Origin of the sequence: Sphingobium subterraneum (genome assembly GCF_014199435.1) — a bacterium.
In the GTDB taxonomy this organism is placed as follows: domain Bacteria; phylum Pseudomonadota; class Alphaproteobacteria; order Sphingomonadales; family Sphingomonadaceae; genus Sphingobium; species Sphingobium subterraneum.
The window spans coordinates 688,452-787,294 of record NZ_JACIJP010000002.1; the positions used below are offsets into that span (position 1 = coordinate 688,452).

The window sequence follows — 98,843 nt, forward strand, 5'->3', positions numbered from 1 at the left end:
AGGCTCCGGTCGGTTGCCAGTGTTGCCCAAGCGCTGGCGATCTCCGCGATAAGGCTGAGGCGCACCACCTGCTGCGCGGCCTGCGTGCCCAAATACTCCTCGCGCGCGGCCGTACTCAGCGAGCGAAGGCGGCCGAACAGGTCAATCTCGAACGCAGACAGCCCGGCATCGACGGCATAGCTTTCGTTGACGCCGCTTGATGTTGTACCGGACGTGCGGCGCGCGCGACCCTGTTCACTGAAACTCGCGTTCGCGGAGGCGTCGATCTGCGGCAGTTGCTGCGCGCGGGTGATGCGTAACTGCGCGCGTGCCGCCGCGACATTGGCCGCAGCAAGGCGCAGATCCTGATTGTTGCTCAGCGCGCGTTCGATGATCGCCTGCAGCCGGGCATCGCGGAAGATATCCTGATAGCGCACGGCGGGGAGCGGGGCGGTGTCCTGTGCCGCATAAGCCGCACCCGTCGGCCAGCTCGGCGGAACCGCCGGGGGTGGACGCTCGTAGCGCGGTTGCAGCGAGCAGCCAGCCAGCAGCGATGCTCCTACAAAAAGGCCGGTCAGGTGCCGCTTCATGCCGGGCTCTCCGTGCGCGGCGACACCCGCTTGCCGCCGAACCAGCGGCGCACCAGCACATAAAACAGCGGCACGAAGAAAATCGCCAGCACGGTCGCGGTGATCATCCCGCCCATCACCGCCGTGCCGATCGCTACCCGGCTTTTCGCGCCCGCACCGGTCGAGATGGCAAGCGGCAACACGCCGAAGATGAACGCAAGGCTGGTCATCAGGATCGGGCGCAGACGCAGACGCGCCGCCTCCAGCGCGGCCTCCACCGCCGTTTTGCCCGCTTTCTCGGCCATTTCGGCAAACTCGACGATCAGGATGGCGTTCTTCGCGGCCAGCCCCATAGTGGTCAGCAGGCCGACCTGAAAATAGACGTCGTTCGTCAGCCCGCGCAGTGTCACGCCCAGCGCCGCGCCTATCAGCCCCAGCGGTATGACCAGCATGACCGCAAACGGCACTGACCAGCTTTCATACAGCGCCGCAAGGCACAGGAACACGACCAGTAGCGACAGGGCATAGAGAAGCGGCGCCTGCCCGCCGGACAGCCTCTCCTGAAAGGACAGTCCGCTCCATGCGATCGTCACGCCGGAAAGGCGGGATGCGATCGCTTCCAGCCGGTTCATCGCGTCGCCGGAGCTGTAGCCGGGCGCAGACTGGCCCTGGACTTCGAAAGAAGGCACGCCGTTGAAACGGCTCAGCGTCGCGGGTGCCTGACCCCAGCGAGCGGTGGCGAAGGACGAGAAGGGGGCCATCTCACCGCTGGCCGAGCGCACAAACCAGTTGGAGAGGTCTTCGGGGCGGGCACGATAAGGGGCATCGCCCTGCACATAGACGCGCTTGACGCGGCCCCGGTCGATAAAGTCGTTGACGTAATTGCCGCCCCATGCCGCCGACAGGGTGGAGTCCACCTGGCTCTGCGTCAGTCCGAGCGCACCAACCTTTGCGGGATCGATCAGCACCTGCAGGGTGGGGCTGTCCGGCAGGGAGCCTTCCCGCACGGCCGCGAGCGCCGGGTCGGCGTTGGCGGCGGCGAGCAGCGCATCATAACGCGCGCGAAATTCGGACCGGGACAGACCCCCGCTGTTCAGCAGCTGCATCGTGAAGCCGTTCGACTGGCCCAGGCCGCGTACGGGAGGCGGGTTGAGCGCGAAGAACTGCCCATCGCGCAGGCGCGACAGCGCCTTCGTCGCGCGCTCCGTTATGGCGCTCGCCGAATTCTCGCTGCCTTCACGGTCGTCCCACGGGGTGAGCGCCAGAAAGCCCCGTCCTGCATTCTGCCCCTGCCCGGACTGACCAGATCCGATAATGAGGTAGATGTTGAAGATGTTGTCCTTTTCTTCTTCCGTGAAATAGCGCTCGATCTCCTTGGCGAAGGCCAGGGTTCGCGGCTGGGTCGCGCCTGCGGGCAAGGTGTATTGGACCTGGACGAAGCCTTGGTCCTCGGTCGGCAGGAAGCTGGTCGGCAGGCGCCAGAACAGCACGCCAAGAAGCGCGAGGATGACGGCGTAGACCGCCATGGCTGGCCATGCGCGTTCAATGATTCGGCGGACCCGGTCGCGGTATCGTTCCGAGGTGGTTTCGAACCAGACATTGAAGCGCTCCCCATATCGATGGGCGAGAGCCATCCACCGGTTCGAGGCCACTTCTCCACCCTTGGGCTTGAGCAGAGTGGCTGTCAGCGCTGGTGTGAGTATCAGTGCTACTACAACCGACAGCAGCATGGACGCGACGATCGTAACGGAAAACTGCCGGTAAATGACGCCGACCGATCCGCCGAAAAACGCCATCGGCAGGAATACCGCCGACAGGACGAGGGCAATCGCAATCAGCGCCGTCTGGACTTCCTCCATCGATATGTGCGTCGCCTCACGCGGGCTCATGCCCGGATTTTCCTCCATCAGCCGCTCGACATTTTCGACCACGACGATGGCGTCGTCGACGAGCAGGCCAATCGACAGCACCAGCCCGAACAGCGTCAGCACGTTGATCGAGAAGCCGAACAGCGCGAGGACGCCGAACGTGCCCAGCAGCACCACCGGCACCGCGAGCGCCGGGATTAGGGTCGCGCGCCAGCTTTGCAGAAACAGGAACATCACCACGACGACCAGCACGATCGCCTCGATCAGCGTCACAACGACCTCATGGATGGAAATCCGGATGAACGCGGTGCTGTCGTTGGGAAAGCCGTAGCGGTAGCCCGGCGGGAAATTCTTCGCCTGACGGGCAACCTCCTCGCGGACCGCGGTGGCGGTCTTGAGCGCGTCGGACCCGGGCGCAAGCTGGATCGCGATACCGCCGCCCGGATGGCCGTTCTGGCGGCTGATCGTGTTGTAGCTCTCGCTCCCCAGTTCAACGCGCGCCACATCCTTCAGCAGGATGTTCGCACCGCTGGTTTCGGTCTTGAGAATGATATTGCGGAACTGCTCAGGAGTGGTGAGGCGGGACCGCGACGTGACCGTGGCGTTGAGCATCTGCTCCGAGGGGGAAGGTTGGCCGCCGATCTGGCCTGCGGCGACCTGCGCGTTCTGGGCCTGGATGGCGGCGATCACATCCGCCGGGATCAGCCGAACGCTGGCGAGCTTGAACGGGTCGAGCCAGATGCGCATCGCATATTGCGATCCGAACACGTTGACGTCGCCGACGCCGGGCAGTCGAGCAATCGGATCCTGCAGGTTGGACACCAGAAAGTCCGACACGTCCGAACTCGTGGCCCTGTCGCTCTCGTCATAGATGCTGATGACCATCAGGAAGTCGGAGTTCGACTTGGTGACGACAAGTCCCTGCTGCTGCACCTGTTGCGGCAGGCGGGGCAGGGCCTGCTGCACCTTGTTCTGCACCTGGACCTGCGCAATGTCCGGATCGGTACCCTTTTCCAGCGTCGCGGTGATGTTGACCGAACCCGATGCGCTGGACGTGGCAGAAAAATAGAGCAGCCCGTCGATCCCGGTCAGCTGCTGCTCGATGACCTGGGTGACGCTCGATTCGACGGTCTCCGCCGATGCGCCGGGGTAATTGGCACGGACATTGACGGAGGGCGGGGCAATGTCGGGATATTGCTCGACCGGCAGGGAAAGGATGCCGCCGACCCCGCCCAGCATGATGATGATCGCGATGACCCAGGCAAAGATCGGTCGATCGATGAAGATCCGCGACAGCATCTCAGCGCGATGCCGGACCCGAAGCCTTACCTTGCGGCGGCTTGGGTTTTGATCCGGCGGGCAAAGGGCGGATCGGCTGACCGGGCTTGATGCGGCTCAGTCCCTCGACGATCACCTTCTCGCCCGGTTTCAGGCCGGACGTGACCAGCCAATAGGCGCCATAGGTACGGTCGGCTTTCACCGTGCGCAACTGCGCGATGGCGCTGGTCTGGGCAGCACCCTTGTTGCCGGCGGCCCCGCTCACCACCAGCACGGTCGCTTCCCCGCGCGGATTGCGAGACAGACCCGCTTGCGGCACGAGGATGCCATTGGTGAGGGTCTGCTGCGACATTTGTGCGCGAACGTACATGCCCGGCAGAAGGACACCTTGCGGGTTCGGGAAGCGGGCCCGCAAGGTCACCGTGCCGGTGTCGGGCGCGACCATCGCCTCGGAGAATTCCAGCCGTCCCTCGGCCGGATAGGTGCTGCCGTCTTCCAGCGTCAGCCGGACTGCGGTGGAGGACGGGATTGCCCCACCCGATGCGAGCGAGCGGCGCAGGGTGAGCAGTTCGGCGCTCGACTGCTGGATATCGACAAAGATCGGGTCAAGCCGCTGGATCGTTGTCATCGGGTCGGCCTGGCCGGTTGTCACCAGCGCCCCGGTGGTCACCAGCGAGCGACCAATGCGCCCCGTGATCGGCGCGGGCACGCGGGTAAAGCCCAAATTGATGTTCGCGGTTTCCAGCGCCGCGCGGTTTTGCTCGACGGCGGCAGCCGCTTGACCGGCGCTCGCGACCGCATTGGCGTATTCCTGCTTGCTGACGGCTTCAATCTGCGCGAGCGGACGATAGCGTTCGGCGAGCGCTGCCGCCGCGGCCTGCGCAGCGCGCGCGCTGGCGAGGTTGGCCTGCGCCTGTCGGGCGGCGGCGCGGTAAAGGCTGGAATCGATCTGATAGAGCGTCTGGCCCTGCCGAACCAACGATCCTTCGGTAAACAGGCGGCTGCGGACTATGCCCGATACCTGCGGGCGCACGTCGGACATTTCATAGGCTGCTGTGCGCCCGGCGAGCTCGACGGTGAGCGGCACGTCACGGGTGGAAACGGTGATATAGCCCGCCTCGGGGACCGGCTTTTCCCGCTCCTTCTTCGGGGAGCACGCTGCCACAGCGCAGATGACGGCCACACCGACGCCTGTCCGCTTCATGCCGTGCCGAAGGCTACCCGCAGCATCGCGCCATGCCATACTGTTACCCAGTGCGAGGATCGGCATGTTCCTTGTTGACCTCACCGCTTTGAACCAAGACGGCGGTTAATGATGAAGCGGGCTCAGTCAAGCACCAGGGATGAATAAGCGGTGAATTATCGGGCATTCCGCGCTTTCAAACCCGACATTGAATGATCGGAGCGAAAAAGACGAAACGCAAGCCGGTTAGTTCCGAACCGTGTCATCACGATGACAATCGCCGCGGGTTTCGCTCTAATGGCTGCGGCCGAAATCGGGCTTGGCGTCGTCCTGCCCCTGTTCGATGATCGAGCGGCGCACGGCGCGCGTGCGGCTGAACAGGTCGAACAGCGCATCGCCATCGCCCCAGCGGATCGCGCGCTGCAATGAGGACAGGTCTTCGGAAAAGCGCTGAAGCATTTCGAGCACCGCGTCCTTGTTGGCAAGGAACACGTCGCGCCACATTGTCGGGTCACTGGCCGCGATGCGGGTAAAGTCGCGGAAGCCGCCCGCCGAATATTTAATGACTTCCGACCGGGTGACGTCTTCCAGATCGCTCGCCGTTCCCACAATCGTGTAGGCGATCAGATGAGGGAGGTGGCTGGTGACAGCAAGAACAAGGTCGTGGTGCGCCGCTTCCATCACCTCGACCTGCGCGCCCAGCCGCCGCCAGAAATCGCCGACCTGCTCCACTGCGAGCGGATCGCAGTCCGCTTCCGGGGTGAGGATGCACCACCGGTCCCGAAACAGGGTGGCGAAGCCCGCTTCCGGCCCGCTGTTCTCCGTCCCGGCGACCGGATGGGCAGGCACGATGCGCTGCTGGGGCAGCGCCCCGCGCAGCGCGGCAAGGATGCTCGCCTTGCACGATCCGACATCGCTGACGATCGCTTCGGCTGGAAGGTCATCGGCCAGTTCCGCCGCCACCGGACCCATCATCCCGACCGGAACGCACAGGATGACAAGATCCGCATCGGTTACCGCAGCCCCGGCCGAATCGGCGACATCGTCGCACAGGTCGATGCGTCGTGCGGTTTCACGAACCTCCGCGCTGGCATCGTAGCCGGTAATGCGCACCGTCGGCGTGAAGGTACGGATGCCGCGTGCCAGCGACGATCCGATCAAGCCGAGACCGACAATCGTGATGCGCGCAAAGGGAAGCATAGCGGCTGTCAGGCCCCCTCGACCATGGCGCGGAGCAGGCGGGCGATGTCCTGCGTCTGCTCCGCCGTGCCGATGGTGATGCGCAGCGCGTCGGGCAGACCCTGCCCCGGCAGCCAACGGGTCGCATAGCCCGCATCCATCAACCCCCTGAATGCCGATTCCGCACTAAACCGTCCTTCGAACAGCACGAGGAGGAAGTTCGCCTTGCTCGGCACGACGCGCAGGCCGTGATTGCCCATCGATCCAATCTCTGCGGTCAGCCAGTCCCGCCACCGGCGGTTATGGGCACGGCTCTGGTCGACCCACGCCTGATCCTCGACCGCCGCGATCGCCGCTTCCTGTCCGGCGGTCGTCACGTTGAAGGGCGCCCGGATGCGGTGAAGGATCGCGATAATCTCGGCGGACGCAGTGCCCCAGCCGATCCGCTCGGCCGCGAGCCCGTAAATCTTCGAGAAGGTACGCGTCACGAAGACGTTGGATGCGGTTCGCGCGAGTTCCAGCCCGCCGTCATCCTCGTCGGCATCCAGATATTCGGCATAGGCCTGGTCCAGCACCAGCAGGATATCGGGCCGCAAGCCGGCGTGCAGCCGCGCGATGTCCGCCGCGCCCGTCATCGTGCCGGTGGGGTTGTTGGGATTCGCGAGAAAGACAACCCGCGTCCGCTCCGTCACTGCGCCGAGCAGTGCGTCGACATCGGTCCCGTAATCGCGGTCTGCCGCCACCACCAGAGTGGCGCCGACGCGCCGCGCAGCGATGTCGTAGACGGAAAAGCCATATCGGACGTACAGCACTTCATCGCCCGGTCCGGCAAAGGCGCTCGCCGCGAGATGGAGCAGTTCGTCGGACCCGGTGCCGTAGATCACCCGGTCCGGCTCCAGCCCGTGCACGCGCGCAATCGCCGTACGCATCTTGGTCGCCGTGGGATCGGGATAGGTGGCGAGATCTGCGCTGCCGCGCGCAAAGGCCTCGCGCGCCGCCGCACCGGTGCCCAGCGGGTTCTCATTGGCGGACAGTTTGACCAGCGGACGGCCGTCGTCCGTGGCCGCCTTGCCCGGCACATAGGGCGCGATCTGCGCGATCCAGCTCTTGGCTTGCGGTCCCATCATTCTGCCCCTTTAGCGGGATCGTGCGGGAACGCAAACTGTGCTGAAACACCACGAAAAAATGACGGGTTAACGGCAGGTTATGCACGTTAGGAAACCGAACCGTGACGTCACAAGCGCTAGAAGGCATGATCTGGCCCCCGGCTTGGTGTCTGGGGCGGTCGCTACGGATAACGAACATGCTCCATTCCAAACTCGAGGCAGACCATCACGACACCCCGGACCGGCGTGGCGACGAACGCTATGTCACCGTGCTCAAAGTCGGCCGCGCCGTCATCAACGGCCATGACCAGCTTTGTCTCGTCCGCAACATGTCGCAAAAAGGTGCGAAGATCGACGTGCGGCATAATGTGTCGGTGGACGAGAAAGTCAAAATCGAGTTGCGGTCCGACAAGGTCGTGACCGGCACCGTGCGCTGGACCGGCGATCATGTCGCGGGCGTCGAGTTCGACGAGCCGGTCGATCTTGCCGATCTCTTGAAACCCCGCCCAAATCGCAGCGTGCTACGCCGCCTGCCCCGCGCGCCCCGCTTCGAATGCGAAGGCGTTGCCTATCTGGAGCATGACAACGGCGTTATCACCGGTGTCGTCAGCAACATCTCGCTGCACGGCCTGTGTATCGAAACCCATGTCGTTGCGCACATCGAAGACCGTGTGACGGTTCGCATTGACGGCCTGCCTGCGCGCGCCGCTACCGTGCGGTGGGTTGCGCCCAACATGCTGGGCCTGCATTTCGATCTGCCGATGGGCTATTCCGAACTCGCGCGCTGGCTCGACGATCATGGCGTGCAGCACGTGCCGGGGCCGGAATCGCGCTGACCGCTCGTCAGCCTCGGGGTTCGTAACGCCCTTCCACCGGCGTGGAAAATCGTCTAGCGCCGCTGGTCTATGACGACGATCGCTGCTCCGCTGGACGACCGTTTTGGGCTGGACCGCAAGGTCACGCTGCCCGGCCCGCTGCGTCTGGACGGGGGCGGCGTGCTCGCCTCGGTCGACATTGCCTATGAAACCTATGGATCGCCCAATGCCGACGGGTCGAATGTCATCCTTATCTGCCATGCGCTGACGGGCGATCAATATGTTGCCTCGACCCACCCGCTGACCGGCAAGCCGGGCTGGTGGACGCGCATGGTGGGCGCGGGCAAGCCGATCGATCCGGCCCGCCACCTCATCATTTGCGCCAATGTGCTCGGCAGTTGCATGGGGTCGTCCGGCCCGGCGGGCATCGATCCTGCTACCGGCGGCAAATGGGCGATGCGCTTTCCGGTCATCACCATCGCCGACATGGTGCGCGCGCAGGCGATGCTGCTCGACCATCTCGGAATCGGGCGGCTGCATGCGGTGATCGGCGGATCGATGGGCGGGATGCAGGCGCTTACATGGCCGACGCTCTTCCCCGACCGCCTCGAATCGGTCGTCGTCATCGCCTCGACCGCGCGGCACAGTGCGCAGAATATCGCGTTTCACGAAGTGGGACGGCAGGCGATCATGGCCGATCCGAATTGGCGCGGCGGCGATTATTATGCCGACAATCGCCCACCGTCCGCAGGCTTGTCGGTCGCGCGCATGGCGGCGCACATCACCTATCTGTCCGAAGCGGGCCTGACCGAGAAGTTCGGGCGCCGCCTGCAGGGGCGCGACGCCAAGACCTTCGGCTTCGACGCTGATTTTCAGATTGAAAGCTATCTGCGCCATCAGGGGATCAGCTTCGTCGAGCGGTTCGACGCCAATTCCTATCTCTATATCACCCGCGCGATGGATTATTATGACCTCGCCGAGGATCATCAGGGCAGTCTCGCCCGCGCATTCGAGCGGACGAAAGCGCGCTTCTGCCTCGTCAGCTTCGATACGGACTGGCTTTATCCCACATCCGAATCGCGGATCATCGTCCACGCCCTGAACGCCGCCGGAGCGCAGGCGAGCTTTGTCGAACTGTCCAGCCCGTTCGGCCATGACGCGTTCCTGCTGGACGTGCCGGAACTCAATCGCGTGGTCGACGGCTTCCTACGGGCGGGGGAACGCGGATGAGCGATCTGCGTCCCGATCTGGCGATCATCGCAGCCAATGTCGCACCGGGCAGCCGCGTGCTCGATGTCGGTTGCGGCGACGGCGCGCTGATGGCCGCGCTACGCGACGCGCGGAATGTCGACGCGCGCGGGCTGGAACTGAACCCCGCCAATGTTGCCTCCGCCGTCGGGCGCGGTCTGTCGGTGGTGCAGGGGGATGCCGACACGGACCTGCTCTATTATCCCGATGCCAGCTTCGACTATGCGATTTTGAGCCAGACACTCCAGACCACGCGCCGTCCCGACACGGTGGTCGAGGACCTGCTGCGCATCGCCGGGCAGGCGTTCGTCAGCTTCCCCAATTTCGCGCACTGGCGCGGGCGACTGTCCCTGCTGTGGGGGGGACGCATGCCGGTCACGCGGCTGCTGCCTGAAAAATGGTACGATACGCCCAATATCCACCACCTCACCATCGACGATTTCCGCGCGCTGGTGAAGGAACGCGGCTGGACGATCGACGGGCAATGGTTCCTGAAGGGCGACCGCCAGACCGGCGACGCGAACGCCAACCTGTTCGCGGAACATGCGGTGTTTTTGTTGCGGCGGTGAACCGCCCTACCGCTCCTTGGTTGCGCTGAATTTCAGGTCAGGGTTGCGTTCCTGCTGGTAATTGACGTCCCACGCGCTCTTGGCGAGGAAGACTGTATTGCCATCGCGATCCGCCGCCATGTTGGATCGGTTGATCCCCGAAAACGCCTTGATGTCCGCGTCGCTGCCGCCGAGCCAGCGGGCGGTGTCGAAGGGGGAGGGTTCCAGCACCGCCTCGACCTTATACTCCGCTTCCAGCCGGGAAATGAGCACGTCGAGCTGCAACTGGCCGACGACGCCGACGATCCACTGGCCGCCGATCTCGGGATAGAAGACCTGAATCACGCCCTCCTCGCTGAGGTCATCGAGCGCCTTGCGGAGCTGCTTGGTCTTGGTCGGATCGCGCAGCGCCACGCGGCGCAGGATTTCCGGCGCGAAATTGGGCAAGCCGGTGATGCGTACATCCGCTTTTTCGGACAGCGTATCACCCACCCGCAACGTGCCATGGTTGGGAATGCCGATGATATCGCCGGGATAGGCCTCGTCGGCAATCTCGCGGTCCTGCGCGAAAAACAGGATCGGCGAGTGGACCGCAATCGGTTTGCCACTACCAGAGGGGATGAGTTTCATGCCGCGCCGGAACTTGCCGGAGCACAGCCGCATGAAGGCGATGCGGTCGCGGTGTTGCGGGTCCATGTTCGCCTGCACCTTGAAGATGAAACCGGTGACATCCGGCCGATCCGGCGTGACCGGCTCCGGCTCAGCGGGCTGTTCGCGCGGCGGCGGGGCGTGGCGACCCAGCGCGTCGATCAACTCCGCGACGCCGAACAGCTTCAGCGCCGATCCGAAATAGACCGGGGTCAGGTCGCCATGGCGATAGGCGGCGAGATCGAAGCTCGCATAGCCGCCCTGCGCCAGCTCGCCTTCGCTGACCAAGGTTTCATGCCCCTGCGCCGACAGGACATCGGCCAAGCGCGGATCATCGATGCCGCTGAACTGCTCGACCGTGCCCTCAAACGCGCGGCTCGGCCCGCTTGGCTGGCGCAACTGGCCGGTGGCGAAGTCGAAAACCCCTTCGAACGTGCCACCCATGCCGACCGGCCAGCTCATCGGGCAGACATCGAGCGCGAGCGCATCCGCCACTTCGTCGAGCAGGGCGAAGGGATCGCGCCCTTCCCGATCGACCTTGTTGATGAAGGTAATGATCGGCACGTTGCGCAGGCGGCAGACTTCAAACAGCTTGCGCGTCTGGGGCTCGATGCCCTTGGCGGCGTCAATCACCATGACAGCGGAATCCACGGCGGTCAGCGTGCGATACGTGTCTTCGCTGAAGTCCTCGTGCCCCGGGGTGTCGAGCAGGTTGAAGGTGATCGTCTCGCCGTCCATCGTACGGCTGAACGTCATGACCGACGATGTGACGGAAATGCCGCGCTGCTGCTCGATCTTCATCCAGTCGGACCGCGCGCGACGGTTTGCGCCGCGGGCCTTCACCTCCCCGGCAAGATGGATCGCGCCGCCTTCCAGCAGCAGCTTTTCCGTGAGCGTGGTTTTGCCCGCGTCAGGATGGGAAATGATCGCGAAGGTGCGGCGGGAGGGAATGGACATGGAGAAAACTTTCTTGGAAACGGGAGAACGGGCGCGCAGTAAGCCGCGTCAGTTCTCGACCAGTGTCACGTTCATGCGAAACCGGCGGGACGCACCGGGCGCCAGGGTGATGATGCCGGGCTTTTGCGTAAAATCGCCGGTGAAGCCAGCCGGATCGGCCATGCCAGCCCACGGCTCGATGCACAGATAGTTCGCGCCGGGCTTCTGCCAGAGCCCGAGAGTGGGTGTATCGGGGAAATCGATGCGCAGGCGTGGCTCGCCCGGCACGCCCCAGAGCAGGCTGCGGCTTGTCAGTTGATCCCAGATCACCGCATCCCGTTCGAACAGGGCATGGGTGGGGATGAACGTGTCGCCCTCGACGGGCGTCGCTTCCGCGTCAGGCGCGATCAGCCCCGGCTCCCCGCCGATCCGGCGGATGGGCGCGGGCTCGGGCTGTTCAAAGACGATCCTGTGATCCTTCTTGGCCCCGCCGGTCGGCAGCGGCCAAGCGAAGGCGGGATGATAGCCGAAGCTGAACGGCATCGTCCGATTATCGCGATTTTCGACCGTGGCGGTCATCGCCAGCGTCGCCCCGTCGAGCGCGAAATCCATGTCGAGCCGGAATGCGAAAGGATAGACGGCATGAGTTGCCTCGTCCGCGTCGAGGCGGAACAGCACACGGGCCTTGTCCTGCTCCACGAGACCAAAATCCCGCCGCCGCGCAAAACCATGCTGGGGCAGGGCGTATTCCGTGCCATCCAGACGATAGCGATCACCGCGCAGCCGCCCGACAACCGGGAACAGCAACGGCGCGTGCCCAGTCCAGAAGGCCGGGTCGGCGTCTGTCATCCATTCGCGGCCCTGCGCGTCGGTCAGCGACCAGAGTTCCGCGCCCAGCGGGTGGATCTGCGCTGTCCATGCACCAGACCGGATCGCGACAGGATCAGCCACGCAAGCTCCCGCCCAGCTTTTCCGCAGCCTTCACCACGGCCGCGCTGATGGCGCCCAGCTCCTCTTCAGTGAAGCTTTTCTCGCCGGGCTGCAGGGTGACTTCGATGGCGAGCGACTTCATGCCGTCATCGACACCCACGCCGGTGAACACATCGAACAGGCGTGCGTCGACGATGCTCTTCTTGTCCGCGCCCCGGACCGCGCGGACCAGCGCATCGGCTTCCAGCGCTTGCGGGACAAGGAACGCAAAGTCGCGCTTCACCGCCTGCAACGCGGGCGGTGCGTAGGGTGTGCGCATGAAGCCCGCCTTGCGCTTGGCCGGTATCGCATCAAGGAAGATCTGCGCGGCGACCACCGTGCCGGACAGGCCGAATTCCTTCGCCAGCAACGGGTGCAGCACGCCATATTCGGCGAGCACCGTCTTGGGGCCGAGGCGCAGCGTGCCGGACTGGCCGGGGTGCCAGCTTGCGCCCGCATCGCCCATCATCTGCAGGTTCGCAACCGGCGCTCCGGCGGCGGCCAACAGCGCCAGTGCTTCGGCCTTGGCGTCATAGGGCGTGAAGGGCTGTGCCTTGCCGGATTGCCAGCCGCGCGGTGTGCGTTCGCCCGCCAGCACAAGGCCGACCGTGGGCCGCTCTTCGCTGTTGCCATCGGCCGCGTGGAAATAGCGGCGACCGACCTCGAACAGGCGAATGCTGGTCGCCCCGCGATCGCTGTTGCGCCGCGCAGCCGAGAGCAGGCCGGGCAACAGCGAGGGCCGCATGACCTTCAGCTCGTCCGAGATCGGGTTGGCGAGGGTCCAGTCGCCGCCGCCGACCGAGGCCGCTTCCTTCTCCGACAGGAAGGACCAGTTGATCGCTTCGTTGAGACCGCGCGACGCCGCCATGCGCCGCACCTTGCGTTCCACCAGCTGCGCGGGCGTGGCCGTCGGGCGCGCGACGCCGGGTGCGCGCGGCAGCGGGGTGGAGGGAACATGCTCCAGACCGACGATGCGCACGACTTCCTCGACCAGATCCGCCGGGCCGTCGATGTCGCGCCGCCAGCTGGGAATGGTCACCGACCAACGACCGGGCGCTTCGACAGTGACGGTGAAGCCCAACCGCGCCAGGATATCGCGCTGTTGATCGCCCACCACATCCACACCGGCAAGCGCCAGGCATGTCGCGGGATCATAGGAAACCTGGCGCGGTGCGACCGGCGGCTCCCCCGCGCGCGTCACGGCGCTTGGGCTGCCGCCGCAATGGTCGAGCACCAGCCGCGTCGCGATCGCCAGCCCCTCATCGAGAAAAGCAGGATCGACGCCGCGCTCGAACCGCTGGCGCGCGTCGGACGTGATGCCAAGCTTCTGCCCGGTGCGTGCAATCGCTTCCGGCGTGAAATAGGCGCATTCGATGAGCACGTCCGTGGTCGTGTCGGAAACGCCCGAATCCTCGCCACCCATAATGCCCGCAATATCGTGGACCTGGCGCTCGTCAGCAATGACAGTCATCGTCTCGTCGAGCGTGTAGGTCTTGCCGTTGAGGGCCAGCACCTGCTCGCCCTCCCGCGCACGGCGCGCGACGAGGCCGCCGCTCAGCTTCGCACGGTCATAGACATGAAGCGGCCGCCCCAGGTCGATCGACACGAAATTGGTGATGTCGACCAGCATGGAAATCGGTTTCTGGCCGATCGCCTTCAACCGTCGCGCCATCCATTCCGGCGCCGCGCCGTTGGTCACGCCCGATACGCCTTGCGCGAAGAACGCGGGGCATCCCTCCACATCGTCCGTGCGCACGTCCGGCCCCGCGCCCCCGCCCGCGATGGGATTGAGGCTCTCCATGCGATAGACATCATGAAGCGGTTTCAGCGTGCCCACGCCCTTGGCCGCGAGATCACGCGCGATGCCGCGCACGCCCATGCAATCCTGCCGGTTGGGGGTGATGGAAACATCGATGACCGGATCACCCAGACCTGCCCAGTCGGCATAAGCGGTGCCAACAGGCGCATCGGCGGGCAGTTCGATGATCCCGTCATGATCGTCGCCCAGTTCCAGCTCGCGCGTGGAGCACATCATGCCGTTCGATTCGACGCCCCGGATCGCCGCGACGCGCAGGACCATGCCATTCGCGGGCACGGTCGCGCCGGGCAGGCCGAACACGCCCACCAGCCCTGCCCGCGCATTGGGCGCGCCGCACACGACCTGCAACGGCCCCTCGCCTGCATCGACGGACAGCACCTGCAACTTGTCCGCCTGCGGATGCGGTGCGGCAGTGAGTACCTTCGCGATGCGAAAGCCCTCAAGCTTCGCGGCGGGGTCTTCCACGCCTTCGACCTCCAGCCCGATGGCGTTCAACGCCAGCAGGATGTCATCGAGCGACGCCGAGGTTTCGAGATGCTCCCTGAGCCAGCTCAGCGTGAACTTCATGCGCCCACTCCCCCGCTCAGCGTCGGCACGTCGAGTGCACCGAAACCGTAATGCCGCAGCCAGCGCAGATCGCCGTCGAAGAAGGCGCGCAGGTCGTTCATCCCGTATTTGAGCATGGCGAGGCGGTCGACGCCGGTGCCGAAGGCAAAGCCCTGCCACACAGTCGGGTCGAGACCGCAGGCCTCGATCACGCGGCGGTGGACCATGCCGCTGCCCAGCACTTCCATCCAGCCGCCATTGGCGTCGTCGCCGCTGCCGCCGATCACGCGCTGGCCATTTTCGTGGGTGTAGCCGACATCGACCTCCACCGATGGTTCGGTGAAGGGAAAATAGCTGGGGCGCAGGCGCAGGACGATGTCTTCCCGCTCGAAAAACGCCTTGAGGAAGGTCTCGAGCGTCCATTTGAGGTGGCCCAGATGGATGCCTTTGTCGATCACCAGCCCCTCGATCTGGTGGAACATCGGTGTATGGGTTGCGTCGCTGTCGCTGCGATAGACGCGGCCCGGCGCGATGATGCGGATCGGCGGTTCCTGACCCTTCATCGTGCGGATCTGCACCGGCGACGTGTGCGTCCGAAGCAACATGCGATGTTCCGCGCCCCCCACGTCCGGGAAATAGAAGGTGTCGTGCATCGCGCGCGCCGGGTGCGTCTCCGGAATGTTGAGCGCGGTGAAATTGTGCCAGTCGTCCTCGATCTCCGGCCCGGTCGCCACCGAGAAGCCGAGATCCGCGAAGATTTCCGCCAGCTCGTCCATCACCTGAGACACGGGATGCACCGTGCCCAGCGGCAGGGCATCGATGGGCAAGGTCATGTCCAGCGTTTCGGACGCCAACCGCGCGTCGAGCGCGGCGCTTTCCAGCGCGGCCTTGCGCTCGGCGATGGCGGCGGTGACACTCTCGCGCAGGTCATGGATCGCGGGGCCACGCTCCAGCCGCTCCTCTGGCGACATCGCGCCCATGGTCTTGAGCAGGCCGGTGACCACGCCGGACTTGCCCAGCGCGCCCACCCGCAACGCCTCCACGGCGTCCAACGTGTCGGCCTTGGCGATATCGGCCAGCAACCCGGCCTTTAGTGCTGTTACTTCGGTCATGGCGCCCCGCTAGCCTAAATGCGCACAAAGAAAAAGGTGCCGGAAGCGTCTGCCCCGGCACCTTCGCATTTCTATCGTCTGTGATTCAGGCTGCGGGCAGTGCAGCCTGCGCCTGTGCGACGATCGCTTTAAACGCTTCGCCTTCGTGCATCGCGATGTCGGCCAGGACTTTCCGGTCCAGATCGACGCCTGCGAGCTTCAGCCCGTGCATGAACTGGCCATAGGTCAGGCCTTCCATGCGGACGGCGGCGTTGATGCGCTGGATCCACAGGGCGCGGAAGCTGCGCTTCTTTACCTTGCGATCGCGATAAGCGTACTGCCCGGCCTTCTCGACGGCCTGACGGGCGATACGGATGGTATTCTTGCGGCGGCCATAATAGCCCTTCGCCTGTTCAAGAATATTCTTGTGCTTGGCGCGGGTGGTGGTGCCCCGTTTGACGCGTGCCATGTCTCTCTACTCCTTACTTCAGGCCGTAGGGTGCCCAGAGGCGGACGTGCGCGACGTCGGCTTCGGACAGGACGGACGTGCCACGGTTCTGGCGGATATATTTCGCGTTGTGCGAGATCAAACGGTGGCGCTTGCCGGCGACGCCGTGCTTCACCTTGCCGCTGGCGGTGAATTTGAAGCGCTTCTTCACACCGCTCTTGGTCTTGAGCTTGGGCATTTTCGTCTCCTTGTGTTGGGATGGCGGTGAGGCCATTTCCGACGATTGCGGACAGACTCGGCAGCCCTTGTTAGCCGGTCCGTCCCATTACAGAATCGCGCGGACACGCCACGCGAAGGCGGGCCTATAAGGTCGGACCTCACGAAACGCAAGGGATATGACGCCCCGCCGCGCCGTTGGACAGGGAAACTTGCAGCAGCACGGCGCGTTGGGGGACGATGGATCAGACCGTCTCTCCCGACGCCCGCCCTCTTGCGGAGCCAACGCCTATACGGGACTCGCGCCGCGCCCGTGCGCGCCGGAGATGGAAGAAAGTGCCGCTGCCGATACGGATCGTCACCTATGTCCTCCTTGCGCTGTTCATCATCTGGCTGGTGCTGTTCCTTACCAAGGGCCGTTTCCTCAAAGGCCCGTTTCAGTCGATCGCATCGCGCAGCCTGCAGCGGGACGTGAAGGTCGGCGGCGACTTCCAGCTCTATTTCGCGCCGGTCAATATCAAGTTTCTCGCCGAAGACATGCGGATCGCCAACCCGGCGTGGGTGGGGCGTCAGCCGTTCTTCTACGCCAAGCTGATCGACACCCGTATTTCGCTGATCTCTTTGATCTTTCAGGACAAGAAGCGGGCGCGTTGGCTCAACCTGCGCGACGCGGAGGTGGATCTGCAATGGTCGCGCGACGGGAAGCGCAACAACTGGACCTTCGGCGATCCCAATGCGAAGGGAAAGCCGATGGAGATGCCGGTCATCACCCGGGCAAGCATCACCGGTACCAACATCCGCTACGCCGACCCCCGCTTGCAGATCACGGCGAATATCGATGTCGATACGGTGCGGGCGGCCGATACGCGCTTTTCGAGCGACATCCGCTTTCACGGGTCGGGCACGATGCGGGGCAAGGGCTTCACCCTGCGCGGCGAATTGCTCTCGCCCAATGAAACGGTCACCGGCGGACGCAACCAGCTCGTCGCCCGCGCGACATCGGGCGCCACGATCCTCGACGTGAGCGGCACCTTGCCGGAAGCAACGCAGATCGAAGGCTCCGATCTTGCGCTCACCGTGCGCGGGCCGAATATCCGTCTGCTGTTCGATTTCCTGGGCGTCGCCATTCCCGACACGCGCGCCTACCGAATCCGCTCGGCGCTCACCTACCAGGATGACGAATGGCGCTTCACGCGGATGAAGGGTGTGTTCGGCACAAGCGATATCGCGGGAACGATGACCATCGGCATGCCGAACGAACGGCTGAAAATTGACGCCAATCTTGTTACGCAGACACTCGACATCATCGATGCCGGGCCGTTCTTCGGTTACGATCCGCAGAAGCTCGCCACTCAGGGTGCGACCGCCGCCGTGTCTCAGCCCGGCGGGCCTGTGCGCGTGCTGCCCGATGCGCCGCTGCGCATCGACGCGATCAGCCAGTTTGACGCCGATGTGCAGTACAGCGTCAAGCGTGTGCGGGCGGAAAGCTTCCCCATTTCCAACATTGCGGTAACCGTCGATCTCGACCGCAGCCTGCTCAAACTTTCGCCGCTGACGTTCGACATGGCGGGCGGGTTCGTGTCATCCGACATCGCGATCAATGCCCGCGTGAAGCCGGTACACACCGACTATGACATCCGGCTGTCGCCCACGCCGATGGGCAAGCTGCTCGCGCGCTGGGGCGTCGAAGAGTCCGGTACGACTGGCACCATCAGGGCGCGCGTCAAAATGAGCGGCGAGGGCGACAGCATCCGCGAATCGCTCGCAACGTCCGACGGTCGCATCGCGATCATCCTGCCCGCCGGGTCGATGTGGGCGCGGAATATCCAGCTGTCCGAACTCGACATCGGCACCTTCGTGTACAAGATGTTTCAGGACAAGCTGAAAGACCCGGTCGAGATCAACTGCGGCCTTATCGCCTTCACCGTGCGCGACGGCATCGCAGCGGCCGACCCGATTTTGATCGACACGAAAAAGAATGTCATTCTCGGCCGCGGCGGCTTCAGTTTCAAGAATGAGACGCTGGACCTCGCCGTCCGCGCCGATGGCAAGAAGTTCAGCCTGTTTTCGGCGCAGTCGCCGATAGGCGTGAACGGCAGTTTCGGTGCACCGGGGATCAACCCGATCAGCCCGCAGCTCGTGGCACGTGCGGGGATCGGACTGGGTCTGGGGCTGGTTGCCTCTCCGCTGGGCGCCGTGCTGGCGTTTGTGGACGTCGGTGATGCAAAATCAGCGGCATGCGGCCCGGTGCTCGCTGGCGCGCAGGCCACCGCGCAGCGCACCACCAAAGGAAAACCGCGTGATGATGTGGGGCGGGGCACAACCGCCAAATCGGAGAGCGGCAAGACGAACGGTCAGGAAAAGCAGGAACAGAAGAAGAAGTTTCTGGGGATCTTCTGATAGGGGTTCGCCCGGCGTGCGGGCAGCGGAAATCCCGACTACAGCGGCTTTTCGTAGATGATGTACGTCTTGTTGATGTGGCCGTTGATCGCGTCCGCGACAGCGACCATGCCCTGATTGTCCTCCAGCACCCAGCCAAATTCGCCCCGGCTTGCGCCATATTTCGTGACCGCGTCGCGGCGGATATATTCGATCATCATGAAGGCAAGCTGGCTGGCGATGCGCGACGACTGGAGGCGCTTGACCACACCCATCAGCGGGACGCGCATCGTGCGTACTTTGGGGGCACGCAGCCACCACAGCAGCTTTGCCCAGCCAAATGGAAACAGCGATCCGTTGAGCGGTCCCAGCGCCTCATTGAGATCGGGCAGGGTCATCATGAAGGCGACCGGCTCGCCATCAATCTCGGCAATGCGGATCAGATCCTCGAATACGATCGGCTTGAGCTTCTTGCCGACAAATGCGATCTCCGTGTCGGTCAGGGGCACGAAGCCCCAGTTGTCGCCCCAGGCATTGTTGAGGATACCTAGGATGGTGGCCGCTTCCCGCGTGAACTTGCTCTTGTCGACCTTGCGGATGACGATGCGCTCGTTCTTTTCGCCCGACTGGATGATGCGCTGGACCAAGGGCGGGAAATCGCCGGTGATCGGAATTTCATACGTCCGCAGTTCCTTGGCGGGGGTGTAGCCCGCGCGCGCGATCCAGCCTTCATATTCCGGGCGGCCATGGCCCATCATCACGGTCGGCGGATGGTCGAAGCCGGACGTGAGGAGGCCAGGCTCGTCCCAGATCGAAATCGACAGCGGCCCCAGCGCGCGATGCATCCCCTTGCCACGCAGCCAGTCCTCCGCCGCGGCGATCAGCGCGGCGGCGCTTTCCTCGTCCAGCGCTTCGAGCATCCCCCAATTGCCGGTGCCCGGCCCCATGCCCTGTTCGACCGGCTGTTCAAGCGCGAGATGATCGATATGGGCGGAAATTCTCCCGGTCACTTTGCCATCGCGGCGCGCCAGGAAATAATGCGCTTCGCCATGCTCGAACCAAGGGTTCTTGCCGGGGGTTAGCAGGGCGTGGACCTCGTCCTTCAACGGTGCGACCCAAGCGGGATCGTTGGCATAAACCGTCCAGGCCAGATCGACGAATGCCTTGAGGTCGGCCTTGCCGGAGACGGGGGAGATCACTACGTCCGATACAGCCACGGCGTTGCCTCACATTTGATCGGTGACAAGGAATGGTTCGATCGGCCTGTTAGGGCGGACGCACGACGCGGACAATGATTATGTCACTTTGCTGCCATGATCCGCACGCATTTGGACAGTAGGACAGCTTCATGACGGCTTATGAAAAGATCGACGTGGTTAGCAAGTCCGCGACTCCGGATGATGCGGCCATGCTGCGCGCGGCGGTGCAGCTGACGAAGGATATTACGACCGCGCGGGCCGCGATCTACTGGCCGGACTGCTTTCTCTCGGCGCTGGTCGGCTATGCGGCACTGGTGGGGGCAATCCTTAGCCCGAACCTGCTCCTGACTGTCGGGCTGGGCGTGATAGCCGCGCTGGCGCTTTACCGTGCGCTGCTCTTCATTCACGAGCTGACCCATATCCACCGCACCGCGCTGCCCGGCTTTCGCTTTGCGTGGAACCTGTTCGTCGGTATCCCCATGCTCACGCCGTCGTTCATGTATGAGAATGTGCACACGCTGCACCACGCGCGCACCCGCTATGGCACGCCGGAAGATCCGGAATATCTGCCGCTGGCGCTGATGAAGCCGTGGTCGCTTCCCGTGTTCGTGCTGGTCGCGGCGCTCGCGCCCGTGGCCCTGCTGATCCGCAGCGCGGTCCTTGTGCCACTCGGCGCGATCATCCCGCCGCTCCGGACGGTGGTGTGGGAGCGTTTCTCGGCCCTATCGATCAATCCCAGCTTCCGTCGTCGCCCGCCGGAGGGCGCGTTCGGCCGGATGGTGTTCTGGCAGGAGCTGGGAGCAAGCCTCTGGGCCGTTGCGCTGCTGGCGAGCACGCAGATCCTCGGCTGGCGGCCGCTGCTCACCGCGCTGGGGATTTTCTCGGTCACGGCGGTGCTCAACCAGCTGCGCACGCTGGTCGCGCATCTCTGGGAAAATGACGGAGAAGCGATGACGGTCACCGGACAATATCTGGACTCGGTCAATGTCCCGCCGCCGGGCTGGATCGCGCCGCTGTGGGCGCCGGTCGGCCTGCGCTATCACGCGCTGCATCACCTGTTGCCGAGCCTGCCCTATCACTCGCTCAGTGAAGCGCATCGGCGGATTGCCGCGCATCTCGGCACGGAATCAACCTATCATGGCGCGAATTACGGCGGGATGATCCCGCTCCTCGGCAAGATCGCGCGCAGCACGATGGTCAGGCGATAAGGGCTACTCCTCGGTGCGGACGAGCACCGATTCGCCGAGCAGCAGGAACAGCAGAAACGGCGCCCATGCCGCGATGAACGGCGGATAGGCCCCCAGATTGCCCATCGCGAGCGAGAAATTGTCCGCCACGAAATAGGTGAAGCCCAGCCCCATGCCGATCACCGCGCGGACGAACAGGTGTCCGCTACGCGCCAGACCGAACGCCGACACAGAACCCAGCAACGGCATCAGCAGCGCGGAGAGCGGCCCGGAAATCTTGTGCCACAACGTCGATTCGAGCGCGCTTGTGGGACGGCCCGCATCGCGCAGATCGCCGATCGCCTGTTGCAGCGGCTGGAACGCGAGCCCGTCGGCATTCACCTTGGCCAAGGTGAACTGGTCCGGCCGCACATTGGTGGCGGCGCGGACGGTCCCGACCTGTCGCATCGTTCCGCGGCCAACATCGAACTGCCGCGCATCGTGAAACAGCCACGATCGGGTCGCGGGATCATAGCTGGCCGTCGGCGCGCGCACGACATTGACCAGCCGGTTCTCAATGCGGTTGAACATTTCGATATCGCGCAACTTGGTCGCATTGCCACGGCCCGTCACGGCCCCGGCGTTGATCAAATTGTTGCCGTCACGCACCCAGACATTCGTCTTTATCCCGCTCTCGCGCGGGATCGGACCATAATCGACCGCCTGCCATGCTTCGAGCGCAGCAGTGGCGCGGGTAACGATTCGCTCGTTGAACGTATAGCTGACGGCGGCAATGCCTAGCGCGGCGAGCATCAGCGGCGCGAGGATCTGGTGGGCGGAGAGACCCGCCGCCTTCATCGAAACGATCTCGCTGTTCTGGTTCATGCCCGTCAGCGTGACCAGCGTACCGAGCAGCACCGAGAAAGGCAGAAACCGCGCGACGATCTGCGGCAGGCGCAGGCCGACATAATGCCACAATTCCGCCTCGCCATTGCCGGCAGGCGCCAGGATCTCTTCAGATTGGCCGAGCAGGTCGAGTGTCATCAGCACGAGGACAAGCATGATCAGCACGACAAACGAGCGGATCAGGAAAGCGCGGCCCACATAGAGGGCGAGGGTGCGCGACGGAAAAAACTGCAGCTGCATAACGCCTTCCTACATGATCTGGTGCAAGCGTTTCCGCCCGAACCGGAGCCATTTTGCGAGCCATTTGGTTACTTTCGCGAAAAGCGATTCCAGCGCCCCAATCGGCTGGCCGCCCGGCCGGTGCGCGACCACATGATACATCCACAGGATCAGCGCAGCGAACACGAGGAAGGGCAGCCAGAGCGCCAGCAGCGCATCAAACTTGCCCGCCGCGCCCACACCTTCGGCATATTGGTTGATCTTGTGATAGGTCACGATGAAGATGATCGACAGGAACACGCCCAGTGCCGATGTCGACCGTTTGGGCGGAATCGCAAAGGCCAGGGCGGCAAGCGGCAGCAGGAACATCATCGCCACCTCTACCAGCCGGAAATGGAAATTCGCGCGCACTTCATTGCGCAGCATCGGCGCGGTATGGGGTGACACGCTGACCCGCGCGAGTTCCGGCAGGGTTAGTTCGCGGTCGGCATCGCCCCGGCCCCGGAAATTCTCAATCTTAGGGAGGTCGATGGGCAAGTCGTGGCTCGAAAAGCTCAGGATGCGCGGGTTCACGATCTTGTCAGAACTGTGGACCAGTACACCGTCGGTGAGACGCAGAATGATGGTGTCCGGATCGTCGGTGGCGAGGAAGGTGCCGCGCGCGGCCGTCACCGCGAGGACCTGCCCCTTGTCGCCGCCGGGGCCACCCTTCGCGCGCACGAAAATGCCATAGAGATCACGACCCTTGTCGCGGCTCTCCTCGATTCGCAGGGTCATGTTCTTTCCGAGACTGGTGAACTCGCCGACCTTGATGGATGCACCCAGCGCGCCAGAGCGCAATTCGTAGGACAGGCCTTCATAGGCGTAGCGGGCGTAAGGCTGGACAAAGCCGACGATCGCCAGATTGAGCAGCGCAAGCCCGAACGCGAAGAGATAGGGCACTTTCAAAAGCTGCATCGGAGACATCCCGACCGCGCGCATCACGTCCAGTTCCGAAGACAGCGCCAGACGCCGGAATCCCAGCAAAATGCCCAGCATCAGGCCAATGGGAATGCCCAGTGACAGATATTCCGGCAGCATATTGGCGAGCATCCGCCACACGACGCTGACCGGTCCGCCTTGCGCCGCGACGAAGTCGAACAGGCGCAGCATTTTGTCGAGCACCAGCAGCATCGCCGCAATCACCAGAGTGCTTGCCATCGGAATTGCAACCAGTCGGGCGATATATCGGTCGGTGGCCGTAAAAAGTTTCAATTTATGGTCGTCCCGTCACCATGTTTTGGCCGCAAAGGCAGATCATATCGCAAGAGGGGCGAACAGGGCCACCCGTCTCGTCACGTCGACAGGGCGGGCTATAGCTTCGAGGAGACCTTTGGTCATGTTGAATTTTTCGGGTGCTTTGGGGGCAGTTGCCACGGTGCTCGTTGCAACCGGTGTTCTTGTCACGCCCGCCCGTGCGGTGGCGCAGCGGCAGGTCATCGATAATGATCTGTCGCGCTGTGCGCCGTCGGCCGGACCTGCCGTGCTGGTGGACGTTAGCGGGTTCAAGGGCGCGACCGGCAAGATCCGCGTCCAGGCCTATCCTGCGACCCGTAGCGCGTGGTTGGAAAGCGGTGCGTGGATCGACCGCATCGACGTGCCCGTCCAGGCGAGCAATGGTCGCATGAAGTTCTGCCTCCCCCTGCCCGCGCCCGGTCGCTACGGCATCGCGGTGCGCCACGATCGCAACGGTAATGGCAAGACCGACCTGCGCGAGGATGGAGGCGGTTTTTCGAACAATCCCAAGGCGAGCATTTTCAACCTTGGCAAGCCGTCGGTGGACAAGGCCGCGATTACGGTTGGGAACGCGCCGACCAGCATCTCGATCACGCTACAATATTTTTAGGGCATCAATCTAGGAAACCGCCTGAATGGTCTGCGTCGCCCTCCTGTCCAACCCCCACTCCACTGGCAACCGCCAGTTGCTCCCGCGTGTGCGCAGCTATTGCGCGAATTCGCCGGACATTTTCCATTACGAGGTGGACGACGTCGACCAGATCGGCCGGGCGATGGAAACGATCGCCCGGGTAAAGCCGGCCGTTATCGTCATCAACGGCGGCGATGGTACGGTGCAGACCGCGCTGACCGAGCTGTATCAGGGTGGCCATTTCGATACCGACGTTCCGCCCGTGGCGGTGCTGCCTAATGGCAAGACCAATCTGATCGCACTCGATCTCGGCATTCGCGGCGACCCGATCAAGGCGCTGGCGCGGATCGTCGAGATCGCGAAGACCAATGTGCAGGATCATGTCGTCGTGCGCGAGCTTATCGCCTTGTCGGACGGGGAAAGTGCTACGCGTCCGGTGCTTGGCATGTTTCTGGGTGGAGCAGGCCTTGCCGACTCGATCCTCTATTGCCGTAACCAGATCTATCCGCTCGGACTCTCCAACGGGCTGAGCCATGTGCTCACGGCCTTTGCCGTATTGCTGAGCAATCTGTTCGGCGTGCGCGGGCGCTATCTGCCGCCCTCTGCCCGGCCGATTTCAATTTCGCTCATGCGCGACGGACAACTGGCGGGCAAGTTCGCCGTGCTGATCGTCACCACGCTGGAACGACTGCTGCTCGGGGCGAAGCCGGGCGACGCGGGGCAGGGGCGGCTGAAGCTCATGGCGGTGGACCAGACGGCCGCCGCCGTGTTGCGCATGCTGTTCGCCAGCCTGACCGGCCGCTTCGGCGCGAGCCGGATGCAGGGCATTCACCTGGAACAAGGCGACGTCATCCGGATCGAGGGCGACCATAGCAGCGTCATCCTCGACGGCGAGATTTTCGAGGCGAGCCACGGCCGCCCGATCGTGCTGCGCTCGACCGCGCCGGTGCCATTCCTGCGCCTCGCTGCATAACGGCAGAGACCGCTATCTCTACCCTGGACGAACTGGTGGCGGTGGAACTGGATACCCCGTCTGATGCGCGTGCGGTCGTAATGGCTTATGCGCTCGCGGGACGCTACCCGGATGCAGCGCGCGCTGTGCTTTTCTACGGCTCCTGCCTGCGCGAAGCCCAACTCGACGGGCTGATGCTCGATTTCTATCTCATCGTCAGCGATTACGAAGCGGCCTATGGCAAAGGCTGGCTGGCGCGCGCCAATCGGTGGATCCCGCCCAACGTCTTTCCCTTCGAGCATGACGGGCTCGCCGCCAAATATGCGGTGCTGAGTGAGGCGGATTTTGCACGGCTATGCGGAGAGCAGGCGGACAATGTGTCGGTATGGGCACGCTTTGCCCAGCCGTCGCGGCTGCTGTGGTGCGCGGACACCGAGGCGCGCAGGACAGCGATCGCAGCGATTGCGCAGGCCGCGCCGACCCTGTTGCGTCTCGCCCAGCCCACTGCCGACAGGAGCGATGCGCTTACTCTTTGGCAGCATGGTTTTTCGTTGACCTATGGCGCGGAGATCCGAGCGGAGCGTTCCGGACGCTCCGGCTCGATCGTCGACAGCGATCCAGCGCGCTTTCGCCGCTTCTACGACGCGGCCGTCGCTGGGGGGCAGCTCGACCCCGCAGGGCGCTTCGATGCCGCCGAGCGGGAGGCCAACATGCGGCGCTGGCGTCGCCTGCAACGGCGCGGGAAATGGCTCACCGTCGCGCGGCTTGCCAAGGCGAGCTTCACCTTTGCGGGTGGGATCGATTATCTCGCGTGGAAGATCAACCGCCACGCCGGAACGCGTATCATGATCCGTCCTTGGCAGCGGCGCTGGCCGTTGCTCGGTGCGCTTACTCTGCTGCCGCGGTTGTTTGCGAGCCGGGCAATTCGCTGACCGCGTCGGCAATCGCGTTTGCCAGCGCGGCAAGCGTATAGGGTTTGCGCAACAGGCCGTGCCCCTCGAACAGCCGGTTGTCGGACACGTCGCCTGCATAGCCGGTGACGAAAATGACCGGAATGGCGCGGCAGGCCGGTGGCAGGGACGCGATCATCTCTGGCCCTGTCATGTCGGGCATCAGCACGTCGGAGAGGATCAGGCGTACATCCGGATTTGCCTGCAGCATCTGCGGCGCCTTGAGCGGGCTGTCGCAGCAGATCGGATTGTGTCCGAGTTCGGTGAGCGCGGCGCGGGTCTGCGCCAGCACGCGCGGATCATCCTCCACCACCAGGATCGACAGGCCGACATCACCGCCCGGTTCGCCTGACGTGGCATTCTCAGACGCGCCACCGGATAGCGATATTGTGCTCGGCGCCGCGACGCCATGGTGTCGCGGCAGGAACATCTCGACCGTGGTGCCTTCCCCGAGCTTCGACTGGATGCGGATTTCGCCGCCATATTGGCCGACAAAGCCGAAGATCTGGCTCAGCCCCAGCCCGGTGCCCTGTCCGGCGGGCTTGGTGGTGAAGAACGGCTCGAACACGCGGTCCAGTACCTCCGGCGGCATGCCGCAGCCGGTGTCGGTCACCGCAAGGGAGAGATATTCGCCCGCCACGCATTCGCCCACCTCTCCCGCAGCCAGTCGGCGCTGGCGCGTGGCGAGGGTGAGCGTGCCCTTGCCCTCCATCGCGTCGCGCGCATTGACGGCAAGGTTCAGGATCGCATTTTCCAGCGCATAGCGGTCGACGTAGATGGCCCAGTCGTTCGCAGCCAGATCGAAAGTCACGCGGATCTGGTCGCCGATCGTGCGGTCGATCAGTTCCCCCATGCCGGAGACCAGTTCGTCCGGGTTGGTGGCATCGGGCAAATGTGGCTCCGCGCGCGCAAAGGCAAGCAAGCGGCGGGTGAGGGCGGACGCCCGGTTGGCGCCCTCCATCGCGTTGTCGATGTGCCGTGCCGCTTCCTCCGGCGCTTTCATTAACCGTCGCCGGGCCAGCTCCAGTCCGCCGACGACGACAGCGAGCATATTGTTGAAATCATGTGCAATGCCGCCGGTCAGCTGGCCAACGGCCTCCATCTTCTGCATCTGGCGCAGGCTCTCCTCGGCCGCCGCGCGGTCGGTCGATTCCTGCTGCAACTGGACATAGGCGAGCTGCAGTTCGGCCGTGCGCACCGCCACCGCCTTTTCGAGCGCCAGAGCACGCGCCGCCTCGTCGCGGGTCAGACGGCGCTGGATGCGGCGATCGTTGAACGCACCGCGCGCCACCCATGCCGTCACCAGAATGGCGACCAGCAGCACCAGTCCGACCAGCCAGGATGTGGTCGCCAGCTGCGCCGTCTTGTCGCCGGTGCGAATGACATCGAGGTTGCGTGCGCGCAGCCGCTCCATTTCCGCCGCGATGATCGCATCGAGGTCGCTGCCGATCTCGGTGAGATTCTGCGCGGTGCCCGCCTGGTGGAATTTGCCGAGCGACGTCATTTTCTGGTCGTAGGTGGTGCGCAGCGCAATGTCGCTGAGCGTCTGGCCGCGGTCACGAAACGCGAAGCTCAGCTTTTCGACGAGATGATGCTGCGCCGCGTCTCCACGGGTCGCCCGCTCCAGCGCACCGAGTTCCGCCGCCGCGCGCGACCAGTGCTGCTGGTACAAACGCCCGGTGTTCGCGTCCATACTGATGACGTAGCGGGCCAAGGTGGATTCTGCCTTGGCGATTGATCCGTCGAGGCGCCGTGCGAGCGCAATGATCTCATAGCTGCGTTGCTGCTCAGAGAGCGCGCTTTCCCGATCGCGCGCTGCCGTGCTGGCCTGATAAAGCAGTGCACCGAGCGCCAGGACCAGCGGAATGCCGATCAGGAAGGGGAGCGCCCGTTCGAGTACGTGACGCCACCACGAACCCTCGGTCTCCTCGTCCATGTCGATCGCGTACGCGTCTTCCATAGCATAACCTTAACGGGTTTGCCGGTGAGAAGGAAGCCGTCACGCAACGGTATGAAACGGGCAGATTTTCCGGTCAGCCGATCGCGCCGGTGGCCTTGCCTGCCGCCGCGAACATACCAATGATCTGCTCGACCTGGTCCGCGCTGTGCTCGGCGCAGAGCGAGCAGCGCAGCAGGAAGGTTCCCGCTGGCGTTGCGGGCGGGCGCGCCATGTTGACGTACAGCCCGAGCTCCAGCAGCGCCTGCCACATCGCGACCGCCTGTGTCTGATCGGTCAGGATCACGGCAATGATGGCCGACTGCGGCGTTTTCGTACCGAGCGTAAAGCCTAGATCGGTCAGCCCCCCATGCAGACGACGGCTGTTTTCCCACAGATGCGCGCGCTTGTCGCCCGCGTGCATCAGCTTGCGGATCGATGTTGCAGCGGTCGCCACGACGCTCGGCGGTAGCGAAGCGGTGAAGACATAGGGACGGCAAACGAGACGCAGCACTTCGAACTTCGGGTGGTTGGAGACGCAGAAGCCCCCGACTGTGCCGACGCTCTTGGAGAAGGTGCCGACCACGAAGTCCACGTCCTTCTCGACCCCCTGCTCCTCGTACACCCCGCGCCCGTTGGGGCCGAAAAAGCCCATGCCGTGCGCTTCGTCGACCAGGATCATGCAGTTGGCATGCTTGCGGACAGCGGCGACCATCTCGGGCAGCGGCGCGACGTCGCCGAGCATCGAATAGACGCCCTCCAGCACCACCAGCTTCTGCGCTTCGGCGGGCAGGCGGCCGAGCCGCTTGTCGAGATTCTCGACGCTGTTGTGGCGGAACCGCACGATCTCCGCATTGCCGAGATAGCAACCGTCATAGATTGACGCGTGGCTGTCGGCATCCAGGATGATATAGTCGCCCTTGCCCGCCAGCGTCGAAATCATGCCCAGATTGGCCTGATATCCGGTCGAAAAAACCATCGCGTGCTCGGTGCCGTAGAAGTCGATCAGCGCCTGCTCGACTTCCTTGTGCCCCTGATAGGTGCCGTTCAGAACGCGGCTGCCCGTTGTGCCCGCGCCGAATGCGTCGAGCGCGTCCTTGCCCGCCTGCACCACATCGGGGTCGAAGGTCATGCCCATGTAATTATAGGTGCCGAGCAGGATCGTTTCCTTGCCCTTGATGACCGCGACGGTCGGCGACTTCACCTCGTCCATCACGATGGAAAACGGATCGCGCACGCCGGTGGCGAGCAGCGCCTCACGCTCCGCGATCAGCGCGTCGAATTTGGAAAACAGGTCGCGCGGCGCGGCGACTTCGGCAGGGGTGGACGCATCGTTGGCGGTGGCGGTGGCTTCGCTCATCGCTGTTCCCTCAGGCCTGGAGTTTCACGACGGCATCGGTGAGCTGCCCCACTGTCTCGATCTCCGCCTGCATGTTCATGGTGATGATGATGTCGAATTCATCCTCGATCGCCGCGACAAAATCCATCACGGTCAGGCTGTCCCACTCCAGATCCCCGGCAAAGGTCGTTGCCTCGGTCAGCGTGATGCCCTTCTTGTTGAACGGCGCGATTTGCGCCGCGATGGTGTCGTAAATTTCCTGGCGATCCGTCATATCTCGTCTTTCTGTGGCAGGCCGATGCGTTCATGCGCGCCGCTCGCGTCCTTTGGCAAGGGAATAAGGCCGCAATCGGGCATCATCTTGCCGGTTGTGGCCAGAGATGCCATTCTGCGCCGCCAAAGCGGGAGAAAGCAACCGGACATGACCGACGAGCAGAGCAAGAACGCCCCAGACCGGTCCTTTCCGCCTAACGCTGTCCATCTCGTACGCACCGTGCTGCAAGGCAATCTGACGCTGAGCCAGATGGCCGACCAGAAGGCCAATATGGTGATGGGCGCGGCGTTCGTGGTGTTCACCCTGTCGGTGGGGCAGGTGCGCAGTGGCGGGGGTATGCTGCTCCCGATCACACTTCTGGCGAGCGGCGCGCTGGTGGCCGCTGTCTGTGCAATCCTGGCCGTGCTGCCCAAGGTGGCGCAGGGGAAAGGGGATGTGGATGACGACGCCAACCTGCTGTTTTTCGGCGTGTTCACGCATTTGAGCGAGGCGGAATTTATCGACCGGGTACTCGACCGGCTTGTCAGCGACGAAGCGGCGTATCGCACTATGCTGCGTGATATCTACCAAAACGGGCAGGTGCTCGCCCGCAAGAAATACCGCTTCCTCGGCTATGCCTATCGTGCGTTTCTGGCCGGGCTGATACTGGCGTTTGTCGCATTCGCGGGAGAGCTGGCGGTAGGGGTTACGGTCTGATCAGGCGGTTCTTCCCATAACCGTTCGTGCTGCGTGCCATGGAGCTTGTCGAAATGGCGTATCGAAGCGCCTTTCCTTCGATCTGGTTTTCGCCTGCGCTCAGCCCCTACTCAGGACGAACGGGGCTGGGTTCGATACCTCGCTGCAGCCATGCGCAGCCCGGCGTCGGTGCTGATCTGTGGCGCCCATAGCGCAGCTGGAGGACGCTTTGCCGGGTCCGCTACCCAGTCCGTGTGGCACATATAACGCACCCGGTCGGGCGTCAGCTTGGCCGCAGGGCCGCGCGCCAGTCCATCCAGCGCGGCGAAGCTCATCAGCACCCAGCGGGGCAGTGGAATAGGTCGCACCCGCCGGTCCATGGCCCTGCCGAAGGCGGCGGCCAGTTCCGCATGGCTGAGGCCTCCGGGCGTGCCATCGTCCACTTCATAGGTCGCGCCGATATGCGCCGGATCGGCCGTCTCGCACAGCGCCAGCAGCGCGCGTGCCAGATCCGTTACCTGGATGAGCGAGGCGCGGCCCTGCGGCGGGACCGGCAGCACGCCCTTGCTCGCCGCGCGGAACAGCTCGCGAAATTCGGTGTCGCCCTGCCCATAGACGGCGGGCGGGCGCACGATTGTCCAATCGAGGCCGGATGCCTGCACATGCTCCTCGGCGAGCGCCTTGGACCAGCAATAATCGGCCAGCTCCGGCTCTCGCGCGGCGAGCGAGGAGACGTGCACCAGCCGCCGCACGCCTGCGCGCTGCATCGCCGCGATGACGTTGGCCGTGCCCGTTCCGTTGCCCGCCTCGAACGCCGCGCGGCTGGGGGCGTTTACCACGCCCGCGATGTGCAGCACGACATCGGCCCCCGCAACGAGCGTATCGAGGGCAGCGGCATCGTCCAGCGCGCCCGGAGCCCAGGTTACCCCGTCCCGTGGAGGCTGCGGTCGTCGCGTGAGGGCGGTGACGCGATGTCCGACATCGAGCGCCTGCCGCAACGTCTCCGCTCCGACAAAGCCGGTCGCGCCGGTCATCGCAATCTTCACAGCATGACCATATGATCGCGGTGCACGAGCGCCGGACGGAAGGTGTCGCCCAATATCGCACCGATCTCTTCGCTGCGCTTGCCCGCGATACGCGTCGCGTCGGCGCTGTCATATTCGGCAAGGCCGCGCGCAATCCGCTGGCCCTCGACGTCGAGAATATCGACCACGTCCCCCCGTGCGAAGCTGCCCGTCACGCCCCTGACCCCGGCGGGCAGCAGGCTGTTGCCCTTGGCAAGGGCGCGTGCTGCCCCGGCGTCTACGATAATCGTCCCGCGCGTCGTCAGCCGCCCGGCCAGCCAGCTCTTGCGAGCGCGGTTGCCACTTTGCGCGTGAAAGATCGTGCCCTTGCCGTCCGTTTCCCAGCGCGACAGCGGGGAGGGGGTGAGGCCCGATATGATGGCAAGGTGCGTGCCCGCGCCGGTGGCGATCCGCGCCGCCTCGATCTTCGATCCCATGCCGCCCGAACCCATGCCCGAGCCCGAGCCGCCGTCAGCCATCGCCAGGATCGCGGCGTCGATCCGCTTCACGTCGCGCACCAGCGTCGCATCCGGATTGCTGTGCGGATTGGCGGTATAAAGGCCATCGACATCGGAGAGCAGCACGACCGCATCCGCCCGCGCCGCTTGCCCGATGCGCGCAGCCAGCCGGTCATTGTCGCCGAAGCGGATTTCGGTGGTCGCGACGCTGTCATTCTCGTTGATGACCGGCACGACGCCGAGCGCCAGCAAGCGTTCCAGCGTGGCGGCGGCGTTCAGGTAGCGGCGGCGATTTTCGAGATCATCGAGGGTGAGGAGCATCTGCGCTGCCGTCATGCCCCGCTCGCCGAGCAGGCCCGCCCAGTGCTGGGAAAGCGCGATCTGGCCGACAGCGGCCGCCGCCTGCGCATCGTCGAGGCTCCCGCGTCCGCCCTTGGGCAGCGCCAGCCGCCGCGCACCCAGCGCGATCGCGCCCGAAGAGACGACGATGATCTGTTGCCCCGCCGCATGGCGTGCGGCGATGTCCGCGACGACGCTGGCGAGCCATTCGGACCGGATCGCGCCCGCCGGATCAACGAGCAGCGCCGACCCGATCTTGACGACGATGCGGCGGCAGGTGGCCGGCGGAAAACCGGCTAGCCCAGCGGCGACCATGGCTTTTCCCCCGTCGAATCCGCCCCCTCGTCCCCGTCGTCCGGGTCTCCGCCGTCCTCCGAAAAAGCGTCAAGCGCGGCACGATCCTCATCCATGATTTCGAGTATCGTATCCAGCAGTTCAGGCACGCCTGCGCCGGTAGCGCCGGAAATGAGGAAGATGTCCGCCACGCCTGCTTCACGCAACTGGCTGGCGATGTCCTCCATCAGTTCCTCGTCAAGCAAGTCGCCCTTGTTGAGCGCGACAAGCTGCGGCTTGTCTTCCAATCCCGCGCCATAGGCCTCCAGTTCGTCGGTGACGATGCGGAACGCCTCGACCGGATCGTCGGCGGTCGCGTCGATCAGGTGAAGGAGCACCCGGCACCGCTCGATATGCCCTAGAAAACGGTCACCGATCCCCGCGCCATCCGCCGCGCCCTCGATCAGGCCGGGAATGTCCGCGACGACGAACTCGCGCTGCTTGTGACTGACGACGCCCAGCTGTGGGCGCACGGTGGTGAACGGATAGGCGCCGACCTTGGCCTTGGCGTTGGTGACCTGATTGATGAAGGTAGACTTGCCTGCATTCGGCAATCCGACGAGACCGACATCCGCGAGCAGCTTCAGCCTCAGCCAGACCCACATCTCCTCGCCCGGCCAGCCTGTGCCATGCTGACGTGGCGCGCGGTTGGTGCTGGTCTTGTAGCTCATGTTGCCGCGCCCGCCGTCCCCGCCGCGCAGGAACACCTGGCGCTGGCCGACTTGCGTGAAATCGGCGAGGACCTGCGGCTCTTCGTCCTCGTCCTGCGGATCGGAGATGATCTGTGTGCCCACCGGCACCTTGATGACCAGGTCGTTGCCGCCCGCTCCGGTGCGGTTTTTGCCCGCACCGCCCATGCCACGCGGCGCCTTGAAATGCTGGGTATAGCGGAAGTCGATCAGCGTGTTCAGCCCCGCGACCGCCTCGAAGATGATGTCGCCGCCCTTGCCGCCGTTGCCGCCGTCCGGGCCGCCATATTCTACATATTTCTCCCGCCGGAAACTGACGGCGCCGGGACCGCCGCCGCCGGAGCGGATAAATATCTTGGCTTGATCAAGGAAATGCATGGCGCTGGCCTTTACCGCGCCTTGGCGGGATTAGCCAGTGGGGATGGAGACCGGCGTGGCGCCGGTCTCCCTATCGTCAGGCCGCTATCGGTGCGCGGTCGAGGTACAGTTCCAAGGCCGGGTCGTCGCGCATGGGAATGTGCGCGTCGTCCTCGAACAGCGCACACGGGACGTCTTCGCCCCGCCCTGCGCTGTAGCGGGGCTGGATACGGCCGGTGTCGCGGAAACCTGCCTTGTGCAGAACCTTGGCTGATGCACGGTTGTCGACGATCGCGCTCGCGCGCACCGTGCCAATCCCGGCCGAACGGGCGATGGCCATCACCGCTTGCACGGCCTCGGTCGCGAAGCCGAGCCCCCAGAAGGGACGTGCGATCCAGTAGCCCAGCTCCGGTCGACCTTGCTCATCTCGTGTCAGGCCGCAACCGCCGACCAGACGCGGCGCGCCGCCGGTCCGTGCGAAGGCCAGAAAATTGGGCAGCAGCGGATCCTGTGGCTGACGCAGAAAATCGCGCGCGTCCTGAACCCCATAAGGTTCTGGCACGCGGAGCAGGTTGCGGCGGACCGCATGATCGCCCAGCGCAGTGGCAAGGGCTTCGGCATCCTCGGTCCAGCCGGGGCGGAGGACCAGTCTCTGGGTTCGCGCAAACATTTTGCGTCTCCTTCTTGTTCTCAGCGCCTGTGACCGTAACGGGTTACAGTCTGGCGACATTATAGCGGGATTTGCCCTGCCCCGTGCGACGCACAGGACGAACTGTGGTTCCCCGCCGGGGAAGAGGAAGACGCAAAAGAAAAACGGGACGTCCCGCTTCGGACGCCCCGTCTTCCTCTTTACCGAATATCTGAGAAAATCAGACCCTCCGGCGGGCGTCCCTTGGACGAACCCGCAGCCCGAGTCGTCCGATTATTCCGCGGCTTCCGCCATCATGTCGACCGACACATATTTGCGGCCGAGCTTGCCCTGGTGAAACACCACGCGGCCTTGGGTCAGCGCGAACAAGGTGTGATCCTTGCCCATGCCGACATTGCGACCGGGGTACACGCGGGTGCCGCGCTGGCGAATGATGATGTTGCCGCCGATCACTTCCTGACCGCCGAACTTCTTCACGCCAAGGCGCTTGCTCTCTGAGTCGCGACCGTTGCGCGAAGAGCCGCCTGCTTTTTTATGTGCCATTGTCTAAACTCCCAAATCTCTCGCGAGCCCTTGAGGCTCAGGCTTCCGCAGCGGCGGCCGGCTCGGCCTTCTTTGCGGCGGCTTTCTTCGGCTTTTCCCCGCCGATCGCAACGATCTTCAGGATCGTGTGACGCTGGCGATGGCCGTTCTTGCGGCGATAATTGTGGCGGCGGCGCTTCTTAAAGACGATGACCTTCTCGCCCTTTGCCTGCGCCACGATCTCAGCGGAAACGGTGAGGCCGGCAACGTCCTTCAGCTCCGCGCCTTCCCCGGCGAGCAGAACGTCGCCCAGCGTGATCGTGTCGCCCGCCTCACCGGCCAGCTTCTCGACTACGATCTTGTCTCCTGCGGCAACGCGATACTGCTTGCCGCCCGTGCGCACGACTGCGAACATGGCTCTATCTCTTCATCCAAACTGCTTGGCGCGTGATCCAAGGCCGCGACCCCGGATACCCGCGCGGAATGAGCGCCGTTAGTGGATGATCCGGCGGCTGTCAACCGGATTGGCGGCGAAATCGGCCTTTCTCGGCCTTGCCCGCCTATCCGTGCGGAACGAAGGACAGCAACGCACTGAGCGTCAGCGCCGACAGGATCGTTGTCAGCAGCACGGTGCCCGTCGTCACGCGCTCGTCACGCGCATAGAAGCTCGCGACCATGAACGGACCTGTGCCGGTCGGCAGCGCCGCGATCGCCGTGACGACCAACGCCGTAAACGGAGGCAGGTCCAGCACGCGATAGGCGAGGAAGGCGGTCGCCGCGGGGTGCACGAGCAGTTTTGCGACTGTGAGCCTCCAGACCGGCCCGCTGGCGAGCGCGAGGCGCAAGGGAGTCGCCGCGAGAAACAGCCCGATGGCGAACAGCGCGGTCGGGCTGGCAACGCCGCCCAGCATGGCAAGGAAACGGGCAATCGGCGCGGGCACGGGAATGCCGCTAAACCACCACAGCGTGCCGATTACGGTGGAGACGATTACCGGGTTGCGCACAACGCCGATACCCGCCTTGGCCAGTGCGCCGCCCAGCCCGGCCTTATGGTTATGACCGAGTTCGATCAGGATGACGCCCGTGGCGAACAGCGCCATCAGGGTGATGGCCGCCGCGATCATCACGAGCGGTGTGCTCCTGGGACCCAGCACCAGCAGCAGAAGCGGCAATCCCGCATAAGCCGTGTTGGAATAGCTGGCGTTCAGGCCATCGATGGCCATGTCGGCAAAGGAGAGTCCGCGCAACCGGCCAAGCAGCATGCCGATGCCGAGCAGCAGGAAGCTCCCGCCCAGCGAAGCGACCACGAAGCCGCTGTCCCATGTGCGGGTCCAGTCCGTGGTCGCCATTACGTCGATCATCAGCGCGGGCAGCGCGACCCAGGTGACGAACCGGCTCAACAATTCCCCGGCCTGGGGGGGAAGGACGCCCGCCTTGCCGATGCCGAAACCGGTGAGGACGAGCAGGAAAACGGGAAGGATCATGCCGATGGTTGCAAGCATGATTCCGCCTAGCGGCATTTGACGGGCTTGCCAAATGCGCAGTCGGGCGGTTGCAACGGCGCGGCGCACCGCTTAAGTGCCGGAACATGATCGCACGTCGCCTTGTCGCCTCTCTGGCCCTGTTCCTCGCCGGTTGTGCGAATATGGGGAACGACGGGCGGGGCTATCCCTCCTTGGCGCGCCGCCCGATCGAGGGCGGAGCGCCAGTTCCGCAGACCGCTGCGCCGGCTCCCGTCGTCCCTACGAGCGTGCCCAGTGGTACAGTCGCGGATTGGCAGACGCAGGTGCCCGTCCTCCTGCGTCAGGCGGAAACCGGGCGAGCAGCGTTCGATTCGGCGTATGACGGCGTAGCCGCGCAGGTGCGCGCCGCCACCGGCGCCGCCATATCCAGCGAAACATGGGTCACGGCCAATGTCGGCCTCGGTCGTCTTGCCAGCGAGCGCAACGGGGCCGTTTCCGCTCTCGCAACGCTCGATACGCTTTATGCGGACCGGGCGAAGGCCATCGCCGATGGTCAGCTTCCGATCATCGGACCGGGCGATCCGCTCGCCGATGCGCGCAGCGCCGCGCTTGCGATCGTGGATAGCGAGAACGATCGCCTCGATGCGCTCAGGGCAATGCTCAAGCAGCCCTAGCGCGTCATCCCATCAAACGCGCGGCGTGCAGCGCGTGATAGGTCAGCACCCCGGTGCAGCCCGCCCGGCGGAAACTCATCAGCGTTTCGAGGATCAGCGCGTCGCGGTCGCCTGCGCCAGCCGCAGCGGCCGCCTCGATCATCGCATATTCGCCCGACACCTGATAGGCGAACACTGGAACAGCGAAGCGGTCCTTCACCGCGCGCACGATGTCGAGATAGGGCAGGCCGGGCTTTACCATCACGCTGTCGGCCCCCTCGGCGAGATCGAGCGCCACTTCGCGCAGGGCTTCTTCGGCGTTGGATGGGTCCATCTGGTAGGTTTTCTTGTCGCCCTTGAGCAGCCCGCGTGATCCCACTGCGTCGCGGAAGGGGCCGTAAAAGGCGCTCGCATATTTGGCGGCATAGGCCATGATCTGCACGTCCTGATGGCCGGACTGCTCCAGAGCGGCACGGATCACACCGACACGGCCGTCCATCATGTCGCTGGGCGCGATGATGTCCGCGCCCGCCGCCGCCTGGTTCAGTGACTGGCCCACCAGCACGTCGATCGTCTGATCGTTCAGGATGCGTCCCCGGTCATCGACCAGCCCGTCCTGCCCATGCGCAGTATAGGGGTCGAGCGCCACGTCGGTCAGCACGCCAATGTCCGGCACCGCGTCCTTGATGGCACGGATCGCGCGGCACATCAGATTGTCGGGGTTCAAAGCCTCCTGCCCATCGTCGCTGCGCCGTTCGGGCTGTGTGTTTGGGAACAAGGCGATGCAGGGGATACCCGCATCCCGTGCGTCCCGGGCGCGTTCGACCACCCGGTCCACGGACCAGCGCGATACGCCCGGCAGGCTGGCGATCGGTTCCTCGACCTGCTTTCCTTCGGTGACAAAGAGCGGCCAGATCAGATCGCTCGGGTGCAACCTGTGCTCGGCGTGCATCGCGCGGCTCCATGCGGAAGCACGGGTGCGGCGCAGGCGCAGCGCGGGATAGCTGGCGGAAGGAATGTTCGTCATCGCCCTGCTTTAGAGCATCGGGCCAAAAAGTGGGAACCGGTTTTTGGCCAAAACGATGCAACTATGAAAAGATAGGAGGGTGGCAGGGGATCAAGCCGGGCTTACCGGCTCGCGATTTTCAGCGCGCTCGCCGGGATGACCGCGACAGCCGGGCCGTTCGACAGCGACTTGAGTTGCGCCAGCCGCGCCCGGAAAGCCATCAGTTCGCGGCCCGTAATCTGCGCGGTCTGCATAAAGCGGACCGACTGCGGATTAACCGTCGCGCCGTTGCGATACACCTCGAAGTGGAGATGCGGCCCGGTCGACAGGCCGGTCGACCCGACATAGCCGATCACCTGCCCCCGCCGCACGCGCTCGCCCGCATAAGCGACGATCCGGCTCATATGTGCATAGCCAGTGCCGAGCCCGCCGCCATGGGCAAGCTTCACGAAATTGCCATGGCCGCCATGCCGTCCGGCATAGGCGACGACGCCGTCGTTCACCGCGTAGATCGGCGCGCCATAGGGTGCGCCGAAATCGACGCCCGCGTGCATGCGGCTATATCCCAGGATCGGGTGGAAGCGCATGCCGAAGCTGGACGTCAGGTGGCCAGAGACCGGCGCGCCCATGCCTTCGCGCCGCGCGCCCACGCCCGAAGCCTCGAACCACTGGCTGCGCCCGTCGCTCGTCCATTTGAGCATGTCGAGCGTCTTGCCGCCCTCCATCCGCAATCCGCCGTAGAGCAGCTCGCCGACCTCGCTCTCGCCCGTTTCGGCACGGCGGTTGGCGACGACAATGTCGAAGCGGTCGCCGGGGCCAATCCGGTCGAGCGAGATTTGCTGCGCAATCACACGCAGATAGGTCTGAATCGTTGCGGGAGTCGCGCCCGCCGCGCGCGCTGCGCGGTACAGGCTGTCGCTCACCGTGCCGCGAATGCGCAGGGGCGTGTCGTCGATGCGGATTGGCGTGCGCGTGATCTGCAGCACGCCGTCCACCCGGCGCAACGCGATGGCGAGATCGAGCCGCGCGCGGAAATCCAGCGCGTCGAGCGGGCGCGGCACGTTGCGGTTGGCGCGTCGGCCGAGCGTGATGTTGAGCCGCGTGCCCGGTGTCAGGCTGCCTGCGCTTACGTCGCTGCCGACGCGCGCGAGTACATCTTCAATGTCGTTGCTGCTCACGCCCGCGCGGGAAAGCGCATGCGCGAAGCTGTCCCCCGCACCGATCGCGGCGTTGAGGGTGAGTGTGGGGCGCTCGGGTGTCTGGGGCAAGGGCGCGACCGCGTCGGTCGGCGCCATATGTCGACCGCTGTCCGCACCCAGCGCCAGCGGCGTTACCATCTGCGAGCGGATTTCCTCATAATCGGAAGGCGAAGGCACGGCGAGCGGTGCAGCCGGAAGCGCACCGAAATCCGGCGTCAGCTTGATCGCGACGAAGCACAGGGCCGCGCAGGTTGCCAGGCCGCGGAACCAGGTGAGGCTGCCGAGATTATGCCCGAGGTCGGGGACGAGGTTGACGTCTTCCGCCCAATATTTGACGCGGTCCCGCCAGTCGACTGCAACGCGGCGCGGTGGAACGCTGGGCTGGGAACGCGCCAGCCACAATACGGCACCGGCGCCGCCCTGCCCAAATTCAGCCTTCTGAAACAACCCGCGACCCCCCGGGATCCTCTATTCCGCCACGCAACACGCGGCAGTTGCGCCACTTTCTGTGAAGGATCGGGGTTAAAGTCAAATTAATTTGAGAGGGAGTTTTTGCGGAGTTCCGCAGTTTATCGCGGGTTTTGGGCGGCTGATCGGCAATCGTGCTCATTCGCCAGCGGGCGCGAACAGACCTTCAGCTCACCGCTACGCCTTCTCCAGCGTGCACTGAAGGGGGTGCTGGTTCTGGCGGGCGAAGTCCATGACCTGGTTGACCTTGGTTTCTGCGACTTCGTAGCTGAAGATGCCGCAGATACCGACGCCGCGCTGGTGGACGTGGAGCATCACGCGGGTGGCTTCTTCCATGTCCATCTTGAAAAACCGCTGAAGGACATGAACCACGAATTCCATCGGCGTGTAATCGTCGTTCAGCATCAGCACCTTGTAGAGCGACGGCTTCTTGGTGCGCGTGCGCGTGCGGGTGGCGACGCCGACGCCGGGGCCACCGGGGCCGCCTTCGTCATTCTTGCGGTCGGCCATGCGGACACGAGGGTCCTGCGGAAGGCGTGAAAGAGATTCCATAGAGCGCGAATATGGCGTCGGACGCGCCGATGGGCAAGGGGGCACGATTGCCATCCGTATCGTGACACCGCACCGTTCATCGTGCCGGGCGCGGACATGCAAAAGGCGGCCCTCCGAAGTTCGAAAGGCCGCCTTCGCGGGAATGGATTATCGCACGGTCGATCAGGCGGCGAGCGACTTTACCTTTTCAGTGACGATCGACACGCGGGTGCTGAGCGGCTGGGCCACGTCACCGGCGAGTTTGATCAGCGCTTCGCTGTTCTTCGCGGTTTCCTTGGCAAAGGCGTCGAAAGTGCTCGACAGCAGTTCGCTCTGCAGCTGGAAGAATTCGGCCGGGGTCTTGACCTGAGCGATGCTCTTCATCGCGGCGGTCGCCTTTTCAAAGGTCATGCGGCTGTATTCGGCGGCGTCCTGGCCCATCGTCTCGATGCCCTTGGCCGCGATCTTGCCGGATTCGACCAGCGCTTCGACATTGCCCTTGGCAAGGTCGCCAAATTCTTCAACGGCTTTGGTCGACTTCTCGACGCCAGCCTTCGCCTTCTCGCTCATTTCTGAGAACGCGCCCTGAAAGCGGACCTTGGCGTCCTCGGCAAATTTCTTCGAATTTTCGAGTATCTCGTTCATTAGTTTCGTTCCTTCCAAATCCATCGGCGTAGCCGCCAATTCTGTTTGCGTTACGGATTCACTTTTGGTTTTTGTTATGTCGGGCACCGGCTTCGGCACCAGAGCCGGGATTGGCTCGGCAGGGACGGGCGCAGCCACCACCGGCTTCACCACCGCCACCGGAAGGGGTGCGGGAACGGGCGCGACAGCGGCCTTGCGCGGCGCGACCGGTTTTGGCGCTGCGACGGCTTTGCCAGCCGGAGTGGCTTTTGGCGTTCCGACCGGAACCGTCGGGCTCTTCGCGGGCACTGATTTGACGCCAGCGGGCCGCCCACGCTTTTTGGGTACGTCGACCATCTTCCCAACCCTCATCATTTGTTGCAGTGCACAATAATGCATATTAGGCATATTTGCAAGGGTTATTGTGCGGTGCAGCAAAATAATATCGACGCGGTTATGGAACCGCGCGAAAAGGTCGGCGAATATCCTGTTTAAGCCACGGCGAGGATGCGGCAATCGCGCGGATTAGCGGCTTTTTACGTAGCGCCCCGGTGCGTCCTCGATCGCGGGCATGCTGCCCTTGCCCGGCCGCCGCGCATGCTTGGCGGGCACTTTCGGATCTGTAAAGTCCTGAATCCAGTCGATCCAGTCCGGCCACCAGCTGCCAGGGGTCTCCCGTGCGATTCGGGTAAATTCTTCGAGAGACACGGCGGCCTTGTCTGCTGTCCAATACTGATATTTGCCCGACCCGGGGGGATTGATAACCCCTGCGATATGCCCCGATCCTGCAAGCACAAAACGCAGTGGCCCGGTGAAATGCTCGGTGATTTTCCAGACGCTCTTCGGCGGTGCGATATGGTCCTCGCGGCCCGCCTGCACATAGCTGGGGGTCTTGACCCGATGCAGCTCGATTGGTGTGCCATCGATCTGCACGCCGCCTGGCGTCGCCAGCAGATTGTCACGGTAAAGGTCGGTCAGATACGCGCGGTGCCATCTGGCGGGCAGGTTGGTCGTGTCCCCGTTCCAGTACAACAGGTCGAACGGGGCATAGTCCTTGCCGAGCAGATAATTGTCGACGACATAATTCCAGATCAGGTCACGCCCGCGCAGCATGTTGAAGGTCGCCGCCATATAGCGCCCGTCGAGATAGCCCGGCGCCGACAGCTGGTCGACCAGTTTCAACACCTCATCGTCGATCAACATGCCAAGGTCGCCCGCTTCGCGAAAATCCACCTGTGCCGTGAAGAAGGTCGCGCTCCTGACCTTGTCCGCCTCGCCCCGCGCCGCAAGCAGGGCGAGCGTCGCCGCGAGCGTCGTACCCGCCACGCAATAGCCGATGCTATGGACACTCTCGACGTCCAACAGCTCGCGCACCCGGTCGATTGCGTCGATCAGGCCGCGCAGGATATAATCGTCCCACACCAGATCCTTCATGCTGGCGTCCGCCGATTTCCAGGAAACCATGAAGACGGTCAGCCCTTGGTCCACCGCCCATTTGACGAAGCTTTTGTGCGGAGCGAGATCGAGGATGTAGAAACGGTTGATCCATGGCGGGAAAATGATGAGCGGTGTTTCCAGCACCTTCTTGGTGGTCGGCTCGTACTGGATCAGCTGATAGAGCGGTGTTTCGTAGACGACCTTGCCCGGGGTCGCGGCGAGATTGACGCCGACGGTAAAGGCGGAGCCATCGGTATGGGTGAGCTGGCCCTTGTCCATATCGGCCAGCATGTGCCGAAGCCCGCTAACAAGGTTTTCGCCATTGGTTTCGATCGTCTTCTGGATGACCTGCGGGTTCGTGATCGGAAAATTGCTAGGGGAAAGGGCATCGACCACTCCCTGCATCGCAAAACGCAGTTGCTGCTTGTGCTTGGGATCGACCCCGTCGACCGTGTCCGTGAGGCGAAGAAGATAATCGGAGACGAGCAGATAGCTCTGCCGCATCATGTCGAAGAAGGGATGCGATTGCCATTGCGGATCGGCAAAGCGGCGGTCCTTGCGGCCGGCGACCGACCCTTCCGGAGCGGGCGCGGGCTGGCCGGCCGCTTCGGCAAAGCGTTCCCACAGCGCCAGACTGTCCTTCGCGAAATCCGCCTGGACGCGGGCAAAGGTTTCCGGCTCGAACAACAATTCAGGAGTGATCGCCGGGGCCGGGGGCGTGTCCGTCCGGGTCGCCAGATTGGCAGCATGTTCCAGGACAAGCTGCTGCGCGCGCCCCAGCGTATTGGTCCATTGCTGCATCTGCTCCAGGGTCGGCATGGCGGAAAGGGTTGCCAAAGGAGCGTTGCTGTCTTGGTCGGCCAATAGGATCTCCTGCCGTTCGATTGCCCATCGGAAAGCAAAGTCGCGCTTTTGCTGGCCAGTGGCTGGCTGCGGGTATATAGCGCTGGACAGCCGTGGAAAACCCCCGACGGGGATAACGGCCCATTATTCCGCCGGATCACGACGAAATGATGGCTCAACCCGCAACCGACGAAAGTCTCCGATAATGTCTGAAGAATTCTACCGCATGAAACGCCTTCCTCCCTACGTCATCGCTGAAGTCAATGCGATGCGGGCGGCGGCGCGTGCGGCGGGTGAGGATATTATCGATTTGGGTATGGGCAATCCGGACCTGCCGCCTCCCCAGCATGTGATCGACAAGCTGGTCGAGGTCGCAACCAAGCCCGACGCCCATGGCTATTCCGCGTCGAAGGGTATCCCCGGTCTTCGCCGGGCGCAGGCCAATTATTATGCCCGCCGTTTCGGGGTCGAGGTCGATCCGGAAACCGAAGTGGTCGTGACCATGGGATCGAAAGAGGGGCTGGCGAGCCTCGCTACCGCGATCACCGCACCGGGCGATGTGGTGCTGGCGCCCAACCCCAGCTATCCCATTCACACCTTCGGGTTCATTATCGCCGGCGCGACCATTCGATCGGTGCCGACGACACCCGACGAGAACTATTGGCGCGCGCTTGACCGGGCGATGGCGTTCACCGTGCCGCGCCCCAGCGTGCTGGTCGTCGGCTATCCGTCGAACCCGACCGCCGAGACTGTCGATCTGGCCTTCTATGAGCGGCTGGTGGCGTGGGCAAAGCAGAATCAGGTGTGGGTGCTGAGCGACCTCGCCTATTCGGAGCTCTATTATGACGGGAATCCGACCCCCTCCATTCTGCAGGTGAAGGGTGCGAAGGATGTGGCCGTGGAGTTCACGTCGCTGTCCAAGACCTATTCGATGGCGGGCTGGCGCATCGGGTTCGCGGTCGGCAACCAAAAGCTGATCGCGGCGCTCACGCGGGTGAAGAGCTACCTGGATTACGGCGCGTTCACGCCCATTCAGGCGGCCGCGTGCGCGGCGCTCAACGGGCCGCAGGATATCGTGCAAAAGAACCGCGAGCTCTATCACAAGCGTCGCGACGTGCTGGTCGAAAGCTTCAGCCGGGCGGGGTGGGATATTCCCTCACCACGCGCGTCCATGTTTGCATGGGCACCGCTGCCGCCTGCTCTCAAGGACATGGGCAGCCTGGAATTTTCCAAGCAGCTGCTCACCGAAGCCAAGGTCGCGGTCGCGCCCGGCGTGGGATATGGCGAAGATGGCGAAGGCTTCGTGCGCATCGCGCTCGTCGAGAACGAGCAGCGGCTGCGGCAGGCGGCCCGCAACGTCAAGCGGTTCCTGCAAAGCAAGGGTGTGAATGTCGCCGGGCAAAAGGCGGCGGGATGAGGGTTCGGGGCTAGATCCAGGCATGCTCACCGCCCCCCAGGCCGCGCAAGTCGCTCAGACGATCCAGCTCGCGCTGGCGCCGGTGTTCCTGCTCGCGGCGATCGGCACGTTCCTCAATGTCTGCACGGGACGGTTGGCGCGGGTGATCGATCGCTCCCGCGCCGTCCAGCGCATGCTGCTGGTGACACAGGGCCGCGAGCATTCCGGCCTTGTCCGTGAGCTGGACACGCTCGACGTACGCATGACGGTCGTGAACACGGCCATTTTCATGGCTGCGGCGAGCGGGGCGACTATCTGCGGAGTGGTCATCCTGCTGTTCGCGGCGGAATTGTTCGACGTGCATATGGGCACGCCGATCGCGTTGCTGTTCATGCTGGCGATGATTTTGCTGTCCGGCGGGTTTGCGACCTTCATCCGGGAAATTCATCTTGCTTCGCGGACGCTGCACATTCGCAATGAAGTGCTCGGTCACGGGGCGCGCGAACCATGATCGCGCGTTGGGAACGACGGATGCTCCAGATTGTCGTACTGGCGGCATGCGGAGTGCCATTGTTCACAGGGAGCCGGGGCGTGTGGCTGGGGCCGTACTGGCTGAAGGGCGTGCAGGATGTTCCGGTCGACCTCGACAGCCATTTTCGCTACCTGAGTGGCATCTTTCTGGGGGTGGGACTGGCGTTCCTGTCCTGCGTTCCCGCGATTGAAACGAAAGGTCCGCGGTTCCGTATGCTGGGCGGCTTCGTGGTGCTGGGCGGATTCGTGGTGCTGGGCGGATTGGCGCGTTTATGGTCGCTGGTGAGTGTCGGCGCGCCGACCGGGGGCCATATGTTCGGCCTGGCAATGGAACTTGGTGTCGTGCCGCTGTTGATGCTGTGGCAGTGGCGGTTCGCACTACGCTGGCAGGGGTGATGCCAGCCGCTCAGTGCTCCATGCGCAGGCGTTCGACCTCGTCCTGCAGGTGCTGAAGGGAGGTGAGGAGGCGCTGGCGCTCGACCTGCGTTTCCTCCAGCTCGGCCTTGACTTCCCCCAGCTCGACAGCGCGGCGCGCGATGCGGGCATCGAGCGTCTCGTTGTACCGTTCCAGCTCCGCCATCTGACGCGCCCGCGCGATCGAATGGCGCATACGCACGTCGAGGGTATCGAAATCAAACGGCTTGACGATATGATCATCGGCGCCCGCGCCCAGCGACTCTACGGCGCCCACGTTCGAACTCGCGCCGGAAATGGCCATGACCGGCGCACCCGACAGTAGACCGGACGCCAGCATCTTGCGGATCGTTTCGGTTCCCGACAGCATGCGCATGCCCATGTCGACAAGGATCAGGTCGAATTGCTGCGCCAGCAACATGCTGACAGCGGTAAAGCCGTTTTCGGCCAGGGTAGCGTCGTAGCCCATATGCGAAAGACGCTTGCCGATGGCTGACAGGGCGGCTGCATCTTCGTCCACCACCAGAAGGCGCAGGCGACGCATCATGCCCAGCGCGCCGGGTGTGCTGCCCTCCGCGCCAACCCTTGCGGGCCGCGCCGTTTCCATCTTCGAATTGCCCGATCGTGTGGTCCAGAGCATGATGATCGCCTCATTCCGTCTTTCGGCAGAATAAGGCGCGAGTCCCCAAGATTTGGTTAATGACCCGTCAACGGCCAACCGGGTGCCCGCAGGCAAGCGATCGGCTAGCGTGCGTCCTGCGCCGCCGCGATGGTCGGTTTGTAGGTATCCATGATGGCGCGCAGTTCCGGACTGATGACACGCGTGTCCTTGGGGCCATGCACGACCATCACCGTGTCGCCCGTCGCCACGCAGACATCGTTCTGAAACGCGGCGTGGAACAATGTCCAGCTGCTATGGCCAATGTGACCGATAGCGCTGCGGACGATCATATCCTGCGGCGGATGGGCTTCGCGCAGATAGTTGATGTAGACGGCCGCCACCAGCCAGCGTGTGCCGAGATCCACCGGATGCTGCCCCAGAAGATGATGCAGGTGAACGCGGGCGGTCTCGAAAATGCTCGCCATGGCGACGTTGTTGACATGGCCCATCGTGTCGAGATCGGAATATCGCAACGGAACCGTTGTTATAACGGGATAGGCAGTGGCGTCCTGCCGCCAGGGTTCGGGTTTTGCCATCGATCCTCTTAGAAACTATTGGCTAAGGTGACCCCATCCTAATTTGTCGGCAACGAGATACAACTCCACCCACCATAAAAGCAGAGCGTGCGATGAATATGACACAGATCGAAGTGGCCCTGGACGCCCACGCCACTCTGGGGGAGAGCCCCCGGTGGCACGAGGCGGAGCGTCGCCTGTATTGGGTCGACATCCCGGAATGCGCACTGCATCGCTTCGATCCCGCGACCGGTCGGGACGAAAAGCGGATATTCGCGCAGCAACTGGGATGCCTGGCGTTTGTCGCGGGTGGCGGCCTGATACTGGGGATGAAGGACGGGTGCGCCTGGCTGGAACGCTGGGATGCGGAGCCGGTGCCATTCGGTCCGCAGATCTTCGCGGGCGACCCGGACCGGCGATTCAACGACGGCCGCACGGACATCAGGGGGCGCTTCTGGATCGGCAGCGTCAATACCGCGAAAAGGCAGAATGATGCCGCGCTTTACTGCCTCTATGGCGATGGCGCTCTCGAGGAAGCCGAGGGGGGCATGCTGACCTGCAACGGCGCGGCTTTCGGGGGAGATGGCGCGCACTTCTGTCACACGGATACGCCCAGCCACATGCTGCGTGTCTATCGCTATGATCCCGACACCGCCACGCTTTCCGACCACCGCGTCCTTCACCAGTTTCCGCAAGGAAAGGGGCGGCCCGATGGCGGAAGCTATGATGAGGCAGGCTATTATTGGTCAGCGCTGTTCGACGGGGGACGTGTCGTGCGGATTTCGCCGGAGGGCGCCATCGTTCAGGAGGTCACGCTTCCGGTCAGTCGCCCCACGATGATCGCATTCGGGGATGAGGACCGGCGGACGGCCTATGTCACTACGGCGCGCGCGGGGCTTGACGCGGCCCGGCTTGCTGCAGAGCCTCTTGCCGGGGCGATCTTCCGCTTTCGGGTGGACGTCCCAGGCGTGGCGGAGGCCGATTTCGTTCGCACGGCGCCGGTCCTCCGGCCTTAAAGTTGGTGCCTAATTGACGCACTGCGCTCTCGATTCGGCGCATTGCGGACCGAATCGTTAACTATCTTGGCGCATGAGGCACGGTGCGCTAAGCACCGCCGCGCGGGCTGCGCCGTGCTGGGGATCCTGTGGGGGAGAAGAACAATGGAGTGGAAGCGCGTCGTTGCGCTGGGTGGTCTGTTCGTGGCGAGCCAGGCTGCTTCGGTTCCCGCGAGGGCGGGCGGCTTCATGCTCGCGGAACAATCGCAGCGGGAAATCGGGCGTGCCTTTTCGGGCGGCGCGGCGGCGGCGGACGATCCATCCACGGTGTTTTATAATCCTGCGGGGATGACCGAGCTGGACGGATTTCAGATCACGTCGGGCGCGACGGCCCTGTTCGTGCAATCGGCACAGCATAATCGTGGAAGCACGCGCAGCGTGACGTCTGCCGGGGTAACGACCACGACGGCCCTCACCGGCGGCGATGGCACCAGTCCGTTCGCGTCTGTCGTGCCGGTACCGACTTTGCACGCCAGCAAGAAGCTGGGATCGCGTCTCTGGGCCGGACTGGCGGTCAACGCGCCTTTCGGGCTCAAGCTGACCTACCCGTCCGATTATTTTGGCCGTTACGATTCGATTCATTCCAACCTGTTCACACTCGATGCTGCGCCGAGCCTCGCGTACCAAATCAGTGACAGCGTTTCGGTCGGTGGCGGGCTGGATGTGCAATATGCGAAGGTCATACTGACCAACGCCCTGCCCAATTATACCGCTACGCCTGACGGCCTGTTGCGTGCCAAGGGTGACGACGTTTCGGTGGGTTGGAACGCCGGACTGCTGGCAAAATTGGGTCAGGCGCGTGTCGGCCTGCATTACCGGTCGGGCATTCGGCATGAGCTGAAGGGCAATTTCGCCATCACCGGTCTGACTGGACCGCTCGCCATAGCCAACACCAGCACCAGCCTGCGGGCACCGCTGGAGTTGCCCGGCAGCGCTACGGCGAGTGTCGCCCTGCCGCTCGGTCAACGCACGACGCTGATGGCGACGGCGCGCTGGCATAACTGGTCGGTGTTCAAGGAGATCCGCCTACAACCGGCAGGTCGATCATCGCTCACCAAGGCTCTCCGGTACAAGGATAGCTGGAGCGTCTCGTTGGGCGCCGACCACAAGGTCAGCGACGCGCTGACCCTGCGTGCGGGCGCGATGTTCGATGAAACACCGACCAACACGGCGCTGTTCAGCACGCGCGTGCCCGATGGCGATCGTATCTGGGCAAGCGGCGGGTTGAGCTATGCATTGTCGCCGCGCCTCACGCTCAATGCCTCCTATGCGCATGTCTTCATTCGCTCGGGGAATTTTGCGCGCAGCGACACCTTCGCGCCCGGGCTGTCCATCCGGACGTCGTCCCACGTCAGCGGGAATGTCGATATGCTGGCCACATCGGTCACGGCACGCTTTTAGCGAAGGAAAAGAACGGCTATAGGGAAGCCTATGCCTTCCCCGGAGCCGTATCTTCATGTCCGAACATAATCCCGGTTTGCGCCCCTGGCGTGACATCACGCGTCGCAAGAGCCGCCAGATCATGGTCGGCGACGTTGCGGTCGGCGGCGACGCGCCGATCACCGTGCAGACGATGACCAACACGCCGACGTCCGACGCACGCGCGACGATCGACCAGATCCGCCGTTGCGAAGAGGCGGGCGCGGACCTGATCCGCGTGTCCTGTCCGGATGAGGAATCCACCGCCGCCCTTCGGCAGATCGTCCGGGCCGCGCGCGTGCCGATCATCGCCGACATTCATTTCCACTACAAGCGCGCGCTCGAGGCGGCCGATGCGGGAGCCGCCTGTCTGCGCATCAACCCCGGCAACATCGGCAGCGCGGCGCGCGTCAAGGAAGTGGTCGACGCTGCCAAGGCCAATGGCTGCGCAATCCGCATCGGCGTGAACGGGGGCAGCCTCGAAAAGGATTTGCTCGAAAAATATGGCGAACCCTGCCCCGATGCGCTGGTCGAAAGCGCGCTCGACCATATCAAGCTGCTGCAGGATCAGGACTTCCACGATTATAAGGTTGCGGTAAAGGCCAGCGACGTCTTTCTGGCGGTTGCCGCTTACATGCAGCTCGCCGACGCCGTCGATTGCCCGCTGCATCTGGGCATCACGGAAGCGGGCGGCCTGATCGGCGGCACGGTCCGAAGCGCGATCGGCATCGGCAACCTGCTCTGGGCGGGCATCGGCGATACGATCCGTGTCTCTCTCTCGGCGGAGCCGGAGCAGGAGGTGCGCGTCGGGTTCGACATCCTCAAGTCGCTGGGGCTGCGCACGCGGGGGGTGCGGGTCGTCTCGTGCCCCAGCTGCGCGCGGCAGGGGTTCGATGTGATCCGCACGGTGCAGGCACTGGAGGAGCGACTCCAGCATATCCGCACGCCCATTTCGCTTTCCGTGCTGGGCTGCGTAGTCAACGGACCGGGCGAAGCACGCGAGACGGATATTGGCATTACCGGCGGCGGCAACGGCAAGCACATGGTTTACCTGTCGGGCGTGACCGACCATCATGTGCAGGATGCTGGGATGATCGATCATATCGTTAGTCTGGTGGAGGCCAAGGCGGCGGAAATCGAGGCGGCTAAGCTGGAAGGCGAGAGCAGCGACGCGGGCAAGGCCAGTGCGGTCGCTGCGGAATAGAGTGACAACCCGAGAAGTCCGTCCCGCCGACGAAGCGGTCCTTGAAAGCGGCGGCGTCCCTCCGGCAGCGGGGCGCTCTGTGGCGGTACCCACCGTCGCCGCGGGTGCGGGTGCAATGGGATCGGGGGCCATGGGAGCGGGCGCGATCGGGGCTGTGGCTCTGGGCGCTCTGGCAATGGGTGCCATCGCCATCGGGGCGCTGGCGATCGGTCGCTTGGCCATCGGCCGACTTTCGGTGCGCAGCCTTCGCGCGCGGGACGGGGCCATGGACCGGCTGCACGTCGGCGAACTGGTGGTCGACCGGCTCCGGATCGATCAGCTCGACATCGGTCGGCAATCTGATCCCGCGGAGTCGCATACTGCTCGATAAGGCGCTCGTCCGCTATCCGATGCCCGCCAGGAACGCGATGCGAAGGGTCTCGGACAGTGTATGCGTGCCAAGCTTTTCCATCAGATGGGCGCGGTAGATCTCTACAGTCCGCGGACTGATGTCGAGCGCGATGGCAATCATCTTGTTGGATTTTCCCTCCACCAGACCGATCAGCACTTCCCGCTCCCGCGTCGACAGTCGGGCAAGTTGTGAGCGGGCGCGATCAAGCGCCGCCGTCGCCGCCAGACCCTGACGGACCTTCCCCAGCGCCTCGTCGACCGTCATCATGAGCTGCACGGGGTCATCGGCTTGCGCAATATAATCGATTGCACCTGCCTTCATGACTTCGATCGCAATGCTGATCTCGGGATGGTTCGCCAGTACGACGCAGCGAAACCGCCCGTCGCGCTTGAGCGCCCGTATGCGAGACGCCGTCCCGCCGGGTGCGCCCTCATCGCGGATGACAACACAGCCCGGGTCCAGTTCGGAGCATTGCGCCAGAAATTCGTCCGCGCAGCCATACGCCATCACGACGGTATTATAACGATTGCACATCAGCGCGTGGAGAGCGCCCCGCGTCTGTACATTGCCGTCGAGGATATAAATGTAGCTGAGTCCCAGCGACGCCCGGTCGGCGGATGAAAGGCGGTCTGCCTCCGGCGACCACAGGGCGAGCGGGGCAGACAGCCGCTCGTTGAGGGAATGCCGCAGGATTGCTGGGGCATTGGGCCGGTCATCGGTCAGGTGGTGCGATTCGAAGATGCCGATGGGCTTTTGCCGTCCAAAGAGTTCATCGCCCTTTTTTGTGTCGAAGCTCATCGTAGACTCCCCCCCGGAGCGCAGGGTCCGGATGTCCGGACGTCAGCAGAGGGTCTTTTTAAACGGTAGGCCGCCCCGAATGCGCCCGAGATTGACCCGTTTTGGCGAAAGTCCGTAGCCTGTGCGCTCTGGGTCGCGGGATTGACGGGTAAAATATCTCCCTTTCGGATCATGTTGCGTCGCTCGCTCAGGAATGGCCCGCCAGACCCTCCATGATCATGCGATTGACGGCGATGAGATCTTCGATCCCTTCGCGTTCCGCAATGACCTCACTGCTGTGACGGTCGACCCATAAGGAGAGGGAGATAATGCCCGCACGCAGAGGGGGCGGCAGCCGGTTGGCGCTGTCGCCGCAGATCGCTCCAAAGGTCTGCCAGATTTCGCGGTTCCAGTGCAGAATATCGGCAAGGGCACGCCCCTGTTCGCCGCGTTGCTGTGCGTCGATCATCGCGCCAGTCACCTGGCTGAGCAGTCGATGTTCGGTATCGCGAGGATGTTCCGTCGCCACTTGCGCGCGCTTATAGGCCGATACGCTCATTGTGCCTCCTGCGGCCCGGCGTGGTCCTACGCGCCGATTTTGATCCTTTGCCTATCATAGAACGGCCTTTGATCTCCGCCGCGCCCGTGTGTGACATTTCTTGGCGGCAACCGCGCGCCGGGCCGCATCCGTCCTATAATTGGCTTGAGCGTTAGCCATATTTCTGACGGACAATCCGAATGCTGAACGGTGTGGGTTTCCTAATCATTCTTGTGTGCGTGTTCGGCAGCTATGTGATGGCTGGCGGCAAGCTGGAGATCATTCTCCACGCGCTTCCCCATGAGATGATGGCAATCGGCGGCGCGGCTTTGGGCGCGTTCATCGTCAGCAATTCCATGCACACCGTGAAGCTTGCGGGCAAAGGCCTGATGCGCTCGTTCAAAGGGCCACGCTGGAAGGATAACGGCTATCTGGACTTGCTGACGCTGCTGTTCCAGCTCCTAACCTTGTTCCGGAAGAGCGGTGCGACCGCGCTCGAACCGCATCTCGACAATCCGCATGAAAGCAGCCTGTTCAGCCGATTTCCCGCTATCCTCGCCGATCATCATCTTGTGGAGTTTCTCTGCGACTATCTGCGCATGATGACGGTGAATTTCGAGGATCCGAACCAGATCTCCGAAGCGATGGAAGCCGACATCGACCGGCATCATCACGAAGAGCTGGAGCCGCAGCATGCCCTGCAAACCATGGCGGATGGCCTGCCTGCCATCGGCATCGTCGCGGCTGTGCTCGGCGTCATCAAGACGATGGGCTCGATCGACCAGCCCGTAGAAATCCTTGGCGGCATGATCGGTGGAGCGCTGGTCGGTACGTTCATGGGTGTGCTCCTCTCCTACTGCATCGTCGGGCCGCTCGCGTCGAAGCTGCTCCAGACCGTGGAAGCGGATTCCAAGCCCTATAATCTCGTGAAAACGGCGATCGTCGGATACGCGCAGAACCTGCCGGTGCAGGTTGCCGTCGAGATCGCCCGGCGCATGACGCCCGCCAGCCACGCCCCCAGTTTCCAGACACTCGAAGCAGCACTTGATGAGGCGAAAAATGGACTCAATGCTCAACCCGCTTGATGATGCCGGTCCGGACGGGCGGATAATCATGCCCGCAAACGTGACCACGGTACTGGCCGAGGATTTGCGCGCGCGGCTGGTGCTCGCGGCGGATCACGACGAGGCGATCTTCATCGATGCCTCGGAAACCGAAACTGTGGGCCAGGCGGCGCTCCAGCTCCTGATCGCCGCGCAGCGGGAGGCGGCACGTCTCGGTTTACCCTTTGTCATCGAGAACATGCGGCCTGAACTGGTGGCCCGGATCGCGCGCCTGGGCTTTGGCGAATTGCTCGGCTTGTCGACGGCAGAGGAGATCGCGCCATGAGCAAGCGCATACTGACGGTCGATGATTCGGCGAGCATGCGGATGCTACTCAGGGTTTCTCTGACTGCGCAGGGCTATGACATCGAGGGCGCAGAGGATGGCGTCCACGGCCTTGCCCGGATGCAGGAGGTCGATCCCGACCTGCTCATCACCGATATCAACATGCCGCACATGGACGGGTTCGAGCTGATCGAGGCGGTGCGCGCGCTGCCCCGCTTTCGCGGAACGCCGATCCTCGTCCTGTCCACGGAATTTTCCGAAGAAAAGAAAACGCGGGCGCGGTCTGCAGGGGCGACCGGGTGGATCACCAAGCCGTTTGATGCCGAGAAATTGGGAGCGGCGATCCGCCGGGTATGTCCATGAGCAACAATGAACTCGACGAGATCCAGGCAATTTTCTTCGAAGAATGCACGGAGGGTCTGGCGACGGCCGAAGCCGGACTGTCAGCAATGGCGTCAGGCGATGCCTCACAGGATGTGATTGCCGGTGTGTTTCGTGCGGTGCACTCCATCAAGGGTGGCGCCGGGGCGTTCGGCCATGACGCGTTGCTCGCCTTTTCGCACGCGTTCGAGAATGTGCTCGACAAGGTGCGGGCGGGCGACATCCCCGCGAACGCCGAGATCGGCCAGCGGCTGCTGGCGGCATTCGATGTGCTGGCCGATCATGTCAACGCGGCCATCGGCCGGTGCGACATGCCCGATGACCATCAGGCGCGAACGATGCTGGATAGCTTACTCGAAGCGGCTGGGCGCGATGCTCCCATCGCCGAGGCGGATCGCACGGCGGCCGTTGCGCCCGAAGCCGACGACTTCGGGTTTGTGCCCGTCGTCGCCACCAGCCTTGACTTTGACACGCCCGACGGAGCCGACCCCGATGCGGCTGCGCTGGCCGACAGGGAAGCGGACGACCGGCCCTGGATCATTACCTTTTCGCCCTCCCGCGCGGCCATGGCGAACGGCGCGGAACCGCTGCTGCTGATTCGCGAGCTGGAGCGGATGGGCGCCAGCGTCGTGGCTGCCGATGCGGATACGCTGCCGCCACTGCGCGAGCTCGATCCGGAACAATCCTATATCGGATGGACGCTGACCATCTCCGGCGCGGTCGACCAGTCCGAAATCGAGGAATGTTTCGATTTTGTCGCCCCGGACAGCCGGGTGGAATATCGGCGGAATGTGCCTGAAACGCCGGACAGGTCGGATGCGGTGGAGGCCGATCCGGCTGGCTCGACGGGACTGCATCTTGTGTCCGATGCCGATCCCGCCGCGCGGACCGGCGGGACGTCGACAGCGGACATCAAGGCCGCCGAGACCGCGTCGCAGACGATCCGCATTGACGTCACCCGCCTCGACATGCTGCTGAACCTTGTCGGCGAACTCGTCATCCGCAACTCGATCCTGACCGACCGTCTGCCGCCCGAAGAGCATGAGAAGGTCGAACTGCCGCAGCTCGGGCGCCTGACCCGAGAGATCCAGGACAATGTCATGTCGCTGCGCGCCCAGCCGATCCGGCAGGCGTTTTCGCGTGTGCCCCGGATTGTGCGCGAGCTGTGCGCAACGACCGAAAAGCAGGTCAATCTGGAGGTGCAGGGGGAGACCACCGAGGTCGACAAGAGCGTGATCGAGAAGATCGGCGAGCCACTGACCCATATGATCCGCAACGCCATCGACCACGGCCTCGAAAGTCCGGACGAGCGGGCTGCGGCGGGGAAGAATCCCATCGGCACCGTCCGGTTGTCCGCGGAGCAAAAGGGCGCCCGTATCGTCATCCGGGTGAGCGATGACGGGCGTGGCATAGATCGGGAAAGGGTCCGCCAGAAGGCCATCGAAAAAGGCATCATCGGCGCGGATGCGTCGCTGAGCGACGACGAGATCGACAATCTGATCTGCGCGCCGGGCTTTTCCACGGCGGAGACGATTTCCAACATCTCCGGACGTGGCGTCGGCATGGATGTTGTGCGCACCAATGTCGAGGCACTGGGCGGGCGGATCGATATTTTCTCCACACCGGGGCAGGGCACCAGCTTCACAATGGTGCTGCCGCTGACGCTCGCGATCCTCGACGGCATGATCGTGCAATTGGCCGGGCAGCGTTATGTCGTGCCGCTCAGCCATGTCATCGAATCAATCAGCCCGCAGCCGGGGCAGGTCAAGGCGCTGTCTCCGCGTTCCGAAGTGATCGATCTGCGCGGCAACTATGTGCCGGTGTGCCGTGTCAGCGATCTGTTCGGCCTGCACGCCAACGACCGCAGGAGCCCGGAAGAGTCGCTGGTCATCATCGTCGAAAGCGAGATCGCGGGCTGCATTGGCTTGATGGTCGACAGCATCGACGATCGCCGGGAACTGGTGGTCAAAAGCCTTGACCAGCATCTCTACCCGATCAGCGGCCTGAGCGGAGCCACGATATTGGGCGACGGCTCGATCGCCCTGATCCTCGACATCGATGCCCTTGTGTCCTCGGCGCAGGCCGCGGGCGGCAGCAAATTTACCCTGAAAGGAGTGGCAGCATGACACAGGAAGCCCCAGCGGCGCAGGATCTGAAATTCGTCACTTTCTCTCTCTCCGGGCAGATGTTCGGCATAGCGATGACGGCGCTGGTCGAGATCCGCGAGTGGGAGGAGCCGACGCCCCTGCCAGGTGTGCCATCCTATGTGCGCGGCGTTACGAACCTGCGCGGCAATGTCGTGCCGGTGGTGGGCCTGGCTGAGCGGCTGGGCTGGCCACCAAGCGTGACGCACGCGCGATCCTGCATCCTCGTCGTCAATCTCGACGGCAAGCAGGCGGGCTTTCTTGTGGACGAAATGAACGACATCGTGTCGATCAGTACCGCCGACGTCCAGCCGCCGCCCGCGCTCGATGGTGCCGATACCTCGATGATTTACGGGCTGGTCCGCGTGTTTGACCGCAACAGCGACACCGGGACCAAGACGGACGACCGCGGCGTCATGGTTTCGCTGATTGATGTCGCCGCGTTGAGCCTGACGCGCGATCTGGATGCCGCTGCGTGAACGCACAATGCGCCTTCGCTCCGGAACCGTCCATGAAACGTCGCGTCCGCACCCTGATCGTCGACGACAGCCCGTCGATGCGCGCGGTGCTGAGGACGATCCTATCGTCCGATCCCGACATCGAAGTCGTCGGTGTAGCGGCCGAACCGGCAAAGGCGCGGCAGATGATCAAGGATCTCAACCCCGATGTCCTGACGCTCGATGTCGAGATGCCGGGGATGAACGGGATCGAATTTCTGGAAAAGATCATGCGGCTGCGGCCGATGCCGGTCGTCATGTGCTCGACACTGACGGCGCGCGGTGCGGACATAACGATCGAGGCAATGCGGTTGGGCGCGGTCGATTGCATCGCCAAGCCTACCGGTGGTCCGGCGGCAGTTCTGGGTACTGCGCCGCAATTGTGCGAGACAGTCAAGGCAGCGGCGCGTTCGACCATACGGCCGATCGATCACAGCCCCCGGCATCCGTCCGCTAGCGGGCCGCCGATGGCCCTCGACCGGGTGATCGCCATCGGCGCGTCCACCGGCGGCGTGGAGGCGCTGTTCGCGCTGCTTTCCGCCTTGCCCGCGCAGGTGCCGCCGATTCTGATCGTCCAGCACATGCCGGGCCTGTTTACGCCAGGCTTTGCCGCGCGGCTCGACAAGCTTTGCGCGATGCGTGTGGTGGAAGCGAAGGACGGCGACCCGCTCCAGTCGGGGACCGCCTATATCGCGCCGGGCAGCGAAGCCCATATGACGCTGAGTGGTGGCCGCAACGGTTGCCTGCGCCTTGTCGCCGACGCTCCGGTGAGTGGGCATCGGCCGTCCGTCGACAGGCTCTTCGAGAGCTGCGCCGCGCTGGGAAGCCGGGCCATCGGCATAATCCTGACCGGCATGGGGCAGGATGGTGCGGAGGGTCTCTTTGCGATGCGACAGGCCGGGGCTACGACCTTCGGCCAGAGCGCTGAAAGCTGTGTCATCTACGGTATGCCCAAATCCGCCTTGCAGCGGGGTGGGGTCGAACAGGAAATCGATCTTGCCGCGATGCCAATGGCGATCATCCGCGCCTGCTGCGAAACCATGAGGGTGAACTGATGCCCGCTGCCTCGGCAATCAAGGTGATGGTCGTCGACGACCAGACCAGCATGCGCGCGATGATCCGCCGCACGTTGCAGGATCTCGGCTTCCGCGACGTTCGGGACAAACCGAGCGCGGTCGAGGCACTCCCTTCGGTCAAGGCCGACCGGGTGCACCTCATCATCTCCGACTACAACATGCCGGACATGGATGGACTGGCATTTCTCCAGGCGGTGCGGAGCGATCCGGTGATCGGCAAGACGGTGTTCATCATGCTGACCGGCTCCTCGGAAAAGTCGGTCGTGCAAAAGGCCGCGGAGCTGGGCGTCAACAATTATGTCGTCAAACCCTTCGCGCCTGCCGCTCTCAAGGAAAAGATCGAGCGCGTCTTCGGTGAGCTGACCTGACCATGCAGCGCATCGCCATCGTCCAAGGCCAACATGCCATCGCCGATGATCCCGACACGATCATCACCACCCTGCTGGGCTCGTGTATCGCCGTATGCCTCCACGATGCGGAAGCAAAGCTCGGCGGCATGAATCATTTCCTGCTGGGCGAGCCCGAACCACAGCACAGGGTCCGTCCCGAAGACAGGCACCGCTATGGCTTGCACGCGATGGAGCTGCTGATCAATGCGATGATGCAGAAAGGAGCCGCGCGGCACCGGCTGCGCGCGCACGTCTTTGGGGGCGCGAATGTCGTCCCGGCATTCGGTAAGATCGGCACGGCCAATGGCGAATTCGCTCTGCGTTTTTTGGGCACGGAAGGCATCGCGATTGGCCATTGCGCGCTGGGCGGTATCCTGCCCCGCAAGGTGGAGTTCCGGCCGTGGGACGGGACGGTGCACACCAGCACCATTGAGGAGCGATTTGCGCCACCGCCGCGCCCGTCCGCAGCCCCGCAGGTCCAGATGCAGGGGTCGGATATGCCGGACGAATATAGCCATGGCGACGTGGAGTTGTTTCGGTGACCGGGTCCGCCTGCTTCTCCTCTTTCTCTCCCCAGCAAGTACGGTGACCCATGCCCTTCCACCCGTCCGTTTATCCGCTGTGTTCCGCCATCTCCAACGAACTACGCGACCTGCGCCGCCAGCTTGAACGGCTCGCCGAGCGGCTGTGCCTGGACGAAAATTTTGTCATCCATCATGTGAGCAGCCTCCAGCTGTTCGATGCGCTCACGCAGCATGTGGAGGAAAGCGCCTGCCTGCTCGACCGGCTCTCAGACGGGATGCAGTCTGCAGAGGCCTTGAGCCTCGTGCGGCTGGGGGCGCTGCAGGAACGCTTGCGTTCGGCGCTTGAAGAGAACGCCGACGATGTTCGGTTGCCCTGATGGCAAGCGACAACAGCGATCGCCCGATCGTCATCCGGCGCGTCAAGAAGGTGGTCGGTGGCGGCCATCATGGCGGCGCGTGGAAGGTCGCCTATGCCGATTTTGTGACTGCGATGATGGCGTTCTTCATGCTGCTGTGGCTGATCTCCAATCCGGACAAGGAGAAGCTGAAAGGCCTTGCCGAATATTTCACGCCCGGTCCGCCAAGCGCGCCACAGGCGACGGGTTCGACGTCCGGGCCATCGGATGCACCCGGTACGGGCGGCTATACGCAGCGCAGCCAGTCGGACAGCCGCGATGCGACCGGCGTTCCGGCGATGACCGCAACATCGCAGGGCGTTGCGCGAGGCGGAAGTGCCGATGTGCCCAGCGCTGCGCTGCGTGTGCTGGCGCAGGAACTGAAAATCGCGCTGGATGCGGTGCCGCAAGACCCGGCGGCTCGCCCCAGCATGATCGTCGAGCAGGGCAGCGACCAGCTGCGCATCAGCCTGACCGATACCGACCGGCAGTCCATGTTCAAGGGCGCGACCTCGACGCTCAACGCCTACGGACTAAACGTCCTTTCGCGCCTCGCTGCAAAGATCGCGCCGTTGCAGGTTCCGCTCGCTGTCGAAGGCCATACCGATGCGACCGGCGGCGACAGCGAGAGCAACTGGCGCCTGTCGGGGGAGCGGGCGCTGAGCGCGCGCAATGCGTTGGTCGGGCGGGGCGTCGCGGCCAACCGTTTTACGCAGGTGGTGGCGATGGCCGCGACCCGCCCGGTCTATCCCGACCAGCCGGCGCGACCCGAGAATCGGCGGATTACGGTGGTCCTGCTGGCGGAAAAATCCGCGCTGCCTAGCGATATGAGTTTCCGGTTCTGATGAAGAAGCTGCTCGTCCTCATCCTGCTGCTCGTGCTCGGCGCGGGGATCGGCGCGGGTGCGGCCTATGGCCTGGCACGGGTCATGGCGCCGCCGCCCGCCGCCGCATCGCACGCGGCCAAGCCTGCCGATGTCGAGACGGTGTTCGTTTCCGCGGGCACCATCCTCGTTCCGATCGTGACGGGTGACGGGTCCCTGTCCGGCTATGCGAATTTCGACGTGCAGCTGGAAGTGGAGGAAGAGAAAAGCGCCGAGGTGACGGCCCGGATGCCGCTGCTGCTCCACGGGATCAATCTGCGTGCCTATCGCACACCGATGGCGGCGGGGAAGCAGAAGATCCTGCCCGATCTGGATGTGTTCAGCCGCATGGTGATGAACGCTGCGACTGAGGCGCTTGGCAAGGGCGTGGTGAAGCGTGCCGTGGTGATGAGCGCAAAGCCCGTCTAGGCACCGAAACTTTTGACCAGCGATCCCGCCACCAGCGACCAGCCATCGACCAGCACGAAAAAGATGATCTTCATCGGCAGGGCGATACTGGTGGGCGGAAGCATCATCATACCCATCGCCATCAGCACCGCCGAAACCGCGAGATCGATCACCAGAAAGGGCAGCAGCAGGAGAAAGCCGATCTCGAACGCGCGGCGCAGCTCGGAAATCATGAAGGCGGGGACGAGTACGCTGACTGGCGTTGCCGTGCGTTCGGGCGCGGGTTTTCCGGACAGGTCGATAAAAAGCGCCAGATCCGCGTCGCGCACTTGCGTGAGCATGAAGTGTCGGAGGGGCGCCGACGCCCGGCCCATCGCCTGGGTCTCGTCGATCTTCCCGGCGGAATAGGGTGCAATCCCTTGATCCCATGCCTTTTCGAAAGTCGGTTGCATGACAAAGAAGGAGAGGAACAGCGCGAGGCTGATGATCACCGGGTTGGGCGGTACTCCCGGCGCGCCGATGCCGGTGCGCAGCAGCGACAGCGCGACGACGATCCGGGTGAAGGACGTTACCGTCATCAATATGCCAGGCGCGAGGCTGAGCACCGTCATCATCGCAACCAGCTGGACGATGCGGCCGGTCATCGCGCCCTTTCCGCCGAGATCGATACTGATGCCCTGCGCGGCGGCGGTGCCGGGCAACAGCAGCGCCAGCGCGGCGGCGAGCAGGAGCAGAGCCCTACGCATGGGCCGTCCGGCGCAGGATCAGGTGATCGTTGGCTGGTTCGAGCCACGGCTCGAAGCGGAACTCGGGTTGGTCGACCGATCGGGTGGACCCGTCTAGCCGGGGCCGTTCGGCAGGCGAGGAGGCCGACTCTCCGATGACGACATGACCCTCCGGCGAGAGCAACAAAAGGTGCTCGGTGCCGTCCTGCCGGATCAGCAGCAGGCTGCGCTTTGCATCGACGGTCACACGCTCCACCACGCCAATGCGTCCGCGTGATGCTAGGCCCACACGGCCGGGCAGGCGGATGTCGTGGCGGCGCACGATCCACGTGGCGGCAGCGAGCAGGGCGAGCACCGCCCCCAAGCCGCCCATCGATCGGGCAAAGAGCATCAGGTCCATCGGTTACAGCTCCCGCTTCATGACTTCGGTGATCTCAAGCGACATGCGGTCCTCGTCGACCAGCACCTGCCCCTTGGCGACCAGCTGGCCGTTGACGAAGACCAGGCTTGGGTCGTCCTGTCCGCAATCGAGCGCGATCATCGCGCCCCGGCTCATCCCCAATATCTGGCGGATCGGTAGCGCGGTGGAGCCGAGCGCGATCGACAGTTCGATTTCAATCCCGTCAATGGCCGACATGGCGCGTCCCCTGTTGGTTCCTCCCCGGATTATAGGAAGATTTTGCCGCGCCCCGGCCGAACCCGGCAAAATTTGCCTATCATGAGAGGAGAAACGGGAGAGGCAGGCCATGGACCTTCAGAAATCGGTCGGCATATCGGCGAGCGGCCTGCGGGCGCAATCGCTGCGGATGCGGGTCATCGCCGAAAATCTGGCGAATGCGGATTCGGTGGCGAACACGCCAGGCGGCACGCCCTATCGACGGCGCGTCGCGACATTCAAGGCGCAGATCGACCGTGTGAGCGGCGGAACCACCGTGGCCGTCACCGGGATCCAAGGCGATAAAAGCGACTTTCCGCGCAGCTACCAGCCGGGGAATCCGGCGGCGGACGCGGCGGGCTATGTGCTGACGCCCAACGTCAACACGCTCACCGAGACAGCCGATATGAAGGCGGCGCAGCGTTCCTATGAAGCGAATGTCAATGCCATCGAGGCGGCGCGGGGTCTGACCATGCGCACCATCGACCTGCTGAAATAGGGAGGATCATCATGGCAATAACAATCGGCGCGCTGGATGCAGCCAGCGCCTATGGCCGGAGCATCCGGGGGACCGGGTCGCCCGGCGGCGCTGAATATACCAACGGAGCCGGAGAGGGCGCCAAGACAAGCTTTGGCGATATGGTGTCCGGCATGGTGAGCCACACCGCCGGGGTGCTGGGCAAGGCCGAGCGGGCCAGCATCAAACAGGTGGCGGGGAAGGGCGACCTGATCGACGTCGTCACCGCCATCGGTGCGGCCGAAACGGCGCTCGACACGATGATTGCGGTGCGCGACCGGGTGGTGAGCGCCTATGGCGAGATCATGCGGATGCAGATATGAACGGCGGTCTGGAAGCGGCCGACATGCTGCAACTGGCGCGATCCGCGCTGGTTCTGATGCTGGTGATCGCCGGACCGATGCTGGTCGCGTCGCTGGTGATCGGCGTGGTTATTGGCCTCATTCAGGCGCTGACGCAAATCCAGGAAATGACGCTGACCTTCGTACCCAAGCTGATCGGCATCGGGCTGGTCATGCTATTGTGCCTGCCGATGATCGGCGAGGCGCTCAGCCATTTCATGGCGCAGATGAGCGCGCACATCATCGGCCCATGATCAGCCGGTGAAAGCGAGCCGAGCGTGAGCGCAGAGCCTGCCTTTGCGGCGATGGCCGCCAGCCTGCCGCAGGCGAGCATGGTCTTCACGCTCCTGTTCGCGCGCGTGGGAGCGATGCTGATGCTGTTGCCTGCCTTCTCAGACGATGCGGTTCCCGGACGCATCCGCCTGTTCATCGCGCTCGGCGTTGCAGCGGGGCTGGTCCCATTGCTCGGCCCCCGGATCGAAACGGCTTTGCTCCCGATCATGGGGAGCGACATGTCCCTCGCCCGGATGCTTCTTACCGAAATGCTGCTGGGCGTGGCGCTTGGCCTGATTGTGCGGCTGATGTTCCAGGCGATCATTATCGCGGGTTCGCTGATCAGCCTTCAGGTCGGGCTGACATCCGCGCTCGTCAACGATCCTTCGGCGGGGGGGCAGGTGCCGCTGCTTGCGCGCTTCGTCAGCATCGCGGCGCTGCTTATCTGCATGGCGAGCGGTGTGCACCATCTGTGGATCGCCGCGCTGGTTGAAAGCTATGGCGTGTTTCCGGTCGGCACGCTTGCCCCGGTAGCGGACTTCGCGCAGCTCGCGCTTTCCGCCGCGCGCGGAGCGATGGCTTTGGGGTTGAGCCTTGCCGCGCCGCTGATCGTCTACGGCATCATTTTCAACAGCGCTTTGGGACTGGCGGCGCGGCTTGCCCCCGCCCTGCAGATCTTCTTCATCGCCCAGCCTTTGAATCTACTGCTCGGCCTCGCGCTGACGGCGGTGACGCTCGCTGCCGGACTCGACGGTTTTGCCGCGAAGATGGCGGAGGGGATCAGGACGATGGGGATGTGATTCGTGGCGGATAACGACCAGAAAAGCTACGCCCCGTCGGAAAAGCGGCTCGACGACGCGCGGGCTAAGGGCGACGTGCCGATGGCGCCGGAGATGCGCCATGCGGTGATGTTCGTCGCAGCGTTGTTCGTCGTCGGGAGTGTGGGATCGGCGGCTGTGATGCGTCTGATGGGTCTCGCTGAGCGATTGTGGAGCAAGGCGGGCGGCCTGACGCTAACCCCGGCGAGCGCACCGCGTGTGGCAACCGGCGTGCTGGGCGGAGCATTGGGAGCGGTCGGGCCGATCCTGCTTCTCACCTGCGGCACGGCGGTGCTGGCGCTCTTCGCGCAGGGCTGGCCATCGATCAGTTGGCACCGGCTGGCGCTCAAATGGGATCGGCTGTCACCTGTGGCGGGCGCGAAACGGCTCTTTGGCGCGCAGGCCTGGGTGGAATTTGCCAAGACGCTGGCGAAGTTCGGTTTTGTCATTGCTGTGCTGGCCGTGGTGGCGTGGCCCAGCCTTGCGGGGCTGGATCGCCTGACGGGCGCGGATGCCGCGACGATCGGGAGCAGTGCCGCGATGATTGTCGGAAAGATGGTGCGCACCGCCGCAACGCTGGTCGGGGCGCTGGCCGTGATCGATCTTGTCTACCAGCGAAGGAGCTGGTTTGCGAAGATGCGCATGTCCTTGCAGGAATTGCGTGACGAGCAGAAGGAGAGCGACGGCGATCCTCAGATCAAGGCGCGTGTCCGGGCAATCGCCCTGCAGCGGGCGCAACGCCGGATGATGGCGGCGGTGCCGGGCGCGAGCGTGATCGTCACCAACCCGACGCATTATGCCGTGGCTCTACAGTACGACCATGGAGCCATGCGCGCGCCGGTGGTAGTGGCCAAGGGCGCGGACATGATGGCGCTCAAGATCCGCGCGATTGCGGGGGAGGCCGGCGTACCGATCGTCGAAAGTCCCCCGCTCGCACGGGCGCTCTATGCGGCAGTGGAGATCGACCAGCCAATCTCGCCGGAGCATTATGCGGCGGTGGCGGAAATCATCCGTTATGTCATGCGGTTGACGCGAGACGCGCCCGCCGACCAATGAGACTGAGGCGGGGGCAGCCCGGCCGGACCACCCCCGCGTTCATTCAGGCGAAGGTAACGCGCACCGCCTGCTTGCGGCGCATCGCGAAGCCGATCGCGCCGAAGCCCGCCAGCATCATCGCCCATGTCGCCGGTTCGGGAATAGCGGCCGTCGCGGCGGAGATGGTGATGGTGCTCGAACCCGAGACAATGCTGGTCAGGTTGAACGTGCCGAAGTTGAAGACCGGCTTCGTATTAACAATGGTCAGCAGATCCGGACCGGCGAACTGCGTGAAGCCCAGCGGCGTTCCGCCGATGTTCAGTGTCGCGAACAGCCCTGTACCAAAGCCGACCGATGCCAGACCCGGCGTGCCGCCGAAAATACCCGAGACCCCGTCAAACGAGATCTGGTCCCCAAAAGTGCCCGAGCTGAAAAAGTCCGGCGTCGTGTCCGTATCGAGCGTGAAAGTCGCGTTTCGCGATCCGCTCAGTTCGAACAGGATGGGTGCGGCCTGTGCGGGGACGGCCGCAATCGTACCGGCCAGCGCGGCGCCAGCGAACAGGATTTGTTTGTATGTCATGAAAATTCCAGTGCTTGGGAGGTAAGGCAAGTCGGTGGCGACAGCCTCAACTCGTCAAAAACACGGCGTGACGCTGTCCGATGGGGTACGTCCAGCGCTCGCACATGGTTGCTCGCGCAGTTACGATGCGGGTTCGGTTCGTCGTGTTTTGCGTGTTTATTCGACGAACGGAGGGCGATGGCGCAGCAATAGTGCGCGCGACGACCCGCTCTGACGGTAAAACAGCAGATTGGGAGCAATCTCTAGGGCCCCGCTTTGGGACACCCAACTTATCCTTCCACAGCAAACTTGGCGAGTTCCACGCGGATGCGCAGGTCGATATCGTCCAACAGGGCGGCGAATTTGGGGTCGTCCGGGCGCAGGCGGGTGGCATCGGGCCGCGTTTGCAGCCACTGCGCGAGCTGGTCGAGCGTTGCGCGGTTCGCCCTGCCCGAGAGCAATTCGCGGTGCAGCCGATCCAGCGTGTCGAGTCCCTGTCGCGCCTGCGCGGACTGGATACGGCGACGTTCCTCGGTCGGGGACACGGCCGCCAGCGCGACCAGCATCTGGATCGATCCCAGAGTCGTTGGACTGGTCGGGATAGAGAGCGCCCCTGCGTCAGCAGAAGGTGGCGTAGCCATGCCGGGCTGCCCTTGTGGCTGTCCCCCTATGCTGTCCACGAGGCGCGTCGTCGCGCGTGTGGCAGGCAGGGAAGGGGTCGGGGCGGAGACCATAGTCCGCTGTCCCGCCGCGCTGATCCCGTCGATGCGCATTGCTGCCCTCCCGCGACCCGCTGGCTGCTCTGCTTCCTATAATAGGAGCCATGAGGATGTTTTCGAAATCGCTGGGCTTCGTGGTGGTGGCACTGTTGTTCGTGTCCACCGACGCATCAGCCGGACCGCGCATCAAGGATATCGTTGATATCGAGAATGTTCGGCCCAACCAGCTGATCGGCTATGGGCTGGTGGTGGGCCTTGCAGGTACGGGCGACAAGATCCGCAACGTGCCGTTCACCGAAGAGTCGATGCAGGCGATGCTGGAACGGATGGGCGTCAACATCCGCAGCGCGCAGATGAAAACGCAGAATGTTGCCGCTGTTTCGGTGACGGCGATCATGCCCGCCTTCGCCCGCACAGGATCGCAGATCGATGTACAGGTGTCGGCGCTGGGCGACGCCACCAGTCTTCAGGGCGGCACATTGCTGGTCACGGCGCTCAAGGCGATGGATGGGCAGATCTACGCGGTCGCGCAAGGTTCGGTTGCGGTGTCAGGCTTCAAGGTGCAGGGCGCGGCGGCGAACATCAGCCGGGGCGTGTCGACATCCGCACGGATCGCGGCGGGAGCCATCGTGGAGCGCGAGGTGCCGTTTGCGCTCAAGTCCGCGACCCGCCTGAAGCTCGCGCTGCGCAACCCGGACTTCACGACCGCGCGCCGGGTCGCGCAGAGCATCAACACGGCCTTTGCGGGATCGGCGGAAATGCTCGATCCGTCGACCGTCGAACTGCGCGTGGGATCGGGCTTTGCCGGACCGCTGGTCGATCTCGTCGCACAGATCGAGAATCTTCCCGTCGAGGTCGATCAGCCCGCGCGCGTCATCGTGAATGAGGCGGCGGGTACGGTGGTGATGACCGCCGATGTGCGGATCAGCCCTGTCGCCATCGCGCAGGGGGGACTGACGATCTCGGTTTCGGAAAACCCGGTGGCGGCCCAGCCCGCGCCGTTGGGCGGCGGGGAAACGACCGTGCTGCCGCGCAGCCAGGTTGCGGTCGACGATGGCGGTGGCAAGTCGCTGGCGATGGTCGATGGTGCGTCGCTGCGCTCGCTCGTGGGTGGCCTCAACGCGCTTGGCGTATCGCCGCGCGATCTCATCACCATCCTGCAGGCGCTCCGCACGGCCGGCGCGTTGCAGGCCGATATCGAGGTGCAGTGATGGTCGAACCTGTGGGGCACGCACCTGCTCTACCCCCAACCGACGCGAAAGCGCGGACGGCGGCGCGGGAATTCGAGGCGGTGTTCCTGGGCGAGATGACCCGGCTGATGATGGAGTCGGTGCAGTCCGATAACCAGTTTGGCGGCGGCCATGGCGAAGACATGTTTCGGGGCGTGCTGGCCGACACGATGGGACGATCGATGGCCGAAAGCCGCACGGCGTCCGGTACAGGCATCGGCATCGCCGATCAGGTGCTGGCCGAAATCATCCGTTTGCAGAAAGGATCGCAGCCATGACCAAACCCCTGCCGGAACCCTTGCCCTCTGGCCCGTCTGTGGTTGTTGAGGTGATGGATACCCTTTACGCCCTGATCCGCGTGATCGAGGAAGAAAGCGAACGGCTGGCGGTGTCCGGGCCGGTGGCGGACATCGCCGAGCTGGCGCTTGCCAAGGCGCGGCTCGCGGGGCGGCTCGACGAGATCGGCGCGCGACAGGCGCGGGAAAATCCCCGGTGGATCGAGGCGCTGCCGGAGGGCGAGCGCGGCGCGTTGATGCAGGCGATCGAGGAACTCAACCGCGCGGCGGTCGTGAACAGCGACGTGCTGGAACGGCAGATCGACCTCTCGAGCGAACTGCTCGGCGCGGTGGGCAAGGAACTGGAGCGGCTGACCGGGCGGCGGGCCCGGACTTATGGGCGAAGGGGCAAGGTCCGGCAGGCCCATGCCCAGATACCGCTTTCCATCAACACGCGGCTTTAGTCCGTCGGCTGCGCTTCACACCACCAGCAGTCGATCATCACCGCCGATCCCCTGAAGGAACGACACCGCGCCGCCAATCGCAATGCGCGGGTCGATCCCGCCCGCATCAAGGTTCGCAAGCGCCAGACCGGTCTGGCACACGGTGATGGCTATGCCGCCCCCAAGCGCTTCGTCAATCAGGTCGGCGAGCGAAGGAAGGCCCGCAGCGCGGTGATCCCCATCGCGGGGCGGGTCTGTGGCAGGACCGAGCAGGCGGACGGCGTCGAGCTGGAGGAACAGGCTGGCTTCTCCCCCCAGCGCGCCGTGCGCCATGGCAAGTACGAGTCCGCCACGCAGCCGTTCGGCATCATCGGTGAGCAGGACGAGAGCAAGCCTAGGCGGTTTCACGCCGGACAGGGCAGGCTGGCGCAGGCGGGGCAGGCTGGCTCCTTGGGTACACCCAGCGTGCGGAACCGCAGCGAGAGCAGGTCGGCGATGAGCAACTTGCCCGCGCTGTCCTCGCCAAAGGGAACGAGGGCGCGGATCGCTTCCAGCGCGGCGAGGCTGCCGATCGTGCCGGTAAGGGCACCGAGCACGCCCTGATCGGCGCAGCTGGCTTCGGCACGGGCGGGGTCTTCGCCGACGAGGCAGCGATAGCAGGGCTGATCCGGCTCCCACCCGCGATAGACGGAGAGCTGCCCCTCGAACTGACCCACGGCGGCGGAAACGAGCGGGATTCGCAGGGCCGTGGCCGTGTCGCTGACGACGAGCCGGGTCGCGAAATTGTCGCAGCCATCGATGATGACGTCGCTGTTGCGCAGCAGCGTTTCGGCGTTCTCCGCGTCGATCCGCTGGTTGATCGGCACCAGTTTGACGTCCGGGTTCAGCCGCGCGACGGCGCGCATCGCCGCTTCTGCCTTGGGCTGGCCAATGTCTTCGATCCCGAACAGGGTCTGACGTTGCAGGTTGGAAAGGTCGACACGGTCGTCGTCGATAACCCGCAGCGTACCGACACCGGCACCCGCGAGAACCTGGATGACCGGGCAGCCGATGCCGCCCGCGCCGATCACGGTGACATGTGCGCCCAACAGCCGAACCTGTCCCGCGCCGCCAATTTCCTTGAGGATGATATGGCGGGCGTAGCGATCCAGCTGGTCATCGCGCAGGTCGATCATCCGCTTTTCACTCCCGTCGATCCGAAACCTCCCAAACCCCGCACCGTATCGTCCAGTTCCGGGACTTCGGAAAAGCGCGCCATCTGGACCGGAGCGGCGACAAGCTGCGCGATCCGGTCGCCCCGGCGGATGGCGAAGCTGTCCTGCCCCAGATTGATCATGATGATCTTGAGCTCACCGCGATAGTCGCTGTCGATCGTGCCAGGCGTGTTGGGTAGCGAAATTCCGTGCTTGAGGGCAAGGCCCGAGCGCGGCCGCACCTGGATCTCGTACCCTGCCGGAATGGCGAATGCGAAGCCGGTGGCGACAGCGTGGCGGCCGCCGGGCGCCAGATCCACATCCTCCGCCGCGACGACATCCATGCCCGCCGCCCCGTCGGTTGCGTAAGCAGGGAGCGGCAGCCCCTCGCCATGGGGCAGGCGCTTGAGGGCAATGGTGATCGGGGCGGTCATGCGGGGTCTTTCAGATGATCGGCGATACGGGTGACGAGACGTGTGGCGACAGCATCCTTGGGCAGGTCCTCCCAGCTTTCGACGTCGCTTTTCGTGATCAGGTGAATGCGGTTGCGGTCCCCGCCCATCACATTCCCGGACACGTCGTTGGCGACGATCATGTCGCACCCCTTCCGGGCAAGCTTCGCCTGCGCGTGGGCGACAACGTTCTCGGTCTCCGCCGCGAAACCGACCAACAGGCGCGGGCGGCGCGCGGAGATGGCGAGCGTCGCCAGGATATCGGGATTTTCGGTCAGGGCGAGCGGGGAGGGCGCGCCAGTGCCATCCTTCTTGATCTTCTGGCCGCTGGCATCGGCGGTACGCCAGTCCGCCACGGCCGCCACCAATATTGCGGCGTCAGCGGGCAGCGCCTGTTCGACGGCGGTGAGCATGTCGCGGGCTGTCTCCACGTCCACCCGGTCGACGCCGCGCGGAGTCTGCAGAGCGACCGGACCCGCCACAAGCGTGACGCGGGCGCCCGCGTCGGCGGCAGCACGCGCGATGGCGAAACCCTGCTTGCCCGACGAGCGGTTGGCGATGTAGCGCACCGGATCGATCGGCTCGTGTGTCGGGCCGGCGGTGACGAGGATATGCTTGCCGATAAGCGGACGGCTCGCCTCGGTCAGCAGGCGCGGAGGCGGCATGGGGATTGCCGTGTCGCACCCCGCACTCAGCATGCGCTTGATTTCGCCGACAATGGCGGGCGGTTCAGGCAGGCGGCCTTCACCCCATTCGCCGCAGGCCATTGCGCCGCTGTCGGGCTGCATGATGGCAACGCCATCGGCGGCAAGCTGCGCCAGATTGCGCCGGGTCGCGGGATGCTCCCACATACGCACGTTCATCGCTGGAACAGCGAGCACGGGTTTGTCGGTGGCGAGCAGGATCGTGGTGGCGAGATCGTCCGCAATCCCCGCCGCCATCTTGGCGAGGATGTTGGCCGTGGCGGGGCAGACGACGATCAGGTCCGCCTGCCGCGAGAGCTGGATATGACCGATCTCGCGCTCTTCCTTGAGGTCGAACATGTCGCCATAGACATGGTCCTCCGTCATGACGCCGAGCGACAGCGGCGTGACGAACTCCGACGCGCTCTGCGTCATTACCGCGCGGACAGCGAGCCCTTCGCGCTTCAGCAGGCGGACCAGTTCGAGCGACTTGTACGCCGCTATGCCGCCGGAGACGATGAGAAGGATGCGCTGGGTCATGGTTCCAACCTTGCCAATTCCGTGCGGCAGACATGTTCCAGAGTATCAAGTTGCGAGGTAGCCGTTTGCCAAATGCGGAGCGGACTGACCCGCATATATTCATGGGCGATAATATTGCGCATCCCGTAAATCTGCTGCCACGGAATATCCGGATGCCGCGCCTTGAGCGCGTCAGTCAGCTTGTTGCTTTCTTCACCGATCATCGAAAGCCGGTATGAGAGGAGATCGATGTCGTCCCAGTCATCCGCAAAGCTTTCAAGCGATGTCTTGGCCAGACGCGTCCGGATACGCCCGATTAAAAGCAGGATGACGGACAGTCTTGCGGGATCGCGTTGCTCTTTTTCCATCAAAAAACGCGTACCATATCGGGCGCGGCGTGCCGCTCAATCCGAGGATAAAGGCAGGCGCTTTCCACGAGATCAACCCGCGCACCAAGGATGGCTTCGAGATGCTGCTGCATGCCAATGAAATCGAGCAGACCGATCGGCTCTCCGTCTTTCAGGTCGCAGGACAAATCCACATCCGACCCCGCCCCCGCTTCGCCTCGCGCGGTCGAGCCGAAGAGGTAAAGTGCAGACATGCCGGCCGCGCGCAATTCGGCTTCGTGAGCCCTGATGCGGGTGATGGCTTCCTCGCGGGTCATATGGGTTAGATAAGGCGAAACGCTGGCGAACGCCAGTGCTACAGGCCGAACATCCGCATCGCCATCGCGCCAAGGGCCGCCGCGACAATCGCAACGCCTGCGTATTTCCACGCGCGGCCCGCATGGTCGACGCGTATCAGGCGGATCTCGGGAAGCGGGGGGGCGGGCGGTGCGCCGCCGGGATCGGGGAAGTGGTCCTCGATCCGGCGGACGAGATCAGGCAGGCGCTGGAGCGTGCGCCAGTTCAGGATCAGGCTGTCGGCCAGCTTCGCTTCTGGCCCCAGTTCGTCGCGCAACCAGCCCGATACATAGGGTCCGCTCGTCTCCCACATATTAATGTCCGGATCGAGCGCGGTCGCTACACCTTCGACCATCACCATCGTCTTTTGCAGGAGGAGGAGGTGCGGCTGGGTCTGCATGTCGAAATCGCGCGTAATCGCGAACAGGCCGTCGAGCATCTGGCCGACGGACAGCTCCTTGACCGGCTTGCCGCGCATTGGCTCGCCCACCGCGCGGAGCGCGGTCGCGAACTCCGCGACGTTGTGATGCGATGGCACATATTGCGCCTCGAAATGGATTTCGGCGACGCGGCGGTAATTGCCCGTAATCAGGCCGTAGAGAATCTCGGCGAGCCACATGCGCGCGCGGCGGTCGATCCGCCCCATGATGCCGAAGTCGATGGCCGCGATCTTGCCATCCGGCGTGACGAACAGATTGCCCTGGTGCATGTCCGCGTGGAAAAAGCCTTCGGCGATCGCCTGACGCAGAAAGGTGTTGACCAGGCGCGCCGCCAGGATGCGGGTATCGTGCCCGGCAGCGATGATGGCGGCACGGTCGGAAATCTTGATCCCGTCGATCCACTCCATCGTCATGACGCGCCCGGATGTGCGGTCCCAGTCGATGGCCGGGATCATATAGCCCGGTTCGGCCTGCATCGCTTCGGCAAGTTCAGAGGCGGAGGCGGCTTCCCGGCGCAGGTCGAGTTCGCGCGCGGTCCAGCGTTTGAGGTTCGCGATCACCATACGGGGACGCAGGCGCGCGGCTTCCCCCCCCAGTTGTTCCAGATGCGCGGCCGCCCATTCATAGGTCTCGATGTCACGGGCGAACTGCTCCGCGACGCCGGGGCGCAGCACTTTTACCGCGACATCGCGGCCTTCTAGCGTCGTAGCGCGGTGGACCTGCGCGATGGATGCTGCGCCGACCGGCATCTCGTCGATCCGGGCGTAGAGCGTTTCGAGCGGGCGGCCCAGCGCGGTCTCGATCTGCGCGCGGATGGCGGGAAAGGGCAGCGGCGGCAGCGCGTCCTGAAGGCTCAGCAGATCACGGGCCGCCACTTCGCCGACCAGATCGGGCCGGGTCGCAAGAGTCTGGCCGAGCTTGATGGCGGCCGGGCCGATGGACTGAAACGCGACGGCATAACGTGGTTCCTTCGGCACGCGCGCGCCGATGCGGGCGATACGCACGAGGCGACGGACCGGCGCAGGGGTGAGCGGATCGCGCTCAATTCCCATCAGCGCGCCATGGCGGGCGAGCGTGCGGCCCCATTTCAGCAACCGCCAAAGATGCGTGACGTGGGAGGTCATGCCCGCCGGATGCTCATGTTCAAATTTTCCAGCCGCTGTGGATCGCGACAAGGCCGCCCAAGATCGGTTCCACCTTCGTCTGCGCGAACCCGGCGGCGCGGATCATCCGTTCGAACTCCGGCATGGGTGGGAAGCGGCGGATCGATTCGATCAGATAGCGATAGCTCTCCGCATCCCCGGCGAGCATCTTGCCAAGCTGCGGGACGGCATGATGCGAATAGGCGTCGTACACTTCCGAAAAGCCCGGCCAGGTCGTGCTTGAAAATTCGAGACAGAAAAAACGTCCGCCGAACCGCAGGACACGGTGCGCTTCGGCCAGCGCCTTATCAATATGGGTGACGTTGCGGATGCCGAACGCGATCGTATAGGCATCGAAGCGGCGGTCGGCAAAGGTCAGTTGCTCGGCATTCTGTTCCGACCATGCGAGGCCGTCGATCCCGCGCTTCGTTGCGCGTTCCTGCCCCACGCCGAGCATGTCGGGGTTGATGTCCGCCACGGTGACCTGCGCGCCATGCCGGGCGAGGCGAAACGCGATGTCGCCCGTGCCGCCCGCCATGTCGAGAATCGCCTCACCGGCCTGCGGCTTCACCCGGCGGACAAACTGGTCCTTCCACAACCTGTGCGCGCCGCCGGACATGGCGTCGTTCATCAGATCGTATTTCGCCGCAACGCTGGAAAAGACCGAGCGGACCATGCCCGCCTTTTCGTCTGCGTCCACATCCCGGTAGCCGAAGGAAACTGTTTCGCTCATAGCCTCGCCACTAGCCGAGTCTTGCCGCATCCGCAAAGGCTGTTAAGCGCAAGAGGATGCCAGAGCTTCCCGAAGTCGAAACCACCGTCGCCGGATTGCGATCCGTGCTGGATGGCCAGCTGATCGTCCGTGTCGAGCCGCGCCGGGCGGACCTGCGCATTCCGTTCCCCGCCGATCTGCGTCAGCGGATGACGGGCGCGCGTGTGACGTCCCTTTCCCGCCGCGCCAAATATGGTCTGATCATGACCGACCGCGACGATGTGCTGATCTTTCATCTGGGCATGTCCGGCCGCTGGCGGGTGGACCCGGCAGACATGGGCACGCACGATCATCTGGTGCTGGAGACCGGTCACGGCCGGGTCCTGGCGCTGCACGACCCCCGCCGATTCGGCTTTGTTGATCTGGTACGCGGTGACACACTTGCCGATTATCCGCCCTTCACGCGCATGGGACCGGAGCCGCTGGGGCCGACATTCACGGCTGCCACCCTGCAACAGGCGTTGAAAGGCAAGACGGTGGCGATCAAGCTGGCGCTGCTCGACCAGCGGGTCGTGGCGGGGCTGGGCAATATCTATGTGTGCGAGGCGCTGAATCTTGCGGGCATCGCGCCGGGCACCGCCGCCGGGCGGATCGGCATCGCGCGGCTCAAGCGGCTGGTCGAGGCCGTGCAGGCCGTGCTGACCAGTGCGATTCGGGCAGGGGGATCGACCCTGCGCGATTATGCGCGACCCGATGGCGAGTTGGGCTATTTCTCCAAGCAATGGCGCGTCTATGGGCGGGAAGGCGAGCCATGCCCCTGTGGCGGCACCGTCGAGCGGCGGACGGAGGGCGGGCGGTCGACCTTCTGGTGCCGGTCCTGCCAGAAATAGAGGAAAACCCGGCTTGCGGTTGACGCGCTCCGGCGAAATGATTATGGGGCACGGCTTCACGAGTCAGGTTGGGTCTGTCCTCCCGGCTCTCATCCGCATCTACATGGGTTTTTGAGAACAATGGCCAATACGCCGCAGGCAAAAAAGCGCATCCGTCGCAACGAACGTCGCGCAGAGATCAACGGTAACCGCATCGGACGCATCCGGACGCTGGTGAAGAAGGTCGAGAGCGCCGTAGCGGCCGGTGACAAGGCGGCTGCCGTATCGGCCCTTCAGACCGTTCAGCCGGAACTGGCACGGGGCGTCGCCCGGGGTGTGCTGCACAAGAACACCGCTGCGCGCAAGTTCAGCCGCCTGACCAAGGCCGTCGTCGCGCTCGCCTGAGCTGCTGCGCACCGCAAGAATGAAAAGGCTCGCCGGGCAACCGGGCGGGCCTTTTTGCTGTGTACCGTTCATTGGCCGACCACCAAACGAGTCGGCTCTGGAACAAATGAAGGACAGATGAAAAGCGATATCCGGCTCAGGCTCAGTACTCTGGGCTGCCCAAAAAAGAGGCAGGGAAGAAAGCTCAGGAGTTGTGCTGATTCGCCGCGCCTGCGAACACAGGCCTTATAAAAAAACGTTGTATTTCAATGTGTTATTTACAATACGCGCATTTCTGCGGGCTTGAAGCTGTCAAATATTTTATTTCATTTTTTTGACGGCTTCCGCTCTTGATCCAATCGTTAACGCCTGCGTAATTCACTGCAACGGGGCAGTGGGGAATCGAATCGTTCCCTGCGCATCATAGTGCTGCTGAACCAGTTGATCGGAAAACCACCGGTTTTCCGAGCCGGTGGTTTGTGCCCGTTAGAATAGGCGAGGGCTGCGTGAGGCAGTCACAAAAGGAAAGGGTCGAGCAACAGTGCCAGAACGCGTCGTGCCTCTCTCCATGCCATTCACCACTTTCGATCATTCCGTGTTGGCCGACGCGGCCCCCTTCGAAGACGCATGGAACCAGATCCGCGCCGGGCTGCGCCGCGATCTGGGTGCGCGGCTGTTCGACCAGTGGCTCAAGCCCGTGCGCATCGGCAATTATTGCAGCTTTTCGCAGAGCATCGAGCTTTGGACCGCATCGGATTTCTCGGCGAGCTTTGTCACCGGACAGTTCGGCGACCGGTTGCGACTCGCGTGGCGCACGGCGGACATCGGCGTCCGCGAGGTACGGGTGGTCCGCGCGCCAGACGACGCCGCGCCCCGTGCGCTGCGCCTGGCGGCGTCTGGACCCGAAGACCATGCCCTGACGGAACCAGCGGTTGCGCCGGTGCCCGCTTCGGCGCTGGCACGCGAGGGGCTGCATCTGCGCCATGATTTCGCGAGCTTCGTTGTGGGCGCGGGCAATCGGCTTGCCTTCTCTGCGGCGCAGGCGATGGCCGCGCCGACCGCGCCGCTGTTCAACCCGCTCTATATCCATGGCAGCACCGGGCAGGGCAAAACGCACCTGCTCCACGCCATTGCCACGGAATATCTGAACCACCATCCGCAGGCGACTGTCCTCTACATGTCGGCGGAAAAGTTCATGATGGAATTCGTCACGGCGATGCGGGCGAACGAAAGCATGGCGTTCAAGGCGCGGCTGCGCGCGGCGCGGCTGCTGCTGATCGACGATATCCAGTTCATCGCGGGCAAAGGATCGACGCAGGAGGAGTTTCTCCACACGATCAACGAGCTGGCGACGAGCGGTGCGCGCATTGTCATCAGCGCCGACCGGGCCCCGCACCATATGGATGGGGTGGACCCGCGTATCTTGTCGCGGCTGGCGGGTGGACTGGTGGCGGACATTCAGCCAGCCGATCTCGATTTGCGCCTTGCGATCCTTCAGGCACGCCGCGCGGCCATGAGCGACGTCGCTATCCCTGACAGCGTGATCGATTTTCTCGCCCGCGCGATTCGCAGCAACGTGCGCGAGCTGGAAGGCGCGTTCAACAAGGTGCTCGCTTATGCGCAGCTCACCGGTCGGGCGATCGACATGGAATTCGCGCAGGCGATGCTGGCCGATTCGGTGCGGGCCAATGCCAGGCGTATCACAGTCGACGACATCCAGAAGGCCTGCGCCGCCCATTACCGGATCGAGCCGTCGGAAATGCGCTCCAAGCGCCGCGCGCGCGCCGTCGCCCGACCGCGGCAGGTGGCGATGTATCTGGCCAAGAAGATGACGCCGCGCTCGCTGCCCGAGATCGGACGGATCTTTGGCGGACGCGATCATAGCACGGTCATTCACGCGGTCCGCACGATTGAGGGGCTGCGCCAGACCAATCCGGATATCGACGCCGATATCCGCGCGCTTCAGCGGCAGCTGGAGGGGTAAGGTGTCCCCTCAACGTGCCCGCAGGGTCGTTGAGGGAAACACGAAATCTATTTCTTCTTTTCCGGTGCCAGCGTGATCTTCACCGTCTCGCCCGAATGGCCGGGGAAATCGACGAACATTGCGTCGATCAGATTGGGCACGAGATAGGTCAGGCGGTTGCTGAGCGATTGCGCTTCGGCCTTGCCTTCGAACACACGCTGGCCAGAGCCAGCCTTGTCGATGCGCATTTCCAGCATGCCGGTGTAAACCGTGTAGCTTTCGACATCGTTATACCCGCCGCCGAACAGGAAGGGGTCGTAGAAGCCCCAGCCATAGGGGCGACCATAATAGCCGGGATAGCGGCCCCAGCCACGGCCATACCAGCCGGGTCCATAGAAAGGATCGGAAAAGCCGGTGCTGCGGACCTTCTCGCGCCCTTGGTCGACATCATAGCGCAACCGGACAATGAGATCGGCGGTGGCCGGGTCGGCACTCGGGCGGTAACCCAGATTACCGAGGCGCGCCGCAACGACCTGCGCATATTGGGCGAATTCAAGCCCACCCGCGAGGCGCGGGTCATCGGCCACCACGGTGAAGCTCTGGCCCTGCGGCGCGGGCAGCTGCTGAAAGCGCGAGACATTGGCGTTGAAATTGCTCGCGCAGCCACTCAGGGCAACAAGCGCAAGCGCAGGAACGAGCAGAACGGTAAGGCGACGGGCAAGAGCCATGGCAATTCCTTATGCGGGTCAGCCAGAAGGCACGACTGCTCCGGTGCGACCCTTATTGTGCGCAACATAGCCAATTGCAACTGAACAGTGATTGAACGGGCCGTCCCCGTTCGCACTCGTCTTAACGCATCAACCCCATGGCTTCGTAGGCGCCCTTGAGCGTGGGGGCGGCCGCCTCTGCGGCCTTTTCCGATCCCTTGACAAGGATCGCATCGAGCGCCGCATCGTCCTCGCGCAGGGCAATGTAGCGGCTGCGGATGGGGGCGAGGTGGGCGATGAGTGCGTCGGCGAGCGCCGGCTTGAACGCACCGAAGCCTTGGCCCGCAAACTGCGCGCATACGGCGTCCGGCGTTAGGCCGGTCATCGCGGCATAGATGCCGACAAGGTTGGTCGCCTCCGTCCGGCCTTCGAGACCGGCTGCGGTTTCCGGCAAGGGTTCCGGATCGGTCTTGGCCTTGCGAATCTTGGCCGCGATGGTGTCGTCATCGTCGGCCAGGTTGATGCGGCTCAGGTCACTGGGGTCGGATTTCGACATCTTCGCCGACCCGTCGCGAAGCGACATGATGCGTGCCGTTTCCTTGGGGATGATCGGATCGGGCAGGGTGAACAGCTCGACGCCGAAGTCCGTGTTGAACTTGATCGCGATGTCGCGGGTCAGTTCCAGATGCTGTTTCTGGTCCTCGCCGACCGGTACATGGGTCGCCTGATACAGCAGCACATCGGCGGCTTGCAGCACCGGATAGACATAGAGGCCGATAGAAACGCCCTCGCGGTTCTTGCCTGCCTTGTCCTTGAACTGCGTCATGCGGTTGAGCCAGCCGATGCGCGCCGTACCATTGAGCAGCCAGCAAAGTTCGGCATGGGCGGGCACGCGCGCCTGGTTGAAGAGGACGCTGCGGTCTGGATCGATCCCGGCGGCGATGAGCGCGGCGGCCATATCACGCACATTGGCGCGGCGCTGGGCGGGTTCCTCGTGCACGGTAATGCTGTGCATATCAGCGAGAAAGAAGAAGCACTGGCTGTCCGCATCCATTGCGTCCTGCATCTTCACCCAGTTACGGATGGCACCGAGATAATTGCCGAGGTGGAGATTGCCGGTCGGCTGGATGCCGGAAAGGACGCGCATGAGGTTCAGCTCGCTTTTGCGGAGCGCCGGAACAGCGCCCGAAGTTCGGAAATGCGATAGGCGCCAAGGCCGATCGCTGCCGCCGCATAGACCATTCCCCCGCCCCCGCACAACAGGGTGAGCGCCACCACGCGTTCGACCACGCCCTTTGCCATGTGCGGATCGGCAACGGGGTTGGCGAACCAGAGCGCCACGCCCATCAGTGCGCTTGCCCCAAGGATGCGGATCGACTTGGCGATGAGGCGGGCATCGGAGCGGAGCTGGTCGCGGCGGTGGAGCAGTCCGTAAAGGATCAGCACATTGACCCACGCGGCAATGGCGGTCGACACGGCGACGCCGACATGGCCCAGCGGCCAGATGAGCACGAGATTGCCGACCAGATTGAACAGCATTGAGAACAAGGCGACGCGCACCGGGGTCTTCGTGTCCTGCCGGGCGTAGAAGCCGGGGGTCAGCACCTTGATCAGCACATAGGCAGGCACGCCGACCGAAAAGGCGGCGAGTGCGGAGGCCGCGCCAAGGGTGTCGGTCGCCGTAAATACGCCATGCTGGAGCAATCCGCGAATGAGCGGCGTTGCCGAGATGCACAGGGCGACGGCGGCGGGCAGCGAGAGGAACAGCGCCAGCTCGATCGCGCGGTTCTGCGTGTCGCGGGCGGCCTGTTCGTTGCCGGAGCCGATCTGGCGGGAGAGCGCAGGGAGGATCGCCGTGCCGACGCCAATACCGATCAGACCCAAAGGCAACTGGTTCAGCCGGTCCGCATAATAGAGATAGGATACCGACCCTTGCGGCAGGAAACGCGCCGCCAGCGAGGTCGAGATCAGAAGGTTGAACTGGATCGCCCCCGCGCCCACAGCAGCGGGCAAGATGAGCGCGAGCATCCGCTTTACCGCCGGGGTCAAGCGAGGAATGCCGAGACGCAACACAACGCCCGCGCGGCGGCACGACCAGATAAGCCATAACAGTTGCAGCGCGCCCGAGACCGTCACGGCGATCGCCTGCGTATAGGATGTCGCGACCGGTGTATCGCCCCGGAACAACAGCACGGCGGCGATCATGCAGATGTTGAGGAGGATCGGCGCGGCGGCATTGACCCAGAAGCGGTCGAGCGAATTCAATATGCCACCGAGCAGCGAGACGATGCTGATCAGCGCCAGATAGGGAAAGGTGATCTGGGTCAGATCGACAGCGAGATTGAACTTTTCCGGTCCGCCATCGGGAAAGCCGCCGGTCATCGCCCACACCACCGGTCCGGCGAGCAGCATCATCGCGAGCGTGAACAGCGCGAGGAAGGGGAACAACACCGACAGAACCTGCCCGGCAAAGGCAATGGCGGCGGCCTGGCCGGTCCCCGGGGTGTCCGCATCGGCCTGCGCCATGGTGCGGTTGAACATCGGCACGAATACGGCGGAAAACGCACCCTCCGCGAACAGGGCGCGGAACAGGTTGGGCAGCCGCCAGGCAATGAGGAACGCATCAGATGCCAGCCCGGCGCCCAGGAATCGCGCGACCAGCATGTCGCGCACCATGCCCAAGATGCGGCTGACGAGTGTCAGGCCGCCTATAGTGCCGGTAGCGCGGATCAGGCCCATGGATCGCTCTTTCCGCCCATGTTCGCCTTTCTGCGCGCTATCGGCCGCAAGGGGCGGGGATCAGGCGTTGCCGCCGACCGCGCCTTCGGCCAACTGCTCGGCCTGCTGCGCCTGCTGCATGTAGAGGCCGCCAAAATCGATCGGGTCGAGCATCAGCGGCGGGAAACCGCCGTCGCGCACGGCATCGGCCAGCACGCGGCGGGCGAACGGGAAGATGAGGCGCGGCGCTTCGGCGAGCATGAACGGGCGAACCTGATCCTCCGGCACGTTGCGCATGCCGAACAGCGCGCCATAGACCATGTCGACGGCGAAGGCGGTGCCATTCTCGGTCGTTGCCTTGACGGTCACTTTCAACGCGACTTCGTGCACTTCATCGGTGACCAGGTCGGTGCTGATGTTGAACTGGACGTCGATGTCCGGCTGCGTCTGCCACTGGTAAACAGCAGGCGCGTTAGGGTTTTCGAAGGACAAGTCCTTCACATATTGCGCGATCAGACCGATGGCGGGCTGGTTGTCGGCGCCGTTGGAGAGAGTTTCGGGCTGGTCGGCCATGCTGTTCCTGCTTTCGTCTGTCGGATGGCCGCCTTTGCGGCAGCCGATCCGGGGTTTGCGCGGCGCTTAGCAGGGCAGCGCGGGAAGGGCAATGGCGCGGCGTGAGCGACCAGAGGGATAGCTTCGGCCGCCCGAACGTTGGAACAATAGCCGCCCGTTTTCGCTTTGCGGCGCATGGCATTTGAATATCGCGGCGGACATGCTTATGTTCACTGCAACCTCTCTAGCAAAGACTTGGATTCAGCGTGTATGTAATCGTCATCCTGGCTCTGGTCGCGGGCTTCCTGGCACTCCGGCTTTATTCGGTGCTCGGCAAGCGTACCGGTCATGAGCAACAGCCCGCCGCCGTGCAGCCGGATGAGCGCCCCTCATCGGTGCTCCAGCCGCGTGCAGCGTCCGCCAACCCGGCTCCGGCCGCTGCTCTTGGCGAATCGCTGATTGCACCCGAGGCAGAAAACGGCATTCGCGCCATCATCGCTGCCGACCGGCAATTCGACGTGGGCCAGTTCCTCGCGGGTGCACAAGGGGCCTATGGCATGATCCTCGACGCGTTCTGGACCGGGAAGCGCGACGATCTTCGCTGGCTTTGCGATGCGGATGTTGCCGAATCGTTCGAGCATGCCATCGACGAGCGCGATGCGCAGGGTCATGTGTTGGGCAACAAGCTGATCCGTATCGAAAATGCCCAGATCGTTGAGGCGGACCTGCGGAACAATCAGGCGCACATCACCGTACGGTTCGATGCCGATATCGCTGCGGTCACGCGCGACAAGGATGGCACGGTCGTGGGCGGCACGATGACGGACGCGGTCACCACGCATGATCTGTGGACGTTCAGCCGTTCCATCGGCAATGCCGACCCTAACTGGAAACTGAGCGCGACCGACGAGGTCGAGTGATGCACACACGCCTGCGGTTGGGCGTGCCGCTGGCGGCGGCACTGCTGCTGTCGGCCTGCGCTGGGAGCATCATTCCGCCCGGCTCGCAGAACCCTCCACCTCCGCGCGGGGGCGTAACCGGTCCATCCGCGGCCAAGCCGATACCCGCTACGCCTCGCCCGCCGGTCACCCCAGGCGCAGCAACCGTGCCTACGGCGACTGGCCCGGGTCCAGCCGTGACAGCGGGCCTTGCTCCCGGTCCCGCGCTTGCCACGCTGATCCCGCAGGATGATCGTACACGCGCGGCTCTGGTGGCGTTCCGTCTTTCCTGCCCGGGACTGATGCGGCGCACCGACCAGAGTGGACTGACGCAGGGTTCGGACTGGACGCAGGCTTGCAGCGCAGCAACCAGCTGGCCCGATTCGTCCGCAGCCGATTTCTTCGCCCGCTATTTCGAAGCCGTGCAGGTCGGCGACGGATCGAGTTTCGCCACCGGCTATTACGAGCCCGAGATCGCCGGGTCGCGCAACCGGGCGCCGGGATACACCACGCCGATCTATCGCCGCCCGTCCGATCTGGTCGAGGTTGATCTCGGGCTGTTCAGCGATGCGCTGAAGGGCAAGAAGATCCGTGGGCATGTGCAGGGTCAGAATTTTGTTCCCTACGCCGAACGGTCGGAGATCGAGGCCGGGGCGCTTGCGGGGCGTGGACTGGAACTCGCTTGGGCGGCAGACCCGGTCGAGTTTTTCTTCCTGCAGGTGCAGGGCAGCGGTCGCCTGCGCCTCCCCGATGGGTCCGTCCTGCGCATCGGTTATGACAGCCAGAATGGGCGCGACTATACCGGCATCGGCAAGCTGATGAAGGATCGCGGTCTCATCCAGGCCGGTTCGATGCAGGACATCATGGCCTGGCTGCGCGCCAATCCCGAGCAGGGCCGCGCGATCATGAACGAGAACAAGAGCTTTGTGTTCTTCCGCGAGATCACCGGACCAGGACCGGTCGGCGCGATGGGCGTGGCGGTAACGGGCGGGTCGAGTGTGGCGGCGGACCCGCAATATGTGCCGCTGGGCGCGCCGGTGTTGCTGTCGATGGACCGGGCGGAGCCAAACGGCCTGTGGGTCGCGCAGGATACCGGCGGTGCGATCAAGGGCGCGAACCGGTTCGATACGTTCTGGGGCGCGGGGGATCAGGCGCGCGCGATCGCGGGCGGAATGTCCGCGCGGGGCACGGCCCTGTTGCTGCTCCCCATTGGCACCTATGCCCGGCTGGCGAGCACAAATGGCTGGTCGACGGCTCAGCCCTGAAGAACGGGACCTCTGGGGCAGGGTGACCGACAGCGTCCGGCCCTTGCCGGGCAAGCGGCTGCGCACGATCGCGGCGGAACCCCAAGCTAAGACCGAAACAGCCGGGCCGGTCGCCGCGCGCACCGGGAAAACGCAGGCTGTGCCCGAACCCGCTCCACGCCCCGTGCGGCGACCCGTCGACTATCTCGACAAGAGTTGGGAACGGCGCATCTCCGGCGGGACGCTGAACGCGGATTTCACCATAGATCTTCACGGTCACACGCTGGACGCAGCGCATCGGCGCCTGTCTTCCGCGCTCGCGGGGGCGATCGCCCATCGGGCACGCTGCCTGCTGGTCGTTACCGGCAAGCCGCGCTCCGGCCCGGTCGTGCCGGGCGAGCGGGCGCGCGGCGCGATACGCGCGGAAATCGGCCATTGGCTCGCTACCAATCCGCACGCCGACGCCATTGCAAGCGTGCGCACGGCGCATCCGCGCCACGGCGGGGCCGGGGCGATCTACATCATCCTGCGCCGCAACAACTAGGTCCGTTTTGAAGCTATCTGTATAGGATTGTTAACTAATCTTGGCGATACTGTGTCAAGCAAACGTCGTCATCGACGAAGGCTCGCATCAACTCGTCAAGGATCGACATGCAGGGTGGCAGCTTACACAGTCGGGCGGTGGGATTTGCCGCGAGCGCAGGCTGTGTCGCGTTCATTCTGGCGCTGTTCGCGACGCGTGCGGGTCAGGACGATATCGACCAGATCCATCTGGCACTCATCTTTGCGATCCTGTGCGGAATCTTCAGCTGGGCATCGGCGCAGCAGTCGATCGCCACCGTGGCGCGGACAGTCGATCATGCCACGGAGCGGTTGCTCCAGGCCGCGCATGGCGACCTCAACTCTCCAATTTCCGCACATATTCGTGCCCAATTGCCCGATCTGGGCGTGGCGATGGAAAGCCTGTTCAGCCAGGTGCGCACCAATATGGACAATGTCCAATTGCTCGCCATGTATGATCCGGTGACGGGCCTCGCCAACCGGGCCAGCTTCTGCCGTCAGGTCGAGCGGATGATGGTCGACGCCGAGGCGAACGGGCCATGCGCGATGTTCTTTATCGACCTCGACGGGTTCAAGGACGTCAACGACACATTGGGCCATGCTGCGGGCGACCAGATCCTAGCGCGCGTTGCCGGACGGCTGCGCGAGGTCGTGCTGGTGCAGGCTGCAGCGGGTCTCAGCGATGCCGTTCTGGGCCGTCTCGCGGGGGACGAATTTACCCTGTTCTTTTCCAACATGCCGCCGGAGACATCGGCAATGCGGGTCGCGCGCGCGATCCAGTTCGCATTGGGCGAACCGTTCGAGATCGCCGGGGTGCAGATCGACGTCGGCGCGTCCATCGGCGTCGCCTATTATCCCGAGCATGGATCGACGCTCGCGACGCTCCTGCGCGCCGCGGATCAGGCGATGTACGAGGCGAAGGCCCGCGGACGCCGCCGGGTGGAGCTCTACAGCGACGATCTGGAACAGCGGATCGCGGGCAAGAGCGAGCTGGAGCGGGATCTGCGTCGCGCGATCAAGCGTGACGAGTTCCTGCTCGAATTCCAGCCACAGGTCGATTACGTCGCCGGACGGATCGTCGGGGCGGAAGCGTTGGTGCGCTGGGCGCATCCCGAACGCGCGCTGATGATGCCGGAGGGTTTCGTCGCGCTGGCCGAGGAAACCGGCCTGATCGTCGAGCTGGGCGAATGGATCATGAACCGGGTGTGCGAAACGGCGGCGCGTTGGGCCGCTGCCGGGATCGACCATCGGCTGTGCCTAAACCTGTCGGCGCGCGAGATTACCCATCCGGATTTCTTCCAGCGGTTCGACGCCGCCATGGCCCGCCACAACACACCTGCCAACATGCTGGAGCTGGAAATCGGCGAATCGCTGGCGATGCGCATGGACATTGGCCTGATCGAACAGCTCGAGCGGCTGCGCGCGCGGGGCATGAGCGTCGCCATCGACGATTTCGGCACCGGCTATTCGAACCTGTCGCGGCTCAAGGATCTCCCGGTGGACCGGGTCAAGATCGACCGCTCGCTGGTCCGCGATATCGTGATCTCACCTGAAGCGCGGACGATCTGTTCCTCGGTCGTCGCCCTGATCCAGGGACTGGGGCTGCAGGTCGTGATCGAGGGCGTCGAGAGCGAAGAGCAGATCGAGATGCTGCGGGTGGTCGGCTGTAATGTATTCCAGGGCTTTCACCTGTCCCGCCCGGTCGGTGAGACCCGCTATGTCGAACGGTTCGGACCGGAGGGCGACAACGGGGTCGAAGCGCAGAAGGCATAGCTCTTCAGCATATGGCGCGGCGCTTCATCCGCGCGCTACCCGCTCCACGATCGCCGCGTAGATTTTGGTGAGTTGATGCAGATCGGCCACCGCCACCGCCTCATCCAGCTTGTGCATGGTGGCGTTGTTCAGGCCGAATTCCACCACCGGGCAGAGGCGCGAGAGGAAGCGTGCGTCGGACGTGCCTCCCGTTGTCGAAAGTTCGGGCTCGATGCCGGTCACGTCGCGAATGGCACCGGCGACCAGCGCCGAGAAGGCGCCCGGCGATGTGAAGAAGGCCTCGCCGCTGATCTTCGCTTCGAGGGTGCCACCCCCTGCTTCGACCAGGGTACGGATACGCTGCGTCAGGGCTTCTCCCGTGTGTCTGTCGTTGAAGCGGATCGAAATACGCGCCCTCGCTTCAGCGGGGATGACATTGGTCGCTTCATTGCCGACCGCGATGTCGGTGATCTCGATATTGCTGGGCTGGAACCATTCCGTCCCCTCGTCCAGCCGGATCGCGTCGATCGCGGAGAGGATGCGCAGCAGCCGCGGGATCGGATTGTCGGCAAGGTACGGATAGGCGACATGCCCCTGCGTCCCCGCCACGCTGATCCACATGTTGACCGATCCACGCCGCCCAATCTTCACCATGTCACCCAGACGATGAACCGACGTCGGCTCGCCCACGAGGCACAGATCCGGCGAAAGGCCCGTTTCACGCATCCGCTCGATAATCGCGACGGTGCCGTGGACCGCCGCGCCTTCCTCGTCCCCGGTGATCAGCAGGCTGATCGTGCCGGGACAATCCGGGGTCTGGCTCAGCGCCGCAACGAAGCAGGCGATGCTGCCCTTCATGTCGACCGCACCCCGTCCGTAGAGCAGGTCGCCGCGCAGGTCCGGGGTGAACGGATCGCTCCCCCAGCCTTCGCCTGGCGGCACAACGTCCAGATGCCCGGCGAAGGCAAAATGCGGCCCTGGCCGGTTGCTGCGGGTCGCGATGAGGTTTTCGACCGGGCCATCGGGTGCGCCGCCCGCTAGGAAGCGGTCGACCGCGAAGCCGAGCGGCACCAGCATCGCCTCCAGCGCGTCGAACACCGCACCCGTCGCAGGTGTGACGGAAGGGCAGGCGATGAGGCGGGAGGCGAGTGCGACCGGATCGGCCAGCGTGTCGCGGGATATGTTGGACAGGCTCATGACGGTGCGATAGCGAAAGGTGCGACTCTTTGCCAGAGAGAGACATCGCGCAAGAGACCGACCGGGAACCCCATGCCGAAAATCGACCTGTCCGCCATTCCCCAGACCAATACCACCGGCTATCCGGCGCCGTATGCGCAGACGGTCGCTGGCCGACATGTGCGTCGGCTGGCAAGCGCGACGGGATTGAGTGACTTCGGGGTGAGTCAGGTCGTCCTGAAACCCGGCGCATGGTCGAGCCAGCGGCACTGGCATGAGGGCGAGGACGAATTTCTGGTTCTCGTTGCGGGCGCGGCGGTGCTGGTCGACGATGGCGGACGCATGCCCCTCGTTCCCGGCGATTGCGCGGCCTTCCCCAAAGGCGATGGCAACGGTCATCATGTCGTCAACGAAAGTGACGGCGACGCGGTTTTCGTGGTGGTCGGCGCGATCACCAATGGCACCGCGCATTACCCGGACATCAACATGATTTATGACGGTGGGACGGGCCGATATCTACGCGGTGACAGGACGGAGTCTGCATGATGGCGGCCGCCGGGACGCTGACCCTATGAACGCGATCGGTCCTGAGCAGGGGCCCCGGCGCGGCGGCCATCTGGTGCGTGCGGGGCGCTATGTGCCGACGGGCGGCGTGTGGTTGGGACGGCTGTTCGCACCTCTGGGTCAGCGCGTGCTCGACCGGATCGACAGGGGGCTGGACCGCGGCAGCCTGGAGGCGTGGTTGCCCGACGGGTCGACGCGCCTGCTTGGCGGGCGGGCACCGGGGCCGGAATGCGTGGTCCATCTGCGCCAATGGCGGGCGCTCGCGCGGTTGGCGTTGTCCGGATCGGTCGGCTGGTTCCGCGCGTGGGATGCGGGCGAGTGGGACAGCCCCGACCCCGTGCCGCTCTTTGCGCTGTTCATGGCCAATGCGCGCACGCTGGGCGGCGTGGCGCGTGCGCGCGGGCCGCTGCGCTGGCTGGCGCATGGGGTGCATAAGCTGCGCGCCAACAGCCGCCGCCGCAGCCGTCAGAACATCGCGTTTCATTACGATCTCGGGAATGATTTCTACGCTCTGTGGCTCGATGCAGGCATGAACTATTCGAGTGCACTGTTCGATGGTGGAGCGGAGAATCTGGAAGCCGCGCAGATTGCGAAAATTGACGCGGCGCTCGACCGGCTGGACCTTGCCGATGGACAGCGATTGCTGGAAATCGGTTGCGGCTGGGGCGGGCTGGCGGAACGGGCGCTTGAGCGGGCGGCGATCCGTTATTATGGGCTTACTTTGTCGGCCGAGCAGCAGGCTTACGCGCAGCAACGGCTGGATGCCGCGCGCGCCCAGGTGCACCTTACCGACTATCGCGACGCCGAGGGAGAATATGACGCCATCGCCAGCATCGAGATGGTCGAAGCAGTTGGCCAGGAATATTGGCCGGACTATAGCGCGGCTATCCACCGCCTGCTCAAGCCCGGCGGCAAGGCGGTGGTGCAATATATCGCGATCGACGACGCGATTTTCGAACGGTACGCCGCAAGCGCCGACTTCATCCAGACTTATGTCTTCCCCGGCGGCATGCTGATTTCCGAAAGCCGCTTTCGCGCGACTGCGGAGCGCGCCGGGTTGGAATGGGGTGACGTGCGCGCATTCGGGCAGGATTATGCCCGCACCTTGCGCATCTGGCGCGAACGGTTCGACGCCGCGATCGAGGATGGACGCTTGCCCCCCGCGTTCGACGCGGCGTTTGTGCGGTTGTGGCGCTATTATCTGATGTATTGCGAGGGCGGCTTTGCGGGCGGCGGCATCTGGGTCGCGCAGGTTACGCTGGCGCGGCCATCCTGACACAGCAAATGCCTTCTTACGATGTAATCATCCTCGGTGCGGGCGGTGCCGGGCTGATGTGCGCTGCCATAGCGGGGCAGCGGGGACGCCGCGTGCTGGTCATCGACCACAGCGAGGAGCCGGGGCGGAAGATTGTGATATCTGGCGGCGGGCGGTGCAACTTCACCAATCTGCACACGGCGCCCGACCGCTATCTCTCGGCCAACCGGCATTTCATGAAATCGGCGCTGGGCCGCTACACCCCGCAGGATTTCATCGCTTTGGTCGATCGCCACGGCATTGCCTGGCATGAAAAGACGCTCGGGCAGTTGTTCTGCGACGGGTCGGCGCGGCAGATCGTCACGATGCTCACGGACGAATGCGCCGCGGGCGGCGTGGACTTCGCGCTTGGTCAACCGGTCGGCGATGTGCGGCACGGGGACGGACGGTTCACTGTGACCGTCGGTGCGGCGGAGGTTCGCGCGCCGCGACTGGTGATTGCGACCGGCGGGCCGTCGATCCCGAAGCTGGGCGCGAGCGACTTCGCCTATCGGCTGGCGCGGCAGTTCGGCATGAAGGTGGTCGAGCCGCGCCCGGCGCTGGTGCCGCTGACGCTGGGCGGGGACGACGTGCTGTTTCGCGAACTGTCCGGCGTGTCCGCGCCGGTTGTGGCGACATGCAACAAGGCAATGTTTGCGGAGAACGCGCTGTTCACGCATCGCGGCCTTTCCGGCCCGGCCATTCTTCAGGTGTCGAGCTACTGGCGTAACGGAGATCCGGTGGAGATCGACTTTCTTCCCGGGCCGGAGCGCGATGTTCTCCTGTCCGCCAAGCGCGAGCGGCCCCGCGCTACCGGGCGGCAGGCGCTGGGCGCGAAACTGCCCGCGCGGCTGGCCGACGTGCTGGCCGATCGACTCGGCATAGCGGGGGAACTGGGCGCGACCACCGACCGGCTGTTGGCGCGTGCCGACGAGACACTGCGCCGCTGGCGCTTCGTGCCCAACGGGTCGGAAGGTTTTGCCAAGGCGGAAGTGACAGTGGGCGGCGTGAGCACGGCGGACCTGTCGTCGCAAACGCTGGAGTCACGGACCGTACCGGGCCTCCACGTCATCGGCGAGGCGGTGGATGTGACCGGATGGCTCGGCGGTTATAATTTCCAGTGGGCCTGGGCCAGCGGATGGGCGGCGGGCATGGCGTTGTGAGCGGCCCGGTTATCCGTTCGGGCTGAGCTTGGCGAAGCCCAGTACGTCTTTTGAAGAAAAGCGGCCCTTCGACAGGCTCAGGGCGAACGGACCCGGGGTGGTCAACCCACCCGCGTAAAGCTGCCGTTCGGGGCGTCGCCCGTCACCAGCGAGAGCAGGGCGTCCGCGACAGCTTCGGGGGTCTTGAGCGTGGCCGGATCCTCTCCCGGAAAAGCGCGCGCGCGCATCGCGGTGCGGGTTGCGCCGGGATCGAGGATGTGCGCGCGGATGGCCGAGACGTTCTTTACTTCCTCGCCATAGCTCAGCACGAGGTTCTCGAGCGCAGCCTTGCTGGCGCCGTAAGCCCCCCAATAGGGCCGGGGCTTGCGGGCAACGCTGCTTGTCACTCCCACGACATGGGCACCCTCGCTGGCGCGCAGCATCGTGTCGAACGCGGCGATCAGCGCCTGCTGCGCGACGACGTTGAGGGTCATAACGCGGGCAAATTCCTTGGCGTCGATGGCGGGCACCGAAGCAAGGCTGCCGAGGCTGGCGGCGTTGAGCACCAGAATGTCGAGCGCCTGCCAACGCCCGCCAATGGCGCTAGCCAGCCGGCCGACGCTTTCCCCGTCGATGAGGTCGAGCGGGGCGATCGTTGCGCTGCCTCCTGCGGCATGGATCTGCTCCTCCACCTCTTCCAGGCCCCCGCTGGTGCGTGCGGTGATGATGACATGCGCGCCCGCTGCGGCCAGCGCCTTGGCCGTGGCCGCGCCGATCCCCCGGCTGGCGCCGGTGACGAGGGCGAGTTTTCCGGAGAGGGGCTGTCGTTCTGTCATCAATAATCCGTTCGCCCTGAGCCTGTCGAAGGGCCGTCTTTAGAAACAGGACAGGCCTTCGACAAGCTCAGCCCGAACGGAAATGCAATTATACGACCCGCTCGGACAGCAACTCCAGCTGGTCGCGCACTTCCGCCTCGTCCTGGTCGGTGAGGCTGGTGGGATAATCGCCGGTAAAGCAGGCGTCGCAATATTGCGGACGGATGTCGGCGCGTTTCACTTCGCCCAACGCCTTGTAAAGGCCGTCAATGGAGAGAAACGCCAAGCTGTCCGCGTGGATGAACTCACGCATGCCGCTGACATTATGCTTGGCGGCAAGCAAGCCCGAACGTTCGGGCGTATCGACCCCGTAGAAGCAGCTGTGCCGGGTCGGCGGGCTGGCGATGCGCATATGCACTTCGGTTGCCCCTGCCTCGCGCATCATCTGCACGATCTTGAGTGAGGTGGTGCCGCGCACGATGCTGTCGTCGATCAGGACGATCCGCTTGCCTGCGATGAGCGCGCGATTGGCGTTATGCTTCAATTTGACGCCGAGGTGGCGGACCTTGTCGCCCGGCTGGATAAAGGTGCGGCCGATATAATGTGAGCGGATAATACCCAGTTCGAAGGGGATGCCCGATTCCTGCGCATAGCCGATCGCGGCGGGCACGCCGCTGTCGGGCACGGGGATGACATAATCGGCGTCGACCGGATTTTCGAGCGCGAGCTGCGCGCCGATCGCCTTGCGGACGGAATAGACGCTGCTGCCGTCGACAATCGAATCGGGGCGGGAGAAATAGACATGCTCGAAGATGCAGGGGCGCGGGGCGACATCGCCGAACGGACGATGGGTGCGTATGTCTTCAACGGTTGCGCCGTGCGGCACGATCACCAGCTCGCCGGGATCGATCGACCGGATATACTCCGCGCCGACCACGTCGAAGGCGACGGTTTCCGACGCGAAGATCACCGCGTCGCCCAGGCGACCCATGACCAGCGGGCGGATGCCGAGCGGATCGCGGCAGGCGATCATCCCTTCCGGCGTCATGCAGATGAGGGAATAGGCCCCCTCCACCTGCTTGAGCGCGTCGATGAAGCGATCGAGCAGCGTGCGATAGTTGGATGTCGCAACGAGGTGGATGATGACTTCCGTATCGGATGTCGACTGGAAGATCGAGCCACGCCGCACCAGGTCCCGCCGCAACTTCATGGCGTTGGAGATGTTGCCGTTGTGGGAGATCGCAAAGCCGCCGGACGACAATTCCGCATAGAGCGGCTGGACGTTGCGCAGCGAGGTTTCGCCGGTCGTCGAATAGCGGACATGGCCACAGGCGGACCGGCCAGCGAGCGCACGGATCACCTCGTCGCGGTCAAAATTTCCTGCGACATGGCCCATGGCGCGGTGGGTGTAGAAGTCATGCCCATCCCAGCTGGTGATGCCTGCGGCTTCCTGGCCGCGGTGCTGGAGCGCGTGAAGCCCCAGAGCGACCATGGCGGCGGCCGTATCGACCCCCGCCACACCGAAAATGCCGCATTCTTCGCGCAGCTTGTCATCGTCGAAAGGATGGGTGGTAAGCATATCTGTGTCGGGTCCACTGCACTGCAACGAGGGTGCCGGGTCGGCTGCTGACCGGGCATATAGGCGCTTGGGTCCGGTTTGTCGCCCCCCGTTTGTTGCGGGGGTGTGACAAATTCGGATGGAGGGACAAAAGCGTCCCTCAATCCACTGGCATCGGCCCTAAAGTCGTCCTAAAGAGGCCGCGATGCATATCTTCGCCAATCCCGCGCGGTTCCTGTCGATTGCCCGTCCGGCAACGCCGTGGCTGTTCTGGACCGGACTTGTGGTGTTGCTGGCAGGCTGTGCGTGCGGGCTTTTCCTGACTCCAGCCGATTATCTGCAGGGTGATTCGGTGCGCATCCTCTATGTGCATGTGCCCGCCGCGTGGCTGGGCATGGGCGGGTGGAGCGGCATCGCCATCGCCGCGATCATGCAGATGGTATGGCGGCATCCGCTGGCGGCCATAGCGGGCCGCGCCATCGCGGTGCCGGGTGCGCTGTTCACCGCCATCTGTCTTGCTTCGGGATCGATCTGGGGCCGTCCGACCTGGGGAACCTGGTGGGAATGGGACGGGCGGATGACATCGATGCTGGTCCTGCTGTTCCTCTATATCGGCTACATCGCGCTGGCGCGGGCGAGTGCGGCCAGTGGGCAAAGCGGGGGCGTCAGCCGGGTGACAGCGATTTTCGCTCTGGTCGGCGCGGTCAACCTGCCGATTATCAACCGGTCCGTGGTGTGGTGGAACAGCCTGCATCAGGGGCCTAGTATCACGATGCGCGGGTCGACCATCGACATGGCGATCCTCTGGCCACTTGGCCTGACGCTGCTGGGTTTTACCTTCTGGTTCGCGGCAATCGTGCTGATGCGGATGCGTGCCATTCTGGCGGAGACGAAGGTGGAGGCGCGGATGCAGCGCATGGCGCGGGACGCCGCGGTAGGGGAGCGGGTGCCGGCATGAACCACTGGCCGTTCATCATTGCCGCTTATGGCGTGACGATCGCCGGGGTGCTGGGCCTTTCGGTCGTGAGCTGGCGCGCGATGCGGTCCGCTGAGGCGCGCGCCGATGCGATGAAGCGGGACCGCTGAGACGCCATGGCCATGAAATCCAAGCATCAGCGGCTGATCCTCGTGCTGATTGCCCTTGTCGCCCTGATCGGCGCGGGGCTCCTCGCGGCGTCCGCGCTCAAGGACGAGGCGGCGTATTTCTACACACCCTATGACGCTAAGACCAAAGGTGTCGATCCGGGCAAGGCGATCCGGCTGGGCGGTATGGTCGTGAAAGGCAGTCTGAAGCGTGCTGCCGATGGCGTGACCATCCATTTTCAGGTGAGTGACGGCAAGGCGAGCGTACCGGCGACCTTCACGGGCATCGCGCCGGATTTGTTCCGCGAAGGATCGGGTGTGGTCGCCGAGGGGTCGTTCGACAAGGGCGGGACGTTCGTTGCCACCAATCTGCTCGCCAAGCATGACGAGCGGTACATGCCGCGCGAACTGGATGGCATGAGCTACAACGAGACAACCCACCAGATCGAAGGGCAAGTTAAATGATCGCCGAACTGGGCCTCGCCGCCTTGTGGCTCGCGGCGAGCCTTGCGCTCTTGCAGCTTGCGCTCGTGTGGTTCGGGCTGGTCGGGGACAAGGCCGACCTGCTCGCCGGTGTGCGGCCCGTGGCCGTGGCGCAGGCGGGTTTGTGCGCAATCGCATTTCTGGCGCTGATCGCACTGTTCCTGCGGTCCGACATGTCGGTGGCGTTGGTGGCCGCGAACAGTCACAGTGCGAAACCCTGGCTCTACAAGTTCGCCGGAACCTGGGGCAATCACGAAGGGTCGATGCTGCTGTGGGTGACCGTGATGGGGCTCGCCGGAGCGGGCGTCGCCCTGCTGGAGCGGGCCTTGCGGCGCGATACACATATGGCGACGCTGGGCGCACAGGCGGCGATAAGCCTCGGTTTCTATGCATTCCTGCTGTTTTCCTCCAACCCCTTCGCGCGGCTCGCCGCCGCGCCCGAAGATGGGCAGGGGTTGAACCCGTTGCTGCAGGATCCCGGCCTCGCCTTCCACCCGCCGACCCTTTACCTAGGCTATGTCGGCCTGTCGGTGGCGTTCTCGTTTGCCGTTGGCGCGCTGATGACGCGCAATGTCGACGCCGCCTTCGCCCGGGCGATGCGGCCGTGGGTGCTGGGGGCCTGGGTGCTGCTGACAATCGGTATCACGGCGGGCAGCTACTGGGCCTATTATGAGCTGGGTTGGGGTGGCTGGTGGTTCTGGGATCCGGTCGAGAACGCATCGCTGATGCCCTGGCTGGCCGCGACGGCACTGCTCCATTCGGTGACCGTGCTGGCGACGCGCGACGCGCTGCGCGCGTGGACGGTGATGCTCGCGGTGGTCGCCTTTTCGATGTCGATGGTCGGCACCTTCCTGGTGCGGTCCGGCATTTTGACAAGCGTGCATGCGTTTGCGGTCGATCCGGAGCGCGGCACGTTCATTCTGGCGCTGCTGCTCGTCTATATCGGCGGTGCGCTGGCCCTGTTCGGCTTTCGCGTCGGCACGGTGCGAGAAGGCGCGCAGTTTGAACTGGTCAGCCGCGAAACCATGCTGGTGCTCAACAACCTGTTGCTGAGCGTGGTGCTGGGCGTGGTGCTGATCGGCACGCTCTATCCGCTGATGACCGAGGCGTTCGGGCACAAGGTGTCGGTCGGGCCACCCTATTTCGACGCGGTGGCCGGGCCGATTGCGCTGGGGCTGATGCTGGTGATGATCGCAGGACCGGTGACGCGCTGGCGGCACGATGCGCTGCGCGCCGTGGGAGGCCGTCTGCTGGTGCCGACCCTGGTGGGGCTGGCGGCGTTGTCCGCGCTTGCGGTGCTGGCATGGGGACGGATCGGCGTCCTGCCCTTCCTGGGTCTGGTGATTGCCGCGGCAACGGCAGTCGGTAGCCTCACTCCGCTGGGCAAACGCAATCTGCGCCGCACGCCGCTCTTCACCTATGGCATGGTGATCGCCCATCTGGGTTGCGCGGTGTCGATCGCGGGCATGGCGTCGGACAGCGCCTTTACTGTGGAAAAGCTAGCCGCCATGCGCGTGGGTGACCGGGTCAGCGCGGCGGGATGGACGGTGAGCCTTGACCAGATCGGGCCGATTGCGGGTGATAATTGGACGGCGATGCAGGCCGATGTTTCCGCAGCGCGCGATGGCGGGACGCCGGTGCTGCTCCATCCGCAGAGCCGGTTCTTCACGACGCCGCCCACGGCGACGAACGAGTCGGCGATTCTCACCCGCTGGAACGGCCAGCTTTATGTGGTGCTGGGTGAACCAACTCAGGATGGGCGCTGGCAGATGCGGATCTGGTGGAAGCCGTTCGTCACGCTGATCTGGCTGGGCGGCGGATTGATCGCGCTGGGCGGCCTGCTGTCGCTGATCGGACGGGAGCGGCGCGGGTGGATGAAGCGGCTGCGGAAAGCGGCGGCATGAGACGCGGCTTCATTCTCTGGCTGCCGCTGGTGCTGTTTCTCGGTCTCGGCGGACTGTTCCTGCACGGCCTTCTGTCGCCCGAAAGCCGGACGATCGATTCGAAGATGGTCGGCAAGCCGCTACCCGCCTTCGCGCTTCCAGCGGCGGCAAGCAACCGGCCTGGCCTATCAACACCTGACCTCACGCAGGGGAAGCCCCGCCTCCTCAACATTTTTGCGAGCTGGTGTGTGCCCTGCGCTGCTGAGGCGCCGCAGCTGATGGCGCTCCGCCAAGCGGGTGCGCGGATCGACGCAATCGCGATCCGCGACGCGCGGGGGGATGTTGACCGGTTTCTGGGGCGCTGGGGCAACCCCTATCAACGTATCGGCCTCGACGCGCGGTCGGCGGTTCAGTTGGCCCTGGGATCGTCCGGCGTGCCTGAGACGTTCATCATCGATGGGCGCGGGCGAATTGTCCACCAGCATATCGGGGATATTCGCGCAGAGGATGTTCCCGACATTCTGGCCCGGCTGAGGGCCGCACAATGACGCGACTCCTGCTCTTCCTGACCCTGGTGATGGCGCAGCCTCTTGTTGCGCAGACCGCCTTGCCGCCCGCGCCTTATGCCGATCGCCAGCTCGACGATCCTGCGCAGGAGAAAAAGGCGCACGAACTGATGCTGACCATTCGCTGTCTCACCTGCCAAAGCCAGTCGATCGCCGACAGCAATGCGAGCATGGCCGCCGACCTGCGCTCGCAAATCCGGGAGCGGATCGCTGCGGGCGAGGATCCGGAGGCGATCCGCGCGTGGCTGGTGGAACGCTATGGTGACTGGGTGAGTTATGCTCCCACCACTGCACCGATTCTCTGGCCGCTCTGGGCGGCGCCCGCATTGCTGCTGCTCGGCGGCGGTGCTTTGGCGGCTGCGCGCGTGCGGCGTCGCCACTCCTCAAAACGGAAGGCCGGATAATGGGTTGGATATCCGCGATCGGGCTGGCCGTTCTGGCTGCAGGAGCCATCATTGCGATCGGGCGTCTGCCGCGCACCAGCTGGGAACTGGTCGGGGCGGCGCTGCTGATCGGCATTGCGGGCTATGCGTGGCAGGGCAGTCCCTCGCTCGCGGGATCGCCGCGTTCCGTCAAGGATGTCACCCCGGTGTTCGACGAGAAGCTCGCCGAGCAGCGCCGGGCAATCGGCGAGCGGTACGGAGCCGCCGGGCAATGGCTGATCATGTCCGACGGGCTGGGCCGCGCTGGGAAGACGAAAGACGCGGCGAACATTCTGATCTCGGGTCTGCGCGACAATCCGCGCGATCCCAATTTGTGGGTCGGCATGGGCAACGCGCTGGTCAGTCATGGCAACGGCATCTTGTCGCCAGCCGCTGAATACAGTTACCGTCGGGCGATGGAGCTGGCGCCGGATGAACTGTCCGCGCCTTATTTCTTCGGTCTGGCACTTGCCAATAGCGGGCAGCTTGATGGAGCGCGGTCGCTGTGGGCCGGGATGGTCGAAAAACTGCCGGAAAACAGCGAACTTCGCACGGAACTCGAGAGCAAGATCGCGCTGATCGACCGTGCCCAGATGGCACAACCGGCTGGCCCACGCTGATGTGTTGCACCGCAGCATTGCGTGGGGTTTCCACCCGTGCTAGGGCGCCCCGTTGATGTCGGGTCGGGGAAGCAGGGCGCGCCCATCGCGCAACGGCAGGAAAGCGGAAATGCTGGTTCATGGCTGACGAAAGCGGTGCGGCAACGGGCGAGGCGGCGGTTATTGCCGATCCGCAGGCTGAAGGTCATGGCCATCACGGGGCGCAGGCATCGACGCTGAAGCTCGCCGTCGGTGCCATCGGCATCGTGTTCGGCGACATCGGCACCAGTCCGCTTTACGCTTTTCGCGAAACCTTCGCCGGGCATCATCCACTCGCGCTCGATACGCGGCACATCCTGGGCGTCATCAGCCTGATGTTCTGGTCGATGATGCTGGTTGTGACGCTCAAATATGTCACCATCATCATGCGCGCGGACAACAAGGGCGAGGGCGGGAGCCTTGCACTGCTGGCGCTCATCAACCGCAACACCACCGATCGCAAGCGCTGGGCATCCGGCATCGTGCTGCTCGGCGTGTTCGCGACCGCGCTGTTCTATGGCGATTCAATGATCACTCCGGCGGTCTCGGTGCTGTCGGCCGTCGAAGGCTTGGCGGTCTACAATCCGAGCTTCGGTCCGGCGGTGCTGCCAACGGCGGTGATGATCCTTGTCGGTCTGTTTGCGATCCAGAGTGGCGGGACTAACCGGGTGGCGGCGCTATTTGGACCCATCATGCTGCTTTATTTCGCGGTAATTTCCACGTTGGGTGTGCTCAGCATCATCAAATCGCCGGAAGTTCTCTTCGCTCTCAACCCCTATCATGCGGTGGCGTTCTTCGCGCTTGACCCGCTGGCGGCGTTTCTCGCGCTGGGCGCCGTCGTACTGGCGGTGACCGGGGCGGAGGCGCTTTATGCGGACATGGGGCATTTCGGGCGCAATCCGATCCGCGTGTCCTGGCTGTTCTTCGTACTGCCCGCGCTGATGATGAATTATATGGGGCAGGGCGCGCTGCTGATGCGGGAAGGCATGGTCGCGCTGGAAAGCCCGTTCTACAATCTCGCGCCGCAATGGTTTCAGTTGCCGCTGATCGGTATTGCGACCCTCGCCGCGATCATCGCATCACAGGCGGTGATTTCGGGCGCGTTCTCGGTGACTCAGCAGGCGATCCAGCTGGGTTTCATGCCACGCCTGCGTATCGCGCATACCAGCGCGGCGACGGTGGGGCAGATCTACATTCCGCTCATCAACTGGGCGTTGATGGTGATGGTGATCCTGCTGGTTCTCTCGTTCCGGACATCGTCCAATCTGACCGCGGCGTACGGCATCGCGGTAACCGGCGCGATGTTCATCGACAATGTGCTGCTGACTGTCGTGCTGTTCCGCCTGTGGAAATGGCACTGGGCCGGGGCCGTGGCGCTGCTCAGCGTGTTCTATGTGGTCGATGGTGCCTATCTGGCGGCCAACCTCACCAAGATACCCGATGGCGGCTGGTTCCCGCTGCTGATCGGGTTCATCGTGTTCACGCTGCTGACGACATGGTCGCGCGGGCGCGCGCTGATGATCGAGCGGATGCGCGAATCGGCGATGCCGATCCCAGTCTTTGTGGCGTCCGCCGCCAACAGTGCGGTGCGGGTGCCGGGGACGGCCGTATTCATGACATCGACGCCCGATGGCGTGCCCCATGCGCTGCTCCACAATCTCAAGCACAACAAGGTGCTGCATGAGCGCGTCATCCTCCTCACGGTGAAGATCACCGACGTCCCGGCGGTGGAGGATGACAATCGCTGCCATCTGGAAGATCTCGGGCGCGGCTTCTTCCGCATGATCCTCAAATACGGCTTCATGCAGGAACCGGATGTGCCGGCAGCGCTCAAACGAATCCATGAATGCGGCCAGAGTTTCCGGATGATGGACACCAGCTTCTTCCTTGCACGGCAGACGTTGCTGCCGTCCGCGCGGCCGGGCATGGCGATCTGGCGCGAAAAGATCTTCGCATGGATGCTGCGCAACGCGGAAAGCGCGATGGAGTTCTTCCGCCTGCCGACGAACCGCGTGGTGGAACTGGGCAGCCAGGTCGAAATCTAGAAGCGTCTAGTCGTAATCCGGTCCGTGCTCGGGCTCTGTTGCAAAGATTGGCGGCAGTCAGAGGTAGGCTGTCGCTCTGCGCCGATCAGGCGGCTGCTGCGAAATGGTGGTTGAGCATGCCCATGG

107 protein-coding genes (1 of these 107 only partly in view) are annotated in these 98,843 nt (G+C 64.2%); 54 read left to right on the top strand and 53 right to left on the bottom strand.

What is annotated here, in order from left to right; genetic code table 11:
- The 5 genes from FHS92_RS09960 to hisC all read right to left on the bottom strand — a co-directional run.
- On the bottom strand, window positions 1–569 hold the start of the coding sequence (locus FHS92_RS09960; RefSeq protein WP_184080008.1) for an efflux transporter outer membrane subunit. The gene continues 886 nt to the left of window position 1, outside the view; only the first 569 of its 1,455 coding nucleotides appear in the window; the start codon lies at window positions 567–569; the stop codon falls past the left edge of the window.
- Entirely contained in the window at window positions 566–3,715 is a 3,150-nt protein-coding gene (locus FHS92_RS09965) for an efflux RND transporter permease subunit (RefSeq protein WP_184080010.1), read from the bottom strand. Before FHS92_RS09965 ends, FHS92_RS09960 begins: the two co-directional genes overlap by 4 nt.
- 1 nt (window position 3,716) lies before the next feature.
- Window positions 3,717–4,898 carry an efflux RND transporter periplasmic adaptor subunit gene (locus FHS92_RS09970; RefSeq protein ID WP_184080366.1) on the bottom strand — a complete coding sequence of 394 codons (1,182 nt, stop codon included), beginning with the start codon at window positions 4,896–4,898 and terminating at the stop codon, window positions 3,717–3,719.
- 273 nt (window positions 4,899–5,171) lie between these two features.
- Window positions 5,172–6,077, bottom strand: a complete 906-nt coding sequence (locus tag FHS92_RS09975) for a prephenate/arogenate dehydrogenase family protein (protein ID WP_184080012.1) — start codon at window positions 6,075–6,077, stop codon at window positions 5,172–5,174.
- 8 nt (window positions 6,078–6,085) lie between these two features.
- Window positions 6,086–7,183: a histidinol-phosphate transaminase gene (gene hisC / locus FHS92_RS09980; protein ID WP_184080014.1), complete on the bottom strand. Its 1,098-nt coding sequence runs from the start codon at window positions 7,181–7,183 to the stop codon at window positions 6,086–6,088.
- Between the two features lie 176 nt (window positions 7,184–7,359).
- Here hisC and FHS92_RS09985 point away from each other — a divergent pair, with 176 nt between their 5' ends.
- The 3 genes from FHS92_RS09985 (at window position 7,360) to metW (ending at window position 9,794) form a co-directional block, all read left to right on the top strand.
- Window positions 7,360–7,998, top strand: a complete 639-nt coding sequence (locus tag FHS92_RS09985) for a PilZ domain-containing protein (protein ID WP_184080016.1) — start codon at window positions 7,360–7,362, stop codon at window positions 7,996–7,998.
- Window positions 7,999–8,067: 69 nt separating this feature from the next.
- On the top strand, window positions 8,068–9,207 hold the full coding sequence (gene metX / locus FHS92_RS09990) for a homoserine O-acetyltransferase MetX (RefSeq protein ID WP_184080018.1): 1,140 nt from the start codon (window positions 8,068–8,070) through the stop codon (window positions 9,205–9,207).
- Window positions 9,204–9,794, top strand: a complete 591-nt coding sequence (gene metW / locus FHS92_RS09995; RefSeq protein WP_184080020.1) for a methionine biosynthesis protein MetW — start codon at window positions 9,204–9,206, stop codon at window positions 9,792–9,794. The genes metX and metW overlap by 4 nt, the downstream gene beginning before the upstream one ends.
- Window positions 9,795–9,800: 6 nt before the next feature.
- Here the strand turns inward: metW and FHS92_RS10000 are convergent, their stop codons facing one another.
- The 6 genes from FHS92_RS10000 to rpmI all read right to left on the bottom strand — a co-directional run bounded on the left by FHS92_RS10000 (window position 9,801) and on the right by rpmI (window position 16,468).
- Entirely contained in the window at window positions 9,801–11,378 is a 1,578-nt protein-coding gene (locus FHS92_RS10000; RefSeq protein WP_184080022.1) for a peptide chain release factor 3, read from the bottom strand.
- 48 nt (window positions 11,379–11,426) lie between these two features.
- Complete coding sequence (locus FHS92_RS10005; RefSeq protein ID WP_184080024.1) at window positions 11,427–12,308, bottom strand: aldose epimerase family protein; 882 nt, start codon at window positions 12,306–12,308, stop codon at window positions 11,427–11,429.
- A complete protein-coding gene (gene pheT / locus FHS92_RS10010; protein WP_184080026.1) occupies window positions 12,301–14,712 on the bottom strand; it encodes a phenylalanine--tRNA ligase subunit beta in 2,412 nt (803 codons plus the stop codon). Before pheT ends, FHS92_RS10005 begins: the two co-directional genes overlap by 8 nt.
- The gene (gene pheS, locus FHS92_RS10015; RefSeq protein WP_184080028.1) at window positions 14,709–15,803 is read right to left on the bottom strand and encodes a phenylalanine--tRNA ligase subunit alpha; all 1,095 of its coding nucleotides are present in this window, start codon (window positions 15,801–15,803) and stop codon (window positions 14,709–14,711) included. The genes pheT and pheS overlap by 4 nt, the downstream gene beginning before the upstream one ends.
- An 85-nt stretch (window positions 15,804–15,888) precedes the next feature.
- Entirely contained in the window at window positions 15,889–16,251 is a 363-nt protein-coding gene (gene rplT, locus FHS92_RS10020; protein WP_184080029.1) for a 50S ribosomal protein L20, read from the bottom strand.
- 13 nt (window positions 16,252–16,264) lie between these two features.
- Window positions 16,265–16,468 carry a 50S ribosomal protein L35 gene (gene rpmI / locus FHS92_RS10025; RefSeq protein ID WP_184080031.1) on the bottom strand — a complete coding sequence of 68 codons (204 nt, stop codon included), beginning with the start codon at window positions 16,466–16,468 and terminating at the stop codon, window positions 16,265–16,267.
- 218 nt (window positions 16,469–16,686) lie between these two features.
- Here rpmI and FHS92_RS10030 point away from each other — a divergent pair, with 218 nt between their 5' ends.
- On the top strand, window positions 16,687–18,846 hold the full coding sequence (locus FHS92_RS10030) for an AsmA family protein (RefSeq protein ID WP_184080033.1): 2,160 nt from the start codon (window positions 16,687–16,689) through the stop codon (window positions 18,844–18,846).
- Window positions 18,847–18,884: 38 nt separating this feature from the next.
- Here the strand turns inward: FHS92_RS10030 and FHS92_RS10035 are convergent, their stop codons facing one another.
- Window positions 18,885–20,042, bottom strand: coding sequence for an N-acetyltransferase (locus tag FHS92_RS10035; RefSeq protein ID WP_184080035.1), 1,158 nt, complete (start codon window positions 20,040–20,042; stop codon window positions 18,885–18,887).
- 131 nt (window positions 20,043–20,173) lie between these two features.
- Between FHS92_RS10035 and FHS92_RS10040 the strand changes: the two genes are divergently transcribed.
- Window positions 20,174–21,232, top strand: a complete 1,059-nt coding sequence (locus tag FHS92_RS10040; protein ID WP_184080037.1) for a fatty acid desaturase family protein — start codon at window positions 20,174–20,176, stop codon at window positions 21,230–21,232.
- A gap of 3 nt (window positions 21,233–21,235) precedes the next feature.
- Here the strand turns inward: FHS92_RS10040 and lptG are convergent, their stop codons facing one another.
- Both lptG and lptF read right to left on the bottom strand, forming a co-directional pair.
- Window positions 21,236–22,336, bottom strand: a complete 1,101-nt coding sequence (gene lptG / locus FHS92_RS10045) for an LPS export ABC transporter permease LptG (RefSeq protein ID WP_184080038.1) — start codon at window positions 22,334–22,336, stop codon at window positions 21,236–21,238.
- A gap of 9 nt (window positions 22,337–22,345) precedes the next feature.
- A complete protein-coding gene (lptF, locus tag FHS92_RS10050) occupies window positions 22,346–23,569 on the bottom strand; it encodes an LPS export ABC transporter permease LptF (protein WP_184080040.1) in 1,224 nt (407 codons plus the stop codon).
- A gap of 124 nt (window positions 23,570–23,693) precedes the next feature.
- Here lptF and FHS92_RS10055 point away from each other — a divergent pair, with 124 nt between their 5' ends.
- The 3 genes from FHS92_RS10055 (at window position 23,694) to FHS92_RS10065 (ending at window position 26,105) form a co-directional block, all read left to right on the top strand.
- On the top strand, window positions 23,694–24,200 hold the full coding sequence (locus tag FHS92_RS10055; protein ID WP_184080042.1) for a DUF2141 domain-containing protein: 507 nt from the start codon (window positions 23,694–23,696) through the stop codon (window positions 24,198–24,200).
- Window positions 24,201–24,225: 25 nt separating this feature from the next.
- A complete protein-coding gene (locus tag FHS92_RS10060; protein WP_184080044.1) occupies window positions 24,226–25,194 on the top strand; it encodes a diacylglycerol/lipid kinase family protein in 969 nt (322 codons plus the stop codon).
- Window positions 25,195–25,274: 80 nt separating this feature from the next.
- Window positions 25,275–26,105 carry a hypothetical protein gene (locus FHS92_RS10065; RefSeq protein WP_246351935.1) on the top strand — a complete coding sequence of 277 codons (831 nt, stop codon included), beginning with the start codon at window positions 25,275–25,277 and terminating at the stop codon, window positions 26,103–26,105.
- On the opposite strand, the gene FHS92_RS10070 is transcribed toward FHS92_RS10065, so the two are convergent.
- The 3 genes from FHS92_RS10070 to FHS92_RS10080 all read right to left on the bottom strand — a co-directional run bounded on the left by FHS92_RS10070 (window position 26,062) and on the right by FHS92_RS10080 (window position 29,672).
- The gene (locus FHS92_RS10070) at window positions 26,062–28,083 is read right to left on the bottom strand and encodes an ATP-binding protein (protein WP_425506238.1); all 2,022 of its coding nucleotides are present in this window, start codon (window positions 28,081–28,083) and stop codon (window positions 26,062–26,064) included. The genes FHS92_RS10065 and FHS92_RS10070 overlap by 44 nt on opposite strands.
- A 73-nt stretch (window positions 28,084–28,156) precedes the next feature.
- Complete coding sequence (gene spt / locus FHS92_RS10075) at window positions 28,157–29,419, bottom strand: serine palmitoyltransferase (RefSeq protein WP_184080046.1); 1,263 nt, start codon at window positions 29,417–29,419, stop codon at window positions 28,157–28,159.
- 10 nt (window positions 29,420–29,429) lie between these two features.
- On the bottom strand, window positions 29,430–29,672 hold the full coding sequence (locus tag FHS92_RS10080) for an acyl carrier protein (RefSeq protein WP_184080048.1): 243 nt from the start codon (window positions 29,670–29,672) through the stop codon (window positions 29,430–29,432).
- Between the two features lie 147 nt (window positions 29,673–29,819).
- Here FHS92_RS10080 and FHS92_RS10085 point away from each other — a divergent pair, with 147 nt between their 5' ends.
- A complete protein-coding gene (locus FHS92_RS10085; RefSeq protein ID WP_184080050.1) occupies window positions 29,820–30,368 on the top strand; it encodes a Pycsar system effector family protein in 549 nt (182 codons plus the stop codon).
- Between the two features lie 110 nt (window positions 30,369–30,478).
- Here the strand turns inward: FHS92_RS10085 and FHS92_RS10090 are convergent, their stop codons facing one another.
- The 7 genes from FHS92_RS10090 to FHS92_RS10120 all read right to left on the bottom strand — a co-directional run bounded on the left by FHS92_RS10090 (window position 30,479) and on the right by FHS92_RS10120 (window position 36,260).
- Window positions 30,479–31,381: an SDR family oxidoreductase gene (locus FHS92_RS10090; protein ID WP_184080372.1), complete on the bottom strand. Its 903-nt coding sequence runs from the start codon at window positions 31,379–31,381 to the stop codon at window positions 30,479–30,481.
- 8 nt (window positions 31,382–31,389) lie between these two features.
- The gene (gene proB / locus FHS92_RS10095) at window positions 31,390–32,523 is read right to left on the bottom strand and encodes a glutamate 5-kinase (protein WP_184080052.1); all 1,134 of its coding nucleotides are present in this window, start codon (window positions 32,521–32,523) and stop codon (window positions 31,390–31,392) included.
- Complete coding sequence (gene obgE / locus FHS92_RS10100) at window positions 32,505–33,608, bottom strand: GTPase ObgE (protein WP_184080054.1); 1,104 nt, start codon at window positions 33,606–33,608, stop codon at window positions 32,505–32,507. The genes proB and obgE overlap by 19 nt, the downstream gene beginning before the upstream one ends.
- A gap of 76 nt (window positions 33,609–33,684) precedes the next feature.
- Window positions 33,685–34,257, bottom strand: coding sequence for a GNAT family N-acetyltransferase (locus FHS92_RS10105; protein ID WP_184080056.1), 573 nt, complete (start codon window positions 34,255–34,257; stop codon window positions 33,685–33,687).
- A 252-nt stretch (window positions 34,258–34,509) separates the two neighbouring features.
- Window positions 34,510–34,779, bottom strand: a complete 270-nt coding sequence (gene rpmA, locus FHS92_RS10110) for a 50S ribosomal protein L27 (RefSeq protein WP_184080058.1) — start codon at window positions 34,777–34,779, stop codon at window positions 34,510–34,512.
- Between the two features lie 37 nt (window positions 34,780–34,816).
- Window positions 34,817–35,173, bottom strand: coding sequence for a 50S ribosomal protein L21 (gene rplU, locus FHS92_RS10115; protein WP_184080060.1), 357 nt, complete (start codon window positions 35,171–35,173; stop codon window positions 34,817–34,819).
- Between the two features lie 145 nt (window positions 35,174–35,318).
- Window positions 35,319–36,260, bottom strand: a complete 942-nt coding sequence (locus FHS92_RS10120) for an AEC family transporter (protein WP_184080062.1) — start codon at window positions 36,258–36,260, stop codon at window positions 35,319–35,321.
- 86 nt (window positions 36,261–36,346) lie between these two features.
- On the opposite strand from FHS92_RS10120, the gene FHS92_RS10125 reads away from it, so the two are divergent.
- Complete coding sequence (locus tag FHS92_RS10125; RefSeq protein WP_184080064.1) at window positions 36,347–36,895, top strand: hypothetical protein; 549 nt, start codon at window positions 36,347–36,349, stop codon at window positions 36,893–36,895.
- 4 nt (window positions 36,896–36,899) lie between these two features.
- Here FHS92_RS10125 and hemB read toward each other — a convergent pair whose 3' ends face one another.
- From hemB to FHS92_RS10150, 5 genes are all read right to left on the bottom strand, one after another.
- Window positions 36,900–37,892, bottom strand: coding sequence for a porphobilinogen synthase (gene hemB, locus FHS92_RS10130; protein WP_184080374.1), 993 nt, complete (start codon window positions 37,890–37,892; stop codon window positions 36,900–36,902).
- Between the two features lie 110 nt (window positions 37,893–38,002).
- The gene (locus FHS92_RS10135) at window positions 38,003–39,526 is read right to left on the bottom strand and encodes a M23 family metallopeptidase (RefSeq protein ID WP_184080066.1); all 1,524 of its coding nucleotides are present in this window, start codon (window positions 39,524–39,526) and stop codon (window positions 38,003–38,005) included.
- 198 nt (window positions 39,527–39,724) lie between these two features.
- The gene (clpS, locus tag FHS92_RS10140) at window positions 39,725–40,057 is read right to left on the bottom strand and encodes an ATP-dependent Clp protease adapter ClpS (RefSeq protein ID WP_184080376.1); all 333 of its coding nucleotides are present in this window, start codon (window positions 40,055–40,057) and stop codon (window positions 39,725–39,727) included.
- Between the two features lie 204 nt (window positions 40,058–40,261).
- Window positions 40,262–41,218 carry a phasin family protein gene (locus FHS92_RS10145; protein ID WP_246351897.1) on the bottom strand — a complete coding sequence of 319 codons (957 nt, stop codon included), beginning with the start codon at window positions 41,216–41,218 and terminating at the stop codon, window positions 40,262–40,264.
- 9 nt (window positions 41,219–41,227) lie between these two features.
- Complete coding sequence (locus FHS92_RS10150) at window positions 41,228–42,958, bottom strand: PHA/PHB synthase family protein (protein WP_184080380.1); 1,731 nt, start codon at window positions 42,956–42,958, stop codon at window positions 41,228–41,230.
- A gap of 229 nt (window positions 42,959–43,187) precedes the next feature.
- Between FHS92_RS10150 and FHS92_RS10155 the strand changes: the two genes are divergently transcribed.
- Genes FHS92_RS10155 through FHS92_RS10165 form a run of 3 tightly spaced genes read left to right on the top strand, consistent with a single transcriptional unit; the run spans window position 43,188 to window position 45,305 of the window.
- Window positions 43,188–44,399 carry an LL-diaminopimelate aminotransferase gene (locus FHS92_RS10155; protein ID WP_184080068.1) on the top strand — a complete coding sequence of 404 codons (1,212 nt, stop codon included), beginning with the start codon at window positions 43,188–43,190 and terminating at the stop codon, window positions 44,397–44,399.
- A 22-nt stretch (window positions 44,400–44,421) separates the two neighbouring features.
- Window positions 44,422–44,889 carry a DUF2721 domain-containing protein gene (locus tag FHS92_RS10160; protein ID WP_184080070.1) on the top strand — a complete coding sequence of 156 codons (468 nt, stop codon included), beginning with the start codon at window positions 44,422–44,424 and terminating at the stop codon, window positions 44,887–44,889.
- Window positions 44,886–45,305 (top strand): DUF4345 domain-containing protein, encoded by a 420-nt coding sequence (locus tag FHS92_RS10165; protein ID WP_184080072.1) that lies wholly within the window; start codon window positions 44,886–44,888, stop codon window positions 45,303–45,305. The genes FHS92_RS10160 and FHS92_RS10165 overlap by 4 nt, the downstream gene beginning before the upstream one ends.
- 10 nt (window positions 45,306–45,315) lie before the next feature.
- Here FHS92_RS10165 and FHS92_RS10170 read toward each other — a convergent pair whose 3' ends face one another.
- Both FHS92_RS10170 and FHS92_RS10175 read right to left on the bottom strand, forming a co-directional pair.
- A complete protein-coding gene (locus FHS92_RS10170; protein WP_184080074.1) occupies window positions 45,316–45,963 on the bottom strand; it encodes a response regulator transcription factor in 648 nt (215 codons plus the stop codon).
- A 104-nt stretch (window positions 45,964–46,067) separates the two neighbouring features.
- Complete coding sequence (locus FHS92_RS10175; protein WP_184080076.1) at window positions 46,068–46,520, bottom strand: acyl-CoA thioesterase; 453 nt, start codon at window positions 46,518–46,520, stop codon at window positions 46,068–46,070.
- Window positions 46,521–46,612: 92 nt separating this feature from the next.
- Between FHS92_RS10175 and FHS92_RS10180 the strand changes: the two genes are divergently transcribed.
- The 4 genes from FHS92_RS10180 to FHS92_RS10195 all read left to right on the top strand — a co-directional run bounded on the left by FHS92_RS10180 (window position 46,613) and on the right by FHS92_RS10195 (window position 50,547).
- Entirely contained in the window at window positions 46,613–47,515 is a 903-nt protein-coding gene (locus FHS92_RS10180) for an SMP-30/gluconolactonase/LRE family protein (protein ID WP_184080078.1), read from the top strand.
- Between the two features lie 144 nt (window positions 47,516–47,659).
- Window positions 47,660–48,955, top strand: coding sequence for an OmpP1/FadL family transporter (locus FHS92_RS10185; protein ID WP_184080080.1), 1,296 nt, complete (start codon window positions 47,660–47,662; stop codon window positions 48,953–48,955).
- Between the two features lie 55 nt (window positions 48,956–49,010).
- Window positions 49,011–50,177 (top strand): flavodoxin-dependent (E)-4-hydroxy-3-methylbut-2-enyl-diphosphate synthase, encoded by a 1,167-nt coding sequence (gene ispG, locus FHS92_RS10190; protein ID WP_184080082.1) that lies wholly within the window; start codon window positions 49,011–49,013, stop codon window positions 50,175–50,177.
- Between the two features lies 1 nt (window position 50,178).
- On the top strand, window positions 50,179–50,547 hold the full coding sequence (locus FHS92_RS10195) for a hypothetical protein (RefSeq protein ID WP_221230980.1): 369 nt from the start codon (window positions 50,179–50,181) through the stop codon (window positions 50,545–50,547).
- Window positions 50,548–50,559: 12 nt separating this feature from the next.
- On the opposite strand, the gene FHS92_RS10200 is transcribed toward FHS92_RS10195, so the two are convergent.
- Both FHS92_RS10200 and flaF read right to left on the bottom strand, forming a co-directional pair.
- Window positions 50,560–51,366 carry a response regulator transcription factor gene (locus FHS92_RS10200; protein WP_184080084.1) on the bottom strand — a complete coding sequence of 269 codons (807 nt, stop codon included), beginning with the start codon at window positions 51,364–51,366 and terminating at the stop codon, window positions 50,560–50,562.
- A 187-nt stretch (window positions 51,367–51,553) separates the two neighbouring features.
- Window positions 51,554–51,904, bottom strand: coding sequence for a flagellar biosynthesis regulator FlaF (gene flaF / locus FHS92_RS10205; RefSeq protein WP_184080086.1), 351 nt, complete (start codon window positions 51,902–51,904; stop codon window positions 51,554–51,556).
- Between the two features lie 179 nt (window positions 51,905–52,083).
- Between flaF and motA the strand changes: the two genes are divergently transcribed.
- The 11 genes from motA to FHS92_RS10260 are packed head-to-tail and all read left to right on the top strand — an operon-like array spanning window position 52,084 to window position 59,968.
- Window positions 52,084–52,968, top strand: coding sequence for a flagellar motor stator protein MotA (motA, locus tag FHS92_RS10210; RefSeq protein ID WP_184080088.1), 885 nt, complete (start codon window positions 52,084–52,086; stop codon window positions 52,966–52,968).
- 28 nt (window positions 52,969–52,996) lie between these two features.
- Window positions 52,997–53,272, top strand: a complete 276-nt coding sequence (locus tag FHS92_RS10215; RefSeq protein WP_246351898.1) for an STAS domain-containing protein — start codon at window positions 52,997–52,999, stop codon at window positions 53,270–53,272.
- Entirely contained in the window at window positions 53,269–53,634 is a 366-nt protein-coding gene (locus FHS92_RS10220; RefSeq protein WP_184080092.1) for a response regulator, read from the top strand. The genes FHS92_RS10215 and FHS92_RS10220 overlap by 4 nt, the downstream gene beginning before the upstream one ends.
- On the top strand, window positions 53,625–55,778 hold the full coding sequence (locus FHS92_RS10225) for a chemotaxis protein CheA (protein WP_184080094.1): 2,154 nt from the start codon (window positions 53,625–53,627) through the stop codon (window positions 55,776–55,778). Before FHS92_RS10220 ends, FHS92_RS10225 begins: the two co-directional genes overlap by 10 nt.
- Window positions 55,775–56,275: a chemotaxis protein CheW gene (locus FHS92_RS10230; protein WP_184080096.1), complete on the top strand. Its 501-nt coding sequence runs from the start codon at window positions 55,775–55,777 to the stop codon at window positions 56,273–56,275. Before FHS92_RS10225 ends, FHS92_RS10230 begins: the two co-directional genes overlap by 4 nt.
- Before the next feature lie 32 nt (window positions 56,276–56,307).
- Window positions 56,308–57,348 carry a protein-glutamate methylesterase/protein-glutamine glutaminase gene (locus tag FHS92_RS10235; protein WP_184080098.1) on the top strand — a complete coding sequence of 347 codons (1,041 nt, stop codon included), beginning with the start codon at window positions 56,308–56,310 and terminating at the stop codon, window positions 57,346–57,348.
- Window positions 57,348–57,737 carry a response regulator gene (locus tag FHS92_RS10240; protein WP_184080099.1) on the top strand — a complete coding sequence of 130 codons (390 nt, stop codon included), beginning with the start codon at window positions 57,348–57,350 and terminating at the stop codon, window positions 57,735–57,737. Before FHS92_RS10235 ends, FHS92_RS10240 begins: the two co-directional genes overlap by 1 nt.
- Before the next feature lie 2 nt (window positions 57,738–57,739).
- Entirely contained in the window at window positions 57,740–58,300 is a 561-nt protein-coding gene (locus FHS92_RS10245) for a chemotaxis protein CheD (protein WP_184080101.1), read from the top strand.
- 50 nt (window positions 58,301–58,350) lie between these two features.
- The gene (locus tag FHS92_RS10250; RefSeq protein ID WP_184080103.1) at window positions 58,351–58,659 is read left to right on the top strand and encodes a hypothetical protein; all 309 of its coding nucleotides are present in this window, start codon (window positions 58,351–58,353) and stop codon (window positions 58,657–58,659) included.
- Complete coding sequence (locus FHS92_RS10255) at window positions 58,659–59,522, top strand: flagellar motor protein MotB (protein ID WP_184080105.1); 864 nt, start codon at window positions 58,659–58,661, stop codon at window positions 59,520–59,522. Before FHS92_RS10250 ends, FHS92_RS10255 begins: the two co-directional genes overlap by 1 nt.
- A complete protein-coding gene (locus tag FHS92_RS10260) occupies window positions 59,522–59,968 on the top strand; it encodes a hypothetical protein (RefSeq protein WP_184080107.1) in 447 nt (148 codons plus the stop codon). The genes FHS92_RS10255 and FHS92_RS10260 overlap by 1 nt, the downstream gene beginning before the upstream one ends.
- On the opposite strand, the gene fliP is transcribed toward FHS92_RS10260, so the two are convergent.
- From fliP to FHS92_RS10275, 3 genes are read right to left on the bottom strand one after another with little or no spacing between them, the layout of a single operon-like run.
- Window positions 59,965–60,693, bottom strand: coding sequence for a flagellar type III secretion system pore protein FliP (gene fliP, locus FHS92_RS10265; protein ID WP_184080108.1), 729 nt, complete (start codon window positions 60,691–60,693; stop codon window positions 59,965–59,967). The genes FHS92_RS10260 and fliP overlap by 4 nt on opposite strands.
- Window positions 60,686–61,072 carry a flagellar biosynthetic protein FliO gene (locus tag FHS92_RS10270; RefSeq protein WP_184080110.1) on the bottom strand — a complete coding sequence of 129 codons (387 nt, stop codon included), beginning with the start codon at window positions 61,070–61,072 and terminating at the stop codon, window positions 60,686–60,688. Before FHS92_RS10270 ends, fliP begins: the two co-directional genes overlap by 8 nt.
- A gap of 3 nt (window positions 61,073–61,075) precedes the next feature.
- Window positions 61,076–61,309 carry a FliM/FliN family flagellar motor switch protein gene (locus FHS92_RS10275; RefSeq protein WP_184080118.1) on the bottom strand — a complete coding sequence of 78 codons (234 nt, stop codon included), beginning with the start codon at window positions 61,307–61,309 and terminating at the stop codon, window positions 61,076–61,078.
- Window positions 61,310–61,418: 109 nt separating this feature from the next.
- On the opposite strand from FHS92_RS10275, the gene flgC reads away from it, so the two are divergent.
- From flgC to FHS92_RS10300, 5 genes are read left to right on the top strand one after another with little or no spacing between them, the layout of a single operon-like run.
- Window positions 61,419–61,826: a flagellar basal body rod protein FlgC gene (gene flgC, locus FHS92_RS10280; protein WP_184080120.1), complete on the top strand. Its 408-nt coding sequence runs from the start codon at window positions 61,419–61,421 to the stop codon at window positions 61,824–61,826.
- A 17-nt stretch (window positions 61,827–61,843) separates the two neighbouring features.
- Entirely contained in the window at window positions 61,844–62,167 is a 324-nt protein-coding gene (fliE, locus tag FHS92_RS10285; protein WP_184080384.1) for a flagellar hook-basal body complex protein FliE, read from the top strand.
- A complete protein-coding gene (locus tag FHS92_RS10290) occupies window positions 62,164–62,439 on the top strand; it encodes a flagellar biosynthetic protein FliQ (protein WP_184080122.1) in 276 nt (91 codons plus the stop codon). Before fliE ends, FHS92_RS10290 begins: the two co-directional genes overlap by 4 nt.
- Window positions 62,440–62,463: 24 nt before the next feature.
- On the top strand, window positions 62,464–63,258 hold the full coding sequence (fliR, locus tag FHS92_RS10295; RefSeq protein WP_343056714.1) for a flagellar biosynthetic protein FliR: 795 nt from the start codon (window positions 62,464–62,466) through the stop codon (window positions 63,256–63,258).
- Between the two features lie 3 nt (window positions 63,259–63,261).
- Window positions 63,262–64,332: an EscU/YscU/HrcU family type III secretion system export apparatus switch protein gene (locus tag FHS92_RS10300; protein ID WP_184080124.1), complete on the top strand. Its 1,071-nt coding sequence runs from the start codon at window positions 63,262–63,264 to the stop codon at window positions 64,330–64,332.
- Between the two features lie 43 nt (window positions 64,333–64,375).
- Here FHS92_RS10300 and FHS92_RS10305 read toward each other — a convergent pair whose 3' ends face one another.
- Window positions 64,376–64,891 (bottom strand): PEPxxWA-CTERM sorting domain-containing protein, encoded by a 516-nt coding sequence (locus FHS92_RS10305; RefSeq protein WP_184080126.1) that lies wholly within the window; start codon window positions 64,889–64,891, stop codon window positions 64,376–64,378.
- A gap of 269 nt (window positions 64,892–65,160) precedes the next feature.
- Complete coding sequence (locus FHS92_RS10310; protein WP_184080128.1) at window positions 65,161–65,511, bottom strand: flagellar assembly protein FliX; 351 nt, start codon at window positions 65,509–65,511, stop codon at window positions 65,161–65,163.
- A 188-nt stretch (window positions 65,512–65,699) separates the two neighbouring features.
- Between FHS92_RS10310 and FHS92_RS10315 the strand changes: the two genes are divergently transcribed.
- From FHS92_RS10315 to FHS92_RS10325, 3 genes are read left to right on the top strand one after another with little or no spacing between them, the layout of a single operon-like run.
- Complete coding sequence (locus FHS92_RS10315; RefSeq protein ID WP_246351899.1) at window positions 65,700–66,800, top strand: flagellar basal body P-ring protein FlgI; 1,101 nt, start codon at window positions 65,700–65,702, stop codon at window positions 66,798–66,800.
- Window positions 66,800–67,096: a rod-binding protein gene (locus tag FHS92_RS10320; RefSeq protein WP_184080132.1), complete on the top strand. Its 297-nt coding sequence runs from the start codon at window positions 66,800–66,802 to the stop codon at window positions 67,094–67,096. The genes FHS92_RS10315 and FHS92_RS10320 overlap by 1 nt, the downstream gene beginning before the upstream one ends.
- Entirely contained in the window at window positions 67,093–67,557 is a 465-nt protein-coding gene (locus FHS92_RS10325; protein ID WP_184080134.1) for a flagellar protein FlgN, read from the top strand. The genes FHS92_RS10320 and FHS92_RS10325 overlap by 4 nt, the downstream gene beginning before the upstream one ends.
- Before the next feature lie 15 nt (window positions 67,558–67,572).
- On the opposite strand, the gene FHS92_RS10330 is transcribed toward FHS92_RS10325, so the two are convergent.
- From FHS92_RS10330 to FHS92_RS10365, 8 genes are read right to left on the bottom strand one after another with little or no spacing between them, the layout of a single operon-like run.
- The gene (locus FHS92_RS10330) at window positions 67,573–67,944 is read right to left on the bottom strand and encodes a DsrE family protein (protein ID WP_184080136.1); all 372 of its coding nucleotides are present in this window, start codon (window positions 67,942–67,944) and stop codon (window positions 67,573–67,575) included.
- Window positions 67,941–68,708 carry a molybdopterin-synthase adenylyltransferase MoeB gene (locus FHS92_RS10335; protein ID WP_184080388.1) on the bottom strand — a complete coding sequence of 256 codons (768 nt, stop codon included), beginning with the start codon at window positions 68,706–68,708 and terminating at the stop codon, window positions 67,941–67,943. Before FHS92_RS10335 ends, FHS92_RS10330 begins: the two co-directional genes overlap by 4 nt.
- Window positions 68,708–69,163 carry a dUTP diphosphatase gene (gene dut / locus FHS92_RS10340; protein ID WP_184080138.1) on the bottom strand — a complete coding sequence of 152 codons (456 nt, stop codon included), beginning with the start codon at window positions 69,161–69,163 and terminating at the stop codon, window positions 68,708–68,710. The genes FHS92_RS10335 and dut overlap by 1 nt, the downstream gene beginning before the upstream one ends.
- A complete protein-coding gene (gene coaBC, locus FHS92_RS10345; RefSeq protein WP_184080140.1) occupies window positions 69,160–70,404 on the bottom strand; it encodes a bifunctional phosphopantothenoylcysteine decarboxylase/phosphopantothenate--cysteine ligase CoaBC in 1,245 nt (414 codons plus the stop codon). Before coaBC ends, dut begins: the two co-directional genes overlap by 4 nt.
- Complete coding sequence (locus FHS92_RS10350; RefSeq protein ID WP_184080390.1) at window positions 70,401–70,751, bottom strand: HepT-like ribonuclease domain-containing protein; 351 nt, start codon at window positions 70,749–70,751, stop codon at window positions 70,401–70,403. Before FHS92_RS10350 ends, coaBC begins: the two co-directional genes overlap by 4 nt.
- Window positions 70,751–71,047 (bottom strand): nucleotidyltransferase family protein, encoded by a 297-nt coding sequence (locus tag FHS92_RS10355; protein ID WP_184080142.1) that lies wholly within the window; start codon window positions 71,045–71,047, stop codon window positions 70,751–70,753. Before FHS92_RS10355 ends, FHS92_RS10350 begins: the two co-directional genes overlap by 1 nt.
- Window positions 71,048–71,085: 38 nt before the next feature.
- Window positions 71,086–72,630, bottom strand: coding sequence for a 2-polyprenylphenol 6-hydroxylase (ubiB, locus tag FHS92_RS10360; protein ID WP_184080145.1), 1,545 nt, complete (start codon window positions 72,628–72,630; stop codon window positions 71,086–71,088).
- Between the two features lie 19 nt (window positions 72,631–72,649).
- Entirely contained in the window at window positions 72,650–73,381 is a 732-nt protein-coding gene (locus FHS92_RS10365) for a class I SAM-dependent methyltransferase (RefSeq protein WP_184080147.1), read from the bottom strand.
- Window positions 73,382–73,437: 56 nt separating this feature from the next.
- Here FHS92_RS10365 and mutM point away from each other — a divergent pair, with 56 nt between their 5' ends.
- The 3 genes from mutM to dnaA all read left to right on the top strand — a co-directional run bounded on the left by mutM (window position 73,438) and on the right by dnaA (window position 76,597).
- Entirely contained in the window at window positions 73,438–74,250 is an 813-nt protein-coding gene (gene mutM / locus FHS92_RS10370) for a bifunctional DNA-formamidopyrimidine glycosylase/DNA-(apurinic or apyrimidinic site) lyase (RefSeq protein WP_184080149.1), read from the top strand.
- 120 nt (window positions 74,251–74,370) lie between these two features.
- Complete coding sequence (gene rpsT / locus FHS92_RS10375; protein ID WP_184080151.1) at window positions 74,371–74,634, top strand: 30S ribosomal protein S20; 264 nt, start codon at window positions 74,371–74,373, stop codon at window positions 74,632–74,634.
- 547 nt (window positions 74,635–75,181) lie between these two features.
- Window positions 75,182–76,597, top strand: a complete 1,416-nt coding sequence (gene dnaA, locus FHS92_RS10380) for a chromosomal replication initiator protein DnaA (protein WP_184080153.1) — start codon at window positions 75,182–75,184, stop codon at window positions 76,595–76,597.
- 47 nt (window positions 76,598–76,644) lie between these two features.
- Here dnaA and FHS92_RS10385 read toward each other — a convergent pair whose 3' ends face one another.
- The 4 genes from FHS92_RS10385 to secB form a co-directional block, all read right to left on the bottom strand.
- On the bottom strand, window positions 76,645–77,304 hold the full coding sequence (locus tag FHS92_RS10385) for a DUF4136 domain-containing protein (protein ID WP_184080156.1): 660 nt from the start codon (window positions 77,302–77,304) through the stop codon (window positions 76,645–76,647).
- A 121-nt stretch (window positions 77,305–77,425) separates the two neighbouring features.
- Window positions 77,426–78,430: a tryptophan--tRNA ligase gene (gene trpS, locus FHS92_RS10390; RefSeq protein WP_184080157.1), complete on the bottom strand. Its 1,005-nt coding sequence runs from the start codon at window positions 78,428–78,430 to the stop codon at window positions 77,426–77,428.
- Window positions 78,431–78,435: 5 nt separating this feature from the next.
- Window positions 78,436–80,022 carry a murein biosynthesis integral membrane protein MurJ gene (gene murJ, locus FHS92_RS10395; RefSeq protein WP_184080159.1) on the bottom strand — a complete coding sequence of 529 codons (1,587 nt, stop codon included), beginning with the start codon at window positions 80,020–80,022 and terminating at the stop codon, window positions 78,436–78,438.
- 60 nt (window positions 80,023–80,082) lie between these two features.
- On the bottom strand, window positions 80,083–80,574 hold the full coding sequence (gene secB, locus FHS92_RS10400) for a protein-export chaperone SecB (RefSeq protein ID WP_184080161.1): 492 nt from the start codon (window positions 80,572–80,574) through the stop codon (window positions 80,083–80,085).
- Between the two features lie 245 nt (window positions 80,575–80,819).
- Between secB and FHS92_RS10405 the strand changes: the two genes are divergently transcribed.
- From FHS92_RS10405 to FHS92_RS10420, 4 genes are all read left to right on the top strand, one after another.
- On the top strand, window positions 80,820–81,473 hold the full coding sequence (locus FHS92_RS10405) for a Tim44/TimA family putative adaptor protein (RefSeq protein ID WP_184080163.1): 654 nt from the start codon (window positions 80,820–80,822) through the stop codon (window positions 81,471–81,473).
- Window positions 81,473–82,756: a murein transglycosylase A gene (gene mltA, locus FHS92_RS10410; protein WP_184080165.1), complete on the top strand. Its 1,284-nt coding sequence runs from the start codon at window positions 81,473–81,475 to the stop codon at window positions 82,754–82,756. Before FHS92_RS10405 ends, mltA begins: the two co-directional genes overlap by 1 nt.
- A complete protein-coding gene (locus FHS92_RS10415) occupies window positions 82,731–83,279 on the top strand; it encodes a Smr/MutS family protein (RefSeq protein ID WP_184080167.1) in 549 nt (182 codons plus the stop codon). The genes mltA and FHS92_RS10415 overlap by 26 nt, the downstream gene beginning before the upstream one ends.
- A 107-nt stretch (window positions 83,280–83,386) precedes the next feature.
- A complete protein-coding gene (locus FHS92_RS10420) occupies window positions 83,387–85,069 on the top strand; it encodes a putative bifunctional diguanylate cyclase/phosphodiesterase (protein ID WP_184080169.1) in 1,683 nt (560 codons plus the stop codon).
- A 24-nt stretch (window positions 85,070–85,093) separates the two neighbouring features.
- On the opposite strand, the gene dapE is transcribed toward FHS92_RS10420, so the two are convergent.
- Entirely contained in the window at window positions 85,094–86,245 is a 1,152-nt protein-coding gene (gene dapE, locus FHS92_RS10425) for a succinyl-diaminopimelate desuccinylase (RefSeq protein ID WP_184080178.1), read from the bottom strand.
- A gap of 72 nt (window positions 86,246–86,317) precedes the next feature.
- Between dapE and FHS92_RS10430 the strand changes: the two genes are divergently transcribed.
- Genes FHS92_RS10430 through FHS92_RS10440 form a run of 3 tightly spaced genes read left to right on the top strand, consistent with a single transcriptional unit; the run spans window position 86,318 to window position 89,245 of the window.
- The gene (locus FHS92_RS10430) at window positions 86,318–86,770 is read left to right on the top strand and encodes a cupin domain-containing protein (protein WP_184080180.1); all 453 of its coding nucleotides are present in this window, start codon (window positions 86,318–86,320) and stop codon (window positions 86,768–86,770) included.
- 25 nt (window positions 86,771–86,795) lie between these two features.
- Window positions 86,796–88,064 (top strand): SAM-dependent methyltransferase, encoded by a 1,269-nt coding sequence (locus FHS92_RS10435; protein ID WP_184080182.1) that lies wholly within the window; start codon window positions 86,796–86,798, stop codon window positions 88,062–88,064.
- 8 nt (window positions 88,065–88,072) lie between these two features.
- Entirely contained in the window at window positions 88,073–89,245 is a 1,173-nt protein-coding gene (locus FHS92_RS10440) for a BaiN/RdsA family NAD(P)/FAD-dependent oxidoreductase (RefSeq protein ID WP_184080184.1), read from the top strand.
- Between the two features lie 101 nt (window positions 89,246–89,346).
- Here the strand turns inward: FHS92_RS10440 and FHS92_RS10445 are convergent, their stop codons facing one another.
- Window positions 89,347–90,060: an SDR family NAD(P)-dependent oxidoreductase gene (locus FHS92_RS10445; RefSeq protein ID WP_184080186.1), complete on the bottom strand. Its 714-nt coding sequence runs from the start codon at window positions 90,058–90,060 to the stop codon at window positions 89,347–89,349.
- A gap of 88 nt (window positions 90,061–90,148) precedes the next feature.
- Window positions 90,149–91,618, bottom strand: coding sequence for an amidophosphoribosyltransferase (purF, locus tag FHS92_RS10450; RefSeq protein WP_184080189.1), 1,470 nt, complete (start codon window positions 91,616–91,618; stop codon window positions 90,149–90,151).
- 184 nt (window positions 91,619–91,802) lie between these two features.
- On the opposite strand from purF, the gene ccmC reads away from it, so the two are divergent.
- The 8 genes from ccmC (at window position 91,803) to FHS92_RS10490 (ending at window position 98,717) form a co-directional block, all read left to right on the top strand.
- Window positions 91,803–92,555 carry a heme ABC transporter permease CcmC gene (gene ccmC, locus FHS92_RS10455; RefSeq protein ID WP_184080197.1) on the top strand — a complete coding sequence of 251 codons (753 nt, stop codon included), beginning with the start codon at window positions 91,803–91,805 and terminating at the stop codon, window positions 92,553–92,555.
- Window positions 92,552–92,683, top strand: coding sequence for a heme exporter protein CcmD (locus tag FHS92_RS10460; RefSeq protein ID WP_184080199.1), 132 nt, complete (start codon window positions 92,552–92,554; stop codon window positions 92,681–92,683). Before ccmC ends, FHS92_RS10460 begins: the two co-directional genes overlap by 4 nt.
- Window positions 92,684–92,695: 12 nt before the next feature.
- Complete coding sequence (gene ccmE / locus FHS92_RS10465) at window positions 92,696–93,145, top strand: cytochrome c maturation protein CcmE (RefSeq protein ID WP_184080201.1); 450 nt, start codon at window positions 92,696–92,698, stop codon at window positions 93,143–93,145.
- Window positions 93,142–95,067 (top strand): heme lyase CcmF/NrfE family subunit, encoded by a 1,926-nt coding sequence (locus FHS92_RS10470; protein WP_184080203.1) that lies wholly within the window; start codon window positions 93,142–93,144, stop codon window positions 95,065–95,067. The genes ccmE and FHS92_RS10470 overlap by 4 nt, the downstream gene beginning before the upstream one ends.
- Complete coding sequence (locus FHS92_RS10475; RefSeq protein WP_184080392.1) at window positions 95,064–95,594, top strand: redoxin family protein; 531 nt, start codon at window positions 95,064–95,066, stop codon at window positions 95,592–95,594. The genes FHS92_RS10470 and FHS92_RS10475 overlap by 4 nt, the downstream gene beginning before the upstream one ends.
- Window positions 95,591–96,016 carry a cytochrome c-type biogenesis protein gene (locus tag FHS92_RS10480; RefSeq protein ID WP_184080205.1) on the top strand — a complete coding sequence of 142 codons (426 nt, stop codon included), beginning with the start codon at window positions 95,591–95,593 and terminating at the stop codon, window positions 96,014–96,016. Before FHS92_RS10475 ends, FHS92_RS10480 begins: the two co-directional genes overlap by 4 nt.
- Entirely contained in the window at window positions 96,013–96,654 is a 642-nt protein-coding gene (locus FHS92_RS10485) for a tetratricopeptide repeat protein (protein WP_184080394.1), read from the top strand. Before FHS92_RS10480 ends, FHS92_RS10485 begins: the two co-directional genes overlap by 4 nt.
- A gap of 119 nt (window positions 96,655–96,773) precedes the next feature.
- Window positions 96,774–98,717, top strand: coding sequence for a potassium transporter Kup (locus FHS92_RS10490; RefSeq protein WP_184080207.1), 1,944 nt, complete (start codon window positions 96,774–96,776; stop codon window positions 98,715–98,717).
- The last annotated feature ends 126 nt before the right edge of the window (window positions 98,718–98,843 follow it).

Excerpts from the sequence above, each read along its gene's own strand:
- proB (WP_184080052.1), bottom strand. The coding sequence starts at position 32,523 with ATGGTCGCCGCTGGGCTAGCCGGTTTTCCGCCGGCCACCTGCCGCCGC.
- murJ (WP_184080159.1), bottom strand. The coding sequence starts at position 80,022 with ATGGGCCTGATCCGCGCTACCGGCACTATAGGCGGCCTGACACTCGTC.
- pheT (WP_184080026.1), bottom strand. The coding sequence starts at position 14,712 with ATGAAGTTCACGCTGAGCTGGCTCAGGGAGCATCTCGAAACCTCGGCG.
- FHS92_RS10350 (WP_184080390.1), bottom strand. The coding sequence starts at position 70,751 with ATGGAAAAAGAGCAACGCGATCCCGCAAGACTGTCCGTCATCCTGCTT.
- ubiB (WP_184080145.1), bottom strand. The coding sequence starts at position 72,630 with ATGACCTCCCACGTCACGCATCTTTGGCGGTTGCTGAAATGGGGCCGC.
- FHS92_RS10105 (WP_184080056.1), bottom strand. The coding sequence starts at position 34,257 with ATGTTTGCGCGAACCCAGAGACTGGTCCTCCGCCCCGGCTGGACCGAG.
- FHS92_RS10120 (WP_184080062.1), bottom strand. The coding sequence starts at position 36,260 with ATGCTTGCAACCATCGGCATGATCCTTCCCGTTTTCCTGCTCGTCCTC.
- FHS92_RS09965 (WP_184080010.1), bottom strand. The coding sequence starts at position 3,715 with ATGCTGTCGCGGATCTTCATCGATCGACCGATCTTTGCCTGGGTCATC.
- FHS92_RS10240 (WP_184080099.1), top strand. The coding sequence starts at position 57,348 with ATGCCCGCTGCCTCGGCAATCAAGGTGATGGTCGTCGACGACCAGACC.
- FHS92_RS10325 (WP_184080134.1), top strand. The coding sequence starts at position 67,093 with ATGACCAAACCCCTGCCGGAACCCTTGCCCTCTGGCCCGTCTGTGGTT.
- coaBC (WP_184080140.1), bottom strand. The coding sequence starts at position 70,404 with ATGACCCAGCGCATCCTTCTCATCGTCTCCGGCGGCATAGCGGCGTAC.
- FHS92_RS10155 (WP_184080068.1), top strand. The coding sequence starts at position 43,188 with ATGTCTGAAGAATTCTACCGCATGAAACGCCTTCCTCCCTACGTCATC.
- metX (WP_184080018.1), top strand. The coding sequence starts at position 8,068 with ATGACGACGATCGCTGCTCCGCTGGACGACCGTTTTGGGCTGGACCGC.
- FHS92_RS10000 (WP_184080022.1), bottom strand. The coding sequence starts at position 11,378 with ATGTCCATTCCCTCCCGCCGCACCTTCGCGATCATTTCCCATCCTGAC.
- FHS92_RS10255 (WP_184080105.1), top strand. The coding sequence starts at position 58,659 with ATGGCAAGCGACAACAGCGATCGCCCGATCGTCATCCGGCGCGTCAAG.
- FHS92_RS10270 (WP_184080110.1), bottom strand. The coding sequence starts at position 61,072 with ATGGACCTGATGCTCTTTGCCCGATCGATGGGCGGCTTGGGGGCGGTG.
- FHS92_RS10220 (WP_184080092.1), top strand. The coding sequence starts at position 53,269 with ATGAGCAAGCGCATACTGACGGTCGATGATTCGGCGAGCATGCGGATG.
- rpmI (WP_184080031.1), bottom strand. The coding sequence starts at position 16,468 with ATGCCCAAGCTCAAGACCAAGAGCGGTGTGAAGAAGCGCTTCAAATTC.
- spt (WP_184080046.1), bottom strand. The coding sequence starts at position 29,419 with ATGAGCGAAGCCACCGCCACCGCCAACGATGCGTCCACCCCTGCCGAA.
- rpsT (WP_184080151.1), top strand. The coding sequence starts at position 74,371 with ATGGCCAATACGCCGCAGGCAAAAAAGCGCATCCGTCGCAACGAACGT.
- obgE (WP_184080054.1), bottom strand. The coding sequence starts at position 33,608 with ATGCATTTCCTTGATCAAGCCAAGATATTTATCCGCTCCGGCGGCGGC.
- FHS92_RS10085 (WP_184080050.1), top strand. The coding sequence starts at position 29,820 with ATGACCGACGAGCAGAGCAAGAACGCCCCAGACCGGTCCTTTCCGCCT.
- FHS92_RS10420 (WP_184080169.1), top strand. The coding sequence starts at position 83,387 with ATGCAGGGTGGCAGCTTACACAGTCGGGCGGTGGGATTTGCCGCGAGC.
- FHS92_RS10305 (WP_184080126.1), bottom strand. The coding sequence starts at position 64,891 with ATGACATACAAACAAATCCTGTTCGCTGGCGCCGCGCTGGCCGGTACG.
- dapE (WP_184080178.1), bottom strand. The coding sequence starts at position 86,245 with ATGAGCCTGTCCAACATATCCCGCGACACGCTGGCCGATCCGGTCGCA.
- FHS92_RS10030 (WP_184080033.1), top strand. The coding sequence starts at position 16,687 with ATGGATCAGACCGTCTCTCCCGACGCCCGCCCTCTTGCGGAGCCAACG.
- FHS92_RS10435 (WP_184080182.1), top strand. The coding sequence starts at position 86,796 with ATGAACGCGATCGGTCCTGAGCAGGGGCCCCGGCGCGGCGGCCATCTG.
- rplT (WP_184080029.1), bottom strand. The coding sequence starts at position 16,251 with ATGGCACGCGTCAAACGGGGCACCACCACCCGCGCCAAGCACAAGAAT.
- FHS92_RS10430 (WP_184080180.1), top strand. The coding sequence starts at position 86,318 with ATGCCGAAAATCGACCTGTCCGCCATTCCCCAGACCAATACCACCGGC.
- FHS92_RS10315 (WP_246351899.1), top strand. The coding sequence starts at position 65,700 with ATGTTTTCGAAATCGCTGGGCTTCGTGGTGGTGGCACTGTTGTTCGTG.
- FHS92_RS10170 (WP_184080074.1), bottom strand. The coding sequence starts at position 45,963 with ATGCTCTGGACCACACGATCGGGCAATTCGAAGATGGAAACGGCGCGG.
- FHS92_RS10290 (WP_184080122.1), top strand. The coding sequence starts at position 62,164 with ATGAACGGCGGTCTGGAAGCGGCCGACATGCTGCAACTGGCGCGATCC.
- FHS92_RS10385 (WP_184080156.1), bottom strand. The coding sequence starts at position 77,304 with ATGGCTCTTGCCCGTCGCCTTACCGTTCTGCTCGTTCCTGCGCTTGCG.
- motA (WP_184080088.1), top strand. The coding sequence starts at position 52,084 with ATGCTGAACGGTGTGGGTTTCCTAATCATTCTTGTGTGCGTGTTCGGC.
- FHS92_RS10200 (WP_184080084.1), bottom strand. The coding sequence starts at position 51,366 with ATGAGCTTCGACACAAAAAAGGGCGATGAACTCTTTGGACGGCAAAAG.
- FHS92_RS10365 (WP_184080147.1), bottom strand. The coding sequence starts at position 73,381 with ATGAGCGAAACAGTTTCCTTCGGCTACCGGGATGTGGACGCAGACGAA.
- FHS92_RS10235 (WP_184080098.1), top strand. The coding sequence starts at position 56,308 with ATGAAACGTCGCGTCCGCACCCTGATCGTCGACGACAGCCCGTCGATG.
- ccmC (WP_184080197.1), top strand. The coding sequence starts at position 91,803 with ATGCATATCTTCGCCAATCCCGCGCGGTTCCTGTCGATTGCCCGTCCG.
- FHS92_RS10445 (WP_184080186.1), bottom strand. The coding sequence starts at position 90,060 with ATGACAGAACGACAGCCCCTCTCCGGAAAACTCGCCCTCGTCACCGGC.
- FHS92_RS10230 (WP_184080096.1), top strand. The coding sequence starts at position 55,775 with ATGACACAGGAAGCCCCAGCGGCGCAGGATCTGAAATTCGTCACTTTC.
- dut (WP_184080138.1), bottom strand. The coding sequence starts at position 69,163 with ATGACCGCCCCGATCACCATTGCCCTCAAGCGCCTGCCCCATGGCGAG.
- FHS92_RS10480 (WP_184080205.1), top strand. The coding sequence starts at position 95,591 with ATGACGCGACTCCTGCTCTTCCTGACCCTGGTGATGGCGCAGCCTCTT.
- FHS92_RS10090 (WP_184080372.1), bottom strand. The coding sequence starts at position 31,381 with ATGACCGGCGCGACCGGCTTTGTCGGAGCGGAGACGTTGCGGCAGGCG.
- hisC (WP_184080014.1), bottom strand. The coding sequence starts at position 7,183 with ATGATGGGACCGCAAGCCAAGAGCTGGATCGCGCAGATCGCGCCCTAT.
- FHS92_RS10070 (WP_425506238.1), bottom strand. The coding sequence starts at position 28,083 with ATGGAAGACGCGTACGCGATCGACATGGACGAGGAGACCGAGGGTTCG.
- lptG (WP_184080038.1), bottom strand. The coding sequence starts at position 22,336 with ATGCAGCTGCAGTTTTTTCCGTCGCGCACCCTCGCCCTCTATGTGGGC.
- FHS92_RS10460 (WP_184080199.1), top strand. The coding sequence starts at position 92,552 with ATGAACCACTGGCCGTTCATCATTGCCGCTTATGGCGTGACGATCGCC.
- FHS92_RS10125 (WP_184080064.1), top strand. The coding sequence starts at position 36,347 with ATGATCGCACGTCGCCTTGTCGCCTCTCTGGCCCTGTTCCTCGCCGGT.
- mltA (WP_184080165.1), top strand. The coding sequence starts at position 81,473 with ATGCACACACGCCTGCGGTTGGGCGTGCCGCTGGCGGCGGCACTGCTG.
- metW (WP_184080020.1), top strand. The coding sequence starts at position 9,204 with ATGAGCGATCTGCGTCCCGATCTGGCGATCATCGCAGCCAATGTCGCA.
- rpmA (WP_184080058.1), bottom strand. The coding sequence starts at position 34,779 with ATGGCACATAAAAAAGCAGGCGGCTCTTCGCGCAACGGTCGCGACTCA.
- FHS92_RS10185 (WP_184080080.1), top strand. The coding sequence starts at position 47,660 with ATGGAGTGGAAGCGCGTCGTTGCGCTGGGTGGTCTGTTCGTGGCGAGC.
- purF (WP_184080189.1), bottom strand. The coding sequence starts at position 91,618 with ATGCTTACCACCCATCCTTTCGACGATGACAAGCTGCGCGAAGAATGC.
- pheS (WP_184080028.1), bottom strand. The coding sequence starts at position 15,803 with ATGACCGAAGTAACAGCACTAAAGGCCGGGTTGCTGGCCGATATCGCC.
- mutM (WP_184080149.1), top strand. The coding sequence starts at position 73,438 with ATGCCAGAGCTTCCCGAAGTCGAAACCACCGTCGCCGGATTGCGATCC.
- fliP (WP_184080108.1), bottom strand. The coding sequence starts at position 60,693 with ATGCGTAGGGCTCTGCTCCTGCTCGCCGCCGCGCTGGCGCTGCTGTTG.
- FHS92_RS10355 (WP_184080142.1), bottom strand. The coding sequence starts at position 71,047 with ATGACCCGCGAGGAAGCCATCACCCGCATCAGGGCTCACGAAGCCGAA.
- FHS92_RS10150 (WP_184080380.1), bottom strand. The coding sequence starts at position 42,958 with ATGCCGACCCTGGAGCAGATGCAGCAATGGACCAATACGCTGGGGCGC.
- flaF (WP_184080086.1), bottom strand. The coding sequence starts at position 51,904 with ATGAGCGTATCGGCCTATAAGCGCGCGCAAGTGGCGACGGAACATCCT.
- rplU (WP_184080060.1), bottom strand. The coding sequence starts at position 35,173 with ATGTTCGCAGTCGTGCGCACGGGCGGCAAGCAGTATCGCGTTGCCGCA.
- FHS92_RS10490 (WP_184080207.1), top strand. The coding sequence starts at position 96,774 with ATGGCTGACGAAAGCGGTGCGGCAACGGGCGAGGCGGCGGTTATTGCC.
- FHS92_RS10080 (WP_184080048.1), bottom strand. The coding sequence starts at position 29,672 with ATGACGGATCGCCAGGAAATTTACGACACCATCGCGGCGCAAATCGCG.
- FHS92_RS10160 (WP_184080070.1), top strand. The coding sequence starts at position 44,422 with ATGCTCACCGCCCCCCAGGCCGCGCAAGTCGCTCAGACGATCCAGCTC.
- dnaA (WP_184080153.1), top strand. The coding sequence starts at position 75,182 with ATGCCATTCACCACTTTCGATCATTCCGTGTTGGCCGACGCGGCCCCC.
- FHS92_RS10060 (WP_184080044.1), top strand. The coding sequence starts at position 24,226 with ATGGTCTGCGTCGCCCTCCTGTCCAACCCCCACTCCACTGGCAACCGC.
- FHS92_RS09975 (WP_184080012.1), bottom strand. The coding sequence starts at position 6,077 with ATGCTTCCCTTTGCGCGCATCACGATTGTCGGTCTCGGCTTGATCGGA.
- ccmE (WP_184080201.1), top strand. The coding sequence starts at position 92,696 with ATGAAATCCAAGCATCAGCGGCTGATCCTCGTGCTGATTGCCCTTGTC.
- FHS92_RS10040 (WP_184080037.1), top strand. The coding sequence starts at position 20,174 with ATGACGGCTTATGAAAAGATCGACGTGGTTAGCAAGTCCGCGACTCCG.
- trpS (WP_184080157.1), bottom strand. The coding sequence starts at position 78,430 with ATGCGCGTCCTTTCCGGCATCCAGCCGACCGGCAATCTCCACCTCGGC.
- FHS92_RS10250 (WP_184080103.1), top strand. The coding sequence starts at position 58,351 with ATGCCCTTCCACCCGTCCGTTTATCCGCTGTGTTCCGCCATCTCCAAC.
- FHS92_RS10320 (WP_184080132.1), top strand. The coding sequence starts at position 66,800 with ATGGTCGAACCTGTGGGGCACGCACCTGCTCTACCCCCAACCGACGCG.
- FHS92_RS10475 (WP_184080392.1), top strand. The coding sequence starts at position 95,064 with ATGAGACGCGGCTTCATTCTCTGGCTGCCGCTGGTGCTGTTTCTCGGT.
- FHS92_RS10415 (WP_184080167.1), top strand. The coding sequence starts at position 82,731 with ATGGCTGGTCGACGGCTCAGCCCTGAAGAACGGGACCTCTGGGGCAGG.
- FHS92_RS10215 (WP_246351898.1), top strand. The coding sequence starts at position 52,997 with ATGCCCGCAAACGTGACCACGGTACTGGCCGAGGATTTGCGCGCGCGG.
- FHS92_RS10440 (WP_184080184.1), top strand. The coding sequence starts at position 88,073 with ATGCCTTCTTACGATGTAATCATCCTCGGTGCGGGCGGTGCCGGGCTG.
- clpS (WP_184080376.1), bottom strand. The coding sequence starts at position 40,057 with ATGGCCGACCGCAAGAATGACGAAGGCGGCCCCGGTGGCCCCGGCGTC.
- FHS92_RS10245 (WP_184080101.1), top strand. The coding sequence starts at position 57,740 with ATGCAGCGCATCGCCATCGTCCAAGGCCAACATGCCATCGCCGATGAT.
- FHS92_RS10065 (WP_246351935.1), top strand. The coding sequence starts at position 25,275 with ATGGCTTATGCGCTCGCGGGACGCTACCCGGATGCAGCGCGCGCTGTG.
- flgC (WP_184080120.1), top strand. The coding sequence starts at position 61,419 with ATGGACCTTCAGAAATCGGTCGGCATATCGGCGAGCGGCCTGCGGGCG.
- FHS92_RS10275 (WP_184080118.1), bottom strand. The coding sequence starts at position 61,309 with ATGTCGGCCATTGACGGGATTGAAATCGAACTGTCGATCGCGCTCGGC.
- secB (WP_184080161.1), bottom strand. The coding sequence starts at position 80,574 with ATGGCCGACCAGCCCGAAACTCTCTCCAACGGCGCCGACAACCAGCCC.
- FHS92_RS09970 (WP_184080366.1), bottom strand. The coding sequence starts at position 4,898 with ATGAAGCGGACAGGCGTCGGTGTGGCCGTCATCTGCGCTGTGGCAGCG.
- FHS92_RS10470 (WP_184080203.1), top strand. The coding sequence starts at position 93,142 with ATGATCGCCGAACTGGGCCTCGCCGCCTTGTGGCTCGCGGCGAGCCTT.
- FHS92_RS10225 (WP_184080094.1), top strand. The coding sequence starts at position 53,625 with ATGTCCATGAGCAACAATGAACTCGACGAGATCCAGGCAATTTTCTTC.
- FHS92_RS10260 (WP_184080107.1), top strand. The coding sequence starts at position 59,522 with ATGAAGAAGCTGCTCGTCCTCATCCTGCTGCTCGTGCTCGGCGCGGGG.
- FHS92_RS10175 (WP_184080076.1), bottom strand. The coding sequence starts at position 46,520 with ATGGCAAAACCCGAACCCTGGCGGCAGGACGCCACTGCCTATCCCGTT.
- FHS92_RS10310 (WP_184080128.1), bottom strand. The coding sequence starts at position 65,511 with ATGGCTACGCCACCTTCTGCTGACGCAGGGGCGCTCTCTATCCCGACC.
- FHS92_RS10165 (WP_184080072.1), top strand. The coding sequence starts at position 44,886 with ATGATCGCGCGTTGGGAACGACGGATGCTCCAGATTGTCGTACTGGCG.
- ispG (WP_184080082.1), top strand. The coding sequence starts at position 49,011 with ATGTCCGAACATAATCCCGGTTTGCGCCCCTGGCGTGACATCACGCGT.
- FHS92_RS10055 (WP_184080042.1), top strand. The coding sequence starts at position 23,694 with ATGTTGAATTTTTCGGGTGCTTTGGGGGCAGTTGCCACGGTGCTCGTT.
- FHS92_RS09985 (WP_184080016.1), top strand. The coding sequence starts at position 7,360 with ATGCTCCATTCCAAACTCGAGGCAGACCATCACGACACCCCGGACCGG.
- FHS92_RS10180 (WP_184080078.1), top strand. The coding sequence starts at position 46,613 with ATGAATATGACACAGATCGAAGTGGCCCTGGACGCCCACGCCACTCTG.